The organism is Cohnella baijiui, from assembly GCF_020731285.1.
GTDB lineage: Bacteria > Bacillota > Bacilli > Paenibacillales > Paenibacillaceae > Cohnella.
Window position 1 is genome coordinate 1 of the sequence record NZ_JAJFOW010000018.1, and the last position, 110800, is coordinate 110800.

Consider the following 110800-nt stretch of genomic DNA (forward strand, 5'->3'; position numbering starts at 1 on the left):
CCCCTCGGGGGCTGGAAACGGGCGCAAAAGAGCTTTCAAAAGATACTATACGAGGGGAGGAACCGTTATGGAACTGATTGATCGAAATGTTTTGCAAGTACAAAATTTTGATCGTTTTGTTTACGATTTCCTTGGAGAAGTCTTGGAATTGATAGGCGAGTGCGCCGGATTTGGACAGATTGTCCAATAGTTTGTCCAGCAAAGGGATCGTGACCGTATCGTTTCCGGATTGGAGGTTAGCCATCAATTCGCTTTCTTCGGTAGGCGAAGGGATGATGAATTCGGCCTGCGGAATCGGCTCGGTGAACACCTGGATGTCCTCTCCCAATTTCCGCTGCTTGACCAAGTCGAGAACATGACGATAGGTTTCCGCGAAGTCGGCGGACTGCTTGCGGATCGGGCTGACGGCGATCGTGAAGTTGCAGAAAGAAACGTCCAGCTCCAAGATGGAGACGAGATGGTTCAGCGATTGTAAATGAGCGTCTCCGGCGTCGTTCTCCGTGAACAAGATGGACAGGATCTGATCCTTCTCGACCTGGAATGTCAGGGAGTCCTCCGTTAATTCAGTAAAATGGGCGTTTATGAATTCCTTGCAGTAATTAAAAAAGCGGTAGGGATCGGAGTCGACCTCCGTTTTAAATCGTTCCTTTAAATCAATGTGGAAAAGGACCAAGCGATAGGGTTTGTTGTTATCGATCGAGGTTTGCACCAATCCGGCATTTCCCTGAATCATTTTGAGGCGCGAGAAATAGGCGAATTGTTGGAGCAGAGAATTTTTCGCATTCAAGTCTTTATGGATATCTTGATTGGATTGGGATAAATCGTGAAGCTTGCTGCTGATCAGATTGAACTCCTTGATCCAACTGCTTTTCACCGAAGGATGAATATTGGCGTTAAAAGGTTGAATTGAACGGATAATGCTGGCAAGGGGGTTATGGAACCTTTTGGCGATGACGAACGATACGACAAGGCTGATGAACAGGGAAAGCAGCAGGAGGATCAGCATGACGATGTTGAGCTTTTTGATTTGTTCGGTCAGCCGTCGGTTCGGAACGATCTCGACGTAGGTGAGTCCAGTTGCGGCCCCTTTTTGGTAAAAAAAATAAGTCTCCTTTATTTTAAAATACCCTTTTGCGGAATTGGCCGGCAGGGGGGGGAGGTCTATACCTCCGGTTGAAGAAAAGACAGGGCGCCCATTCGGGCCGAAGATCAAAAATTGGCCGTTCGCTATGGGCTGATGAAAGGATTCGAACATCTTCGAGCTTTCGAGCATCGCGATAAAGGCGAAATGGTGGTCGTATGAATTCTTCACCATGACCGGCATGAGGCTGCCGATCGGTTTTTGTGCGAAAGCGGTATCGATGCGGAATGCCGCGGCCGGATAAATTTTGAAGCTGTCCGCGCTTTCCATTTCGCGATTCCAAAAATCGATCGAATAATCCGGCTGACGATAAAACCTGGAGAACATCGTCGCGGCATCTCTCGTCCCGTCTTTTTCGATTACGATGCCTCTATCTTCGAAATAGTAGAGAACGTTGTCCAGATAGAGCAGCGAATTCCCCAAAGTATGCTGCAAATCTTTCTGGACTTTCGTCACGATCTCATAATGCATCGTCGACGTACTGCCGGATTTCAATAATTGCGTATCGTTGCTGGATAGGAAGCCCAACAAGAAGTTTTTAATCAACTTGATATGCTTCTCGTAATTGGTGACGGTCGTATTCAGGTTCAGACTGTTGTTCTCGATCAGTTCGCTTTTGATGTTGTTGCGGAAAAACGTATAGGAAAGATAATTGAACGACACGAGCAAAAGAATGATCGCGATGAAGCTGCAGAACATCGTGTAGAACAACGAGATCTGATCTTTGATCTTGTTCGAAAACCGCGCGATCAAATTCATTCAAACGTTCCTTCCCTATTCATTCTTATGATTTTAGCCAAGTATAGCACACGGCGGAAATTGCTCAATAAGGCTAGTTTACGAATATTGACTTATTTCATGATGCCGGCGCGATTGTCGGCCGTATCCGAATAATTGTTAAAAAACCGAAGATATCGCGATATTCGGCAGATCCTTCGCTTTGTATGATGTTGTTGGAGTGGTCGTAGTCGAACGAAGACCTCCGCAGCCGGCTTTGATAACATGGGTACCAGACGAAAGCGAGGGGGCTGTCGCAGCATGAACTTTCGGGTTGCCGTCGTCGGAGGCGGGGCCATCGCCGAAGCGCATTTGGAAGCGATACGCGAGTCGGATGGCCTTCGGGCATGCGCCGTCGCGGACATGATGGAAGAACGCGCGAACCGCCTTGGACATCGATACGGAATCGCAAGCTATTTGGATGATAAGGAAATGCTCGTCCGGGAGAAGCCGGATATCGCGGTCGTCGCGCTCCCGCACTATTTGCACAAGGAAGCGGCTATGTTCGCCGCGGAGCAAGGCTGCCACGTGATGCTCGAGAAGCCGATGGCGATCGATACGGCCGAATGCGATGCCATCGCCGAGGCGGTTCGCGCGAATCGGGTCAAGCTGATGGTGGGCCATACGCAGCACTATACCGCTTCGAACGTGCTTGCGAAAGAGTGGATCGAGAGCGGGGCGCTCGGCCGATTGGTCATGATTAACGATCGCCGCCATCTGCCGTACGACAAGCCGAGCCGGCCGGATTGGTTTTTCGAGAAGGCGAAAGCCGGCGGCGGCATCCTGACGAATCTGGGCTCGCATACGATCGACAAGATTCAATGGTTGACGGGCGGGACGGTGACGAGGGTGAAGGCGTCGGTCGATTACGCGCTCGGAAGGGGTGACGTCGAGGGGAGCGGCATCGCTTTCCTGGAGACGGATGTCGGCATTCCCGCGACGATGTCGTTGTCGGGGTATCCCGGGGCGGCGGTAGACGAGACGGAGCTGCTGTTCACCCGAGGCAGCATGAGGTTGCAGACAGGGATCGGGCTATGGGTCAGCGAAGGCGGCGAGTACCGGGAGCTTGAGATTCCCCCGCAGCGCAATCCGTTCGTGCTCCAATTCGAAGACTTGCTCCGCGCCATCGAGGACGACGCCGAGCCGGCGTGCTCGATGGCTTATTCCCGCAGCGTCGTCGCGGCGGTGCAAGGTCTCTATCGATCGCACGAGCTCGGGGGAGAGATCGCGATCGGAAGCGAGGTCGCGGACGATGGGGGATAAAGAGATGCAAGACGTCCGCGGCATGCTTCGAATCGGGATGATCGGCATGGACAATTCGCGGATCGTGCATTTCGCCCGGTTGTGCAACGACGCGAGCGATCCGCATCATCTCCCGGGCGCGCGCATCGTCGCGGGATGGCCGGGCGAGCCTTCGCCCGACTTCCCGATGAGCGCCCTTCGCGTCGACGGCTATGTGTCGCAGCTTCGCGACCGCTACGGCGTCATGATCACGGGCTCGATCGCGGAAGTCGCGGCGCAATGCGACGCTTGGATGCTCGAGTCGGTGGACGGGCGCGTACACGAGGCGTTGTTCGAGGAAATGCTGCCGTACCGGAAGCCGATCTTCGTCGACAAGCCGTTCGCCTTGAGCAGCGCAGCCGCGTCGAGAATGATTCGCCGGGCGGAGGCATGCGGAACGAGGTTTATGAGCTGCTCCGCTTTGCGGTACGCGGATGCGTTGACGCAAGCCATCCGGGAAAGAGAAGCCGAGCCGGTCAAGGGCGCCGACTGCTACGGGCCGTTGCAGCTGGAGCCAACGCAGCCGGGCTACTTCTGGTACGGCATCCATACGACGGAGATGCTGTTCCGCGCCCTCGGCCCGCGCTGCGTCAGCTTGCGGGCGCTGCGGGCGGAGGACCACGACGTCGTCGTCGGCGTCTGGGACGACGGGCGGATCGGAACGATCCGGGGCAACCGCGCAGGCAACGAAGCGTTCGGCGGCACGCTTCACCGGTCGACGGATTCCGAGGCGTTTCAGATCGCGGAGACGGACAGGCCGTACTTGGCGAGCTTGCTAGAAGCGGCGCTGCGTTTCTTCGGGGGCGGCGAGACGATCGAACCGATGGAAACGCTTGCGATCGTCCGGTTCCTCGAGGCGGCGAACGAAAGCATCCGCGACGGCAAGACGGTCCGTCTTTTCTAGACCATCCCAAGGACGAAAGGGAGTATAATCATGGTTTCGCTTAGGTTACGCAAGAGGATTTCTATCGCGATGGCTATCCTGATGTTCGTAAGCGCTTTCCAATGGTTCGTCCCCGACCGGTTCGCCAATGTGGCGGACGCGGCGGTTCCCACGTTCGACATCACGACGCAGCTGAACGACATGGATTCGGCGACGAACGCGACGGGCGACGTCACGGGCACGGCCGGGCTCGCCGTCGAATCGAACACGACCGCGCAGGATCCGGACAAATTGTTCATCAAGGAAGGCTCCGGCTCCAAGAAGTGGCTGCTCGCGTTCAACAACGGCGCCGACGTCCGGGGCCGCGCGCTGCTGTTCCCGAAGCTGGCGCCCGGCATCGACATGAGCCAGTATGAGACGATGAAAATCTGGGCTTACAGCGTGAAGGCAAGGACGGATGCCTCCCTTCCGATCGGCATTCGGTTCTACGTGGGTACCGATACGTCCAACTACTATTACTACCGGCTGCCGCTCGATTGGACCGGCTGGAAGGAGATCGTCGTTCCGCTGGACGTCGTCAAGACGCAGAAGGTCGGTTCCCCGCCGGAATTCAAGACCTTAAACCAAGTATGGTTCGACCCGGCGCCGACGGGCAACCCGGCGTTCGATCAGGGCGAAATCGTGTACCTGGACGACTGGCGGCTGACGTCGATAGCGGAGGTGCATCCGGTCGTCGCCGACAAACCGTCGGGGCAGTATACGAACAAAGTCGTCGTCTCGTTATCGACGCTGTCCAAGCCTTCCGTGCTGACCAGCGTGTACTACTTAAGGGAAGGTGTGGACGCCGATTATCAGCGTTACACCTCGCCGCTCACGCTGACGACGGATACGACCTTGAAGACGAAAGCTTCGGTGAACGGCGTAGATGGCGAAGAGACGAGCTATGCCTATACGTTCGTGTATGCGGATTTCATCGAGGACGCGGTCGCGAGCCTGCCTCCGGGCATCTACGCGGAGCCGCGGACGGTGACGCTTTCGTCGGCGACCGAAGGCGCGTCGATCTTCTATAAGGTAGAAGGCATCGACGCGGACTTTAAGCCATATATCGGCCCGATACCGGTCGGGCATTCGCAGACGATTACGGCGAAGGCCGAGTTCGAAGGCAAGACGAGCGAAGTGAAGTCGTACGCATACGAGATCGATCTGTCGGGAAGCGGCAGCCTGCCGATCAGCGACATGGAGAACTTCGCGGGCTGGACGAACACGACGCCGGTCTCGGCGCCGGTCGTCATGGGGCAGAAGGCCGGGCAGTGGAAGGACCCGTCGAGCGCGATCAACGTGACCGGGTTCGCTGCTCCGTGGACGAGCTACGACCAGATCGAGTTCTGGCTGTATTCGGACCGGGCGTCGAACAAGAAGGTGTACTTCATTATGGAATGCGACATCCCGGACCCGGGCTTCGACTACTTCATGACTTCGTTCTTCGTCGATTGGACCGGGTGGAAGAAGATCGAGCTGCCGTTCAACAAGTTCCTCAACAGCACGGGCAAGGCTGACTTCGCGAATTTTCATCAATTGATCATCCATCCGAAGTGGTACGATTCCGATCCGCCGTCAAGCCCGAACGACAAGTTGATCTTCGACGGCATGGCGCTGGCGAAGAACGCGATCGAACCTTCGATCAAGCAAATCGGCAAGCATGCGCTGCCGGGCAGCACGCAGCACTATTCGTTCTCGCTGAAAAATATCGGAGGCGTCGACACGGCGTACGAGATCGTGCCGAAGACCACGTTCGGATCTGGCTACGACGTGACGTACGCCCCGACGACGCCCGTCGTGGCCGACGGAGCGGAAACCGACGTCGACATTCAAGTGACAGTGCCGGCTTCGGCCCAAGCGGGCGAGACGAAGCAAGCGACCTACGCCATACGGCCTCTTCGAGGAGGAAAAGAACTCATCATGGCATTCAATCTCGAGATCGGGAAGCCGAGGCAGGCGACGAAGGCGCACCCGTACATTATGGTGACCCAGGCGCAGCTGGACGAAGCGAAAGCAAAAATCCGGACGTACGACTGGGCGGCGGACTATCTGGATGCGATTAAGCGCAAGGCCGACCAATGGGTGGACAAAACGATTTACTATCCGACCAAGCCGGCGGGTCAGACGACATGGTTCGTCTGCGGAGATACGCCGCTCGTCTACGATTACGACAGCCCGCACCGGCATCTCTGTCCGGCCGACGGGCAATACGTCACGGGCGATCAAGTCGATGCCGGCTGGCGCTTTACGACCCATACGCTTAACACCGAGGCGGCCCGCAATCTCGCGATCGTCTACGCGTTGACCGGCGAGGAGAAGTACGCGCGCAAGGCGAAGGAAATTCTCGTCCGCTACGCGGAGCTGTATCCGAGCTTTCCGATCCAGGCGCAGTACGGCAAGCTGTTCTACCAGACGCTCGACGAGGCGGTGCAGATGATCCAGCTCGTTCAGGCGTACGACTTGATCGTGCCGAGCGGCGCCATGAGCGAGGCGGACCAATATAGCGTCGAGCAGAACTTGTTCGCCGCGTCGGCCAAGACGCTGCAAGGCTACGACGTCGGCAAGTCGAACTGGCAGACGTGGCATAACGCGGCCATCGGGGCGATCGGGGCCGCGCTGGAAGACAAAACGTTGATAGACTTCTCCGTATCGGGCAGAAGCGGATTCGAATTCCAGATGAACAATAGCGTGCTGTCCGACGGCTTCTGGTACGAAGGCGCGATCGGCTACCACTTTTACGCGCAGTCGGCGCTGTTCTTCCACGCGCAATCGCTCAGGAACATGGGTTACGACCTGTTCGCGAACCCGAACTTCAAGAAGACGTTCGACGCGACGCTCCAATACGCGTTCCCGGATCTCGGCATCATTAACAGCAACGATTCCGGCAAGTATCCGACGAACCTCGGCGCGCCGGGCCGCGTCGTGCCGATGGATTACGAGGCCGTGTACGCGGAGTACGCGGATCCGATATACGGTGCCCTCCTGAACCAACTGTATAACGTGAAGCAGCGGCCGAGAGGCGGGTTCGTCGTGCCCGGCAATACGTCTTCGGGCATCGCGGGCGAGCAAGCGGTATTCTACGGCAACCCGGTCATTCCGACGACAGGGACGCTGCCGTCGTACAGCCATAACTTCACGGGGCTCGGACATTCCGTGATCCGGGCGGGCGAAGGCGCGGACCAACTGTACGCGCTCGTGGATTACGGTTTGCACGGCGGTTACCACGGGCATCCCGACAAGCTTCATCTCGAGATATTCGGCAAAGGCGAGCGGCTCGCGCCGGATCTCGGCATTCCGCCTTACAGCAATTCGATGTACACGTCCTATTATAAGAAGACGTTCGCGCACAACACGGTCGCCGTCGACGGAGACGAGCAGCTGCAGCCGAAGACGAACGGCGTCGAGAGCTACGAGCCGACGAAGCTGTTCCTGCAGTCGGAGGCGATCGGCATCATGACGAACACGTCAAGCAAGGCGTACGAGAACATGGATCGCTACGAGAGAACGGTCGCCGTGACGCCGGATTACTTGATCGACCTGTTCTCGGTCGCGTCGCCGAAAACGCGCCAATACGACTGGATCCTGCACGGGATCGGCGAATTTACGCCCGGCACTGAGCTTGCGCCTTTCGACGGGCCGCTCGGCGACAAGGACGGATACCCGTTCTTCCGGGGCGGCAAGCAGGCGGCGATGACCGGTGTTTGGGAAGGCTCGTGGCGCACGCCGAACGGCAACGGGCTGAAGCTGTTCAGCTTGACGTCGTCGGCCGCATCGCCGTCCAGCATGATCGTCGGCGAATCGCCGGGGCCGGGCAACGACACGACGGCGTATACGCCGACCGTCGTGAACCGCGTCAACGCGAACAGCGCGCAGTTCGTCAGCGTGCTGAAGCCGTTCCGCGGCGAGAGCGGCATTCAAGCCGTGCGCCGGACGGAAGATAACCGCATCGAAGTGAAGCTGAAGGACGGCCGCACGCAAGCGTTCGTATACAATGGCGGCACGGAGGCGGCGGGACAGCTGCAATACGGCTTCGTCAGCGGCGCCGGCTTCGCCGCGGAAGGCGCGGCGTTCACGGTCGCGCTGAACGGCGGTGAAGCGAGCATCGCCTTCAACGAGCCGAACGGTTGGCAGACGGCGACGGCGGTCGTCTATGCGCCGGGAGCGACGAAGGTCACGTGGAATGGCGAGGCGGTTCCGTTCTCGTCGGACAACGGGTTCGTGATGGCGAGCGCGAGCAAGGCGCCGGAGCCGGGCACGGGTACAGGGCCGGGGCCGGGGGCAGGCGGCTACGTGCCGGTCGTTCAACCGGACCCGAACCGCAAGGAGCAGCAAGTCGAGCCGAACGTTGCGGCCGAGCTGACGCTCGGCGAAGCGTTCACGCTTCTTGTCCCGGCAGGGGCAATGAGCCAATCGGTGAAATACAAGATCGAGAGACTTGTGAACGTGACCGGGCTGTTCGGTGCGGGGCAAGGAGCGGAAGCCGCCCTGAGCGATGTGTACGAAGTCGTCAAGGATGTGCCGGGGCTGTTCAAGCTGCCGATCACGCTGCGGTTCAAGTTCGACGCGTCGAAGCTGAAGCCGGGCCAAGTGCCGGCCGTTCACTACTTCGACGAGACGAAGCAAGAGTGGGTCATGATAGGCGGGACAGTCAACGGAGACGTCATCGAAGTCGAATCGGACCACCTGACCAAGTTCGCCGTGCTCGGTGTCGTCGCGCCGGCAGAGCCGTCTGGCTTCTCGGATACCGCGCGTCATTGGGCGGCGAAGGAGATCGAAGCGGCGAGGAAGGCGGGCTACGCGAGAGGATATCCGGATGGCGCGTTCAAGCCGGACGGGGCAGTGACGAGACAGGAATTCGCCGTCATGCTGGCGAACGCGTTGAATCCGGATGCTGCAAAGGGCAAGGTTGTCCCGCAGGCGTTCGCCGATGGCGACCGGATCGGCGATTGGGCGAAGCCCGCGGTCGAGTGGGCAGCCTCGGAAGGGATCGCGCGCGGCTACGAAGAGACGGCAGCTTCCGCCCGGGCAACCGGCTGACGCGAGCCGAGCTCGCGGTCATGATCGCGAACCTGTCGGGCGACGCGCCGACCGGCAGAGGAAGCGCGAGCTTCTCGGATGCGGAGGCGATTCCGGATTGGGCCCTGGCGGCCGCTGAGAAGCTGCAGGCGAAAGGTTGGATGCTAGGACGGCCTGACGGAAGCTTCGCGCCGCTGGACACGGTCACGCGCGCCGAAGCGATCACGGTCATCGTCAGATGGATGCAATCGCGAATCGAGGCTCGGACGTAACGAAGCGCGATCGGAACCTGTGAGAGCCCCCGCGAACGATTCGCGGGGGCTCTTGGCGCAAGCGGACGATGAGGCCGGTCAGTACAATTTCGTGATTTTCCACCAGTTCAGATCAAATCCGCCGGTCGCGGCGTAAATCCCGAACTGATGCGTGCCGGCCGGAATTTGTACCTGGTGGGACACCGTGCGATAGTTCGACCAGCTGCCCGTGTTCGGCAGCGTCAATTGCCCAAGCACCGTTTTCCCTTCATTGATATCGAGCGAAATTCTGGCGTTGCCGGTCAGGGTGGCGACTCTGTACTCGACCAAGTACGTGCCGGCGGATGGGATATTGACGTTGCCGAAGGCGATCCAGTCCCCGCTGTCGAAGCTGCCGACGTTCTGCCCGCCGCCCGTATCCGGCGTCGGCTCCTTGATGACGCCGCTCATCGCCGTATAGTCCTCGGCTTGGAACAAACGGGTGTAGCAGCCTCCGGGGCTCAGCTCGCAGATGTCCGCCCGGTTCGTCGATACCTTCAAGTCGTCATACCAAATATAGGAGTCGTTGGCCGGGGCGAACGAGTCGGTGGCTCCTCCAAAGAAGGAGGAGAAGTAGGCTCTATCCACCAGGTCCCCGTTGCGGACGAATCGCAGCCCCGTAATGCTGGCGGCAGACGTTCCGTTGTACCAAATTTGGATTTCACCGTCCGGATTGGCGTTGCCGTTCGTGACGGTGTTGACCTTCAGCCGTTGGACGATGTTGACCCAGGTGCCTTTCGGGTAGGAGATGTCGGAGCCGTTGGCGTTTTTGAGAACCGTGTAATCCCCGTACACGCCCGCATGGCCCATATGGTAGTAATAGATCGCGGCTCGCCCGCCGCTTAGCCAAATCATGCGGGAGCTGAAACCGTTGTAGCCGGTGCACGCTTGGCCTCCCGAGCAGGCGGCGCCCCCGGCGAGACCCAGACCGATCTTGCCGGAAAATTCCGTCGTTCCCCAGCTGAAATCGCTGCTGAACCTGACCCAGTAGGACAAGTAATACTCCCTGCCGGGCGTCAGCGCTAACGGAGCTTGGGCGCCGGAATCCTCCGGGCCGAACTTGCCTTTCGGATAGAAGACGCGGAGCGACTGGCCGCCTGAATGGTTGAAGTTGTAGCCGTCAATCCACGTTCGGGTGCTCATGCCTTGGTCCCAGGGGGCGTTCCAGCCGTCCGTCGCCCATTCGCTGAGGGTGTAGGCGCTGCCTCGCGCCGGCCGCTCGAACGTATTGATTCTCGGCGCGGCGAACGCCGTGACGGCTTGCGTCATTAAAGCGAGCACAAGAGCGAGCAGGAAAACTTTCGTTTTCATACGAAGCCTCCTTATAGGAAAGATGGGAACGGTACTGCCGCATAGGGGACTGACCACGGATGAGGTCCAATCATACTCCTAGCCGCGTTGCCGATTACCGCCTCCTTTCCTCGTCTGGGGCCGCTCTCCGCTGCGCAAGCGCATCGCTTATTCTTCTTCTCAACGGCACGATTCGCTTTTGCATAAAAATTGTATCAAGCGGATGCGGCGCGATAATATGGTCCGTTATTCGGAACCTCGGCATCTCTTTCGATAGGCGCACGGTTCGGGCACATCATTTTTTACGATCATTGTGTTATATTTTTATCGTCGAATAAAAGACAAGGACTGAATTTTGCGCATGAGGGAGTCGAAGCGCGTGAGCCATGAGTGGAATCGCGAATCGCCGGAAGCGGCCGAGCAAGGCATTTCGATCGGCGTGATCGGACCCGCCGAAATGGTGAAGCAGATTCTGAAGGTCATGAAGTCGTTTCCTTCGTTTCGTCCGGTTCCGAAGGCGTACCGCGATGAGGATGACATTCCGATCTTGGCCAAAGCCGCCGCGGAGGAGGCCGAAATCGTGCTGGCTTCGGGGCCGGCTCCGTATTACAAGATCCGCGAAACGGCGGATTTGAAAGTCGCGCTGCACTATATCCCGCTGACGGATACGGGCTTCTATCGGGCGCTGTCGAGGTTGAAGAACGCGTTAGGTCCCGACCGAAAAATACGGGTTTCCATCGACACGGTGGAAAAGCGCATGGTCGAGCGATTGCTGAAGGAAATCAACGAGACTCGGGTCGAGGCGGCGTACGATAATGGGGCCGCCTTCCCTTCCGTCGAGCAGCTGATCGCCTACCACAAGCGGCAGTTCGAATCCGGCAAGACGGATGCCGCGCTGACGGCCGAAGGAGCGGTGGCGGACGCGCTGGCCGAAGCGGGCATTCCTTGCGAATGGATCATGCCGACGGACCAGAACATCGTCGTCGCGCTGGAACGGGCGCTTCTGTCCACGGAGACGCGGAAAAGCAAGGAGGCGCAAATCGTCGTCGGATTGCTGAACGTCGATCGCTTCGAGAAGCGCGTTCACCACCATGCTTCCGAGCACGAGGTGCAGCGGTTCAAGCTGGACATCCATCGCGTGTTCCTGGATTATGCGGAGTCGCTGGACGGCTATCTGACGCACCTTGGCGGGGACGAATATTTATTCATCACGACCCGCGGCATCTTCGAGAGGGAAACCGGCGGGTACAAGACAATCCCGCTCGGCAAGCGGGCGTACGAGAAATTCGGGGTATCCTTGAGCATCGGGATCGGGTTCGGCCGTTCCGCGGGCGAGGCGGGAACCCACGCGAGGGTCGCGCTGCGCAGGTCGAAGGAGGCGGGCGGGGACGCGTGTTTCATCGTGAGGGAGGACCGATCGTTAATCGGGCCGCTGTCGATGTCGGATCCGCTGTCGCTCGTCTTGCCTTTGACGGACAGCGGCTTGATCAAGCGGGCGGAAGACGCCGGGATGAGCTCCGATTATTTAAGCAAGCTCATGTCGAATACCGCCCGAACGGGCAAAACCGATTTCAAGGTTCACGAGCTGGCATCCGTTTTAGGGATTACCGTCCGCAGCACGCATCGGCTTTTGCTGCAATGGATCGATCATGGGCTCGTGAAAGTGGCGGGAGTGGAGAAGGTCCCCAAAGGGCGGCCGAGGCAAATTTTCAGGCTTTCTTTCCTTGAAGAGTAAAGAGGATCGCAAGCGGGCGAGACGGGCTCAGGCGCGGTTCTCCCTTTATTTAAAGACGATATAAAGATTTGTCTTTTATTAAAATCGTCCCTTATGATTGACTTAGGATCTCGAGTCGACAGCCGCTGGAGATCGGAAGGGGAGCGATCACGTTGAGGACGATCGAGCAATTGGACCGCAAGCTGGCGGAGCCGTCGGCAGCGCTGATTCAAGACGTCAAGAGCATCGAGGGCGATATCGTGCTGCTGGGCGTCGGCGGCAAAATGGGGCCGAGTCTGGCATCTCTCTTGATGAACGCCATTCGGGCGGCGGGCATTGAGAAAAGGGTGTACGGCATTTCGCGGTTTTCCGAACACGGATTGCAAGAGCGTCTGGAGGCCGAAGGCATACGCACCATCGCGTGCGATCTTCTGGACGATGCGAAGCTGCAGGCGCTGCCTGACGCGCAAAATGTCATTTACATGGCAGGGAACAAATTCGGAACGACCGGCAACGAGTCGTTCACGTGGGCGATGAACGCTTATTTGCCCGGCCGGGTAGCCGAGAAGTACCGGAACGCGAACATCGTCGTGTTCTCCTCCGGCAACGTCTATCCGTTCACAGGCGTCGGAGGCGGCGGGGCGGACGAATCGGTCATGCCTTCCCCGATCGGCGAATACGCGCAGTCGTGCTTGGGACGGGAACGGATATTCGAGCATTTCGCCAAGAAGCACGGCACTCCGATGCTCGTCTACCGGCTGAATTACGCCATCGACATGCGCTACGGGGTGCTGCTGGAAATCGCGAAGGCCGTCAAGGCGGGCAAGCCGATCGATCTGACGATGGGCCATGCGAACGTCATCTGGCAAGGGGACGCGAACGAGATCGCGATCCGATCGCTGCTCGCTTGCGGAGCGCCGGTTCACTATTTGAACGTCACGGGTCCCGAGACGATGTCGATCCGATGGGCCGCCGAGCAGTTCGGCCGCAGATTCGGCGTCGAGCCCGTATTCGAAGGCATCGAGGCCGAAACGGCGCTGCTCAACAATGCGTCCAAATGCCACCAACGCTTCGGGTATCCGCGCGTGTCGTTGCTTCAGATGATCGACTGGACAGCGGATTGGGTCGAAGCGGGCGGCGCGACGCTGAACAAGCCGACGCACTTTCAAGAGAGAAAGGGGAAGTTCTAGGCGATGGGCATTCGCAGGGAAATATCTCCTGAACAAAGCCGGGCGCTGCACGATGGCTTGGTCATTCCGGCGCATCCGCTGGCGCTGGACGAAAACCGGCATCTGGACGAGAGGCGCCAGCGCGCGCTGTCGCGCTATTATTTGGCTTCCGGAGCGGGCGGCGTGGCCGTCGGCGTGCATTCGACGCAGTTCGAAATCCGCGATCCGAAGCACGGCCTGTACGAGAAGGTGCTGCGGCTCGCGGCGGAAGAGGTGGAGCGCGCGAAGCTGAGCCGGCCGTTCATTCAAGTCGCGGGCATTTGCGGTCCGACCGGGCAAGCGCTGGCGGAAGCGGAGCTCGCGGCGCGCCTCGGATACGACGCCGGCCTGCTCAGCATGGGCGGACTGGACGGCTGGTCGGAGGCGGACGTTCTGAAGCGCACGGAGCAGGTCGCGGCGGTCATTCCCGTTTTCGGTTTCTACTTGCAGCCCTCCGTCGGCGGCAGAACGTTCAGTTACGCGTTCTGGCGGGCGTTCGCGGACATTCCGGGCGTGATCGCGATCAAGATGGCGCCGTTCAACCGGTACCAGACGATCGACGTCGTTCGCGCGGTGTGCGCCTCCGATAGACGGGACGAGATCGCCCTGTATACGGGCAATGACGACAATATTATCGCCGATCTATTGTCGGTGTACCGGTTCCAAGTCGACGGCCGCCCCGTGGAAAAACGAATCGTCGGCGGCTTGCTGGGCCATTGGGCGGTGTGGACGCGCAAAGCGGTGGAGCTGCTGGAGCACGTCAAGCGCAACCGCGACGGAGGCGCGATCGATGCGGGATGGTTGACGCGGAACATCGAGACGACCGACGCGAACGCCGCTTTCTTCGATTTGGCGAATCGGTTCGCGGGCTGCATTCCGGGCATTCACGAGGTGCTCCGGAGGCAAGGGCTGCTGCAGGGGACGTGGTGCTTGAACCCGCATGAGCAGCTGTCGCCGGGTCAACGGGAAGAGATCGATCGGATCTATCGCGATTATCCGCACTTGAACGACGACGAATTCGTGGCGAGTCGACTGGAAGAGTGGCTCTCCGATGCGGTTTAAAGAGGTATTCTCCATGATCGGGCCGAGCATGATCGGACCTTCGAGCTCGCACACCGCCGGCGCGGCGCGTCTCGGAAGGGCGGCTCGCCAACTGTTCGGCGGCCGTCCGCGCAAAGCCGAGGCGACGTTCTTAGGCTCGTTCGCGGAAACGGTTCGGCTGGGACGATCGGAAGCTGGTCGAAGGGCTGTTCAGCGCGGGGGCGATCGGGTACGTGATTGCGAATCGGTCGTTTATTTCCGGCGCCGAAGGAGGCTGTCAGGCTGAGATCGGTTCCGCGATCGGCATGGCCGCGGGCGCCCTCGTCGAAATGAAGGGCGGCGATCCCGGCCAGGTCGTGCACGCGGTAGGCTTGGCGTTGAAAAACACGCTCGGCTTGATCTGCGATCCCGTCGGCGGACTCGTGGAAGTTCCCTGCATCGTTCGCAACGGCTTTGGCGCGGTGAACGCGCTCGCTGCCGCCGATATGGCGCTGGCGGGCGTCCGGAGCGTCATCCCGTCGGACGAAGTCATTGACGCGATGCGGGATGTCGGCGGCGCCATGCCGGACATTCATCGCGAGACGGCAAGAGGCGGTCTGGCGATGACGCCGACCGGACGAAATCTCGTTCGACGATTGGCTGCGGAGGACCGGAGTAGAATCAAGTAGACGAAAAGCGGGGAGCGACGAAAATGAACGACACGAGCCTGGCTGAGCTGCTGCCGGCGGCGCGCAAGCTGGAGGAGAAGATTATCGGCTTGCGCAGGCGGCTCCATCAATATCCGGAATTGAGCTTGGAGGAAGCCGAGACGTCCGCCGTCATCGAAGCGTTGCTGGAACCGCTCGGTCTGGACGTTCGCAGAGGTGTCGGCGGATACGGCGTCATCGCCGATTTGCAAGGCGGTAAGCCGGGGCCGCTGATCGCGCTCCGAGCGGACATGGACGCGCTTCCGGTCCAGGAGGAAACCGGGCTGCCGTTCGCTTCGCGCGTTCCGGGGCGGATGCATGCCTGCGGCCATGACGCCCATACCGCCATGCTGTACGGGGCAGCCAAGCTGTTGGTCGAGCGCAGGAGCGAGCTGGCGGGTGGCGTTCGGTTTATCTTCCAAGCGGCCGAAGAGGTGAACGAGGGGGCGAGGGCGATCGTCGAGGCGGGCGGCATGGCCGGCGTCGACGAAATATACGGGCTGCATAATTCGCCGACGCTGCCCGTCGGGACGGTCGCGACGAGAGTCGGAGGCATGATGGGCTCCGTCGACCGATTCTCGGCGACGATCCAAGGCAGGGGAGGGCACGGGGCCATGCCGGAGCAATGCGTCGATCCGGTCGTCGCCGCGTCTGCGATCGTCCTGTCTCTGCAAACCGCGGTCAGCCGCGAATTGTCCCCTTTCGATCCGGCCGTCGTTACCGTCGGCAGCATTCATGGCGGCAATGCGTACAACGTCATTCCGGATCGGGTCGAGATCGAAGGAACGGTGCGCACGTTTTCTGCGCGCGTTAGGGACCAACTGCCTGTCATGCTCGGCAGGCTCGTCGGGGGCGTCGCCGAAGCGCATCGTTGCACGGCTGAGGTGCGCTATCTCCGCATGGTGCCCGCGCTTGAAAACCGCGAGGACAACGTCTGCGCGGTAAACCGGGTCACCCGGCTGCTGCTCGGAGAGAACGGCTTGACCGAGGCGGCTCCCGTTCTGGCGGGAGAAGACTTCTCCGTCTACCTGGAACGCGTGCCGGGCTGCTTCTTCTGGCTGGGCGCGGGGCCGCAGGCGAACGCGGACCAAGCCTACGGGCTGCACCATCCGAAATATACGATCGACGAAGATTGCCTTGCGATCGGCGCGGCGGTATTGGCCGCAATTCCGCTGTATCGCGGATTCGCCGGGTAGGGTCAACATAGGCATAAAGTGGAGAACGCTCATGGCGCTTATTCATTTCGGCGTCACGCTGATGACGGACCGCCGAAATAGGGAACCTGTTGTTCCCTATTCGCCCGCGGTGGGGGCCGACCGCCGAAATAGGGGAACCTTTTGTTCCCTATTCGCTCGCGGTGGGGGCCGACCGCCGAAATAGGGAACCTTTTGTTCCCTATTCGCTCACGATGGGGATCGACCGCCGAAATAGGGAACCTTTTGTTCCCTATTCGCTCACGATGAGGATCGACCGCCGAAATAGGGAACCTGTTGTTCCCTATTCGCCCGCGGTGGGGGCCGACCGCCGAAATAGGGAACCTTTTGTTCCCTATTCGCCCGCGGTGGGGGCCGACCGGTCTTATTTCTCCGCCGGCCGGGGCTTCTCGAACGTATGCGCCTTCGTCCAATGGGCGCCGCCGTCGGAGGAGGCATACATGACCGAAGCTTCGGCGGCGTCGGTGACGATCCACCAGACGTGCTTGGCGTCCACGGCGGCGACGAGTGGCGTGCCATATCCGGCGAACTCGTCTTTGCCGTTGATCCAAGTGCCGCCGCCGTCCGTCGTATGGCCCATCGTGTTGGACTTGTCGCAAGCCTGACACTGGCCGCTCAGAAAAGCGACCGAAGGGCTGGCGACATACAGCGTGCCCGGGGAGTTGCCCGCATTGGTGGGGAGATCCTTTTCGTTAGCCTTGAAGCCGGGCGCCGGGCCGCCGCCGGCGGTGCCGTTGGCGACGACGGTTTTCCACTTTTGACCGCCGTCCGACGTGTGGAAAAGGGAGTAGGACTGCTGCGTCATGCCATGGCCGCCGTTCAACTGGATCCAGGCGTCGTTTTTGCCCGTCGAGCGGATCGTCGTGCCTGTGATCTCGCCGTCCCAGGCGCGCGTCATCGTCTTGATCCAGGTCTTTCCTCCATCCGACGTATGCACGAAGTGGAACTGCCCTTTGCTCTGCGTCACCGCCCAGCCGGACCGGCTATCGCGATAATAGGCGTCGCCCACGATGCCGTCGGGTACGGGGAGGGAGGTCCAAGTCTTGCCGCCGTCCGTCGTGCGTGTATGGGCGCTGAACGCCTCGCGATCGGACACGAAGTGCAGGAAGCCGCCGTTCGGCACGTCGCCGGCCGCTTCCCAGTGCTCGCCGCCGTCCGACGTCCGCAGCAGCGGATACCGCTTCGGATCGTCGGTATTCAGCGTCGCCCAGGCCTGCTGGCCGTTCAGCGCAAACAGCTGGTGCGCTTCGCCGTCGCCTTCGTACTGCAGCTGCCAGCTCTTGCCGCCGTCGTCCGTCCGCGCGATCCAGCCGATGCCGCCCGCCCAGCCGGATTGGAAGTCGATCAAACGCAGCGCGGTCACCTGGGCCATCGGCGTCGGTTCGCCCGCGGACGGCGGCGATGCCGTTTCGCTTGCCGGCGGGGTCTCGGACGGGGAGGCGTCGGGAGCGCTGGGAACAGGCGTCGCTTCGGCCGACTCCGTCGGCATGGCCGATGACGAGGCGGTGGCGGTCGGCGTCGCCGTGCCGGACTTCGCCGGACCGCCGCCGCACGCGGTCAGCAGCAGCGGCGGCAGAAGAAGGAGCATTCGGGCGCTCTGCAGCCATTTGGAACGGAAGATGGGGGTCATAGGGCTTCACTCCGTTTCTTCTTTGTTGTCATTCCTTTAACCCAACGCTAGGTAGACGAAGCGGCAGCGCGCAAAGTTCGATTGGCGTCCTGAAGCTTCAAGAGGCTTCCCCCGCGGCACGGTGCCGCAGAGAAAGCCTCTCGATTAATCCAGCAATCCAAGCTCCCGTGCCCGGTGAAGCGCCTGCGTGCGCGAGGATACCCCTAATTTGCCGTATATGCGGCTAAAATAGACTTTGACCGTCCCCTCGGTAAGGTGCAGCCTGTCTGCCAGCTCGCGGTTCGTCGCCCCCTGCGCCATGCCCTGCATAAGCGCCAGCTCCCGTTCGCTTAGCGGCTCGACCAGTCGGTCGACCGCGTCGCCGCTCTCCGCGCGGAGCGGTCCGGCCGTCTCCGCCTCGATTCTGCGCAGCAGCTGTCGAACTTCGTCTGCCGGCACTTCCTCCCAGGCCGGTCTTTCCCCGGACTCGCGCAGTTTCAGGTAATCCCGGAGAAGGAAGGCCATCGGTGCCCCTTCGTCGACGAAGCTGCGCACGTAGCCTTCCGCGATCCCGACGCCGAGCGCGTCGTGCAGCCGCTCCGCTGCCGCGGTGCGCTGGCCGCGCTGCTTCTCGAGCAGCGCCTGCAGGATCGAGACGTCCGTGATCGTGACGAGGTTGCGCTCCCGCCGTCCCAGATGAACGAGCCAGTCCAGCAGCTTGAGCGCCTCCTTCTCCTTGCGCCTTGCGCCGAGCAGACGGGCGAGCGTCATGTACTCCGTCTCCCGGTACAGCGTGGGCGTCTCTTTAGCGGTGACGCCTGTCTCGGCGAGACGCGCCTCGGCGCCGGCTAGATCGCCTTGCTGCAGCAGAACGCGCGCCTCGTAAGCTTGCAGGGCGCCAAGCCAATGCGGCTCGCCCCACTGCCGCGCGGCCTCGGCCGCTTCGCCCAGGTGCGCCATCGCCCGGCCGTACTCGCCCCGGGCCGTCTGCAAACGCGCCGCCGTTACGCGGTTCGGGATGTAGAGGCCGGCGCAGCGCTTGGAACGGGAGACGGCTTCGACCTCTCGCAATGCCTGCTCGCACGCTTCGAACTGACCCATCTCGTAGAAGCCTTCGGCCATCGTTTGAACGATGTATTGGGCGAACAGCGATTGTCGCCATCCGTGCGTCTCCAGCACGTCGAGCATCCGCAGCGAGATGAGCAGGATCTCCTTGGGAATCGCGCCTTTGAGACCGAAGAACGTACGTCGCACGAGCGGCTCGTTGCGATTGTAATTGAAATGATAGAAGAGCGGGTTTTCGGGCAGCACGTCGAGTTGCTCCGCGTATTTGAACCATTGCTCGTAGTCCCCGGTCGTGAAGGCGAAGTTGACTTTGACGAAAAACAGGCCGCTCTGCAGCTCGCCGCGCTTGTCCCCCTCGTCTAGCGACGCAATATCCTTTTCCGCTCGGAAAAGCACGTCCCCGGCCTGCCCGAACTGTCCGGTCACGGTGAGTGCGAATGCATGAATCAGCACGAGATGAAGCGGCAGCTTCGCCGGCGCCACCTGATTCAGCCACCGGGCGAGCGTAGCCAGCTCTCCCCGGTGCAGGATCGTGTACAGATGCCTGTCCGCCAATCGGACGATCAGGTCTTCATCTCCGCAGCCGATCGCCTGCTCGATCGCTTCGTCCAGCATGCCGCGATCGGCGAAGTGGAGGGCGGCCATGCGGCCCCACGCCCGCCAGCGCTGCGGTTCCCGCCGGATCAGCTGGTTTTGCAGAACCAATCCGAACAAATGGTGGTAGCGATGCCACTCCCCCGCGTCATCAAGCGGGACGAGGAACAGATTGCGCTGCTTGAGCTCCTCCAGCAGGCGGGGGCTGTCGTCCCGTTCCGTCAGGACGTCGCACAGCGCGGCATCGAACCGGTCGGCGATCGAGGTGCGAAGCAGGAACTGCCGCAGCTCCTCGGGCAGAACGCCCAGCACTTCTTCCAGCAAGTATTGGATGACGTCCGACGAATGAGCGGCGATTCCGCTCAACAGCCGGCCTCGATCCCGAGGCTGACGGTCCCGCAAGGAAAGCGACAGCATCTGGAGGATGGCGGCCCAGCCTTCGGTCCAGCGGACGACGTCGGCCAGCTGCTCGTCCGAAAGGGACAATCGGGCCGTATCCGCGCAGAACAGCCGCGTCTCGTCGGCGGTGAACGTCAGCTCGCTTCCCGTCAGAACGCACTGCTGCCCGCGCGTGCGCCACTTGGCGGTCCGGAGGGGGGACTTCGACCGACTGGCCACGACGAGATGGGCGCCCTCGGGGAGATGATCGATGAAATAGGAGAGGCTCTGGTGAATCGACTCGTCGCCAATCTCGTGATAGTCGTCCAGCACGATACGCAACGGGAGACGCGATGCACGGGATGCCGTGCCAACATTGTCTTCCAGCTCCTGAAGCAGGGCATCCAGCAGCGTATGGATAGAGACATTCGGATACGCCTGCAGGAGCGGGAACGTCCGGCTCTGCAGCTCCGGGATCGCCGCGGCGGACAGCGCATGGATGAAGTAGCGCCAAAACTTGATCAGATCGTTGTCGGTCTCGTCGAGCGACAGCCAGGCGGCCGAACGGTCGGGGCGAAGCGAGAGCCATTCGGCGAGCAGCGTCGTCTTGCCGAAGCCGGCGGGCGCGGTCACGAAGGTGAGCCTGCCGCTAAGGCCTCGCTCCAGCATCTCGGTCAGTCGACGGCGGGGGACGCCGTTCGGATGAGGAGCCGGCACGCGGATCTTGGTCTTCAGGATCGCGTCGAAGGACATGGACAGCCCTCCCTTTTACTGGTTATGGATGATTCTATCATACCGCATGCGGGTCGAAATGGCTCGAACGAGCGCGAAAAAGAGCCGCCCGGTTAACGAAAGTGAACGGTGCCGGGGTCGCGGGCCTGATTGGACGTTTGGTACGGTTATCGGAGGGGCGAGTCCACGAAACTTCGATCACGACGGAACCAAGTGCCGCGGAAACATGAGGGTCTCCCTTTTGTTATTTGGCTTTATCCATGGTAAAATGAAACCAAATTATTCCTTCTGGGGGGCTTTGCCTTTTCGGAAGGGATGACAGGGACTACGCATCAGAGAGAGCGGCGGTCTGGCCAAGCGGTCGGGGGCCGCTCGTTTTTTGCGTTTGGGAGCGCATACCGGAAGGAGCAACCGACATGGCGGAAAAAGTGCTGGCAGGAATCGATCTGGGAGGAACCAAGCTGCTCGCGGTATTGGTCGACGGGGAGGGCAGGGTGCTCGCGTCGGACGAACAGCCCACGTACGCGGATCAAGGCGCGGATCGGGTCATCGGCCGCATGGTCGAATTGGTGAACGGATTGCTGGGCGAGCGTTACGAACTGACCGGCGTCGGCGTGGCGACGGCGGGGACGCTGAATCCGAACGGAGGCCTCATCGAAATCGCGACGAATCTGGGCTGGAAGGACGTACCGCTCGGCCTGGAGCTGGAGCGCCGACTCGGCGTCCCGGTCACCGTGGAGAACGACGCCAACGCGGCCGCTTACGGCGAGTGGAAAGCCGGGGCCGGCGTAGGGACGCAAGATTGCGTCTTCATCACCGTCTCCACCGGCATCGGCGGCGGGATCGTCAGCGGCGGGCGCCTTGTGCGCGGCAAGACGGCGAGCGCCGGCGAGCTGGGCCATATTACGATCGATTGGAACGGTCCGAAGTGTCCCTGCGGCAACGTCGGTTGTCTGGAGCTGTACGCGTCCGGCACCGCGATCGGTCGCGCGGCGGCCGCGGCGGCCGAAGCCGATCCGATCCGCGGAGCCAAGCTGCTGGAGTTGGCCGGCGGCGTGAAGATGACGTCCCGCCACGCGAGCGAAGCTGCCAAGGCCGGCGACCCGCTGGCCGCCGAAGTGCTGCGCGAGGCGGGGAGAGCGCTGGGCGCGGGACTCGTAAGCATGGTCCATATGGCGAATCCGGAGCTGATCATCCTCGGCGGCGGCGCGTCGCACATCGGCGAGCCGCTGCTCGGGCCGATGCGAGACATGCTGGACGAGCGCGTCATCGGCTCGATGGGACGCGGCGTTCGCATTGTGCCGCCGACGCTCGGCACGGAGGCCGGGGCCATCGGCGCGGCACTCATGGCCGGCGCCTAAAGCTTGGTGGAGTGGGGACGTCGCGCAAGGCTGCGATGGGGGGCCGGATGGCCGCCGCGATCGCCGCCCTGCGCGGCGTTTCTTTTTTTTCGAGGCGGTTCGTGGGCGGACCGGTCCCCGATCGCGCGCACCCGTTCGTGCGAATCTGCCGAACCGAAAATTGGCGGATGGCGCGGAACCCTTCCTGTGCTATAATGTTAGGCATTGCCTCGGGACACGAGGCCGCGGTTCGCAAACTCCCGCGTTATCAAAACTAGGAGGCATTTTTCATGTTCAACTTTCTTTGGGGGGTCCTCTTCGTCGCGGTCAACTTCGCGTTGTTCCTTGCATGCTACCGCCTGTTCGGCAAAAACGGGCTGTACATGTGGATCGCGGCGGCGACGGTGCTGGCCAACATTCAGGTCGTCAAGACGATCGAGATGTTCGGCATCGTCATGACGCTCGGCAACACCATTTACGCGACCATCTACCTCACCACCGACTTGCTCAACGAGAAGTACGGGGAGAAGGAAGCCAAGAAGGCGGTCTGGTTCGGCTTTTTCACGATGATCATGTCGCTGATCATCATGCAGATGGTGCTCGTCTTCAAGCCCGCCCCGGGCGATCTGGCCCACGAGTCGCTGCAGACGATTTTCGGCATGGTGCCGCGAATCGTGCTCGGAAGCCTGTGCGCGTATTTTATCAGCCAGTTCCTCGACGTCCGCATCTTCAGCCGCCTGAAAAAAGCGTACCCCGGCCGCACCCAGTTATGGATCCGCAACAACGGCAGCACGGGCGTCAGCCAGTTGGTCGACACGCTCGTCTTCTGCTCGATCGCCTTCGCCGGCGAGTATCCGTGGGGCGTCTGGTGGGAGATCGCGATTACGACGTACGTGCTGAAGTTCGTCATCTCCGTCGCCTCGACCCCGGTCATCTATTTGGCCCGGAGCTTCAAGTTCAAAGAAGAGCAAGCATCGGCATAAACGCAATCGCCCCCGTCCGGGATTCGGATGGGGGCGTTTTTATAACAGTCCGAAGCCTGTAAAGATTTTGTATAGTTTCTTATGTTACGATCGCATCTGTCGAAAGAACATGGATTTTATCGAGATATAGGGATTGAGGTGCTTTGGCTCCCTATCGGACAGGAGGTGGGAATGAAATAAGAACGGGCGGTTGTATTACGGAGGTTGGAGTTGATTTTTTTATGGGAGAAAGATGGGCTTAGGACGGAATATATTTTGACATCAGTCGGTCAAGTAGGGCAGCAGACATCAAAAAGCTTTGCTGCCAAGGATTCTTAAACACGAGGAGGAAAAGATATGAAGTTGCCAGGCTACAAAAAACTACGAGCGGATCTACTGGCTCTGCTGCTGATCTTCACCCTCATCTTGGGAGGCGCCTCTTCTGCTTTCGTATCGCAGCATGCAGAAGCAGCCACCGATTCGGGAATATTCGCATCCGCAGGAACTACTGCATCCCAAGGCAGTACCCCTGTAGTCGTTGATGAGAATTTAATGATCAACTATACCGACAATTTGCCAGGCGCTACGGTTGTCATAGACCATTTTAAAAGCGGAGATTCCTTATCCGTCGATGAAGGAGTGGCTTCAAGCAGCGGCATTACGGTAGATAAAAGCAATGCTGCTAATGGGATTTTAATACTTGAAGGCAATGCTTCAGCAGCATTTTATCAAAATTTATTAAGATCCGTTCAGTTTTCAACCACATCTACTGATGTAAGCGACAGAACGATCGTGTATTCATTTGGCACCGCGCTGCCTTACAGCGGGAACGGTCATTTCTATTATTATATTTCCCTGCCAGCAGCCATTACTTGGGACAATGCAGTAGCATCGGCTAGTGTACAAGGCTACTTTGGGCGGCATGGTTACCTCGCAACCATAACAAGTCAAGGCGAAAATGATTTCCTCGCGCAAAAAACGCAGGGTGTTGGTTGGATTGGCGCGCAAGATATTGGTCGGAAAGGCGGAGAAGCTGTCACTGTTCCGGGTGCTGGAGACTGGCGTTGGGTGACAGGCCCCGAAGGCTTGGAAGACGGCGGGAAGGGCAGGCAGTTCTGGAATGGTTACGATCCGGGAAGTTCAGTAGGTGCGTACGCAAACTGGGATTCAGGCGAGCCTAACAACTATGGTGGATCTGAGTATGTTGCCCATATTTTTGGCGGGACAGAGGCTAATGCGGGCAAGTGGAACGATTTTAACCCCGGCAACGCTGCTGTCAAAGGCTACATCCTCGAATACGGCGGAATGCCGAATGACGACACCAGTATTCAAATAAGCACGACCAAGACGATTTTCACGCCCGGCATCAAGAGTGTAACGTCGGCGGTTTCTTCCGTGTATAGCGGCGCCGGCTCCATAACCGCAACCCCTCTTAATGAAAATACGGTTATGACGGTTACAAATGCAGACGGGAGCGCCGTTGCAGGGCTCAGAGCATTTGACCAAAACGGCAATGAAATTACGGCCGACGCAAACGGTTGGTATCCGAGCAACGGAAGTCCGATTGTATTTCAGCCTTTATTGCCGGGCGGAACTTACAAAGTAGCCGCTGCAGCGACATCGCATGCAGGTACTACAACGCCAAGTACGGCTTCTATTACACAAAGTATTACATTGCCGACAGCAGGCGATAACGTTACGGCAGGAAAGGATTCGGGACATCCCGGTCAAACGACAATTACGGTAAATCCATCATCGACTCTGGTTAAATATGCGATAGCCGATGCGCAAGGCAATGTGGTAAGCGATTGGAAAACAGGCAACGGTTCGGATTTAACCTTTGATAATCTTAACCCGGGTACCAGCTATCAAATTGTGGCGATTCCTGTCGATGAGGGCGGCAATCCCCCTGTATCGGGCGTGAGCGGTACGCGAGTCTTAACGCCAGTTGCGCCAGTGGATGCAAACAACATTTCGAGAGTGCCGTCAAACACAGCCGGCAGCGACCTGATTCAGATTAACAATACTGCACCTACAATCCAGTACGCGCTTGTAGATAAGAGTACAGGCAAATACGTTGATGTTAACGGTAATCTGTCTACTGAACCTGTTTGGATCAGCGGAAACGGAGGCACATTATCCTTTCAACCTGTGGATGCCGCAAAGACTTATCAAGTCTTAGCCCAGCCCATACCGGCAGCAGGCGAGATTTCGCCGATGCCAACAAGCGGAACGGACGTATTTCCAAATCAAACCGGCGGTAACCCGGGGAGCGGGAGCGGGGGCGGAGACGGAGGCGGCAACGTCGGTTCCACCGTCACGATTGATCATGTGACAGGCGGAAAAGTGACTGTAGACAATGATAAAGCTAAGACCGGTACAAAAGTGACCATTACAGTTACACCTGATGCCGGATATACACTGGACAAGTTAACGATTACGGATGATAAAGGGAATGCAATCAACTTTACAGACCTTGGTAACGGTACTTACACGTATACCCAACCGAATAGCGCAGTTAAGATTAACGCTACGTTCAAAGCTTTAGACAAGGCACCGGCACCTGCTACCGATACAGGAGTATCAAAATTGCTCAATACGGTGGAACATTTTGCCTATTTAAGCGGGTATAAGGATGGAACCATTCGGTCGGATGCCTCCATAACCCGTGCTGAAGTGGCTCAGATGTTCTATAACCTTCTAAAAAATCAGGATGTAAGCACTTCGGGAATTCACTTTGCTGATGTACCCGACAATGCTTGGTATGCAAAAGCTGTAAACACCTTAGCAAGCCTTGGTATTATTAAGGGCTATGAAGATGGCGCCTTCGCACCCAATAAGGCCATCTCTCGCGCAGAGTTTACAACCATAGCAGTAAGCTTTTCGAATAAAGCTGCAGGCAATAAGAGCTTTACAGATGTATCGAACGCCCATTGGGCATATTCCAGCATAGCAACTTCAGCGGAATATGGATGGGTAAATGGCTATCCGGACGGCACCTTTAACCCGGATAAAACCATCACTCGCGCAGAGTCTGCTACGATTGTAAACAGAATGCTTGATCGTCAGCCTGATAAGAAAGCCATCGATGCGTCTACCGGCATCAAAGTTTTCAAAGACCTTTCAAGCGGCTACTGGGCATACTATGACATCATGGAAGCAACCAATGCCCATCAATACGAAAAATCAAACGGTATGGAAATTTGGGCACCGTAACAAAACGCCATTGAAGAAGTAAGCTCAAAACAAGAAAGCCCGCCAATGTTTCGTGTATTGGCGGGCTTTCTTTACATTCCAGATAACGGTGAGCGTCAAGTAGCCCCCATCACGCAGGGAGTCGGCCTGTTAATGTCAATCGGCGGCTGCAACAAATGTATGGGAACGGCTTGCAAATTCGGAGTTATCCGGATCAAGGCACGGCCGTTTCCTTTGGCGTGCCGAAGCGAAGCAAGAGGAATGTCAAGCTCTGGCGGTTGCAGGCAGTTGGCTTGGAGGAGGGGAGGCGAACGATTCAATAGCCTCCCTTCTCCAGGTTAAGGTGTGCCCTGGCACTGCCGTTTGATTCAAACTTTTGTGCCAGCTTGTCGGTCAAGCTAATCCGCAGCTCATTCGTAAACAAATCATCCAGCATACGGTAGTGCCTCTCTGCTTCTTCGCGCCGTCCGGTTGCCATATAAAGCTTGATCAGTGCAAGTCCGTCGTCTTCGTTATACGGATCCGCACCCTGAATTCGTTCGTATACCACGAGCGCTTCCTCCAGCGCTCCTGCTTTCTCATAGAATCGGGCTAACGAACGGGCGTGCTGATACCATAGCTTCCGTAGCCTTTCGCGTTCGTTCTCCGCCCACCAATAACCGTGCTCCTGAAAATAGTCCCCTTCATATAGCTCAACCAGCCGCAGCAGTTCAGAGTGATTGTCGGCCAAACTCCCTCCGCTCGCCTGTTGCAAACTGCTTTCCCATTCATCCACGTCAACCCAAATGCGGCTTGCGTCGAGCACGTAACCTTCCTGGATTGTCAGATTGCGGATTTGGACATCCATGCCCATTTGCTGCAAACACTGTCTGACGTGATAAATCGATGTGTACAATTGCCTCATCGCCTGTTTCATGTCGAGCTCCGGCCACAGCAGCTCCAGAAGCGTTTCCTTGAGGACGATATTGCCGCGATGATGCAGCAGATAAGCAAACAGATCCTGCGTTTTTGCCGTCCGCCATTTCGGAATTTCAGGAGACCCGCCGCTGCGCTGAAAACGGAGAGACCGCAAACAGAAAATGCGGGAAGGCTCCGTTGACCGGATATCTTCTTGTTTATGAAATCGTCTTTGCATGAGTCGTTTTATCGTTTGATCCAAACGAGCTCGAAGCAGCGGCTTGAGCAAATAATCGACCGCACCCAGATCGAACGCTTGGATAGCATATTCGTGATATGCCGTTACAAACACAATATCGGCTCCCGGACAAGCCTCCTGTGCCAACTCCACTGCATCCATTCCCGATAGTTCCGGCAAGTGGATATCGAAAAATACGGCATCCGGCTGAAGTTCCGGCATACTCGCAATAGCCTTCCGCGCATTTTGAAACGAGCCGACGACCGAAATCCCGGAATATCCCGATAGCATTCGCTGAAGTTGATTTAGCACCAGCGCTTCGTCATCCACCAACATAATTTTCATATTTTCACGCTCCATAATATGCGTACATGGTTTTCAGCGCTATCTGACCCGTTATACCCATACTATCGAGATTTTGGCGGCGGATGATTAGAACTTGTCCGAATAAGCCGAGCAGCTGCGGAAAAAATAGCACTATTATTCGCTACAGCGCGACGAGCACGCGCCCGCGCATTTCGCCGCGCAGAATCGCGTCGAACGCCGCCGGCAGCTCGTCCAGCGTCGTCTCGCGCGCGATGGCGTCGAGCAGGCCGGCGGGCTTGAGCTCGCCCGCGAGGCGCTCCCACGTGCGCAGCCGAAGCGGCATCGGGCAGAGCACCGAGTCGATGCCGAGCAGCTGGACGCCGCGCAGAATGAACGGGTAAACGTTGGCGGCGAAGTCCGGCCCGCCGGTAAAGCCGCTCAGCGCGACGCCGCCGCCGTACCGCACCGTGCCCAGCACGTGCGGCAGGAAGCTGCCGCCGACCGGGTCGACGGCGCCGGCCCAGCGCTCGCGGTGGAGGGCGCGCCCTTCGGGCATGCGCAGCGCCTCCGGCGCAAGCACCTCGCTCGCGCCCAGCTCCCGGAGGAAGCCGTGCTCCTCCTCCTTGCGCGTGCTGGCCGTCACCTCGTACCCGCGCCCGGCCAGCATCGACACCGCCGCGCTGCCGACGCCGCCGGTCGCGCCGGTGACGAGCACGGGGCCTTGGCCCGGCGCGAGGCCTACCTCCTCCAACTTGTGGATGGACAGCGCGGCCGTAAAGCCGGCCGTCCCGAGCGCCATCGCTTCCTTCATGCTAAGTCCCGCGGGCAGCGGCACGACCCAACCGGCGGGGACGCGCGCGTATTCGCTATAGCCGCCGAAGACGGAGACGCCGAGTCCGTATCCGGTGACGAGCACCTCGTCGCCTTCCTTGAACCGCGGATCGCGAGAAGCGGCCACCACGCCCGCCAGATCGATGCCGGGCACGTGGGGAAACTGCTTCACGATAGGACCGCCCGGCACGACGGTCATGCCGTCCTTGTAATTGACGCCCGAATAATACACCCGGATCGTCACGTCCCCTTCCGGGAGCCGATCCAACGAGAGCTCCTGCACCTCAACCGATAGCGAGTCTCCTTCCCGATCGACGACCAAAGCCCGAAACGAATTCATGCGTCCACGCTCCTTATGAATTTCCAAACGAATCCTAAGCTGATAGATTGCGGTTGACAGATCCGGCCGGCCGGTGCTATTGTACGAGATGACTACCTACTAATATTATCGGAATAATAATAAAGCCGTCTACCGGTCTAACCGGCGACCCATCCATGTTGGATCGGGTCTTTTTTTATTGTCCGATATCGAAGGAGGATTTGCAACACATGTGCGCCTGCTCCTGCTCGGGTACCTGATCGGGGCGGCGTTCGGACTTGCGACCGGCATCCTCATGGGCTGGTACCGCCAGTTCCAGTATTGGATCAATCCGTTTCTGCGCTTCATCGGTCCGATCCCGGCGACGGCGTGGATCCCCGTCGTGCTGTCGGTGTTTCCGTCGAGCTTCACGGCCAGCATCTTCCTGATCGTGCTTGGCACGTAGTTCCCCGTCACCGTCATGACCTGGTCGGGCATCGCCGGCGTGAGCAAGTCGTTTTTCGAAGTGGCCAAGACGCTTGGCGCGGGAGAACGGTACCTGGTGCTCCGCGTGGCGATCCCCGCCGCGTTCCCGCTCATCTTCATCGGCCTGTTCGTGGGGCTCGGCACTTCGTTCGTCACGCTCATCGTCGCGGAGATGCTCGGCGTCAAGGCGGGTCTCGGCTTCTACATCACTTGGGCGCAGGGCTGGAGCTGGTCGGGCTCAAAGGGTTCGAGAAGGCGCCATCTTCGAGATTTGGCCCAAGGTGGCGAGCCATTACCAGGCGAATGCGAAGGCGGGCGGCAAAGGAGGCTACGTCTTGAATGGGCAGTTATCGGAGCCGGGTACCTACTACGTCATCGTCCATCTGACGCCGAAGGCAACGGGAACGATGACGAGGAAAAAAAACGCCCTGGCTCGCCGGCCTCGTGCTCGCCGCGGCGATCGCGACGACGGCCGCCCGCAAGGCGCGGCGCAAGCGGGGCTAACCGCCCGTCCCAAGCAGCCGCTCGGCGCGGCGGTTCAGCGCGTCGGCCGGCAGCGCTCCCAGCACGCCGTCCACGATGACGCCCTGCCCATCGATAAAGAACGTCGTCGGGATGGGCCGGATGCGGTAGCGGCGGCTGATCTTGCCGTCCTCGTCCAGCAGGACGGGGAAGGCAAAGCCGTGATCCTTGACGAAGCGGCGGGCGTCCGACTCGTTGTCGGCCGCCGTCAGATTGACGGCGAGGATCTGCAGGTCCCCCTTATGCCGCTCGTGCAGCTGCTTCAGACTCGGCGCCTCGTCCTGGCAGGGGCCGCACCAGGACGCCCAGAAATTCAGGATGACCGGTTTGCCGCGGAACTGGCCGAGCGTGTATATTTTCCCGTCCATGCCCGTCATCTTGAAGCCGGGCGCGAGCGCGTCGATCTCCGGCGCTTCCTTCCGCGCGGCGGCTGGAGCGGCAGCATCCGCGCCGGCATCGCCGCCGGCGAAAGAGCGGCAGAGGATGTACGTCGCGGCGCCCGCCGCGAAGAGCAGGGCGAGCCAGGTTTTCTTCTTGATCATGGGGACACGTCCTTTCGGGTCTTCCTGTCAATATGTCCCATTGTCCCGTTTTCCAACCAAACCGTTCCATGCTTCACCTCGCGTTGACCAGGCCGCTGGAGACCGAAAAGGCGGCCGACTGGGTCGGCCGCAACGCGAAGGAAACGGCCGAAATCGAAACCAACCTCAAGTACGTCTCCGCCGACGCGCCTACCAACCAGAAGCTCCTCGAAAGCTATCATTGGAAGCCGGGCGTCAAAGCGGCGCAGGAGAGCGCGAAATTTTTCATCAAATATCAGAAGCAGCTCGGCATTCTGGACGCTTCGACGGACGAAGGCAAGCTGTACGACCGGCTGTTCTTCGAAGCGATTCCGGATTTCAACGGGCATTGATCTGAGAAAGGTTAGGTGCGCATGCGGCGAGCGGGGAAGTCTGCGTGGTACGTTCGCGGCCGCAGCGAGCGGTATGGGAGGACAGGGCCGGCGGGGCCTTGTCCTTTGTCGCTAGCGGGCGAGGGGACGGGGAGATAGCGCCGATCGACGCCGCAAATTATCCTTGACTTCCCGGGACGACGCTTCTAAACTTTTGATTCATCAGAAGCCTTGCTTCGCCCTCCTTCAGGATCGCGTAACCGACAAGGCGAGGAGGGACCCCGATCGTGTCAGCTTCCACCGCCACGGAGACGCGCAGCGCCGCTGCCGCCTCCGTCACCGTCATGCCCGTGCTGCTTGCCATCAGTTTCGTTCACATGATGAACGATTCGATGCAGGCGGTCGTACCCGCCATGTACACCGTGCTGGAAAAGTCGCTCAGCTTGTCCTATGTCCAGGTAGGGTGGATTACGTTTGCGCTCAACATGACCTCGTCCGTCATGCAGCCGGTCGTCGGCAGCTACACCGACCGTACCTCCCGGCCTTACCTGCTGCCGCTCGGGATGGCGTTCAGCCTGCTTGGCATGGTCGGGATCGCGCTGGCGCCCGCCTTTTGGAGCGTGCTGGTCGCGGTGCTGTTCATCGGCCTCGGCTCCGCCATCTTTCACCCCGAGGGATCGCGCGTCGTCTACTTTGCGGCGAGCGGCAAGCGCGGCTTCGCCCAATCCGTCTACCAGGTCGGCGGCAATGCCGGCAGCTCGCTCGCGCCGCTCATGGCGTACGCCATCTTTATCCCGTTCGGCCAGTTCGGCGCCATCTGGGGAACGCTGTTCGCGGGGCTCGCGATCGCCGTTCTGCTCGGACTCGTGCCCTGGTACCGCAAGCAGCTCGACAACTGGAAAGCCTCCGGCGCCAAAAAGGGCGCGAAGGGCGGCGTCGGACTCGAGCGGAAGAGCCACCCGAGGGTCGTGTTCGCGATGAGCTTGCTCGTCTTCATCGTGTTCGGGCGGTCCTGGTACCACTCCGGGATCAGCGGCTACTACCAGTTCTATCTGATCGAGCACTACGGACTGACGACGCAGCAGGCGCAGATTCCGACGTTTTTGTTCCTGGCCGCGGGCGTGCTCGGGACGTTCCTGGGCGGGGTGACCGCGGATCGGATCGGCCTGAAAAACATGATCGTCTTCTCCATCGCGGGCGCCATACCGTTCTCGCTCATGCTGCCTTATTTGCCGCTGTGGCTCGTCTATCCGGCCATCTTTTTGCTCGGCCTCATTCTGCTGTCCGGCTTCTCCGTCGCGGTCGTCTACGCGCAGCATCTCATGCCGGCCAAGGTCGGCATGGCTTCCGGGCTCACGACCGGCCTCGCCTTCGGCATGGGCGCCATCGGCGCCGTCGTGCTCGGCCGGGCCGCGGACCTGTTCGGCATGACGAGCGTCATGCAGACGATCGGCTTCCTGCCGTTCGTCGGCCTGCTCGCCATCCTGCTGCCGTCCGACCGGAAGCGGTATGAGGGTTGAGGGGGTCGAGGTGCTTAACTAGCTTGGCGACAGATAGTGATGAAAACCGCCGAACGCTTGCGTTCGGCGGTTTTGTCATTCGTTTGGAGGAGGGAGAACCACGCCTACCCAAGCCGCCAGATAGGCCGCGTTTCCGCCATCCAAGGGGGAAAACCGTTCGCTGCGGGTAGAAATCCGTTCGCCGTCAAGCAACGGGAGTCCGCAACCCGCAAACGGCTGTGTATCCCGCTGTTACCGATAACCCTATTACAATAGACATCAGATCGAACACAACAAGGCCACTCGCGTCCGAAATGGAAAACGATTTCTGTAAGCGGTTTAGCGAGTGAATGGCAGGAGGGGTCCCATGAAACCGGCAGTCCGTACGGACAGTTTGCTCGCCCGAGGCGGGAGAGGAATACCCGATCGATACCGGCTGTTTTTGTATGCGCTTCCTTTTTTGGTGCTGGTCTTTTTGTTCAGCTATTTGCCGCTCTACGGCTGGATTTACGCGCTTTACAACTATCGTCCAGGATACACGTTAAGCAACTCGCCGTTCGTCGGCCTGCACTGGTTCCGCTCCATTTTCGCGAATCCGACGCAGACGCAGGAGGTGCTGCGCGTCATGCGCAACACGCTGGCGATGAGCAGTCTCGGCATCCTCACCTCGGTGCTCCCGGTGGCGTTCGCCGTCCTGCTGTCGGAAATCCGCACGATGTGGTTCAAGAAGACGGTGCAGATCCTGACGACGCTGCCGAACTTCATCAGCTGGGTGCTGGTGTACTCCATCGCGTTCATGATGTTCAACGTCGACAACGGGCTGATCAACAAGATCATGATCGACTTGGGCTTGCAGGACCGGGGCATCAACTATTTGGCCACGGACAGCCACACCTGGCTGGCGATGATTCTGTGGAGCACGTGGAAAGGGCTCGGCTGGGGCGCCATCATGTACATCGCGGCGATCACCTCGATCGACCAGGAGCTGTACGACGCGGCCAAAGTCGACGGCGCGGGCCGGTTCCGGATGATGTGGCACATCACGCTGCCCGGCATCATGCCGACCTTCTTCGTCCTGCTGCTGCTGTCCATCGCGAACTTCATCAACAACGGCATGGAGCAGTACTTCGTCTTCCAGAATGCGATCAACAAGGACCATATCGAAGTGCTCGACCTCTATGTGTACAATACCGGGATGCTGGGCGCCAACTTCTCGTTCGCCACGGCCGTGAGCATGCTCAAATCCCTCGTCAGCATCGCGCTGCTCTTCTTCGCCAACCGCATGTCCAAGTGGGTTCGCGGCGAATCGATCATCTGAATCCAACTAAGGGGTGAGGCTCATGACATCGCGCATCCGGTTCGGCGACGCGGCGTTCCAGACCTTGAATTACTTGTTCTTCGCGATCTTCACGTTCCTATGCCTGTTCCCGTTCTACTACCTGTTCATCAATACGATCAGCAGCAACGACCTGAGCGCCCGCGGCCTCGTCACTTGGTATCCGAAGGAAATCCACTTCGACAACTACATGCAGGTGCTGAAGCTGAAGGGGCTCTCCCAGGCGGCGCTCGTCTCGCTCGGCCGGACGGTCATCGGAACCATCGCCTGCGTAATCGGCTCCGCGTTCCTCGGCTTCATCTTCACAAAGCGCAAAATGTGGGGACGGACGTTCTGGTACCGCTTCATGATGGTCACGATGTACTTCAACGCGGGGATCATTCCGTGGTACGTCATCATGATGAAGCTGCACATGACGAACAACTTCCTGGCTTATATCCTGCCGGCGATCGTATCCCCGTTTTACGTCATCCTGGTGAAAACGTTCGTCGAATCGCTGCCGGAGGTGCTTCAGGAATCGGCGGAAATGGACGGCGCCGGCACGATGACGGTGTTCGGCCGCATCGTCCTCCCGCTCATCATGCCGATCGCCGCCACGATCGCGATCTTTGCCGCCGTCGGCCAGTGGAACTCCTTTATCGATACCGTGTTTCTGATGACCGACCAGAAGTATTACACGCTCCAGTTCGTGCTTTACAAATACCTGAACGAATCCAACTCGATCGCTTCGATCATCCGCAGCAGCGGGGGCGCGGCCAACGTCGACCTGTCCAAGATGCAGACGGCCACGTCCATCCGGACGACCGTATCGATGATCGTCGTCATCCCGATCCTGTTCGTTTATCCGTTCTTCCAGCGCTACTTCGTCAAAGGCATCATGATCGGCGCCGTCAAGGGCTGAAGCAAGGCCTAAGCTCCTGCCGAAGAGGCCGAAGCGCGACTGGAAAGGGGGTGAGCGGGGCGCGCCGGGTTTGCGGCATCGTCCGCGGGCAGCTTTCGGGCAAGAACAACAGCAAGCGCAAGGCAAGGCTTTTCCGAGCGTTGGCAGGTTCATTTACCGGATACCAAAAAAGGGAGGCAATCGCTTTGAACAAAATGAAAAAAACAGGCTTGGCTTCGACCGCCGTCCTGCTCGCCTTGAGCCTCGCGGCCTGCTCGTCGGGCGGCGGCAAGAACGCGTCCTCGTCCCCTCCGGCTTCGGATTCCCCGCAAAGCCCGTCGTCGTCGGCATCGGCGGCTCCGAACAGGGACGCCTACAAGATCGACGTCTTCTCCATGCTGTCGAACTACTCCGGAGAGCAGCAGGGCTGGTTCGCCAAAGTCGTCAAAGATAAATTCAATCTTGATCTGAACATCATCTCCTCCAACCTGGAGGGCGGCGGCGACGTGAAGTTCTCCGCGATGATGTCCGCCGGCAACCTGGGCGATCTCGTCGTGTTCGGGGACGACGGGCAGAAGTACCTGGACGCGATCAAGACGGGCATGCTGCTCGACTGGACCCAGGACGGCCTGCTCGACAAATACGGCCAGAACATACTGAAGTACGCGCCGAAGGCAATCGAAAAGAACAAAGCCAACTTCGGGGGCGGCTCCAAAGTATACGGCATCGGCTTCGACGTCGGCGAAGACAAGGAAGGCCCTTCGGAAGCGAAGGATCTGACCTACCATCCGAACCTTCGGTTCGACCTGTACCAAAAAGCCGGCAGCCCCGAAATCAACAAGATGGAGGACTACCTGCCGGTGCTCAAGAAAATGCAGGAGCTCGAACCGAAGAGCGACTCGGGCCGGCCGACGTACGCGTTCTCGATGTGGCAGGACTGGGACGGCAACATGATGATGAACACGAAGGCATGGGCGGGGCTCAACGGCTTCGACGAAGGCGACGGGTTCAACCCCGGCGGGTTCACGCTGATCTCGGCCGACAAGGACGAGGTGCAGGGCGTGCTCGACGAAGACGGCTTCTACATGCGCGGCCTCAAGCTTTACTATGACGCGAACCAAATGGGTCTCGTCGATCCGGACTCGCTCACCCAGAAGTTCGACGACGTCGCCAACAAGATGAAGGACGGGCAAATCCTCTTCACCTGGTTTCCGTGGCTCAATACGTACAACACGCCGGAACGGCTGGCCGAAGGCAAAGGCTTCGCGCTCGTGCCGTTCAAGGAAGAGCGCACGTTCTCCTACGGCTTCAATCCGTACGGCGGCAACCGCGTCTGGGCGATCGGCGCCAAGGCGAAGCATCCGGAACGCATCCTGGAATTCATAGACTGGCTGTACAGCCCGGAAGGGACGATGGTCGCGAACTACGGTCCCGAAGGGCTCGCCTGGAAGCTCGAAGGCGGCAAGCAGGTGCTGACGGACTTCGGCAAAGAAGCGCTCCCGTCGAATACGACGCCGGTACCCGCAGAGTACGGCGGCGGCACGTGGAAGGACGGTACCAATCAGATCAACAACTCGACGTTCAAGATTACGAATACCAACCCGGAAACCGGGGAGCCTTACGATTACAATCTGTGGTCCTCGACCCTCGCCCAAGCGCCGAACAAGCTGGAGGAAAACTGGCGGGCGGCGATGGGCGGCGCGACGACGGCCAAGGAGTACCTCGAGAAAAACAACCTGCTCGCCGTCGAAAAACAGATTTTCACCGGCACCGCGCCAACCGTCATGCCGGACGACCTGACCCAAAAGCAGGGCCAAGTCGCGCAAGTCATCAAGCAATATTCGTGGAAAATGGTATTCGCCAAAAACGACGCGGAATTCGAGAAGCTGAAAAAGGAAATGATCGCCAAAGCCAAAGGCCTCGGCTACGACGACGTGCTCGCCTTCAACAAGGAGCAAAACGAGAAAGCGTTCGGGTACCGCAAACAATAAACGGCCAAGGCGGAAGGCACGAGCAAGGTATGGGGGACGCGCGGCGCGCGGCTTCCATACCTTGCTCTGTTCCCTGACGCCGGTCAAGCTGGTAGAATGGGATCACGGATTTTTGCACGCCGAGAGGGGATGCCGCAACCTGTTCGCCACGCGTTTTTTCCGGATGCCGCATCCTTTTAAGCCCGGCACGCTGCGCCAGACGCTCGTCATCTATTTGCTTATCGCCTGCCTGTTTCCGCCGATCCTGTTTTCCGTCTTCACTTACTCCTCGCTGCACGGTATTTTGTCGAACAAAATCCGCAGCGGCATCGACGCGAGTTTGAAGCAGGAGGCGACGGGGCTCGAGACGGTATTCAACAATTTGGACTTCGTCTCCAAACAGTTCGCGCTCGACGGCCGGATCGCGGAGCTGATGAATGAGTACTTGCGGACGACCCAGCCGTACGACAAGGCCGCGATCAAAAAAGACATCGAAGACAGCCTGAACGTGGTCAATTTCACCAGCCCGGATCTGGGATTGACCGTCTATTACATGCCGCAGGCGACGGATCCGGTCCTCTTCACCAACCTGCCGGTCTCGCCCGCGTTCGGCATCGGCGCCCTGCCGCCGTTCGTCCAGTACCGGGGAGCCGAGATCCACGGTCCGCACCGGACCCAGTACAAAAACAGCGCAAACACGGTGTTCTCCTCGCTGCGGGTCGTCCGAACGGACACGGAACGGGTCGTATATATTTATCTGGAGACGAACTACAACTCGTTCCGCAAATTCATGAACAGCGCGTGGTACGGCATGAAGGTGTCTCACTACCTGATCGGCGAGAACGGCCAGGCTGTATACGCGGACGAGGGGACGCCGCCGATCGATCCGCGGGAGCTGCGGTGGGAGGCGGCGCAGGAGGGGAAGAATCCTTTGCAGGGATTCTACCTGTTCGGCTACGAGAGCCCGCAAGGCTGGAAGCTCGTGACGGCCGTTAGCAAAAGCGCTTTCAACCACGAGATCGACATCTGGCTCCGGCGGATGATTCTGCTGTTCGCGTTCGCCTTCGGCTTCGCCATCGTACTGGCGATGCTCATCTGGCGCAAGGTGTACGGCTCGCTGCGCAAGGTGAATCGAGAGATCGTGCGGATGACCGGGGAGCGGGAGGCGCCCGTCCAGTATACGAAGGTGGAGGAGTTCGACCAACTGCTCGGCAACTTCCAGGTGATGAAGACGACGGTCAACCATCTGATCGCCGAGGTGGCCGGCAACGAGCGGACCAAGTATCAGCTCGAGACGGAGAAGCTGCTGAGCCAGATCAACCCGCATTTTCTCCACAATGCGCTGAACACCGTCCAGTGGGTCGCCCGTTCGAACGGCCAGGAGGAGATCGACATGATCGTCACCCTGCTGGTCAAGGTGCTGCAATACAACATGGGCAAGAGGAGCCTCATCGTGACGGTGAGGGAAGAGATCGCCGCTCTCCGCGACTACATCGAGCTTCAGAGCTACCGCTACGAGGACGAACTGAGCTTTCGCATCGCGGTGGACCCGGCGGCGGAAGACGTGGCGATTCCGCGTTTCCTCCTGCAGCCGATGGTGGAGAACGCGATCTATCACGGCAAAAACGAGGAACGCGGACTCATCGAGATCGACGTGCGTCTGACGGAGGCGGGCCTGCTGCGGCTGCAGGTGTCGGACAACGGTCCCGGCATGACCGACGAGCAGATCCGCAGACTGTTCGCCGACGAGGAAGAGCGTCCGAGAAGAGGCATGGGCATCGGGTTGAAATACGTGCGCCGGCTGCTCGAGAGCTTCTACGGCAGCGGCGATCGGCTGCAGATCCGCAGCCGGCCGGGGGGAGGGACCGTTCTCTCCGCCGAGATTCCGATTCGAAACGAGGTCGAGCTCCATGATCAAAGCATTGGTGGTCGATGACGAGAAGCGCGTACGCAAAGGATTCATCTCGCTTGCGGACTGGTCCGCCTATGGCATGCAGATCGTCGGAGAGGCGAAGGACGGCCCCTCCGCCCTGGATCTGCTCGGCCGGGAGGAAGTCCATTTGATGTTCGTCGATATCAGCATGCCGGGCATGTCGGGCTTCGAGCTGATCGAGCAGGCCCGCAGCCGGTATCCTTGGACCAAGTCGGTCATTCTCACCTGCCACCATGAGTTCGATTACGTGCAGGAGGCGCTGCGCATCGGCGCGATCGATTATATCGTCAAAACGCTGCTGAACAAGAGCAACGTGGACGAGACGATGCAACGGATCGCCAAACGATACGCCTGGGAGACGCGGGATGCCGCGGCGCGACAGGGGGCGGAGCGAGAGTTCCGTTCGGCCGTCGTCTTTTGCCCGGCGCATCCGCGGGTATCCGCAGACGCGCCGCCGCTCGGGGCGATCGGAGGGCGCAAGCTCAAACGGCTCGGGGAGCGGCTGTGGATGGCGCCGCTCGCCGAGACGGACGCCGCGGAATGGGTGCGCGAGCTGCCGCCGAAAATTTACGGCGACTGGCGGGTCTTTCAGGCGAACGCGGACGGCGGGATGCCGCAGGCGGAGGCCGAGCGGCTGCTGCGCGACCATTTGGCGACGTACCTCTTCTACAAGTCGGAGCCGGCAGGTCCGATCGAGATCGAGTCGCTGAAGGCCGCGGAGCCGCCGGAGGAGCGGGAGCTGGCGGAAGCGTTCGAGGAATGGAAGCAGCTGAAGTGGCTCGTCTTCGGCCGCGACTGGAAGCGGTTCGTCGAGCGGATCGAGCGCTGGCGGATCCCGCCGGTCCGGCTTCGGGTCTTCCTGACGGAGACGGTGTCGGCTTGGTCCGGCTACTTCGACTGGGGGCGGGACACCGGCGGCGCGGCGGCGCTGGAGGAGGAGCTCGCCGGTCTGGACCGCTGGAAGGCGTGGATGGGCTGGCTTTCCGCCGCGGCGCTGCAGGTGCAGCAGCGGATGACGGAAGGCTCGTTTTCCCGGGAGGTGTACGCCAGCCTGATTCGGGCGGTGCTCTACATGAGGGAGCACGCGGGGAGCGAGCTCACCCAGGACGAAGTGGCGCGCGAGGCGGGCATGAGCCGGAGCTATTTCAGCCAATGCTTCAAGCGGTTCGCGGGCGGCGAGGCGTTCGGAGACGCGCTGCGCAGGATGCGGATCGAAGCGGCGCAGTCGCTTCTCCTGCAAACGGCCCTGCCGGTTCGCGACATCGCGAACCGGGTCGGATTCGAGGACGAAAAGCATTTTAGCCGGGTATTCCGGGACAAGACGGGCCGCCTGCCGACCGAGTTTCGCCAGGCGGCCGGCGGGGGAGGATGAAGCGGGCGTGAGCGCAGCGAGATGGAGGGCTCGATTACGGTTCGCCGCGAGCGCGGCGGCTCTGCTGACGTTGTGCTCGTGCTTCGGCGGGGGAGGCGGAGGCGCCCCGTCCGGGGCCGAAGCCGAGCCGGAAGCCTATGCGGCGTACGACGCCCCGGTGACGCTGCGCATTCCGCATCTATATGCGGACATCCAGTTTCCCGAAGGCGACACGATCGAAAACAACTTTTTGTCGCGTTATCTGACGAAGCAGACCGGCATCTCCATCCGCTACGTCTGGGAAGCCCAGAACGACGTGCAGTACGCCTCCAAGATGGATTACGCCATTCGCAGCGGCGACTTGCCGGACGCTTTCGTCGTCAACCGGGAGCAGTTCCGGACGCTTGCCCGGAGCGGACGGCTCGCCGATCTGACGGACGCGTACCCCAAGTACGCATCCTCGCTCGTGAAGTCGCTGTACGACGCCACGGGCGGCAAGGCGATCCGGGACGCGACCGTGGACGGTCGTCTGTACGGTCTGCCGAACGTGGCGATCGAGGCGGATGCGCCGACCTACGTCTGGGTGAGACAGGATTGGCTGGACCGGCTGAAGCTGGCGCCGCCGAAGACGCTGGACGACATCGCCCGCATCGTGCAGAAGTTCCGCCAGGGAGACCCGGACGGAGACGGCCAGGCGAACACGGCCGGTATCCCCGTCGACCGCTCGCTCGTTTTCGACAAGACGACGGCCGTCAACGGGCTGAACAGCGTGTTTGCGGCATTCCACGCTTTTCCCAAGCGGTGGATCGCGGGCCCGGACGGAAAGCCCGTCTACGGCTCGATTCTGCCGGAGGCGAAGCAGGCGCTCGCTCTGCTCGCGGATTGGTACCGTACGGGTGTCCTGGACCGGGATTTCATGCTCCGGCAGGACACGGAGGAGCTCATCACGACCAATCAGGCGGGATTGTTTTTCGGCCCATGGTGGGCGCCGTACTACCCGCTGCCCAAGTCGATCTCGACCGATACGAAGGCGGAGTGGCAGGTGTACGCGGTGCCGGTCGACGCCGACGGCCAATTCGTCACGACGACGGCGCCGACGACCGATCGCTATCTGGTCGTGCGGCGCGGCTTCGAGCGTCCCGAGGCGGTGCTGAAGCTGCTGAACGTCTTCACCCGGCTCGAACGCAACCAGGATCCGAACGGCAAGCAGCTCCTCGTCTACACGGAGCAGACGGGCGTGCAGCTGCGCAACTACTACCCCTTCGATCTGCTGCTCGATCATCCGAACGCGATCGTGCAGCGGCACGACCGTCTCGTGCAGGCGCTCGCGGGAGACCTCGATCCGGACCAGTTGGACGCGGAGACCAAGCGGCTCTACGACGACGCCGTCACCGAACGGGAAAATCCGCTGAAAAATCTGAACGCCTGGAGCGACTCCCAGGCGTATCTGCTTGGCGGCGCGGTGAGCAAGACGGAGATGGTGCGGGTGGAAAGCCTGTTCCCCGATCCGACGCCCGCGATGGAGGCGCACGGGGAAGCGCTCCGCAAGCTGGAGGAGGAAACCTACGTCAAGATCATCACCGGCGAGTGGCCGGTCGATGCGTTCGATACGTTCGTGCAGCAGTGGAAACGGGAGGGCGGAGACCGGATGACGGCCGAGGTCGCGAACAGCGCGAAAGGTCCCGCATAAATACCGAGGCATTCCTGCGAGAAATGCGCTATACTAGATTGCAATGGCTAGCGCCAGCATTTCGTCGGACGGAGGTGTGTCAATGGCAACTGAAAAGTGCGGAGGCGTGGCGACGCCCCGGTGGTTCGGGTTCGCCCTGCAGTCTTTGGTCTACTTGGCCCATCACGCCGACAACGGGACGCGCTGCCCAAGCGGAGAGATCGCCGGCAAGTGCTACACGGAGGCGACGCTGATGCGCCGCATCCTGGCCCGGCTCGCGCGGGCACAGATCGTGGAGGCGCGTGAAGGCCGCGACGGCGGCTACTTCCTGAAGAAGTCGCCTTCCGAGATTACGCTTGCCGAAGTATACCGCGCGCTCGACATGACCGATCCGCTATATTCGGGGATGATGGATACCGCGAGCTGCGGCCCGATCGGACACGAGATGAAGGACGCCTTCACCGAAGTGGTTCAGCAGTCGGAGCAGCTCATGATGGAGCAGTTGGGGAGAAAAACGATCGCCGACCTGATCCGCCAAGTGTACGGCTGAGAGACGTCCGCCGGGCGAGAGCCCAGGCGGCAACCATAAAAAAAGAGGACGTCCCGGACCGCGGCAGCGGCCACCGAGGGGCGTCCTCTTTTTTCACCGAACCGATTATTCCGCAACGACGAAGGACGCCAGGTCCCGGCCGGAATCGACGTAGCCGTGGTCGATCGCCGCCCACAAATACAAGGAGGCGACGCTTCGGTAAGGAGACCATCTTCCCTCTACCTGCTGCAAGTATTGAAGCTTGGGCGCTTCGGGGAGATCATAGACCCACCTGGCGGCCCGTTGCAGGCCTACGTCCGCGTAAGACATCACGTCCAGGCGGCCGAGGGCGAAGATAAGGAACATTTCGGCCGAATGGTGGAAGCCGCCTTGGCGGAGAGCTGCTGCCCAACGATCGAGAGCACCAGTGAGGAGAACGGATCGTCGCTGATCTTGAACGGGAGATCCCCGACCAGCCTGATAAGCGTAGCCAGCTGCGGATCGGCAGCGCAAAGCGCCAGGACATATTCATGGTCGGCGGTTAAATCGGTCACGCGGCTCGTCGTCATCGGCAGACGCCTCCGTTTTCGTTGAAAAGTTGGAAACCGGGGTTTTGCGCTCCCGGCCCGGGCTAGTAGGAAGATCCTGAAATAACGTACTTAGGCCCCACCCGGGGATTAACCGGAAATCCAGCTCAAAACCGAAATCGGTGCGTGGCCAGAGGAGTAGATGGGAGCGCGTAAAAGCGGGCGAAAATTCTAACGGTTGTGAGCGACGCTATTTGGGTAAAAATGGGGTTTGCAAAATGTAGCGGTTGCCAGCGAGCCTATTTCCCGTTTTTTCGTAGGCAGAAGGGCTGTTTCGTCCAAATAAGCGTGCATACAACCGTTAGAAAAGAAACCTCCATTTTTTGGGCCGATTAAGCGCTATCACAACCGTTAGCGTAGCCATGTTCCAAACCGATCACTCGTTCGAGGCTAACCCGTTGGTCAAGCACCGAATTCAGGTTGAGGCGGAAATCCGCCAGCTTGAACGAACGAGTTGACTCCACGACCGCGCTGTTAGGCGGTTTTTTATGATGACTTTGGTATCCCTTTTGTAACCTTTAACGGAAAAGCAACAACCGGGATATCGTTGCCTTATTTTTGGGTCAATCTACTAGTCCCTATTATACCTTTTGTTTCTCGAAAAGGGGTGGGCGTTCGCAAAAATCCGACAGGTGCGAAAACGGCGGCTACTCGACCCCGCGGGATCGTGGTACAATCCTCGTAGCGCTTACATATCCCGATTGGCAAAATTGGAGGCTGACCCTATGTTAAAAGGAATTCCGTCCATCCTCTCGCCGGAGCTGCTCAAAGTGCTGATGGAAATGGGGCACGGGGACGAAATCGTTCTCGCCGACGGCAACTTCCCGGCGGCGAGCCACGCGCAGCGGCTGCTTCGCTGCGACGGACACGGCATCCCGGCGCTGCTGGACGCGATTCTGCAGCTGCTGCCGCTGGATCCCTATGTCGAGCGGCCGGCGGCGCTCATGCAGGTCGTGCCGGGAGATAAGGTCGAGACGCCGATCTGGGGGACGTACGGCGACATCATCCGCGCCCGTACGGGCCTTGCGGAGCCGTTCGAGGAAGTCGAACGGTTCGCCTTTTACGAGCGCGCCAAACGGGCCTACGCGGTCGTAGCGACGGGGGAAGGGGCGCTGTACGCGAACTTGATCCTGAAAAAAGGCGTCGTGCAGCCAGACTGACCTGACCGAAGGAACATACGATCGTACAGCGAGCGAGCCCGCCGCATCCGAACCGGATCGGCGGGTTTTTCGCGTTGCCCGACAAACGCGGGGGAGAATCGTTTCGTCCGCCGCTTTGGGAGCGATTTGGGAGCGGTCTGCGCTAATCTTCGACAAGTGCGGACAAAAGTCCAATGCGCATTGTCGAAGGGAGAACGATCGATGAAAAGAAAAAGCAGGTTCCGCCCGCTGCTCGCGGGGGTGGCGCTCGCGCTGGCGCTGCAGCCTGCGGCGGCAGGGTGGGGGACCGCCAACGAAGCGAAAGCCGCCGCCGCGAAGGAATGGCGGGACGTCGGAAGCTTCAGGCCGACGGCCCCCACCCAGGATGGAGAGTTAGCCTATTCGGAGGGCTCTCTGTGGTTCGCCTGGGCAAGCGCGGAACGGCTCTTCGTAGACCGCCTCGAGCGCGGCGTCTGGACGCGGGAGAGCGAAGACGATCACGTGGCGGAAGGGATGAGCGAGTTCGACCTGGAAGTCGCGCCCGGGGTAAGCCCCACGGTGGTCTATTATGAAAAGTACAGCCGGGAAATCCTCGTTCGCCAGCAACAGCCCGGCGGCAAAACGTGGCCCGCGGTCGGCGGTCCGCTCCCGTCGGTCGGAATGGGCAGCAAGCCGATGATCACGTCCGATTCGTCCGGCCGGATCTGGCTCGCGATCAGCGATTCGAACCAAGGCGGCAGAGCGACGGCGGGCGCGCTTGAAAACGGTGCCTGGGGCGGCTTGGAGATCGTTACGGGCGGCAATGCGACTATGCCGAATATCGCCGTAGACGCGCAAGGGCAGCCGGTCGTCGCTTTTTTCGACGCGGCCAGCGGGTTTTACAATCCGGTCGTGAAGGCGCGTTCCGCAAGCGGCGAATGGCGGGATATCGGGTCGCTCAATCCGTGGGGCAATTCCCCGGATTTGCAATCGGCGTCCGATGGCAGCCTGTATCTATGCTACAACTCCGGCAACGGGACGAACAACCAGAACATCGTCTGGCACCGCAACGCCGCGGGCGAATGGAGCCAGATCGGTCAATTCCCGGGGTTTTACGGGAAAATGGCGATCGATCCGACCGACGGGCTTCCCATCGTGGCCTATCGCGAAACCTACGACCCGGGAGGCTGGATACACGCGGTCAAGTGGGACGGGACGTCTTGGACGGAGATCGGTTCCCTCGGCGTTCGGGACTACTCGTCCTACAGGCTGATCCCCGTCGCCGTGGCGGACGACGGAACGCCCTATATTTCTTATACGGACTCGGACGGGACTTTGCACGTGGCGGGGTATGCGGACTGGACGCCGCCGACGCTCACGGAGACGCTGCCGGCGTACGGAGTCGAGAATTTCGATCCGCGCGACGATCTCCGGCTGACGTTCAGCAAACCCGTAACGCCCGTGGCCGGCAAGACGATCTCGGTTTGCGACCTGCACGATCTGTGCGACGACATCGATGCGGCCGGGGATCGGGTGTCGATCCGCGGTTCGACCGTGGAGATCCGGCCGGACGGTCAGTGGCCGGAAGGAGCGACGCTGAGCGTGGCGATCGAAGCGGGGGCGTTCCTGGACGCCAACGGCAGCCCTTACGCGGGGCTTTCCGCGGGCGACTGGCGCTTCACGCTGAAGGTGCTCCCGAAGCCGCCGGGCATGCCGTTCGTTGCGGCGAACCCGCTGGACGACGGGGCGGAGGTGACCGTCGTCCCGAACGAGGACAGCGCGTGGTCGGTTACGAAGGTTCGGGTCCTCGTCTATGATGCGGGAGCGGGCAAAGTGAAGGAAGCCGAGGCTGACGCGGATCCGGAGCAGCCGATAAAGATGGTCGTAGAAGGGTTGGAAAACGGGAAAGCGTACCGGTTCGCCGCCCAGACGCAAAACGTGAACGGCTGGTCCGCCGAGTCCGAAAGGACCGATCCCGTCATCCCCCGGGGCAAGCCGCAGCCGCCGCGCGAGGTTGCCGCGACGGCCGGCTTCGAAGCGGCGACGGTGACGTTCGAGCCGCCGGCGAGCGACGGCGGCAGCGAGATCGACCTTTATCGGGTTCGGCTGGTCAGGGACGGAGCCGAAGTCGCGGCCGCGGATCTTCCGGGGGATCAACGATCCTATACGTGGGAGGGGCTGGAGAAGGAAGCCGAGTACGACGTCCAGGTCGCCGCGGGCAACGCACAAGGCCTGTCCGACTTTGCGTCGGCGACCGTCGTGCCGTACGGCGCGCCGGACGCGCCGACCGGCGTGACGGCGGATGCGGGCGACGGGAAGGCGACGGTGACGTTCGCGGCGTCCGCCCGAGACGGCGGCTTACCGATCAAAGGCTACATGGTGACGGCGTGGACCGGCGATGCGGAAGCGAAGACGGTCATAAGCGAAGGAGCGTCGACGACCGTGACAGTAGAGGGCCTGACCAACGGCACGGCCTATTCATTCACGGTGAAGGCCGTGAATGCCGGGGGAGCGTCGGAGGCGTCCTCGCCGTCCAACGAAGTGACGCCGTCCGCGCCGGACACGACCGCCGTGCCGGATGCGCCGACGGGCGTGACGGCGGCCGCGGGCGACGGGAAGGCGACGGTGACGTTCGCGGCGCCTGCGAACGACGGCGGCTTGCCGATCAAAGGCTACACGGTGACGGCGTGGGCCGGCGATGCGGAAGCGAAGACGTTCGTAAGCGAAGGCGAGTCGACGACCGTGACGGTGGAGGGCCTGACCAACGGCACGGCCTATACATTCACGGTGAAGGCCGTAAACGCCAAAGGCGAGTCGGAAGCATCCTCGCCTTCTAACGAAGTGACGCCGTCCGCGCCGGACACGACCAACGTGCCGGACGCGCCGACCGGCGTGACGGCGGCCGCAGGCGACGAGAAGGCGACCGTGACGTTCGCGGCGCCTGTGGACGACGGCGGGTTGCCGATCCAAGACTATGTTGTAACGGCGTGGGTCGGCAATGCGGAAGCGAAGACGATCAGAAGCGAAGGCCAGTCGACGAGCGTGACGGTGGAGGGCCTAATCAACGGTACGGCCTATACGTTTACGGTGAAAGCCGTAAACGCCAAGGGCGCGTCGGCGGCGTCTTTGCCGTCGAACGAGGTAACGCCGACAGCCGGCACAGGTGGCAACCCCGGAAATGGGGGCGAACCCGGCAGCGGGGGAGAGCCCGGTCAAGGCGGTGACCCCGGCAGCGGCGGCAATCCCGGCACCGGCTCGGGCGGCGGCGGATCGGGATCGGCGCCCCCGGCGGATCCCGGTCAAGCTTACGCGACGGCCAAAGCCGGAAGCACCGCCCTCGGCACGCTCCCGGTTCGCTTGGAAAAGAATGCGGGCGGAGAACTCGCGCAGACGCTGACGATCTCGGACGACTGGGTCCGGGAAGCAATCGCCAAGCTGCGCGCGGCGGGGCTCGCGTCGCTGGACATCGCGCTGAACGACAAGCCGTCGCAGCCGGACCTGCGCGTCATCCGGCTGTCGGCTGCAGCAGCGTCCCTGCTCGCGGATGCCGGCATCGCGCTCGGCATCCTCACGCCGGAAGCGGGCGTCCGAATGCCGCCGTTTTCCCTCGCCGGCGCGACCGCGCCGATCGAGTGGGAGCTGCGGCCGCTCCGCGGCGAAGCCGCCGGACGCTCCCTCGCGGCCCGGGCCGCCGCTTCGCAAGTCGTCGTCGCTGCGGCGGGAAGAGGAACCGTTCGCGCGATCAGCGCGCCGATCGATATCCGGACAACCCTCCAGGGTCGCGCGATCGAAGTGATGCTGCCGCTCGGCACGTCCGGCCTGACCGGGCTGCCGCGGGATACCGGCGTCTACATCGAGCACGGCGACGGCAAGACCGAGCTCGTGCAAGGCCGAATCGCCGCGTTGGACGGCCAATCCGCGATCGCGTTCGACGTCGACCACTTCAGCATGTTCGGAATCGTCGAGATCGCGGGCTGGTCCGACGCGGCTGGCCAAGCGCCGCACGACTCGGGAATCGCCTACATGAGCGGTTATCCGGACGGGACTTTCAAGCCGAACGCGGCCGTGAACCGGGCCGAAATGGCCGTCATGCTGACGAGGCTGCTGGGCGCGGAAGGTTCGGGCACAGCGGCGGGATTCCGCGACGTCGCTTCTTCCCATTGGGCCGTGACAGGCATATCGGCCGCGGCCGCGCGCGGATGGATGAAGGGGTATCCCGACGGTACCTTCCGTCCGGACGCGAAGCTGACAAGAGCGGAAATGGCGGCGCTGCTGGCGGCCCTCGCTCCTAAGCAAGGAGAAGCGCCGGATCAAACGGATAACCTCCCGTTCTCCGACATTCGCGGGCACTGGGCCGAAGCGGACATCCTGCAAGCGCAGCGGAACGGGTACTTGAAGGGCTACGCGGACGGCACGTTCCAGCCCGATCGGATCCTGACGCGCGCGGAAGCCGCGGCGATCCTGAATCAGCTGGTCGGACGCACGCCCGCGACTTCGGATCAGTCCCGCTATGCCGACGTGCCGACGGGGCATTGGGCATACGGAGCGATCCAGGCCGCATCCAAGCCGGAGTAGGCCATTCTCGTAATAGGTGCTGTTCCAAAGTCATCCTGTGATTTTATGAGCCCCGCGCAGCACCGATATCATCGATAAAAGGACCTCAACTTTCACTATTAGTGAAAATTGAGGTCCTTTTGTTTGAACGTTGGGAGGTACCCTTTTATGCGAATGCGAACAATTTTGCAGTTGGGAGACCGCGCTACCGTCATGGAGCAAATGCTCCAACTAGTAGGAAGATCCTGAAGTAACGTGTTTAAGCCCCAACCCGGGGATAAACGGGAATTCCGGCTCATAACCGATATCGGTGCTTGACCAGAGGAGTAGATGGGGGTGCGTAATAGCGGGCGAAAATTCTAAAGGTTGTGAGCGACGCTATTTGGGCTGAAAATGGGGTTTGCAAAATGTAACGGTTACCAGCGAGCCTATTTCCCGTTTTTTCGTAGGCATAGGGGCTGTTTCATCCAAATAAGCGCGCATACAACCGTTAGAATAGAAACCTCCGTTTTTTGGGCGATTAAGCGCTATGACAACCATTAGCAATGTTCCAAACAAGTCACTCATTCGAAGCTAACCCGTTGGTCAAGCACCGAATTCAGGCCGAGCCGGAAATCCTCCAGCTTGAACGGACGAGATAACTCCGTGACCGCGCTGGATATGACGTCTCGCCCTCATCTAATGACGGCGAAGCCATTTTTACTTGTAACTTTGGTATCCATTTTGTAACCTTTAACGGAAAAGCAACAACCGGAAAATAGTTACATTATTTTTGAGTCAATCTACTAGGGCGGTCAGGCGGCTCTGGGTCAACCGCTTCAACGTGGCTTTCGAGACAGCCCCTTCACGCGTCTAACGAGGCTTAAGCCGACCGGAGGCGAACGAAAAACGCGGCGATCGCCGTCTCGGCGGCCCCCATGACGGCGGACCGTTCCCCTAGCTCGGCGTAGAGCAGCCGCACGTTGCGCAGGTGGAAATTCAGCGCCCGCTGCTCGACCGTCTCGCGCAACGCGTCCTCGATCCAGACGCGCGCCCGGCTCATTCGGTTGCCGATGAGGACGGCGTTCGGATTGAACACGTTAACGATATTGGCGATGCCGACCCCGAGCGACCGTCCGATCTCCGCGAACATTTCGCGCACCGCCGCGTTGCCGTTTTCCGCTTCGGCGAGCAGCTCGTCCAGCCCCCCGGCGATGCCGTCTTCGGCCGCGCGCTCCAGCAGCGCCTGCTCCGAAGCGTAGAGCTCCCAGCAGCCCCGGTTGCCGCAACGGCAGGGCCTGCCGTTGGCTTCGATCGACAGATGGCCCATTTCGCCGGAAAAGCCGGATTCCCCTTTGTACAGCTCCCTATGCAGGATGAGACCGGTGCCGATCCCGATCCCGACGCTCACGTAGACCATATTGGAAATGCCGCGGCCGATGCCGTACTTTTGCTCGCCGATCGCGCCGACGTTCGCCTCGTTGTCGATCAGGACCGGAATGCCGAACGTCCGGTTCAGCGCATCCCGCAAAGGAATGTCCCGCCAGTCCAGGTTCGGCGCGAACAGGACGGTGCCTTGGCGATCGACGAGCCCCGGGACGCCGACGCCGATGCCGACGATGCCGAACGGGCTCGCCGGCGTTTCGTCGATCAGCTCCTGAACGAACGGCCGCAGCACCCCGAATACTTCCTCGGGCTGCGCTTCGTTAAGCGGCAGCGTCCGCTCGGCCATCACGGCTCCCCGCAGGTCGGTCAGCACCCCGCGCAAATAGTTGACCCCCAGGTCGATGCCGACCGCATAGCCGGCGGTCGCGACGAATTCGAGCATGACGGGCTTGCGTCCGCCGCTCGAGGCGCCCGTGCCGGTCTCGCGGACGAGCTGGTGATCGATCAGGTCCTGCACGAGCGAAGAGACCGTCGCTTTGTTCAGCCCGGTCAACTCGGAGATGTTGGCTCTGGAGAGCGGCGCGTCGCGCAGGATCGCCTCCAGCACGATCGCCGTATTCATTCGTTTGATCAAGGCCTGATCGCCTGTAGTTGTTGTCATTTTCGGCCGAAGCTCCTCGTCAAGTTGCGTCCCTAAACGCTGTCCTCATCATAGCATAAAACTTAGTTTATTGGATAGACAAACTAACTTTGCGGTGGTATGCTGAAAGGGCAGAACGAATGTAACCGAATTCATCCTATTCCTCAAGGAGGCTATCGCCCGTCATGAGCTTATTCCCCAACGTTCCGAAGATTCAATACGAAGGCCGCGGGTCGCGCAATCCGTTCGCTTTTAAACACTACAACGCCCAAGAGGTCGTCCTCGGCAAGACGATGGAGCAGCACCTGCGCTTCGCGGTCGCATACTGGCATACGTTCAACGCGAACGGCACCGACCCGTTCGGCGCCGGCACGGCCGTGCGCAGCTGGGATTCGCTGTCCCCGCTGGACAAGTCGAAGGTCCGCGTCGAAGCGAACTTCGAGCTGCTGGAAAAGCTGAACGTCCCGTTCTACGCGTTCCATGACGCCGATATCGCGCCGGAGGGCGCGACGCTCGCCGAGACGAACAAGAACATCGACGTTATCGTAGCCAAGTTGAAGGAATTCCAGCAGTCCACCGGCAAAAAGCTGCTGTGGAACACGGCCAACCTGTTCACCAACCCGCGCTACGTGCACGGCGCCAGCACGTCCAGCAACGCCGAAGTGTTCGCCTACTCCGCCGCGACGATTAAGAAGATGCTCGAAGTCGGCAAGGAGCTCGGCGCGGAAAACTACGTCTTCTGGGGCGGCCGCGAAGGCTACGAGTCGCTGCTGAACACCGACATGGGCCTCGAGCTCGACAACCTGGCCCGTATGCTGCGCATGGCTGTCGATTACGCCAAGGAAATCGGCTTCGGCGCCCAATTCCTCATCGAACCCAAGCCGAAGGAGCCGACGAAGCACCAATACGACTTCGACGCGGCGACGACGCTGGCGTTCCTGCACAAATACGGCCTGAAGGATCACTTCAAGCTGAACATCGAAGCGAACCATGCCACGCTGGCCGGCCATACGTTCGAGCATGAGCTGCGCGTCGCCCGCCTGAACGGCGTCCTGGGCTCGATCGACGCCAACCAGGGCGACTACCTGCTGGGCTGGGATACGGACGAATTCCCGACCGACCTGTACTCCACGACGCTGGCGATGTTCGAAATCCTCAAAAACGAAGGCGGCATCGGCAAGGGCGGCGTCAACTTCGACGCCAAGGTCCGCCGCGCGTCGTTCGAGGACGAGGATCTGTTCCTCGCGCACATCGCGGGCATGGATTCGTTCGCGCACGGCCTGAAGGCCGCGGCCAAGCTGATCGAAGACAACGTCCTCGACGGCATCGTCGAAGAGCGCTACGCGAGCTACCGCGAAGGTATCGGCGCCGAGATCGTCGCCGGCAAGCACACGCTGAAGTCGCTTGAAGCGTACGCGCTCGGCCAGCAGCAGCCGATTCGGAACCGTTCCGCCCGTCTCGAGCAAATCCGCCAGACGCTGAACGAAGTCATTACCGGCGTCTAAGATTCACCTGCCCAGGCACACGAACAGCGCGGCGCGGTCCGCGCTGTTCGCGCGAGAAGAAAACGAAGGAGGCCGATCGCACATGAAGTACGTCATTGGCGTCGATCTGGGCACCAGCGCGGTCAAGACGCTGCTGGTCGCGCAGGACGGCACCGTCGCCGCCGAGGCGAGCCGCGAATATCCGCTGTACCACGACAAGTCGGGGTGGAGCGAGCAGGATCCGGAAGATTGGGTAAAAGGCACGATCGACGCGCTCCGGGAGCTCACGAAGACGCCCGGCGTCGATCCGGCGGACATCGAGGGTCTCAGCTTCTCCGGCCAGATGCACGGGCTCGTGCTGCTGGACGCGGATCGCCGCCCCGTCCGGCGCGCGATTTTGTGGAACGACACGCGCACGACCGAGCAGTGCCGCGAGATCGAGCGCAAGCTGGGCGAACGGCTGCTCGCCGTCACCCGCAACCCGGCGCTCGAAGGATTCACGCTGCCGAAGCTGCTGTGGGTGCGGGAGCACGAACCGGAGACGTTCGCGAAGGCGCGCGGCTTCGTCCTGCCGAAGGACTATCTTCGCTACCGCCTGAACGGCGAAATCCACATGGATCTGTCGGACGCCGCCGGCACGCTTCTGCTCGACGTGGCGGGCAAGCGCTGGAGCGATGAGGTGCTCCAAGCCTTCGAACTGTCCGCGGATCTTTGTCCTCCGCTCGTCGAAGCGGGCGCGCAGACCGGCGCGCTGACGGCCGAAGCGGCCGCCGAGACGGGACTGGCCGCGAGTACCCGGGTATTCGCGGGCGGCGCGGACAATGCCTGCGGCGCCATCGGAGCCGGCATTCTGAAGCCGGGGCTGACGCTGTGCAGTATCGGCACGTCGGGCGTCGTCCTGACGCACGAGCCGGACGCTTCCGCGGACTACGCCGGCAAGGTGCACTTCTTCAACCACGGCAAGGCGGACGCCTTCTACGCGATGGGCGTCACGCTGGCGGCCGGCTACAGCATGAGCTGGTTCCGTAACGCCTTCGGCAAGGGCGAGTCGTACGACGAGCTGCTCGCCGGCGTGGAGAACATCGCGCCAGGCTCGGGCGGTCTTCTGTTCACGCCTTATCTCGTCGGCGAGCGGACGCCGCACGCGGACGCGGCGATCCGCGGCAGCTTCATCGGCATCGACGGCTCGCATACCCGCGCGCATTTCGCCCGGGCGGTCATGGAAGGCATCACCTTCTCGTTGAACGAGTCGGTCGACTTGTTCCGCAAAGCGGGCAAAACCGTCTCCACGATCGTTTCCATCGGCGGCGGCGCCAAAAATCCGACCTGGCTGCAGATGCAGGCGGACATCTTCCAAGCCGACGTCGTGTCGCTCGCGAACGAGCAGGGGCCGGGGCTCGGTGCGGCGATGCTGGCGGCGGCGGGGTGCGGCTGGTACCCGAGTCTCGACACGTGCGCCGAAGCGTTCGTCAAGCATGCCAAGACGTATCGGCCGGACGCCGGACGCGCCGCCCGCTACGAGAAGCTGTTCCGCCTCTACCAGCAGGTGTACGCGCAGACGCGGGAATTGAATGAAGCGTTAAGTGCTTTCCGATAACCGTCTTTGTTTGGTAAGATAAAAGGGAGGAAACTTGTCATTCGTGACCGGTTGCCTCCCTTTTCGACTAGAGCCTCCTGCAACTCCGGCCGGTAACCGGAAGGAGGCTCTTTCCCATGAGGGAGGGAAACGGAGGACCGCGCGGCGATCGCGCGGATGCTTGAAAAGCGAGAGGAGGCAGACGGGATGGGAGAGGAAAACGCCGGTGGACGTCGGAGGGTTGCGCTGGTGACGGGGGCTTCGAGCGGGTTCGGCCTGCTTGCGACCGTGCGGCTCGCCGAGCGGGGCTGGATCGTCTATGCCGGCTTGCGCGACCCCGCGCGCGGATCGGCGCTGCTCGAAGCCGCGAGCCGGGCGGGCGTAAGCGAGCGGGTGCGCCCGATCGCACTCGACGTGACGCGCGAAGAGCAGGCGCGCGCCGCGGCGGATACGATCGAGGCGGAGGCAGGTGCGATCGACGCGCTCGTGGCCAACGCGGGCTTCGCCGCCGGCGGGTTCGTGGAGGAGGTGCCGCTCGCCAAATGGCGCGAGCAGTTCGAGACGAACCTGTTCGGCGTCGTGGCGACGACCCAGGCGGTGCTCCCCCGGATGCGGCGGCAGGGCGGCGGGCGCATCGTGCTCGTCAGCAGCGTGAGCGGCAAGATGGGCTTCCCGTCGATGGGACCGTACGTCGCCTCCAAGCATGCGCTGGAAGGACTTGGCGAGTCGCTGCGGCTCGAGCTCGCGCCGTACGGCATCGCCGTCAGCCTCATCCTGCCGGGACCGTACCGGACGGCGATCTGGGGGAAGGGGCTGTCCGGGGGCGCGACGCCGGGTCCGGATTCCCCGTACGCCTCCTACTACGCCAAGCTGCTGCCGCAGATCGAGCGTTCTGGCGCCCAAGGGGGCGATCCGGATGTCGTCGCGCGGACGATCGTCCGCGCGCTGACCGACGCCCGGCCGAAGCTGCGCTACTTGCCGACCGGTGGCGAGCGGCTGACGCTGGCGGCCAAACGCTGGCTCCCGTGGCGCTGGATCGAGGCGGCCGTTCTGAAGGCGGTCGCTCCGCGGAACCGGGAGTGAGTGCGGCGTGCGGCGGATGCGAGGCGCGGGCAATTGTCCGGGGCGCGCGACGCCGCTCAGTGCCGACAGCCAACCGGCTTCAGCAACGAACCTTTTGATCGTCAAGACGTGAGGCAACCGGAGCTGCTGGTTCCGCGTACATAAATACAAAGAGACGAGAAGATGGGGGAGAAGCGCGGAATGACCACACAAGTTTCGAACGACCCGTCCGGGCAAGGACCGCTCGTGGAAGTGGACATCCGCGAAGCGGGGTACGAGTCCGGCAAGCCGATATTGCGGGACGTCGCGTTCGACATCCGGCGCGGCGAGCGGGTCGGCCTGCTCGGTCCGAACGGGGCGGGCAAAAGCACGATTATGAAAGGGCTGCTCGGGCAGTTGCCGCATTGGAGGGGGAACGTCGTCTGGCAGGGGCGTACGGGGGCGGACGCGCCAAGGCGAGAAATGTCGCGCAGCATCGCCTACATTCCGGAGCAGCCGATCTTGTACGAGCGGTTCACGCTGTGGGAGCATCTCCAGCTCGCCGCGGCCGTCACGGGCATGTCCGAGGAAGAGCTGAAGGAGCGGTCCGCCCCGCTGCTTCGGCGCTTCCGGTTAACGCACGCGGTGTACGACTACCCGATCCGCTTTTCCAAAGGAATGCAGCAGAAGATGATGCTCGTCGTCGCTTTTCTGCTCGAGCCGGAGCTGTTTCTCGTGGACGAGCCGTTCATCGGCCTCGACCCGGCAGCCGTGATGGAGCTGCTGGAGGCGCTCGACGAGGAACGCCGGCGCGGGGCGTCGGTGCTGCTGACGACGCACGTCCTCGACTCGGCGGAGCGGCTGTGCGACCGGTTCGTGCTGATCCATGCGGGAGGCATCGCCGCCAAAGGAACGCTGCAGGACATTCAGATGATCTCCGGCCGCCCTGCGGGGACGCCGCTTTTCGACTGCTTCCGCGCCCTGACGGCCGGAGACGATCGCCCGTGAGCGGCCGTCGGATGAAGCCGCTCCCGCTGACGCTCGGAAGGATCGCCGCCTTCTGGCGCAAGGTATGGAAGGGCTGGCGTCTCGTTTTAGATTGGACGGTGCTGCTGTACCTCGCGCTGCCGGCGCTCTGGATCGGGAGCGGCATCTATCTGGAAGCGATGCGGCAGCCGCCGCCGTGGGTCGACGCCATTCCGGCGGCCGCGCCGATCCTGGTGCTCTCCCTTTTCATGGTGAGTGCCCGGCTGCGGACGTTTGCCGACCCGGGAGACGGCCTGTTTCTTCGCCATTATCGCGGGTGGACCGCCAAGCTGACCGCGGCGGGACTGGCATACACGCTGGCGGCACGTTTGCTGCTCGCGGTTACGTTGACGGCGATCGTCTATCCTCTCATGTCGTCCAGGCTCGGCTGGTCCGCGGCCCAAAGCGCCGAGTTGGCCGCAGCGTCCGCACTGCTCGGGTTCGTCTGGGCGCTGCTGCGGGACGGGATCGAACGGCGCTGGACCGGCTGGCGGCGGACGACCGCCAATTTGGCGGCCCGCATCGTCCTGTTGACCGGATGGGGGTACGCCGCCGGCTGGTTGTTCAGGGCGGGGATTCCGCTGATCTATGCCGTCGTCGGCCTCTTTTTGCTCGCGCTCTTTCTCGCTTGGCGACGGATATTCGCCTTCGGCGCGTTCGCGTTGGAGGTGGACGTCGAGCGGGACGCTTATGCGGCCTGCGTCCGCTGGATTTTGTTCGAGGCGGGCGAGGTCGTCAACCCGCCTTCGACGAAGCGCCCGCTGCTGCTGCCGAAGCCGGTCCGCCTGTTTCGGCGGCGGGATGCAAGGCGGCGCGTGGCGGAGCTTTGGCTGAAAGCGACCCTTCGCGATCCGAGCATGCTGCGGAGCCTCCTCGTCTTGACCGGCGCCGGATCGATCGCCGTCTGGCTGACGCCGGTGTGGATCGCGGCCATCGCTTGGGTGGCGATGGTCCTGCTCACGATTCTGTGGCTGCACGGACAATGGAACCAATGGACGACCGAGCGTTACGTCGCGCTGTTCGATTGGGAGGAAGAGACGCTCCACCGGGGTGAGGAGAGAGCCCGAACCGCGCTGGGGATGCCCATCGCGCTGCTTTGGGCGCTGCTTATCGGCCTGCAGGTCGGAATCCGCTACGACGGCTGGGCTTGGCTCGCGGCCATTGCCGTTCCGATCGCGGGGTGGGCGGTCGTTCGGTTCATGAACGTGCAGGCAACGGATTGGTATATGCTTCGGGCGCGCGCGAAGGCGCGGCTTGAAGCGGAAAAGAGGCACAAGGAGGCGGAAGCCGATGAAGCCGAACCATCCGATCCACCTGCTTAACGGGGATGCGTCGGAAGCGGCGCTCGAAGCGGCCGGGGTCCCCGGCATGCGCTGCGTATGGCGGGAGATCTATACGGCTGGCCCGCTCGCACCGGATTGGCGCGTGCTGTGGCGGACCGAGCGCCGCATGGCGTGGCTCGAAGCGCACTACGGCATCCCGCGGGGCGACTTCGTTCGGGAGGCGCTTATGCGCGGCGGTGTTTGGACGACGGCGATGACGCTGGGCGTTCCGCTCGCGATCTGGTCCGACCCGGACTTGTTCGATCAGACGATCCTGATGGCGATCTGCTGGGGGCGCGTGCAAGAGAAGGCCGCGAAGCCCGGGCAGGAGCTTCACTATGTGCCGCTGCCTGCCGGCCCGCCCGACGCGGGGGCCATGCAGGACGCATGGCAGCGCCGCGAAACGTTGGGTGCAGCGGCCATCCAAGCTGCTGCGCGAGCCTGGGAGGCGTATGCCGCCGCCGACCCCGAGGCGCTGCGGCGTTGGCTGGAGGAGGAAGGGGAGACGCCGCAGCTCGCAGCGCTTGTCGAAGCCTTGCGGTTCCATTTGCTGCGTTTCCCGGGAGCGGACGGGCTGGGGATCGTCGAGCGGGAGACGCTGCTCGCGTTCGACGAAGCCGGCGATTTCGGCGAATCGCCGGACGTCGGAGCCGAGGGGTTAAGCGCCCTAACTCTGTTCGGGCGAGTCGCGCCGCGCGTACCGTTGTTCTGGATGGGCGACCTGCAGTTTTGGCGCTGCCTGGAGAGGCTGGCCGCGTCCGATCCGCCGCTCGTGCGCGCCCGGTCTGCGGACGGAACGGACCACGCGCTGCCGCCCAGGCTGCCGCGTCTTCACGACGACCCGGCCGGATGCGCCGGATTGCGCTACGCGCTCACCCGTGCGGGACGCGACGTACTGGACGGCGTGCGTATGGCGCCCGAGGGCGTGACGGAATGCGAAAGGCTCAGGCTATAAATTCGGCTAAGGATTCGGCATAAGGATGAAGAAGAGCATTAAGATGAGCCATATCCAGGCGAGGGGAAGCCGAGTAGCTGAAGCCGTCCATTCCGCGTCCCGCATTCGGCCTCCCCTCGGTACAGAGGAGAGGCCGTCTGTCTGTTTAGTTCCGTCATTTTGCACGCCTTGTCCCCATCCGCCGCATCTCCCTCCCAGCTTTGGTCGTACCATACATGGGGCGGGCTTCCGCCGGACATGTTAAGGTCGAATGCCCAAGACCAATGACAGGGAGAAGATGCGAGCCATGAGCCATCATGCGGCCTTGATGTTTCAATTTCCCCAAGAGAACAACGCCCGCCTCGCCTACGATACGCTGGAGGAGCTGGGCTACGAGCCTCACCTGCACCCGGGGGCAAGACTCCATATCCACGTGGTGAACGAGGACCTGACATCCGCGCTCGAAATCGTGCAGAGCTTCGGCGGCGAAATGATCGAACGGGCTGCGGCCGAAGAGTCGTCGCTGACCTCGGCGGCTTACGGACTCGACTGCATCCCGATCCCCGCCCACACGGTGAACGAGGATTGGGTGGATGCGGTCGCTGTCGCCGCTCCGGACGATGGAGCGCCGGTCGAGCGCCGCTTCGAGCCGGATGACGGCTCGTACGACCACTTCGAAGCCCGATAGATCCGAAGCCGTATCGGGAGCAACGCGAAGCCGCAGGCTTCGCGTTCTCGTCGCGGGCTCCGTGGGTCCCTTAAAAATGAGAATAAAAAAGCGCTTGCAACTTTCCGGGCGGTTGGTCTATAATGAACCCGAAACGTTTTGGAAAGGTGTTTGCACATGGCTACCATAAAAGACATCGCAAAACAGGCAGGTGTATCCGTCACTACGGTATCCAGAGCGCTAAACGGCTACGACGACGTCAACGAAGTTACGCGCAAGAAGATCAAACGGATCGCGGAAGAGCTGTCGTACAGTCCCAACGCCGTTGCGAGAAGTCTCGTATCCAAGAAGACGCGGACGATCGGCCTCATCATTTCCGACATCAACCGAGCGGGCGCGAAGGACGCGTTCGCCTACGAAGTGCTGTGCGGCATCAACGACCGTGCGGGAGATCTGAACTACGACCTGCTGCTGTTCAGCACCAGCCCGACCAAGCAGATCGAGAAGTCGTATACGACGCTGTGCAAGGAACGCAACGTCGAAGGCGCGATCATCTCCGGTCTGCGGCTCGACGACCCCTATCTCCATGAGGTCATCGATCAAAACGCGTTTCCGTGCGTGCTGATCGACATTCCGCGAACGGGGGACAACGTCGGCCACATCACGTCCGACAGCCGGGTGGGGGCGAGCATGGCCGTCCGTCATCTGCTCGAAGGCGGGCACCGCCGGATCGCGATGATCAACGGGCACGACCAGGCGTCCGTCAGCAAGGAACGTTACGAAGGGTACAAGGACGCCCTCCGGGAAGCGGGCCTCGAGGTCCGGGAGGACAGCGTCTACGACGGCTTCTTTACGGAGGACGGCGGCGCCGAAGCGATGTACCAGATTTTGATCCGCCATCCCGACGTGACCGCCGTCTTTTGCGCGAGCGACTTGATGGCGCTGGGAGCGATGCGGACGCTCGAGAAGTTGGGGCGGAAGGTGCCGGACGACATGTCCGTGATCGGCTTCGACGATATTACCATCTCGGCGTACTGTTCGCCGAAGCTGACGACGATCCGCCAGGACAAATACGAGCTGGGCTACCAGGGCGCGCAGCTGCTCATCGACATGCTGGAGCAGCGCACCGACAACCGGAAAATTTTACTCAACAACCAATTGATCGTACGTGAAAGCACGCGGCCTCTTCAGAAGTGAACCGCGTTTTCTCGAAATGGTTTCCAAAACGTTTCGGATCACGTTCCTTTTTTTAGCCTTCATCCGAAACGTTTCGGTAATGAAAGGATAGAGAGAAAAAAGACGCCAGGGGAGAGAACATATGGAGTACAGAGTGATTAAAAACAACGACGTCTTCCTCATGACCGATCGCAACGGGGACATTCCGGGAGGCTCCCAAAACGGGCTCTACCTGCGGGACACGCGCTTCCTGAACGAAATGAAGCTGACGGTAAACGACAGGCCGCCCATCCTGCTCTCTTCGGCGGCGGACGAGAACTATCTCGCCCGCATTCGACTGACGAACGAGCATATGGAGGAGGACGGCAAGGTTCGGTTGTGGCGGGAATCCGTCGAGCTGATCCGCGAGCGCTTCATCCACGACGACGTGCTGTACGAAACGATCGCCATGACCAACTACTCGACCACTGCGATCGCCTTCGATTTGAAGGTCGCGTTCGAGGCGGACTTCGCGGACATGTTTGTCGTGCGGGGCTTCCAGCCGGCGGAGGAACTGGGCAAGATCACGGGCCGTTCGGCGGACCGGACGCAGTGGCGCGCCGAATATCTCGGCGCCGACGGGCTCGCCAAGCGGACGGACATCCGGTGGAGTGTGCCGGCCGACGCCGTCTCCGAAACGGGCGAGATCGGGTTCGCGGTGCGGCTCGCGCCGGCCGAATCCAAGATCATCACGTTTACCGTGCTGCCTTCGATCGACGGCAAGATTCCGAAGGCGCGGCCGAAAGAGGAAGCGCTGGACGCGCTGAAAAGCTCGTACGACGAATGGACGGCCGACACGATGAAGGTGTCTAGCGACAGCGCCGTGCTGGATCGTTTGTACGATCGCGGCGTGCAGGACCTGCGGGTGCTGCTTACGGATTTCGGCTACGGCCTGTTCCCCGTGGCGGGGCTGCCGTGGTACGCGGTGCCGTTCGGCCGCGACAGCTTGATCGCCGCCTTGCAGATGCTGCCGCTCCGTCCGGAGATCGCCCGCGGGACGCTGCAGATGATGGCCGCTTTTCAAGGGGAAGAAGTAAACCCGTGGTTTGACGAGCAGCCCGGCAAAATCATGCACGAGCTGCGCAATGGGGAGCTGGCCCGGTCCGGCCAAGTGCCGTTCGCGCCGTACTACGGCAGCATCGACTCTACGCCGCTGTTCGTGCTTCTCGCGGCGGAGTACGCGCACTGGACCGGAGATACCGCTACGATCGGCGAGCTGCTTCCGGCCATCGAGAAAGCGCTCGCGTGGATCGATCAGTACGGCGACCGCGACGCGGACGGATTCGTGGAATACTTTCAAGAGTCGTCCAAAGGGATCGCGAACCAAGGCTGGAAGGACTCAGCCGACTCCGTCATCCACGCGGACGGCCGGTTCGCGGCAGCGCCAATCGCCCTGGTCGAGGTGCAAGGATATGTATACCAAGCCAAGAGCCGCCTCGCGCCCATTGCGGAGCGCCTCGGGCACCCGGAACTCGCGGCACGGCTTCGGGCCGAAGCCGAGAAGCTTCGGGAAGCGTTCGATCCGGCCTTCTGGATGGAGAACGAAGCGTTCTACGCCATTGCCCTCGACGCGGACAACGCGCAAGTGCGTTCGGTCACGTCGAACCCGGGGCATCTGCTCATGAGCGGCATTGTGCCGCCGGAGCGGGCCGCGCAGGTCGCGCAGCGGCTCGTCGCACCCGACATGTTCAGCGGCTACGGCATCCGGACGATGTCGTCGGCGTCCACGGGCTACAACCCGATGAGCTACCACGACGGCAGCATCTGGCCGCACGACAACGCGATGACGCTGCTCGGTATGAGCCGGGCGGGGCTGGCGCAAGAGGCGGCGAAGGTCGCGGGCGGACTGCTGAAGGCGGCCGAAAAATTCGAGTACTACCGGCTTCCGGAGCTGTTCTGCGGCTACGACGAGTCGATCGGCTACCCGGTATCCTACCCGGTCGCCTGCTCGCCGCAAGCCTGGGCGGCCGGCACCTCCGTCACGCTCGTCCAGACGATGTTGGGCATTCAGCCAGACGCGCTTGGCGGCACGATCCGGCTGCATCCGTATTTGCCGGAAGGCGTGAACGTGCTGCGGGTAGCGGACGTTCGCGTAGCCGACGGGAAGCTGACCGTGACGATCCGTCGCGGGCCGGCCGCGGGGCCGCTCCAGGTGGAGGTCGCGGGCAACACGACCGGCTGCAGGGTCGAGATCGCCGGCGCGGCCGCGGTCGCAACGAGGGATTAAGCGGGAAGGGAAGGCCGAGCGGCGCGAACCGTCCCGGACGGTACCTCCGGGGCGGCGGCCGCGACGGCCTGGCCCGATCCGTTTGATTATAGATGTACACATAAAAAAGGGAGGAAGATCAGTATGAAACGCAAAGCAACAGGCACGGCTGCACTCCTGCTATCGGTCATGATGGTGGCTTCCGCTTGCGGAAGCAGCTCGAACAACGGCAAGGGGGACACGGCTTCTCCATCCGGTTCGGCATCTTCGTCCGCCCAGGCTTCCGCATCTCCCGAAGCATCCCAAGCGCCCGTCGAGGTCACACTCGCAGGCTGGGGCTCCTCGCCCGAAGAGCAAGCGCTGCTCCAGCAAGTGCTGGACGAATTCCAAACGAAAAACCCGAACATTAAAGTCAAATACGAAGTCATCGCCGATCAATATATGGACGTCATCAAAACCCGCCTCATCGGCAACGAAGCGCCGGACGTGTTTTACCTCGACGCCTTCGAAGCGCCGGGCCTGATCGAGAAGGACGTCCTGGAGCCGCTCGACGGCTACGTGACCGACGATTTCGACCTGGGCGATTTCGAGCAGCCGGCGGTCGACGCCTTCAAGGCGAAGGACGGCAAGATCTACGGCTTCCCGAAAGACACCTCTACGCTGGCACTGTTCTACAACAAGAAAATGTTCGCCGACGCCGGCATCACCGCGCCTCCGACCACGTGGGACGAATTGCAAGCGGTATCGGAAAAGCTGACCAAGAAAAAAGGCAACAAAGTGGAAGTATACGGCCTCGGCCAAGCGCCTGAGCTGGCGCGCCAGATGTTCATGCTGAATGCCTTCGGCGGCAAGCTGGCAGACGATCAAGGCATGGCCGCGTTCGATACGCCGGAAGCGCTTCAAGGACTGCAGCTCGTCGTAGACCAACACCTGAAGGCCGGCACGGCCGGCCAGCCGTCCGACGTCGGCGCCGGATGGGGCGGCGAAATGTTCGGCCAGCAAAAGGCCGCCATGGTGCTGGAGGGCAACTGGGCGATCCCGTATCTGCAAACGAACTTCAAGGACCTCGACTTCGGCACTGCGGAAGTGCCGACGGTCAACGGCAAGAAGGGCACGATGGCCTTCACCGTCGCTTACGTCATGAACAAGCAATCGCAGCATAAGGAAGCGGCCTGGAAGCTGCTCTCCTACCTGACGGGCAAGGAAGGCATGAAGACGTGGACCAGCAAAGGCTTCGCTCTGCCGACCCGCAAATCCGTCTCGGCCGAGCTCGGCTACGACAAGGACGCGCTGCGCGGCGCGCTCGTCGCGGGCAGCTCCTACGCGACGCCGTGGCAAGCCGGCTCGTCGCTGCCGACGATCATGAACAACTTCAACAACCAGTTCATCGCGGCGTACACGAACAAGTCCTCTCTGGCGGACGCCATGAAGAAGGCGCAGGAGACCGCGAACAAAGAGATCAAAGCGGGATCCTGATCCTCCCGCACGCCTCCCGGGCGCCGTTCGAAGCGAAGCCGCGTCGGATCGACGCGGCTTCGCCTGCCGGCGGCGCCGCCGGTGGGCGCGAAACGAGTGAAGCCGCAAAGCCTCCGGCATTACGGCTTTAGTCGTTTTGACGTCCCAACGCGAATGGCGGACCTCTCAATCCAAGGAAAGGAGAACGATGACTGATGGCAAAACCAGGAGGCAAACGAAGAGGGATGGAGGCGCTGGCGGGGTACGGATTCATGTCCCCGGTCATTTTGATTCTCGGCTGCTTTTTGCTCCTGCCGATCCTCTACGCGATATTCCTGTCGCTGCACAAGGTGAACCTGCTCGGCCATGTATCCTACAAGTTTACGGGCACCGCCAACTTCGAACGGATGGCAGACGATCCCAGGCTGTGGATCGCCTTGCGGAATACGGCCAAGTACGCACTCATCGTCGTGCCCTGCCAGACGATCCTCGCACTCGTGCTGGCCGCCATCCTGAACATGAAGATCCGCTTCCGCAACTTTTTCCGGGTCGCGTTCTATCTGCCGACGGTCACGTCCTCGGCGGTGCTTGTGCTCATTTTCATGTGGATCTACAACCGCAACGGCCTGCTGAACTACCTGCTCGACGCGGTTGGCCTGCCTACCTATAACTGGCTGGGCGATCCGACCGTCGCCCTGTTCGGAATCATGATCATGAACATCTGGTCGACGGCGCCGCTGTTCATGGTCATCTATTTGGCCGCGCTCCAGGACATCCCCGATTCGCTCTACGAAGCGGCGTCCATCGACGGCGCGAACGCTTGGCAGAAGTTTTGGAAGATCACGGTGCCCCAGCTGAAGCCGGTGACGTTCTACGTCCTCGTCATGGGGATCGTCGGCACGTTCCAGCTGTTCGACCAGTCGTACATTTTCTCGGCGGGATCGGGAGGACCGAACAACGCGACGCTCACGATGGTGCTGCTGATCTACCAATACGCCTTCAAAAACATGGACATGGGCTACGCCTCGGCGCTCGCCTTCATGCTGGCGGTCGTCATCATGCTCATCACGGTCGTGCAGCGGCTGCTGTTTAAGGAAGACAAAGCGAATTAGGAGGGAACCCGGATGGGATCGAAAGCAAAGCGGCTAAGACCGCTCGTCTATGTGCTGCTGGCCGGATACGCGCTCGTGACGTTCATTCCGTTCCTGTGGGCGCTGTCCGCTTCGTTCAAGTCGCTGCCCGAGATCGTGGCCGGCGGCATGAACATCATCCCGAAGCACTTTACGCTCGACAACTACCAAACGATCTTTAAGCAGGAGCCCCTTTTCCCGAGGTGGTTCCTGAACAGCGCGATTATCGCGCTCTCCGTCACGGCGTTCAACCTGCTGTTCAATTCGATGGCGGGCTACGCGCTGGCGCGCATCCGGTTCCCGGGCAGCACGCTGATGTTCTACGCCATCCTCGGGATGATCATGATCCCCGGGCAGCTCACCATCATCCCGAGCTACCTGATCATCAAGTACCTCGGCTGGCTGAACAGCTACCAGGCGATCATCGTGCCGATGGCGGCGCAGGCGACGTACATCTTCATGATGCGGCAGTTTTTCATCAACTTCCCGCGAGAGCTCGAGGAAGCGGCGGAGCTGGACGGCCTCGGACGGCTCGGGATGTTTTTGCGCGTCGTGCTGCCGCTCGCCAAGCCCGCGCTAGCCGCGCAGACGATCTTCATCTTCATGGGCGCCTGGAACGAGTTCCTGAAGCCGCTCATGCTGATGTCGGACAAAGCGATGTTTACCCTGTCGATCGGACTGAACACGTTCAAAGGCCAGTACATCAGCTTCTGGAACTACATCATGGCCGCCTCGATCATCATGACGCTGCCGGCGCTTTTGATCTATGTGTTCTTCAATCGTTTCTTCGTCAAAGGCATCACGTTTACGGGCGGCAAATAAGCCGCATCGGAACGGATCCCTAAACAGAAGCGCCCCGCAACAGCCTATCCGGTCGGTTGCGGGGCGCTTTTTTTAGGGCGGCTTGCGATACTCTCGTCTGGACCGCCGCGAGACTTACCCGCCTTCGGCGAGCGAGCGGACTTCCTCCGCCGCCGCCGAGCCGGCGGCATGGCCGGTGGCGAAGGCGGCGGTAATATTGTAGCCGCCGGTGTAGCCGTGCACGTCCAGCACTTCGCCGCAGAAGTAGAGGCCGGGCATTCGCTTCGACGCCATCGTGCGCGGGTCGACTTCCTTGACGCTCACGCCCCCGCCGGTGATGAACGCCTCCTCGATGGAGAGCGTCCCCGACGCCGATACGCGCAGCGACTTGCACCAGGCGGCGAGCGCAAGCCAAGCGCTCTTCGGGACATTGGCGACGACGGCTTCAGGTTCGAGGGCGGCTTGGCGCAGCGCGAGCGGCACCATCCGCTCCGGCAGCCATTGCCGCACGAGCGTCTTGACCGCCTTGCGCGGCTCCTCGCGGGCGGCCTTCGTCCACGCCGCCGCAAGCTCGTCTTCGCCGTCGCTAGGGAACAGATCGATCGCCACCGCCGCAGGGCCTTTGCCCTGGCGCAGCGTCCGCACGACGAACTGGCTGCAGCGCAGGGCCGCCGGCCCGGATAGGCCGAAGTGCGTGAAGATCATGTCCCCTTCGTGGGCGATGACGGCTTTGCCCCGTCCGTCGAGAACGGTGAGACGCACGTCCCGCAGCGACAGCCCTTGGAGCTCGCGGTCCCGGATCCACGGCTCGTCCGAGGTGATCGGCACTTCCGTCGGGTACAGCTCCGTTACGGAATGGCCGGCCGACTCGGCCCAGGCGTAGCCGTCGCCGGTCGAGCCCGTATGCGGCACCGACTTGCCGCCCGTCGCGACGATGACGGCACCCGCTTCGATGCGTTCCCCGGACTTCAGCTCCACGCCGGCTGCCCGGCCTTCGCCGAACAGCACCCGCTCCACGGCCTGATGGACGCGGATGGTCACGCCCAGCTCCCGGACGCGTCCCACCAGCGTATCCACGACCGTTTTCGCTTTGTCCGTCACGGGGAACATTCGGCCGTGGTCTTCTTCTTTGAGCGCGATGCCGAACGATTCGAATAGCCGGATAATCTCCTGGCTTCCGAACCGCGACAGCGCGCTGTGCAGGAAGCGGCCGTTGCCGGGCAGGAAGCGGATCAGCTCCGCCGCGTCTTTGTTGTTCGTGACGTTGCAGCGCCCGCCGCCGGAGATGCCGAGCTTGCGTCCAAGCTTGTCCCCCTTGTCGAGGAGCACGACGTCCGCGCCGCCTTCGGCGGCCGCGATCGCCGCCATGAGTCCGGACGGGCCGCCGCCGATGACGATGACTTTTTTACGCATTTCGTTCACACGCTTTCTATTACATGAAGTGTAAGTCGGTGTAACTTCAAATATTTCCCAAGTGCATTCCTTTTATTGTCAAGCCTCCATAGATGTGCTTTAATCGAACTAATAAAGTTCGGTACACCGGTTGACGAGGACGGACGAATAGCGGGAGGATTACCCGTGTGGCATAATTTGTTGCTGCAGATTCTGATCGCGCTGCTGCCGATCGGATCGTTTCAGATCTGGTTTAACCGCCCGGCCAAAATGCGGCATATGCCTCTCTTCATCGGTGTCGTATGCGGCGTGTCGATGCTTCTCGGCATGTACTATTCGGTGGAATGCAACCGTATCCTGTTCGAGCTCTCCTTTATTCCCTATTTGATCGGATCGCTCTACGGAGGAGTGCCCGTCGCGGCTGTGTTGAGCGTCTTGTTCGTCGCCGTTCGGCTCGGGGTGTGCGACACGCCCGCAAGCTATTTCTTTTTCGGCGGCGTCTGCCTGATCTTCCTCCCCATTCTAATCAAGTCTATCACTCCCTTCCAGGGTTCGTCTCGCTCCCGCAAAATAAAAATCGCCTGCCGGTTTTGCGCGCTGATGCTTCTCATCCAAGCGGCCGTCGTCGGATTCGCCTACTGGAGCGGCGCGAACCAGCATCCCGGCTCCGCCTTCCTGATGATGGGCGTCTACGCGGCCGTTTTTTGCGCGGGAACGATCCTCTCGGTCTACTACGTCGATCTCGGCATCGAACGGGTGCAATTGCAGGTTCAGCTTCGGGAGGTATCCATCAAGTACCGCAACGAGGTCCGCCGCCTGCAGCAATTTATCGACATCTCGCCGCTTGTCGTCGTGTTCGTCGACCGGCAGGGCCTCATCTCCCACGTGAACGAGATGGCGCTTAAGCTGATGCAGCTCGATCCGCGGGAAATCGTCGGCCGGTCCTACAAGAGCGTACTCCGGCTGCTGGACGGCGAAGCGGCCGTCGGATCGGTCGATCGGGTGCTGAACGGCGGCGAAGCGATCGCCGAGATCGTCAAGATTCAGGGCCGCACCTTCTACACGACAGCGTGCCCGGTCTGGGAGATCTGGATGCAAAAGATGGAAGGCGTCCTGTTCATTGCCCACGATATGACGGAGCTCCAGCGGCTGAAAGACGAAGTGGACAAGATGGAGCGCCTCAGCCTGGTCGGCCAAATGGCGGCCAGCATTACTCACGAGATCCGCAATCCGATGGCCGTCATCCGCGGGTTCGTTCAGCTGTTGAACGAGCGCAGCCCGCCGGCGCAACAGTCGTATTTCCGCATCGTCCTCGAAGAGCTCGATCGCGCCAACGCCATTATCAACGATTTTCTTTCGCTCGCGCAAAACCGCATCGTCGAGAAGGAAATGTGCAGCCTCCACGACGTGCTGAACGATATGATGCCGCTCATTTGGGCGGACGCCAATATGCGGGGCCAGACGGTGGAGCTGGATCTCTGCGAAATGACGGGGCCGCTGGAACTGAACGTAAAGGAGATCAAGCAGCTCGTCTTGAACCTCGCGCGCAACGGCATGGAGGCGATGAACGACAAGGGCGTGCTGCGCATCGCGACGGAGGATCTGGAGGATCGCGTGCTGGTGCGCGTCTCGGACGAGGGCGTTGGCATCCCGCCCGAGAAGCTCGAACGCCTGTTCGAGCCGTTCTTCACGACCAAGGCCCAGGGCACGGGGCTGGGGCTGGCGCTTTGCCTCAGCATCGTCGAGCGGCACCACGGCAAAATCCACGTGGAATCGACCGTCGGGGAGGGAACGACTTTCCTCGTATCCTTTTGCAAACCGGGCTTCGATTGCTGGTAAGGCGGGTCGGGAAGGCCGCATAAAGGGAGGCGCGAACGCCAACACTAGGCCTGACTCATCCAGACAAGGAGGATGCACCCATGCCCAAGCCGCAAGGCGCGCCGGCCGATCGCAAAAACGGCGCCAAGGCCAAGCCCGCCCGTCAGCCGGAGTCGCCGGGGTACGACAAGAAACTGGACGGCCCGAACCGTCCTTCCACCTAAGCCATGACCGACCGTCGCCTGCAGCAGCCGACCGATGTCCTCGCCGGCTACGACAGCGTCAAGCCGGCGCCAGGGAGTGACGATCCGGGACTCGACCCGTTCGAGCTCGCGTTTCGGCGCGATTTCCGCGACAACCCCGGGCCGCGGAATCCGTTCGTCAACGGGCACGGCGTCGTGATCGGCGATCACGATTACGACTCGCCGCACTCCCCGCTCGCGCAGTGGAGCCGCGACACCGATCCGGCCGTCATGGCGGGCGAGACATGGGTGCATCCGTATCGGGACATCGGCTTTCGCACGCCGGAAAACCGCAACCTGTTCGAAAACGGCGTTTTGCCGCCGCGCGACCGCTTTCTGCACCCGACGCATCAGACCCAGGATCCGGACCGATGGACGGACGAGGATCTGGAAGCGGCGCGGAACGCGGAAGGAGCCGACGCATACTACGACTACTATCCCGTGCCGGAAGTGCTGGACGAGCCTTGAAGAGGCCCGCCGGCCGATCGCGGAATCCCGTTTCCGCGGCCGAAATGGACGGACAAGCCCGCCTCCTCCGGCGGGTTTGTCCGTTTTGACGGTTTGCGAACGTACGCGCTATAATAGAAAGAAGCGGCAAACCGCCCACTGCGAACCGAGGAAAGAGAGGTTGTCAATATGTCAATGTCTTTCGAACGATATATGCTGGACATGATTCAGCCGATGCGGGACGATCTGACCCGGATCGGGATCCAGGAGCTGCGGACGCCGGAGGAAGTTGAAGCGGCGCTGCCCGAGGCGAAAGGTACGACGCTGGTCGTCGTCAACTCGGTCTGCGGCTGTGCGGCCGGCCAATGCCGTCCGGGCGTCGCGGAGGCGCTGAAGCACGACGTGCTGCCGGATCACCTGTACACGGTGTTCGCCGGCCAGGACAAGGAAGCGACCGCCAAGGCGCGCGAATATTTCGCTCCTTATCCGCCGTCCTCCCCGTCGATCGCCCTGCTGAAGGACGGAGAGCTGGTGCACTTCATCGAACGGCATCAGATCGAGAATCGGAGCGCCGGCGAGATCGCCGCGGATCTGACGAGCGCGTTCGATCGCTTCTGCCGCTAATTCCATCACCCGCAGGTTTGGCAGACGAACCGGCGGGTGTACTATTATTTTGAAGCTTCGGCAGTTTGGCCGGGCTTCATTACATATGAACGGAGCGTGACGCAAGGATGAGCTTGCAACAGGACATCATCGCCCTGCTGGGCGTCAAGCCGACGATCGATCCGGAGGAGGAAATCGCAAGACGCGTCGCCTTCCTGAAAGATTACGTGACCAAGGCCGGCGCGACCGGTCTTTTGATCGCGATCAGCGGCGGCGTGGACAGCGCGGTCGCTGCAGGGCTCTGCAAGCGCGCGACCGATGAGCTGTCCGCCGAGACCGGCAAGGAATATATGACGCTCGGCGTGTTCCAGCCCTACGGCCAGCAGGAGGACATTCACCACAGCTATGCGGTGGCCGAGGCGTTCAGCCTGAAGTACAAAGCCGAGACGAACATCGAAGAGGCTGTCGACGAGATCGCCCTCGAGACGGAGCACGCGCTGAAGACGATCGGTTTCTCCCGCCACCTCAGCCGCGGCGGCAAGGGCAACGTCAAGGCGCGCACGCGCATGGTCGTCCAGTACGCGCTCGCCTTCGACCTGAATCTGCTTGTCGTCGGCACGGATCACGCCTCGGAGGCGCTGACCGGCTTCTATACGAAGTGGGGCGACGGCGCCGTGGACATCACGCCGCTCAGCTCGCTGAACAAACGTCAGGTGCGCCAGCTGGCGCGGGCGCTGGGCGTACCGGCCGAAGTGGTCGACAAAGCGCCGACCGCGGGGCTTTGGGCAGGCCAGACGGACGAGACCGAACTCGGCGTCTCTTACGAAGCGAACAGCGATTACCTGGAAGGCAAGGAAATCGACCCGGCCGCCCGAGAGATTCTGGAGAAGCATTATCTCCGGACGCAGCACAAGCGCCAGCCGATTCCCGGCATCTGACGGGGGAAGCGGGCTATGATTATCGGGGTCGGACTCGACGTCGTGGAAATGGAGCGGATGGCCAAGCTGCTCGCCGGCGACAGCGGACGAAAGTTCGCCGAGCGGGTGCTGACCGCCGCGGAGCTGGACCACTATGCGGGCATGCAGCCGCGCCGCGCGGTTGAATTCGCCGCAGGCCGGTTCGCCGCCAAAGAGGCGGTCGTGAAGGCGTTCGGCTGCGGCATCGGGGCGACCGTCGGCTTTCACGACATCGAGCTGCTGCCGGATGCGAGCGGCAGGCCGTTATGCCGGTTGAGCGAGGAGGCCTGGGGACGTCTGGGCCTGCACGGAGCGGGACATTCGATCCATGTCGCCATCACGCACGAGCGCAAGCTGGCGGCGGCGACGGCCATCGTGGAAGCCGTAAGCGCACGTTAAGGAGAAGCCCGGGCGTCAAGGGACGTCCCGGGCTTATTTGCGGGCGGCGAGCCAGGCGGCGAGCGCGTCGATTTCTTCGGTCTTCAGACGCTGGCCGAACGCGGGCATGAGGCTTCCGCCTTCGGCGATCTGCCGGCGGATCTGGTCTTGATCGAGCCTCGCGCCGACCTGCCGGAGATCGGAGTCCGGGCCCATCTTGCCTTGGAGCTCGCCTCCGTGGCAGGAGATGCAGTTGTTGCGGTATAGGGCGACGGTATCCTTGGGCCCGTCCAGCGGCGCGGGACTGCCGCTCGCGCCCCCCTTGCCGCCGCCGCTGCCGCCGCAGGCCGTCAGCGACAGCGCGAAGGCCGCCAGCAGGATGAAGCTTGCCGTTTTGGCGCGGCGCGGGCCGCGCGGGATAATTGGGTCTTTTTGCAAATGTACCCTGCTCCTTTTGTTCCGTATAATGAATTGAAATACATACAAGCGATCGTACGGCAACGACATCAAGAGGAGCGCTAATGACCAGTCATTATTTTACCATACTAATGAATCATCTCGAACATATGCAAGTCGAGCTGACGGCGGCGTCCGAAACGGGCATCGATCCGGCTGCGCCGGCAGAGGAAGTGAACGCGTACGATTGCAATCGGATTCTGCTCGTGACCGGCGGGAGAGGCGCGCTGCGGCTGGAGGATCGGACGGAGCCGCTGGCGCCAGGAACCTGCAGCATCCTGCAAGCAGGCGTTCCCCACGCCTTGGAAGCGGATGCATCGGAACCTCTTACTTACAAATGGTGCCATTTTCGCGCGAGTTACGCGGAGCGGGAGCTTTACAAAATTTTGCGGATCCCGACGGCGATCCGATTCGATCCGTGGGACGAGCCGGCCGCGCTGCTGGATCGCATCGCCGCCTGGACTTCCCAGGCCGCGCTCACGTCGCGGCTGCGCATGAAGGCGGCACTGCTCGACCTCATCGGGCAGTACCTGGAGCGGAGCGAGTTCGTCCTGGGGGACGTTACGCCTTCCCCGGAGATGATCAAGATCGAAACCGTGCTGCGGCATATCGAGGAGCATCTGGCAGATAGCATCACGATCGAGGAGCTGGCCGGGCTCGTGTTCCTGCATCCGAACTATTTCATCGTTTTCTTCAAGGGTATGATGGGCTGCTCGCCGATTCAGTACGTGAACCAGAGGCGCATGGAGACGGCCCGGACGCTGCTCGCGCAGCCCGAATGGAACGTGTCGGACGTCGCGGCGCGCATCGGGATGAAGATCTACTACTTCTCGCGGATGTTCAAGTCGCATACCGGCCTTACGCCGAGCAGGTACCGCAAGCTCGCGGCTTCCGGCTCGCTGGGATCGGGCTTGTCCGGATCCGGGGAAACGGAGGCCGCGGCGGCCGAGGAAGGGCCGGCATACGGCGAGCGGACGGGGGCGGATGAGACGGCGGAAAGCGGGATGGCGAGGCGAACGGCTCCCCGCCGGAACGGCAGCCGGACAGAAGGAGCGGACGAATGAGCGGCATCGGCGAAAGGGAGTTAAAGTCGGCCTTAAGCAAAGATTTGCTGGGCTGGTACAAGGTGGCGAAGCGGGATCTGCCATGGCGCAGAAGCCGGGATCCGTACCATATCTGGATCTCGGAAATCATGCTGCAGCAGACCCGGGTCGAGACGGTCATTCCGTATTTCCTCCGGTTTACGGAGAAGTTTCCGACCGTAACGGATCTGGCCGCCGCGCCGGAAGAGGACGTGCTTAAAGCCTGGGAAGGCTTGGGGTACTACTCGCGCGCGCGCAATCTCCAGGCGGCGGCCCGGGAAGTCGTCGAACGCTACGGCGGGCGGGTGCCGGACGACAAGGCGGCGGTATCCGGACTGAAGGGCGTAGGACCGTACACGTCCGGCGCGATTTTGAGCATCGCGTTCAACCGGCCGGAACCGGCTGTGGACGGCAACGTCATGCGCGTGCTGTCGCGCTACTTTTGCATCGACGAGGATATCGCCCGGCCGGCCACCCGTATCGGGATGGAAGGACTGGCCCGGGAGCTGATCCCGGAAGGCGAAGCTGCCGACTTCAATCAGGCGCTCATGGAGCTCGGTGCGATGATCTGCACGCCCAAGTCGCCGAGCTGTCTGGCTTGCCCGGTCATGACGCACTGCCAGGGGCGGCTGGCGGGCCGGGAGGAAGAACTGCCGATCAAGAGCAAGGCCAAGCCGCCCAAGCCGCAGTACAGGCTCGCGGCTTTGACGATGGACGCGGCGGGCCGGGTGCTCGTTCGGCAGCGGCCGTCCCAGGGGCTCCTCGCCCGGCTGTGGGAGCTGCCGCACGTCGAAATTCCCGCCCCGGAGCAGTGGCGCTCGGACGAGGCCGCCCCTGCGCTGCTCGCCGCCGCGCTGGCCGCGGAGGGGCTGGCGATCCGGCCGGAGCGGCATATCGCCGACGCCGAGCATATCTTTACGCATCTGCACTGGTACGTCCGCGTCTGGACCGCCGTCATCGCCGACGATTCGCCGCCGCCGCCCGGCTGCCGGTGGATCGGCCCGGCGGAGTTCGAGCTGCTGGCGTGGCCGAATCTGTTCCGCAAGCTGTTGTCGCAGCATTTTTCGGGCGCGTTGGAGGCGGCGGCAGGCGTCCAAGCAGACTGACCGTCGGACCGGGTGGAGCGGACAAAGTCGACGAGCGCGATCCAGGTGGCCGGATCGCCGCGGTTATGGTAACATCATCCCTAAAAGTGGAAGGGATGTTCCCGCGGCGGCCGCAGGCGAGTCGTCCGGCGTCCGTCCCGGTAAGGAGGCGACCGATGAGCACGCCCTTGAAGCTGCCTAAAGAACGCAAGGAGCAGATCGTCGATCAGGTGCAGGCTTTTTTCGAGACGGAACGCGGCGAAGAGATCGGGCGGCTGGCCGCCGAACAGCTGATCGACCTGATGATCGGAGCGCTGGGTCCGGCGATCTACAATCAAGCGATCGGGGATGCGAGGCAGACGCTGCAGCTGAAGATGGCGGCGCTGGAGGATGAGCTGTACGCGCTCGAGCGGCCGCTGGCCGATCCCCGCAGAGCGAGGGACGGACGATGATGAAGAAGCTGGCGGCTGGCGGCGCGCTGCTCCTGTGCGGCATCATGCTCTATATCGGGGTGCATATCGGGGCGGTGCTGCAGATGACGCGGCAGCCGGGCTTTGGCAATCCGGCGGGGACGTACATGGCGGCGCTCCGGGAGACCGGGGGACTCGCCGGATTTTGGATCGCCGTCATCCTCGGCGTTCTGGGCATAATCTGCATGGCCTGGGCATTTTCCGGGCCGCTGCTGCGGGAGTCGGCCGGAGCGATCCGCGATGCGGACGAACACTTCGAAGCCCGACGCGCCGCGGAGCAAGGCTCGGACGAGCGCCCGGGCGGGCGGGCGTGACGGACGGACGTTTCCGCTAGCGACTCGGGAGTCTTGCTGGCGATTGGCGGTTCCGGCGGATAGACGAACCGGCTCTGTGGCCTGCAGGAGCGAGGGGGTTTACTGTACATGGATACGCTGGGTGCCGGGATCGAGTGTGTGTGTGCGGTATTTCTTACTGCTCATAGCACGCTGAGTGCCGGGATCGAGCGCGTGTGCGGTATTTCTTACTGCTCATAGCTCGTTGGGTGCCGGGATCGAGCGTATGTGCGGTATTTCTTACTGCTCATAGCACGCTGAGTACCGGGATCGAGCGCATGTGTGGTATTTCTTACTGCTCATAGCTCCATGAGTGCCGGGATCGAGCATGTGTGTGGTATTTCTTACTGAACTCATAGCACGCTGGGTGCCGGGATCGAGCGCATGTGTGGTATTTCTTACTGCTCATAGCTCGTTGGGTGCCGGGATCGAGCGCATGTACGGTATTTCTTACTGCTCATAGCTCGCTGAGTGCCGGGATCGAGCGCGTGTGTGGTATTTCTTACTGCTCATAGCTCGCTGAGTGCCGGGATCGAGCGCATGTACGGTATTTCTTACTGCTCATAGCTCGCTGGGTGCCGGGATCGAGCATGTGTGTGGTATTTCTTACAGCTCATAGCTCGTTGGGTGCCGGGATCGAGCGCATGTGCGGCATTTCTTTACTTCATTACTCGCCAAGTCCCGGTCTGCGCCGATTGTGCGGTACATTTGCCACTCTATTCGTTCCTGTGAACTCCGTCGCCCTATCAAAGACCACCAAAAAAAGGCCATCCGCGCAAGCCGAGCTTGCGGAGGATGGCCTTTTCGCGATGCGGTCGGCAGCTTACTTGGCAGCGTCGTAGCGCTTGCCTACGGCGTCCCAGTTCACGACGTTCCAGAACGCGCCGATGTAATCCGGACGCTTGTTTTGATATTTCAGATAGTAAGCGTGCTCCCAGACGTCCAGACCGAGGAGCGGCGTGTCGCCTTCCATGATCGGGGAGTCTTGGTTCGGCAGGCTGTACACTTTGAGCTTGCCGTCTTTGCCGAGCGCGAGCCAAGCCCAGCCGGAGCCGAAGCGGGTCGTCGCAGCAGCGGCGAACGATTCCTTGAACTTGTCAAAGCCGCCCAGCTCGCTGTCGATCGCGGCTGCCAGGGCGCCCGTCGGAGCTCCGCCGGCGTTCGGGCCGATGACTTCCCAGAAGAGGGAGTGGTTCGCATGGCCGCCGCCGTTGTTGCGGACCGCGGTCCGGATCGATTCCGGAACGGCGTTCAGGTCGGCGATCAGATCTTCGATGCTCTTGTCCGCCAGTTCGGGAGCGGATTCCAACGCTTTGTTGAGGTTCGTGACGTAAGTATTGTGGTGACGATCGTGGTGGATCTCCATCGTCTGCGCGTCGATGTGCGGTTCGAGCGCATCGTTCGCGTAAGGAAGAGCGGGCAATACGTGTGCCATGAATAGAAAACCTCCTTAGAACTGGGTAATAACCTTCCTCTGTATTATCTCTGATTTTCCATAGTAAATCAACAAGGATGTTTAGAAAGTCGGTCCAACGGACCCAACCTGGTTAGATTGTCCTAGACCGTCTTTTGTATACATAAGACATCCGGAGCAGGGAGCTCGATCTTATAATAGCCGAATTTCGCCAAAATCACCGATATTGGTACATTTAGTGAGGATAACACCATGCAAACGCTTCGTTTAAAGCGTTTTCACGCTTATTCCCTCGTTTTCTACAAAAAAATTTATGTTTTCTTTACAAAAAGGGAGGAAATCTTCGAAAAATTGTCGTAAGATTAATATTACGTTAAAGCGACGTTCGAACCGCTAAGACAGCTTCGCCGCCCGCAGGGGAGGCTTCAGGCGTCTATATCGGGAGCGAATCGGCCGGGAACGGTTCTCGCCGACCTTTTGCCGATTCATCCAATCAACACCGCCTCTACTTTAACTGAATCCGGGGAGATCACACATGCAGATTCGAGCGTTCCAACTATCGGACTACCGTTCCGTTGCCGAGCTTCTTGAAATTGCGTTATCGGAGGAATGCTGCGAAGAGACGATGTCGGCTTTGTCCAGACAGCTCTCTTGGGACAGCGAACTGGTTCTGGTCGCCGTAAAGGCGGAAGAGATCGTCGGCGTCATGATCGGCACGATCGACCAGAGCAAGGGGTATGTGTATCGCATCGCCGTCCATCCGGACAATCGCCGCCAAGGCGTAGGGAGATCGCTGGTCTCCGCGATGAACGTACGTTTCCGCCAACGGAACGTGCTGAAGGTGTTGATTGCAGGGGACAAGCACAACGAAATGCTGCTTCCGTTTTACCAGTCAATGGGGGAACAAGCGCTCGATCTCGTGAAGCTGTCCCGTCCGTTGTCGATCGTAGCGGGCTGAAGACAAGGGCAGAACGGACAAGCAGGACCAAGGAGAGCATATCTTACGCGTCGACAGGGGCCGATTTATTCGGTTGCTTTTGGCCATAAGATATGCTTTTCTTATATTATCTTATCCGGATTTCGGCAGGGGGCTTGTCAGCATGGAGCGCAGCGGCCTGATACCGTCTTCTTACGAGCGCTGTACGATCAAGAGTTTCAAGCATAACGGCTCGGTGCACCGCGTGTGGCTCGAGAATTGGCAAGTGCCGACGGACAAGCTCCGCCCCATGCATGCCGATCAAGCGATGAAGGTGTTTGTGAACGACCATACCCCGATTCGGGAGGCGGACGGCAAAGAGTGGGTCAGCCGCGTCCCCGCGGTGTCGTTCTTCATCCCCGGCGAATGGTTCAACGTGGTGGCGCTGCTGGAAGACCGAGGCGTCCGGTATTATTGCAACGTGGCGTCTCCGCCCTACCGCTACGGCGATGTGCTGACCTACATCGATTACGATCTCGACGTGGTTTTGCTGCCGGGCGGGACGAGCCAGGAGCTCGACCGCGACGAGTACGACCGGCACAAGGAAGATTACCGCTACAGCCCGTCCGTCCAAGTGCAGGTGGAGAGCGGACTGCGGGCGCTGCACGACCGGATCGCGGCCTACGCCTCCCCGTTCGGGGACGAAGCGGTGCGCGAGTATTACGAGGATTGGAAACGTCAGATCGCGAGCGAGGGAGACTAGACAGCGATGAAGGATCCCGCAAATAGCATCCCGCCGGGAAGAACGCGCGCCGCAAAGGCGCCTCGGCCGGCATGGCTGAGAGAGGTCGTGGACTGGTGCAAAGCTCTCGCCATCGCCCTGATTGTCCTCTTTCTGTTGAAGACGTTCGTATTCCAACTGTCGACGGTGAAGAGCATCTCCATGCAGCCGACGCTGTACGAGCGCGAGTGGCTGTTCATTAACAAGATCGTCTACGAGACCGGGCATCCGAAGCGCGCCGACGTCGTTGTGTTGAAGGACCCGAGCGATGACGACGGCAAGAAGAAATATCTCGTCAAACGGATCGTCGGCGTCCCCGGCGATACCGTCGAGGCGCGCGGCGGCCAGTTCTACCTGAACGGGGAGCTGAAGGTGGAGGCGTATACCGACGCCGCGATCGAGGACGGCGATTTCGGCCCGGTCAAAGTGAGCGAGGGCCACTACTTTGTGATGGGCGACAACCGCCACATGGACGCCAGCAAGGATAGCCGCGCGTTCAAGGAAGTGCCCGAGAAGGCGATCATCGGCCGCGCCGAATTCGTCATTTGGCCGATCACCCGTTGGATGCAGCTCTGACCCACATCATAGACACCGACGGCGACCCGCTGGCGCGCAAGGCGATCCATCCGGTCCGCCGGCAAGGAGGGACGACGGATGGCAGCTAGCCGCGCAGCGGAAGCGCAGAAGAGAGACCGGGCATTTTGGCTCCGGCTGAAGGAAGAAATGGTCGCGGCCGCGCCCGCGCTCGGCATCGACAAGATCGGCGTGGCCTCTCCCGATCCGTTCGTGGAGCTGAAGGAGCGCCTCGTCCGGCATCGCGAGCTGGGATACGAATCCGGCTTTGAAGAGCCGGATCTGGACAAGCGGACGAATCCCGCCCTGCTGTTCGACGAACCGCGGTCGATCATCGCCATCGCCGTGGCCTATCCGTCCAAGTTGAAGGACCCGCCGGTTTCGGAGCCGGGCGCGCGGCGGGGCATCCTGTCGCGCTCGGCCTGGGGCGAGGATTACCACCGGGTGCTGAACGTGCGCCTCGAAAGGCTCGCGGCCTGGCTGGCGGAGCGGGTGCCGGAGGCGCGGGGGCTGTCCATGGTGGACACGGGCGCGCTGTCCGATCGCGCGGTCGCCGAACGGGCGGGCATCGGCTGGAGCGGCAAAAACAGTCTGATCCTGACGTCGGAGTGGGGATCTTGGGTGTACCTCGGGGAGATGATCACGAATTTGCCCCTGCCGCCCGATACGCCGGCAGAGGACGGCTGCGGCGAGTGCACCAAATGCATCGACGCCTGTCCGACCGGCGCGCTCGTCGGTCCCGGCCAGCTGAACGCGCAGAAATGCATCTCTTTCCTGACCCAGACCAAGGGGATCGTGGCCGACGAGATGATGACGAAGATCGGCAACCGGCTGTACGGCTGCGATACGTGTCAGATCGTCTGCCCCGTCAATCGGGGCAAGGACGCCCGCCATCACCCTGAGCTGCTGCCCGATCCGGAGGTGGCCAAGCCGCTGCTGCAGCCGCTTCTCACGCTCGGCAACCGCGAATTCAAGGAGCGGTTCGGGTCGAGCAGCGCGGCATGGCGGGGACGCAAGCCGATTCAGCGCAACGCGTTGATCGGCCTCGGCAACTTCCGCGACGAGGCGGCCGTGCCGGATATCGCGCGCGTGCTGCGCGAGGATCCGCGCTTCGAGCTGCGGGCGACGGCGGCTTGGGCGCTCGGCCGCATCGGCGGCGAGGAAGCCGAAGCGGCGCTGCGTGAGGCGGCGGAGACGGACCGGGACGGCGAAGTGGTCGCGGCTGCGGGCCGCGCGCTGGTCGCGTTGGCGCAGCCGGATCGGCGGACGGCACGGAAGAGCGAACAACGATGAGGAGGCGTCCGACATGATGAATCGACTCGGAACGAGGGCGCAGGCAGGAACCGGCGGGACGGACGCCTCCCAGGCGCTCGTATGGACGGAGACGGACAGCCCGCTCGGGAAGCTGACCCTCTGCCGGTCGGAGGCGGGGCTTTGCCGCGTGGAATTCGGCGGCTGGGAAGCGCGGAGCTGCTCGGCCAAGGCTTGGGCGCACCGCTGGTCCCCGGCTTCCCCGTTCCGCGAGGATGCGGAGGACGAGCTGCTTCGCGAAGCGGCGGAGCAGCTGCGCCGCTATTTTGCGGGCGAGCTGAGGACGTTCGACCTGCCGCTCGACCTGAAGGGGACGCCGTTCCAGCGGCAGGTGTGGCAGGCGCTCCGCGACGTGCCGTACGGCGAGACGGCCGCTTACCGCGACATCGCCGCCGCCGTGGGCGCGCCCAAAGCCGTTCGCGCCGTCGGCGGCGCGAACAACCGCAATCCGGTGCCGATCATCGTCCCCTGCCACCGGATCATCGGCGCCAACGGCGCCATGGTCGGCTACGGCGGCGGCCTTCCGATCAAAGAGCACCTGCTGGCGTTGGAGAGCAGCCTGGTTGGGGCGGAAGCCATGGGCCATGGAAGAGAATCGCTGGTTTGACGAAGCCGGCCGGAATGTGAAAAAAGCTGGTCCGGGGTCGCAGATGTCGACCGCCGGGCCAGCTTTTTTCATGCGTCGAGCAGGGCTGCGTAAGCTCTTCGCCGATCGGCGGGAGATAACCGCAGAATGCGGTTAACACGGCCTGCGCAGGTCCGAATCTGCGGGAGATACCCGCAGAATGCGGTTAACGCGGCCTATGCTGGCCCGGATCCGCGGGAGATACCCGCAAAATGCGGTTATCGTGGCCCGCGCAGGCCCGGATCGGCGGGAGGTAACCGCAAAAGGCGGTTATCGTGGCCCGCGTAGGCCCGGATCGGCGGGAGGTAACCGTAAAATGCGGTTACCGCGGCCACGCGGCCACGCGCCCCAGCCTATCGGCATCGCCGGGAGGCCTGTGTGCCGTGACGCGGCGCTACACCGTGCCTGCCAGCGCGGCAGGCGCGATCGGCGGAGCCATCCTGCCCTTGCCGTGCGGGATGCACAGCGGCGTGCCGTAAAGCGGATCGGGGATGATGTCGCACCGGAGCCCGAATACCGCATCGATCAGCGCGGCGTCCACGATTTCCGCCGGATTGCCCTGCGCGTAGACGGCCCCGTCCTTGACGGCGACGATGTGTCGGCGTAGCGGCAGGCGAGGTTGATGTCGTGCAGCACCATGACGATCGTGCGCTGCTCGCGGGCGTTCAGCTCGTAGAGCAAGTCGAGCACCTCGATCTGATGCGTCAAATCGAGATAGGTCGTCGGCTCGTCGAGCAGGATGACGTCCGTCTGCTGCGCGAGCGTCATCGCGATCCACGCCCGCTGGCGCTGGCCGCCGGAGAGCGAGTCGACGGGCCGTTCCGCCAGTCCGTCCATGCCGGTCGCGGCTAACGCCGCCTTGACGCTCGCTTCGTCCTCCGCCGACCACTGCTGCAGCCAGCTCTGGTACGGATAGCGTCCCTGCTTCACGAGCTGCAGCACGGTCAGTCCTTCCGGCGCCGTCGGGCCCTGCGGGAGGATCGCCATGCGCCTCGCGACCTCCTTGGTCGTCAGCTTGGCGATGTCTTCGCCGCTCAGGACGACCGTTCCCCGTTGCGGCTTGAGCAGCCGCGCCATCGCCCGCAGCAGCGTCGACTTGCCGCAGCCGTTGCTGCCGATCAGCACGGTCGTCTCGCCGGAAGGGATGGACAGGTTCAGTTCCTTAAAGATTGCGGCCCCTCCGTAGGACAAAGACAGCTGCTTGGCTTCCAATGTGGCCATGAGATTCCCTCCTCGCGATTAAGCTTTCCCTTGACGGTACAACAAATATAGGAAGAACGGCGCGCCGACCGCGGCCGTAAAAACGCCCGCCGCCACGTCCTGCGGGTAAAAGGCCGTTCGCGCCACGAGATCCGCGACGAGCAGGATGAGCGCCCCGAGCAGCGCGCTGACCGGCAGCAGGCCGCCGAAGGACGGCCCGACGAGCTTGCGCGCCATGTGCGGCGCCATGAGCCCGATGAAGGAGATCGCGCCGCCGATGGCGACCGCCGCGCCGGCGAGCGCGACGGCGAGCAGCAGCAAGACGAGCCGCTGCCGGGGGACGTTCGCGCCCGCGCTGCCCGCCACCTCCTCGCCGAGGGCGTGGACGTTGACGTGCCGCGCCTGCAGCCAGGTGAGCGGCAGCAGCACCGCCACCCAGGGCAGCAGCGGGAGCACTTCCTTCTGCCAGGAGGCGCCGTAGATGCTGCCGGTCATGAAGGTGACCGACTTGACCGCCAGCATGAACGGGCTCGAGATGATGAGCATATAGGCGGTCGCCTTGAACGCGGCGGACAGTCCGGTGCCGATCAGCACGAGCCGGATCGGCGAGACGCCGCCCCGCCAGGCAAGCGCGTAGAGCAGCGCGGTTACGGCGAACGCGCAGATGATGGCGCCGACGGGCATCCACTTGATGGACAGCGTGCCGTAAAAGAGATAGAGGAACAGGACGGCGCCGAGCGAAGCGCCTTCGGTGATGCCCGTCACGTCCGGCGAAGCGAGCGGATTCCGCACGAGTCCCTGGAGGACGGCGCCCGCGACGGCAAGCGAGGCGCCGACGAGCACGGCGATGACGATGCGCGGCAGACGCAGCTGGTTCACGACGACCTCGTGCATCGCGTCGCCTCCGCCGAAGACGGCCCGGACGACGTCCAGCGGGGAGATCCAGGTGCTGCCGATCCCTGTGCTGACGACCATGACGAGAAGCGTCAGCAGCGCGAGAACGGCCGTCCAACGCAGGGCTTTGCGGTCGACCAGCAGCGACAGGCGGGGGCGGTTCGACCGCCATGCGACATATTTGCTCATCCGATCCGCCTCCCCTTTCGTGCGATGTAAACGAAGAATGGGACGCCCAGAATCGCCGTAGCCACCCCGACGGGGATCTCCGACGGCATGGCGATGTACCGCGATCCCAGATCCGCCGCCACGAGGAGGATCGCTCCGAAGAGGGCGCTGAACGGGATCAGCCAGCGGTAGTCGGTGCCGACGAAGTAGCGAACCAGATGCGGAATGATGATGCCGACAAAGGCGATCGGGCCTGCGACGGCCACGGAAGCCCCGGCCAGCAGGATGACAACGAGCGAGGCGAAACCTTTGATCTTCGCCGTCGACTGGCCGAGTCCGCGGGCCACGTCGTCTCCCATCTCCAGCACATTGAGGTGCCGGGAGAGCAGCAGCGCGATCGCCATGCCGACGGCCATATAAGGCAGCACCGCGACGAGCATGTTCATATCCCGGCCGGCGACCGAGCCGACCATCCAGATGAGCACTTGGTCGAACATGCGACCGTCCGCCAGCATGTAGCCCTGCGTAAGCGAGAAGAAAAACGCCGCGATCGTCGCGCCTGCGAGCGTGATCTTCACGGGCGTCATGCCGTCACGGCCCATGCTGCCGAGGAAGTAGACGATCGCCCCGCTGATCGCCGCGCCGACCAGCGCGACCAGCGTCAGCTCGCGCGTCCCGGTGAAGCCGAGCAGGCCCGAGCCGAGCACGACGAAAAAGGCTGCGCCGGAGTTGATCCCGAGCGTGCTGGGCGAAGCGATCGGGTTGCGGGAGATGACTTGCATGATCGCGCCCGCGACGGCGAGGCTCGCGCCTACGCACGCGGCGACGAGCGCGCGAGGTACGCGCGCCGTGCGGATGATCAGGTGCGCCTGGGATTCGTCGTACCGGGTAAACGCGCGCGTAATCTCGGCGAACGAAATATTGGTGATGCCGAACGCGATGCTGCACGCGATCGCGACGAGGAGGAGAAGCGTGAACAAGACGAACGATAAAAGTCTCATGACGGCCTGCTTCCTATATGAAATGGCCCGATGGGCCGACTTTGTCTCTTAAAGAAGTCTAGTTTATTGTCGATTTGATGTCAATGAGAATGATTATCACAAAATCGTTGACAGCGCCGATCACATTCCGATATAGTGTTCCATGTGAGTGATAATGATTATCAAATAAACGGAAGAAAAGCGTTAAGGGGGAGCAGCAAGTGGCAGCAGGCAAGCAGCGGAAGTGGGGTTGGAGCGTCATGGCGCTCGTCCTCGTCCTGGTTATGACGGGGTGCGGCGGCAATAACAATAGCGACACGAGGAACTCGGCTTCGCCGTCCGGGACGTCGACGGCTTCGGCATCCGCGTCCGGAACCGACGGGGAAATGCGCACGATCAAGCACGCGATGGGAGAGACGCCGGTCAAGGCGCATCCGGAACGGGTCGTCGTGCTGACCAACGAAGGGACGGAGGCGGTGCTCGCGCTCGGCGTCAAGCCGGTCGGCGCGGTGAAGTCCTGGACGGCAGATCCTTGGTACGACCATATTAAAGACCAAATGGAAGGCGTCGCGGTCGTCGGCGACGAAGGCCAGCCGAACCTCGAGCTCATCGCGGGACTGAAGCCCGATCTCATCCTCGCCAACAAGATGCGTCACGAGAAGATCTACGACCAGCTCAAGGCGATCGCCCCGACGGTCGAATCCGAGACGCTGCGCGGCGAGTGGAAGACGAACTTCAAGCTCTACGCCGACGCGTTGAACAAGCAGGCCGAAGGCGACAAGCTGATCGGCGACTTCGACGCCAAGATCGACGACTTCCGGGCCAAGGCCGGCGACAAGCTCAAGGAGACGGTGTCCGTCGTCCGGTTCATGGCAGGCAAGACGCGGGTCTATCACCAAGATACGTTTACCGGCATCATTTTTAAGCAAATCGGACTCACCCGCAATCCGATGACCTTGAACGCGAAGGAACAGTTCGTAGACGAGATTACGAAGGAACGTCTGCCGGAAGCGGACGCCGACCGTCTGTTCTACTTCACGTACGAAACCGGCGACGGCAAAGGCACCGCGCTGGAGCAGGAGACGACGGCCGATCCGATCTGGAAGAGCCTCGGCGCCGTGAAGAACGGCAAAGTGTACCGCGTCGACGACGCCGTCTGGAATACGGCAGGGGGCATCATCGCCGCCAACTTGATGGTCGATCAGCTGGCCGACATCTACGAGATCAAGCTCTAAGGCGCCGCGACGCGCCGTCATCCCCCGTCCCGCCGGACGGGGGATTTTTTTTGACGGCCGGGCGCTCGCCGCGCATTCATTTCCCCCGCCGATTGGCCGACATAAAGAAGTAGACGTCAACGAGAAGAGTAACTACCTACGGCAACGGGAGCGAGAGCGATGAAACTAACGGATATCGAAAGTGTAGAGCCGGGACAGACGCTGGGCAAAACGATCTTCTCGGAGAACGGCACGGTGCTGCTCTCGGCGGGCGTTCATTTAACGGTGTTTATGATCAGTACGCTCAAGCGTTTGGGCGTCACGATGGTGTATTTGTCCGATCCGTCCGCGCCGGACATCGAGATCGACGAAGTGCTCTCGGAAGAGACCAAGATGATGGTCGTCCAGCAGATGTCCTCGACGTTCGAGGCGCTGCGCTCGGGCAAGCCTTTCCATACGAAGGCGATCAGTGTGACGGTCGACCAGCTGATGGACGACGTGCTCAAAAACCAAAACGTGCTCGTGCAGCTGTCCGACATCCGGACCGAGGACAACGCCATGTACATCCATTCCATGAACGTCTGCATGATGGCGACCATGGTTGGGCTCAACATGGGGCTTAATATGATCCAGCTGAAGGAGCTGGCGGTCGGCGCCCTGCTGCACGACATCGGCAAGGTCGGGCTGGGCGAAACGCAGGAGGAAGGCCGCACCCACCACGCCTGGCGGGGCTTCGAGCTGCTCAAGCTGAAGCGGGAATACAGCCTGCTGATTTCCCACGTCGCCTTTCAGCATCACGAGGCGGTGGACGGCAGCGGCAAGCCTAGAGGGCTTTCAGGCGACGAAATCCACCTGTATGCCAAGATCGCCGCGGTCGCGGACCGTTACGACAATATGGTCAACGGCAAAACGGAGGAGGGCAGACGGCTGTCGCCGCACGAAGCGATCGAGCGGCTGCACGCCTTGTCGGGCACCGTGCTCGACAGGGAGGTGCTGATCGAATTTTTGCGGATCGTCTCCGTATACCCGAACGGGATTTCGGTGCGGCTGTCGAGCCGGCAGACGGGCGTCGTCGTCGGACAGCACCGGGGATTGCCGGGACGCCCGGTCGTCCGGGTGATCGAAAAGGACGGGGAGGAAGCCGTCGAAGCGCGGGAAATCGATCTGGCGCAGCATCCGACGATCTTCATCGAGACGGTGCTGAACTGATCCCCGAGCGGCTCAGACGAGACGCTCCTTCGAGACGCTCCGCCGGGCCGCGCAGCCGGCAAGAATCGGCATGCGCGGCCGAGTTGCCCGCATTGTCCCGACCATGCTATCATAGGGTTCACAAGCCTTGCGCCCGGCGCTCGCGCCGATTGCGGGGCTTTTTATTCTGAATCGACAGTCGGGGGTATGCAATCACATGGTTTGGAACATTCTCATCCCGGTACTGACGCTGATCGTCGGCATCGTGCTCGGATTTATTATCGGCGTATTCTATCTTCGCAACCAAATGACGAAGATGCAGAGCGATCCGGACGCGCTGGCGAAGATGGCCAAGCAAATGGGCTACAATATGAACAAGCAGCAGCTGCAGAAGGCGCAGCAAATGATGAAAAACCAAAATTTTAAAAACCGCAAATAAGCGCCGAAGCCGGTCCGGAACCGGCAGCGCGCGGCTTGCCATCGAAAAGGGGGGAATACCTATGGCGGGGTTGAAGGATTATGTCAATGACAGCGTAGCTGCGAACCGCGAGCAGGTGGAGCATCACATTCGCGAAATTCTGAAGCTGATCGGCGAGGACGTGGAGCGGGAGGGGCTGCTCGATACGCCCGCGCGGGTGACGCGGATGTACGAAGAGATCTTCGGCGGGTACAGCGTCGATCCGCGCGACGCGCTCGGCGTCACGTTCGACGAGCGGCACGAGGAGCTCGTCATCGTGAAGGATATCGTCTACTACAGCCAGTGCGAGCATCATATGGCTCCGTTCTTCGGCAAAGCGCACATCGGTTACATTCCGAGCGGCAAGATCGCGGGCCTCAGCAAGCTGGCGCGCCTCGTGGAAGCCGTCACGCGCAGGCTGCAGGTGCAGGAGCGCATCACCTCGCAGGTCGCGGACATTCTCGAGGAAGTGCTGCAGCCGCACGGAGTCATGGTCGTCGTCGAAGGCGAACATCTGTGCATGTGCGCCCGCGGCGTCAAAAAGCCCGGCAGCAAGACGGTAACCTCGGCCGTGCGCGGCCAGTTCCGGCAAAATCCGGCGCTGCGCTCGGAGTTTCTTTCGCTCATCAAGGAATAGCATCCGCATGTAAATAGGAGGGTGTCTCCAATGTAAGTCTGTTCACGCGACAGACAGCTCTCCTCCATCCCCAAACGTATGAAAACGAAGGAATGGCGGTGTTTGGGGAGATGATCCCTGCACCGCCATTTCTCGCTTTCGATCCGCTGCCTTCAACAAATGATGGCCAAGCAAAAGCCATCCGACCTCCAAGCTTACCTTCGGCATGACGCGAAGCAGAAAACGCCGGAATCCGCTTTCCGTGTTGCCTACCCCGCATCCGACGATATAGATGCAAATGTACATCTAATTTTGCTATATTTCCTATTTAATGGTCATATAGTTGCAATCGTACAACTAAATGATCCGTTTTATGCGTACAGGACGGATTGACGCTAAATTAGATGTACTTTTACAAGTAAACCGCTCCACCCTCCCGAAATGGCCCTAATTAGATGTACGAATGCAGCTAACTTACTGAGCGACCCGAACCGAGTGCAAACAAGGCCAATTGGCATACACCAGTGGCGAACCATCGGCCGGGATCCGACGAATTTGCACCAAGGCCCAACTCAACTGATTCAATCGAAACCAGCCTCGCAGATTGCCACGCGTCAGAGGCAGCCGTCATGAATGGAAGGATCGTCAATGGATGCCCATTCATCCGCATTGAAAACCGCGCTGCTGACTCGGGTCCTATTACAACCTTATGAGACAGCCTCTATTTTTTGTTCGTCTTGTCCCGGGTTGGCTTAGGGCCACCGAACCCGATACCAATAGGGATACAGATCTTCGTAGCCGAGCTTCTCGTACAGCCGCTGAGCGGGGGCGTTGTCCTGCAGGACCTGGAGATAGCTGGCGACGGCGCCGCGAGCGCGCCCCCACTTCAGGATATGAAGCAGCAGCTGCTCGGCGAAGCCCCGGCCGCGCAGGCGCGGGTCGGTGACGATGTCGTACAGCCCGACGTAGCCATCCTCGAGGACGCCGATGCCGCAGGCGGCGGGGGCTCCTTCGTGGTACAAGGCGAAGAACGCCTTGGTCAGGCAGCCCGGTCCCAGCATCCGGGTCGCGGTCGACTGCTGGCGTTCGTTGAGCGGAAGCAGAGAGGAGGCTGCGGCAAGCCATTCCGGCGTGAGCGCGGACGAGATGCGGACCTCGCGCAGCATGGGCTCGGGCAGCGGTGTGGATACGAGGGACCGCGTTTTGACGGCGGACGCGTCTTGTCTGGCGTATCCGTAGTCGTCCAGCGTGCGGTCGAGGTGCTCCGGTGCGGTGAAGGGCGTGATTTTGAAGATCGTGGGCAGTCCCGCCGCATGGTAGAGGTCCTCACAGTAGCCCACCTTCTCGCGAAGATCGCGAATCGCGCCGGCGTGAAGCGGCTGCACGGAGTTGGCACGCTTCGTATAGCCCTCCGCCATCCGAATGACCCAGCCGTCGTACAGGAACTGCTGCAGGGCGGGCCAGGCGTTTAACGTCAATTGTTCGATACGCTCGCGCATGGGCGCTTCCCCCTTCCCGACGGGCTGAAGCGGTTCGCGGCCTGGCGGCTGCGAACGCGCGGTCCGTTTCCTTTCGATAAGAATAAATATACAGTTATTTTAATAAATATACAATACTTTTTGCGACGGCAAATCCTTCTTTTGCTGCCCCATGTCCACGATGAATAAGAAGAGGGCTAATTTGAACATCGTATCGGCGTCGGATGTCGATTATGATGAGGATAAACCGTTTTCACATCGAATGGGGGCAAAAGACCATGGCTTCAACCAATAAAATCCGCATCGGTCTCATCGGCGCGGGCAACATCGGCAACGTGCATCTTCAGGAATTCGGCAAGCTGGCCGGCGAATGCGAAATCGTCGCCATCACGGATGCTTATTTGCCGCTGGCGGAGCAGCGCGCGCAGCAGTACGGCATCGAGACCGTGTCGCCTTCACCGGAAGCGCTGATCGCGCGTCGGGACGTCGATGCTGTCATCGTGGCCGTGCCTAACCAAAGCCACGCGCCGCTGACGATCAGCGCGCTCGAGAACGGCAAGCACGTCCTGGTCGAAAAGCCGATGGGCCTCGACGCGGCCGCGGCCAAGGACATCGTGCGGGCGCAGCGGCGCTATGGCAAGACGGTCATGGTGGCGCATCAGATGCGCTGGGAGTGGCTCCCGCTGCATGTGAAGGCGCAGATCGAGCGGGGCGAGCTGGGCCGCATTTATACCGCCAAGACGGGCTGGTACCGCCGCAAGGGCATCCCGGGCTGGGGTACTTGGTTCACCCGCCACGATCAGGCGGGTGGCGGCCCGCTGATCGACATCGGCGTCCACATGCTCGATCTGGCGTTTTTCCTGATGGGCGAGCCGAAGCCCGTTTCCGTGTACGGCTCGACGTATGCCGAATTCGGCCCGCGCCGCAAGGGGATCGGCACGTGGGGCAAGCCGGACTGGAACGGCGTCTACGATGTGGAGGACCTGGCGACCGCGATCATCAAGATGGAGGACGGTTCGTCGCTGACGCTCGAGGTCAGCTGGGCGGTCCATATGAATACCGACAGCAGCCCGTTCGTGCACCTGATGGGCAGCGAAGGCGGGGCGTTCCTGCGCGGCGGGGATGGCAAATTCCTGACCGAGCGATTCGACCAGACGGTCGACGTGCCGCTGGCGACGCCGGAAGACGACGAAGGCGGGCGGGTCCGTCTCAGCCGCCACTTCCTCGAATGCATCCGCGAAGGCAAGACGCCTTGGACGTCCGCGGAAACGGGGCTGCGCAGCAATCTCATCATCGACGCGATCTACGAGTCGTCCCGTACGGGCGGCGAAGTGAAGCTGGACTGGAGCTTGTAAGCAATCGGGCGTTACAACCAAACCCATCCTTGCCGCGGAGCGCGACGGGATGGGTTTTGCTGTGTCGTTTTACATCGTAAAAAGAACGTGATGAATCGCAATATGATTCGAATACCACAGCGCGACGAAGGTCGATGCGAGATAGATCAGGACGAACAATCGCGACTTCGGTTTTTTCGCCAACCATTTGACGATGAGGATGCTCGTACCTGCAAGCAAAGCAAGAAAGAGAATCAGCCATACGGTTTCCATTGGATGCCCGAAGAATCGGATCAGGATTCGGCTTGCAAAAACGAATAGTTCGAAGAGCAGGATGAATGTTCCGAATAAAAGAGGTCTCAATGGATGCCTCCCAGCCATAAAGGCTCAAAATGATGGACTATGGATAATGTAAGCCCTTTTCCTATAGGAATCCATCCGTTCGGGCACCCGAGCCGCAACTCGGCGGATTTTTGCGTCGATCCGACGCAAAAGTCTGTCGAAGGGCGATCGGGATATGATAGAATAAGAATTTGTGATAACGAAAAAGGGCGAAACTTGGAGATAAAGGCGTCCAGCGAAATCGGGGGATCGGGTCATGGGCAAGCGCAGCGCGGATAAAAAAGGCATCAAGCTATCGGTCATCATCTCTGCCGTCGTGTTCTTGTCGATCGCGATCACCTATGCGCTGAATACGGTCGTCGGCTACGAGACGCAAAAGCGCTCCCTGTCCAACAACACGCTCGAGCTGAACCAGATCACGGCCAACGAGCTGAGCCGGACGACGCAGACGATCGTCTTGTCCATGAAGGAGACGATGAAGACCGCCGCGGACTACTTTTCCGTGCCGCGAAACCGCCTCGAGGACGTGCAGGGTCAATTGGACTTTTTGCGGAATAGCGTACCCTACTTCAACTCGGTCGTGCTGGTGGACAATACCGGCCTGGTCGTTTCCACCTCTCCGGAGACGCTGAGCCTGGTCGGCCAGAAGCTGAAGTCCGATCAGGCCCAGCAGGCGCTCAAGCTGCGCAAGCCGCTCATCTCGGCGCCGTACCAGGCGATCACCAAACGGTTGATCGTCCTGGTCAGCTACCCGATCTTCGGCAAGGACGGCACTTATGTAGGCTTCATCGGCGGGTCGATCTACCTGCAGGAGCCAAATGTATTTCAAAAAGTGTTGGGCGAGCAATCCCGGAACAAAAACGGGTCTTACTATTACGTCGTCGACGCTTCGGGCAATCTGATCTATCATCCGGACTTGACCCGCGTCGGCGAACGGCCGACGAGCAATCCGGTCGTGCAGGAGATCATCGCGGGCAAGGGCGGGCAAATGCAGGTGACGAATACGAAGGGGATCCGCTATTTGGCCGGCTATTCCATCGTTCCCGCCGTCGGTTGGGGGATCGTCTCGCAGACGCCGCTCGCCAACGTGTCCACCAGCGTGAGCGAGATCGCAGCCCGCATGGCCGTCATTTCCATCCCGATCCTCATCCTGATCCTGCTCATTGTCGTGTGGCTGTCCCATCGGCTGGCCCTGCCTCTAAACCGGCTCGCGCACGTGGCATCCGTCTTTAATCGGGGGGAAGCCGTCACGGTTCAGATCCCGCAGGCCAAGCATTGGACCTACGAGGCCAACGAGCTGTACAAGGCGGTGTCCGAGGCGTTCCGCATGATGGGCACGCGGGCGGACGAGCTAACGGATCAAGCCCATACGGACCCGCTGACGGGGCTGGCGAACCGCCGCTTCCTCGACACCGTCGTTGCTCACTGGGTGGAGCAGAAAACGCCTTTCGCGATCGTGATGCTCGATTTGGACCGCTTCAAGTCGATCAACGATACGTTCGGACACCAGCAGGGGGACGAGGTGCTTCGCTTTCTGGCGGAGCGAATCCGCGGCGAGAAGCGAGATATCGACTACGGCTGCCGGTACGGGGGAGAGGAATTCACCCTGCTGCTCCCCTACGCGGACAAGGAGATCGCCTTCCTGATCGCGGAGCGCATCCGTCTCCGCATGGCCGAGGAGGACAGCCCGATCGGGCGTCCGGTCACGCTGTCGCTCGGCATCTCCTCGTATCCGCACGACGCGAACGATGCGGCGTCGCTGTTCAAGCAAGCCGACGACGCGCTCTACGAAGCCAAGGAAACCGGCCGCAACCGCACGGTCGTTTATCGGCCGGATCGCCGCCAGCGCGATTAACCGGCCCCTACGCAAGCAAGGTCTGCAGGAGGAATCCCTGCAGACCTTTTTTGATGCGGCAGGGAGCGCGCACCGGGCCGCTCTCGGGAGGCTCCCGGGACGGTCAGAGCAATGTCCGATGGAGCCCGAGCGCCTCTCCGAACCGATCGGCGACATACGGCCAGTTGACGACGTTCCACCACGCTTTGACGTAGTTCCCGCGGTTGTTCTGATGCTTGAGATAATAGGCATGCTCCCATACGTCGAGGGGCAGCAGCGGGATAACGTCCCACTGCGATCCGTTCTGATGCTTCTCCGCGGTCAAAATTTCGAGGCGCCGGGGCTGCGGACTCCAAACGAGGATCGCCCAGCCGCCGCCTTCGACCTTGCCCGCCGCTTCGGAGAACTGTTTGTGGAAGGCGTCGAAGCTGCCGAAATCTTTGGCGATCTGGTCCGCCAGCAGGCCGGAGGGTTTGCCCTGGCCCTGCGGGGTCATCGCCTCCCAGAAAATCGAATGAAGGTAGTGGCCGGCCCCGTTAAACGAAAGCTCCCGCTCCCAGTGCTTCGCGAGATCGAAATCGCCGGTGCGTCTCGCGTCGGCGAGCTTCAGCTCGGCTTTGTTCAGTCCGTCGACATAGCTCTGATGGTGCTTGTCGTGATGGATGCGCATCGTCTGGGCGTCGATATGGGGCTCGAGCGCATCGTACGCATAAGGCAGCGGCGGCAGGCGATGGCCGCCGATCGGCACCGATTGTCCCGAAGGGGGACGTGTCCCGGCCGAGGCGAAGGTCCCATCCTCGGCCGCGGGGCCGCGTATGAGGCCGTCGGCAGGCCGGGGGCCGCCATAGCCCCCGGTGCTGTCGTCCTCCGCATCTTGGGAGGCGCGAGGGTCTTGCTGCAAATCGGGCAGCGTCACGTCGATGCCAAGCGTCCGTATGGCCGCGCTGTCGGCCTGCAGGAGCTGCAGCTGACGGGACAGCTCCCGCGTCTGGTAGACCGACTCGTTCAGCAGGCCGCGCAGCTCGGCGTCGCGGATCGGAGGCGCCGCGTAGGGCGGCTCCAGCCGCGCTTGTTCCAGCGCCGTTCGGGCGGCCGAAACCGTGCCGTTCAGCACGCTTTCCCATTGTTCCAGCAAACGTGCAAAAGGCGGCTCCAGCTCCGTCAGATGACGACGAAGCCGAGCCGCGTGACGGAGCTCCTGGGTTTTGCTCGAGATCACTTCATCCAGCAGCCGGGCGGGCAGCATCGGGCAACCTCCTCCTTGCGCCGCATGTTCACGGACGCGCATCGCTTCGTACTCAGCGTATGAGCGGGAGAGGTTGGCCTATGCGTCCGTTTGGCGAGAGGGCGCCGGCAGACGAATCGCCGACAGATGCTGCGTGCGGTTCAAACCGAAAGGGTGCCGCGCTTCTCGGCGAGACGGACGGCCTTGGCGGCGTCGACCCCTTGCAGGAAGGCGGTCGCCCGCGCGACGTACTCCTGCGGATGCGTGCGAAAGATCATTTCGTGGATGGCGTGCGGCACGATCCAGAGCTGGGAAGCGGGATTGCGCTGCGACGACGCGATCCGTTCGGAAATATCGTAAGGCGCCTTGGCGTCCGCGGTGCCGTGGATGAGCAGCAGCGGAAAGTCGTAGGACGTCGATTCGACTTCTTTCGCCGGAATTTGATCCAGATAGGTGCCGCTCCACAGCGGCAGGAAAAGCCGGATCAAATCAACCGAGACGATTTGGGGTAATACCTTAAAGGGCTTCAGATTATGCGCGAGCGTGGCGGTGCTGGGGACGAACGTGCTGTCGAGGATCATGCCGTCGATCAGTCCGGTGTGGAGCGCCGCCTGAAGCGCGGTGCCCGCGCCCATCGAGAATCCCCAGACGACGAGCTCGTCGGTGCCGCGCTCGCGGGCGTACTGCAGCGCCCCGATCAGCTGCTGGGACTCCAGGCGTCCGCCGGTCGCGGGCGTCCGGTGAACCGGGTCGGCGTAACCGTAGTCGAACATGAGCACATTGTAGCGCAGGCCGTGGAGCATATCCGCCAGGTCGTACATCGGGACCCAGTATTCCTCGCGGTTCGCCCCGAAGCCATGGCTGAGGACAACTGTGCGAGTGCTGTCGCCGGCCGGAATCCACCAGCCGTGCGTCTCGCGGGCGCCGTCGGCGCTCGGGAACGTGACATCTGCGTAGGCGAGATTCTTGGCGGTCATCGGATTGCTGTTCAGCGCCGCGACGGGGGGATGGGCGAGCAGCCAAGCGATATATCCGTTAAAAGCAAAAATGAGCAAGATAACAGCGCAAGCGACGGAGATGGCGGTGACGGCGAATGCGCGGGCGATCCGTTGGCGAAGCGGCGCGCGAGGAGCTTCGTCGATCGCGGGAAGCGAACCGGTTCCCCAGGACAAAGGAGTAGGTGTCAGTACGGTTGTGCTCATCGGGTTCGCCTCCTGCCTGTAAGCGCTTGTAGTTATCAGATAATTTTAATGTAGGGCTTTGCGACTAGGGCGTCAACGCACATTGTCGATTTGTAAGAGCGGCGTAATCGAACTGTAATACTAGACTTCCTGCATTTACTAGGCTGGGAGGATGCGTTATACTAGGTGTAATTGGGTTTCATACCGTGAAACGGATAGGTCGGGAGGGACTTTGGTTGGAGGAGGAGAAACGAACCGTCCGCGCGGTCGAGCGGGCGCTCGATATTCTGCTTGTTTTCACGGCTGGAGGCGAGTGGGGGCTCTCGGAGATCGCCGCGCGCTGCGGCCTGCACAAGAGCACCGTGCATCGCCTCCTCGCGACGCTGGAGGAGAAGGGCTTCGTCGTGCGCGACGAGGCGACGGAGAAATACAGGCTCGGGCTGCGGATTCTGGAGCTGTCCGCGCACTTCGCGACGTCGGACGACCCGACGGTCGTGCTGATCGGAGAAATGGTGAGGCTGCGAGACCAGCTCGGAGAGACGATCAGCCTCTATGTCCGGGATCGGATGGAGCGGGTGCGCATCCAGGCGGTCCAGAGCGAGCAGGCGATCCGCCGGGTCGCCCCGGTTGGCGTCCGGCTGCCGCTCTCGGTCGGCGCGTCGAGCAAGGTGCTGCTCGCGTTCGCCGAGCCGGGCGTGAGGGAGGCGCTGCTCGAGGACCCGGCCTGGCCGGCGGGGCTGCGCGGGCCTTCGTACACGCGGCAGCTGGACGAGATCGTGCAGGCCGGGTACGCGACCAGCTTCGAAGAGCGCGAGCCGGGCGCGGCGGCCGTATCGGCCCCGATCTTCAACCGCGCGGGCAAGCTCGTGGCCGCGCTGGCCGTCTCGGGGCCGTCGAACCGGCTGACGCCGGACGTCATGCTCGAGCGCGCTCCGGCCATCATCGGCGCCGCCAAGCGCATGGGCGCGCTGCTGGGCTGATCGTCCGCCCCGGATGCGGGGCGGGCGGATGATAGGGTAAAACAAGAAGGGAGCCTGAGGGCTCCCTTCTTGGCGTTTGGTCGGAATTTTGCAGTCGATTGATAAGAGACTTACGCGGCAAAAATCCGTGTTGTAGTCTCTTTAGGGTCCGGAATAGGGGAAACCATCGAGATGAACGTAGAAGCGCGGAAAAAAGGGGGTTCTTTGCCATCGCGATTGTCGCGATCCTGCATACCTCGTTCACCGTTTTGTTCCCATTCCCATTCTCATTCTCAGTCTCGTGCAATGTCTCGTTTAGTTGCATTTGTACATCTATTTTCGCGTTTGAGCTGCTTGAAAACGAAATTAACGGTATCCATACAACTATTTCAGGTGAATTTTCGGAAAAACATCAGTTTTCCAGGATTTAGATGTATTTTTGCAAGTAAACCATGCATTTGACGGGTTTGAGGCGAAATTAGTAGCACTTTTGCAACTAACCATGGGCCCGAGCAAGCTCGAGCAAGCTCCAGCAAACAAAGCCCGAGCAAGCGAAGCCCGAGCAAGCTCGAGCAAGCTCCGACAAACGAAGCCCGAGCAAACGAAGCACGAGCAAACGAAGCACGAGCAAACTTAGTCCGAGCAAACCCGTCCCTAGCAGCGAGAGCCATTCCAGCGCGCACTGACCTGGACCGAACACGCCCTGTGAGCTTTGCGGTCCCGACGTGCGGCGGCGTGCACTCTTCTGCTCTTGGCCTCTGCCCGTCCCTTACTTGGCTGCCGACGCTTCCGCCGTGGTCTTGGCCGCAGCGTCTTTTTTCGGCTCGAGCTTGTTCAAAAAGTCCAACGCGTCCTGCAGCGACGAGACCGGCACTAGCTTCGGCGACAGCTTCAGGTCCTGGACGGTTTTCTTCGCTTCGCTCCAGTTGCCGAAGCCTTGCAGGACCGCGTTGATCGAAGCCTCGGGATCGATCTTTTGGTTGTCGTCCCAATGCTCCGCCGCGCCCTTGGTGTACGGGACGAGGAAGTAGTCCACCTTTTCCCGGTCGGCCGCCATCAGCTTGTACTGGATGCCGCCGATAAGGCCGACGCTCCCGTCGGCTGCAATCGTCCCCGTGCCGGCGATGCGGTAGCCTTTGGTCAGATCTTCGTTCTTGAGCTGGGCGATGATCTCCAGCGTCATCATGAGGCCCGCGGACGGGCCGCCGGTATCGTTGAAATCGAACTTCACCTTGTCGGGGGGCGTCACCTTGAGCACCGTTTGGTTGACGAAGCCGACGCCGGGCTTGCCCGTCGACATCTTGATGAGCGGCACGGTCGCTTCGAACGGCTTGCCGCCGCGGGTGCCGGCCAGCTTGACCTTGTCGCCGACTTTCTTGCCCTGGAGATAGCCGCTCAGCTCCTCGGCCTTGCCGGCTTTTTGGCCATCCACCGAAGTGATGATATCGCCTTCCTGCAGACCGTGCTTGCGCGCTTCGGTCTCCGGGAGAAATTGATACACGATGACGCCCTGCTCCTCGACCTTGATCGGCTTGTTCATGGCCGTATACGCCGCGAGCAGCGCGTTCGCCTCCGAGCTGTCCCGCATCCAGGCGAGCAGATTGCGGTAGGCCGACATATTGACCGCGCCTCCGGTGGCCTTCTCCTCGGTCTGGATGTCCATCCGGGGATTCAGCCAGGCGTAGGCGAGGGAAAACAGGTTCGGCTTCGAATAGGTCGAAACGGTCGTGAACAGCAAGGAGCCCTTCTCCTGCAGTTTGGAGTCCGTTTCCACGCGCGGATGCACGGGTTCGGCCGATCCCGGACCATAGAGCACATAAGGCCAAGACCAATAGTTCGCCGTGACCAGGATGATGGCGATCAGGCCGACGATGATTAGCGTTCGATATCGCCGCAGCCCCCGCTTTGTTTCGCTAGACAACCGGGCTCACCTCCGTTCCCCATTATAGCTTATCTTCCCCGCGTTCCCCAAATTCCTCCTGCATGTCTTTTTCCGGTTCCGTTTGACGGTACATGCAGGCCGCTCCGCCCCGCGGACCGGTGCAAAAAACCGCCGGAATCCCGAGGATTCCGGCGGTTCGCAGGCACTAGCGAAATTCGAATTATTGGTTCGCGATCATCTGGCGGAGAACCGTCTGCAGAATGCCGCTGTTGCGGTAGTAGTCGACGTCGACCATGGAGTCGAGGCGGACGATGGCCGAGAATTCGAACGTCGTGCCGTCTTCGCGGGTAGCGGTGACGGTGACCGTTTGGCCCGGCTGCACGTCGTTGCCGAGGCCGACGATGTCGAACTTCTCGCGGCCGCTGATGCCCAGCGTCTTCCAGCCGGTTCCCGGTTGGAACTGCAGCGGCAGGACGCCCATGCCGACGAGGTTCGCGCGGTGAATCCGTTCGAAGCTCTCGGCGATGACGGCTTTGACGCCCAGCAGGAACGTCCCTTTGGCCGCCCAGTCGCGGGAGCTGCCGGTGCCGTATTCTTTGCCGGCGATGACGATCAGGTTCGTCTTGCTCTTTTGATACTTCATCGAAGCGTCGTAGATGGACATCACTTCGTCGGTCGGCAGGTACGTCGTCACGCCGCCTTCGGTGCCCGGCGCCACTTGGTTGCGGATGCGGATGTTCGCGAACGTACCGCGCATCATGACCTCGTGGTTGCCGCGGCGGGAGCCGTAGGAGTTGAAGTCCTTCTTGTCGACGCCGTGCTCGATCAGGTATTGGCCGGCCGGGCTGTCGACCTTAATGTTGCCCGCGGGCGAAATGTGGTCCGTCGTGACGGAGTCGCCGAGCAGCGCCAGGACGTTCGCGCGCTGGATGTCGGAGATGTCGCCCGGCTTGTCGCCAAGGTCCGTGAAGAACGGCGGGTTGGCGATGTAGGTCGACTTGGCGTCCCATTCGTACAGCTCGCCTTGCGGAACCGGAATTTGGTTCCATTGCTCGTTCTGGGTGAAGACGTGCTCGTATTTCGCGCGGAACATATCCGGCGTGAGCGAAGCGCCGACCGCTTCCTGGATCTCTTCGTTCGTCGGCCAGATGTCCTTCAGGTAGACCGGCTCGTTCTTGTCGTCGTAGCCGATCGGGTCGTTCGCGAGGTCGATGTTCACCGTGCCGGCCAGCGCGTAAGCGATGACGAGCGGCGGGGAAGCCAGGTAGTTCGCTTTGACTTGGGCATGGACGCGGCCTTCGAAGTTCCGGTTGCCGGAGAGGACGGCGGCGACGGTCATGTCGTTGTCGGCGATCGCTTGGCTGACTTCATCCGGCAGCGGACCGGAGTTGCCGATACAGGTCGCGCAGCCGTAGCCGGCGACGTAGAAGCCGATCTTTTCCAGGTAAGGCAGCAGTCCCGCCTTGGTCAGGTAGTCGGTGACGACGAGCGAACCCGGCGTGAGGGAGCTCTTCACGTAAGCCGGCTTCTTCAAGCCGCGCTCGACGGCTTTCTTGGCAACGAGGCCCGCGCCGACCATGACGCTCGGGTTGGACGTGTTCGTGCAGCTCGTGATCGCCGCGATGACGACCGCGCCGGTGGTGAGCTTGCTCACTTGGCCGTTGCGGTGTTTGACTTCGGCCGTTTGCGCGATCTTCTCGTCGGACAGGCCGTAGCCGCCCTTGTCGATCGGCGTGCGGATGATGTTGTTGAACTCTTCCTTCATCGCCGTCAGCTCGACGCGGTCTTGCGGACGCTTCGGACCGGCGAGGCTCGGCACGATCGTGGACAGGTCAAGCTCGATGACGTCCGTGAACACCGGATCCGGCGTGTCGTCCGTACGGAACATGCCTTGCGCTTTGTAGTAGGCTTCGACGAGTTCGATTTGCTTGTCGTCGCGGCCGGTCAGACGCATGTAGTTCAGCGTTTCGCCATCGACCGGGAAGAAGCCGATCGTCGCGCCGTACTCCGGCGCCATGTTGGCGACCGTTGCGCGGTCGGCGAGGCTGATGTTGGACAGGCCCGGGCCGAAGAACTCGACGAACTTGCCGACGACGCCCTTCTTCCGGAGAATCTGCGTAACCGTCAGCGCGAGGTCGGTTGCCGTCGCGCCTTCGGCCAGGCTGCCGCTCAGGCGGAAGCCGATGACTTCGGGCATGACGAAGTACAGCGGCTGGCCGAGCATGCCGGCTTCGGCTTCGATGCCGCCGACGCCCCAGCCTACGACGCCGAGGCCGTTGATCATCGTCGTGTGCGAGTCGGTGCCGACGAGGGAGTCCGGATACACTTCGGTTACGCCGCTTTTCGTCTTCGTCGCGGCAACCGAGGCGAGGTACTCCAGGTTAACCTGGTGAACGATCCCCGTTGCGGGAGGAACGGCACGGAAGTTGTCGAACGCCGTTTGCGCCCAGCGCAGGAAGCGGTAGCGCTCTTCATTGCGTTCGAACTCGATGTCCATGTTTTGCTGCAGCGCGTCCGGCGTGCCGAAGGCATCGACCATGACGGAGTGGTCGATGACGAGATCGACCGGTACGAGCGGGTTGATCCGCTTCGGATCGCCGCCGGCTTGCTTCACGGTTTCGCGCATCGCGGCGAGGTCGACGACAACCGGTACGCCGGTAAAGTCCTGCAGGACGATCCGCGCGGGGATGAACGGGATTTCCTTGTCTTCACGGCCGTTCGCCCAGTTCGCGAGCTGCTTTACATGCTCGAGCGTGATCCCGCGACCGTCGAATTGACGGATGGCGGCTTCGAGCAGCACCTTCATCGAGAACGGGAGTTTGGATACGGGACCCAGGCCTTGCGCTTCCAGACCTTGCAAGTCGTAGTACCGGAACGATTTGCCGGCGGCTTGCAGATCTGCCTGTACGTTGTACGGTAGGGTGGACAAAATGATCGGCCTCCTTCGATAAGTTCGGCCATGAGTCAAAAGGCGAGCAAGAAGACTCATGCGCGTCGATCGGTTTCACTCTGTGAAACACGATTTCAAAATTGAAACCTTCTTAACTTAGTATACCGTTTCGTCCCCGTTCAGTAAAGATGGTTTTCGCCGGAATACCGCCCTTTCGCGCGCGTTTGCGCGTGTTTTCTCCGACCGGCTCGGACGGGGCCGGCGAGCATCGGGCAGACGAAGCGACCTTGCTCTCATGGCCCGCCGAATCGCATACGGCATTAGGATGCCGCAATCCGACCGCCCGTCATCCGTTCGGGCGCCAGACCGCGCAAGGGGAAATCAGGAAGCTCCCTGCGGCTCGCGACAGGAGCAGACCGGGACTCGAGGCATGGTTCGCTCGACAAGCGCATAGGATTAGTCGACGCCATCTGCGCCTAACGCGGGAGGGGATGAACGGTGCCGGACACGGAGCACGGCTGGAAGCAATCGATGATCGATTATGTGAATGCGGTGAACGAGGCTGGCTTGACCGGAGCGACCGAGGCGTTCCGCCGCATCGCGGACGGCGAGCACCGGAGCCGCCTGGCCCGGCGGGCGCTGGCAATCGCCGGTCGGGACGAGAGGGAGCGCCTGCGGCCGATCCGCAGCGAGATGCGGGCGAGGCTCCTGCGGCACACGTCCTCCGCCAAGGAGGCGACGGCCGACGTGCAGATCCACCTCCTGCGCTCGTACGAGCAGCGCAGCCAGCCCTGGCTCGAGGAGCGGCTGGAGCGGGAGCGGGTCCGCTTCATTTATGCGGGCAGCCGCTGGCGGATCGACCGGATCGAGCCGCTGTCCGGGGAGCTCGGCGCGGCGTTCTATACGGACGACGACGCGGTCGAGGCGGAGGCCGTCTACGGCGGGCGGACGATCTCGCCGTCCGTGCCGTTTATCAATCCGCGGGCGCAATACGATCCGCGCATGCGCGTCTACGCGGGGGAGAGCACGGTCGGAGAATGGGGCGGATACGGGAGCCGGGCCGCGCCGTACCGGCGCGAAGCGGCGGCTGCTTACGCGGAGCGGTGGTGGGACAAACCGAATCCCGGCTACGAGGAATTCGAGGTCAACTGCACGAATTACGTGTCCCAGTGTCTCTTTGCAGGCGGGGCGCCGATGAACTATACTGGGAAAAGAGAATTGGGCTGGTGGTATAAAGGGCATTCGAACGGGCGGGAGCACTGGAGCTACAGCTGGGCGGTCGCCAACAGCCTGCAGCGGTTTCTGTCCGTCCCGCGGGGCTACGGTCTTCGCGCGGTCGCGGTCGACTCGCCCGACAAGCTCATGCTGGGCGACGTGATCTGCTACGACTGGGACGGCAACGACCAGTTCCGCCACAATACGGTCGTCACGGCGTTCACGCCCGAGGGCATGCCCCTCGTGAACGCGAACACGGTCCCGAGCCGGCACCGGTATTGGGACTACCGCGACTCGTACGCTTGGACGGAGCAGACCCGTTACCGCTTTTACCACATCGCCGACGAATTTTAACCGACTTCATTTATCAGCTTGTACAAGGTCGTCGGATTAGCGGAGGGCTATCATGGCAAATGGGCAGAAAGTGCGCGTCGGTCTCGTCTATGGAGGCCGCTCCGGCGAGCACGAGGTTTCGCTGCAGACCGCGCTCGCGGTGTTGAAGGCATTCGATTACGACAAATACGAACTCGTTCCTTTCTATATTACGAAGAGCGGCCAATGGCGCTCGGGACCGCTGCTGGCGGCGCCGCCGGCGGCGGTCGCCGAGCTGCAGTTCGCGGGAGCGGAGGCGGCAGGCGGCGAGAGCTCGGCAGACGGTTCGAAGGCGCTGCAGGCGCCGGCACTCCTGCCGGTGCTCCAGGGCATGTCCGAGCAGCTGCTGGCCGAGACGGGCGACGCCGGCGACGATCGGGCGATCGACGTCATGTTCCCGCTCCTCCACGGCACGTTCGGCGAAGACGGGACGATCCAGGGTCTGTTCGAGATGGCGGGCTTGCCCTATGTCGGCGCGGGAGTGCTCGCATCGGCGGTCGGCATGGACAAGGCAACGATGAAAACGTTGTTCGCGCAGGCGGGGCTGCCGCAGGTGGGGTACCGGTACTTCACCCGCCACATGTGGACCAAAGAGCGCGATGCGCTGCTGGACGGCATCGAGGAAGCGCTCGGCTACCCGTGTTTCGTCAAGCCGGCGAATCTCGGCTCCAGCGTGGGCATCTCCAAGGCGCGTTCCCGCGAAGAGCTGACGGCGGCCGTCGAGAAGGCGCTCCGCTACGACCGCAAGATCATCGTCGAGGAGTTCGTGGACGCCCGCGAGATCGAAGTGAGCGTGCTCGGCAACGAAGATCCCGAGGCCTCGGTGCCGGGCGAGATCGTGAGCTCGAACGAATTTTACGATTACAAGGCCAAGTACACCGACGGCAAGAGCATCATGGTCATCCCCGCGGAAATTCCGCCGGAGACGGCAGAGGCGGTCCGCGAGATGGCGGTCCGCGCCTTCCGCGCGATCGACGGCTCCGGCCTGTGCCGCGCCGACTTCTTTCTCCGGAGGTCGGATGGCGCGCTGTTCATCAACGAAGTCAACACGCTGCCCGGGTTCACGCCGTACAGCATGTATCCGCTCATGTGGCAGGAGAGCGGCCTGCCGTACCGCCAACTGCTGGCCCGGCTCATCGAGCTGGCGCTGGAGCGTCACCGGGAAAAGCAGGAGATCGATTACGGCGGCGGGAGCGACGATTAAGTCGGTTTCGAGAAAAAGCGGCAAGCGCGTCCGAAGGGACGGCGCTTGCCGCTTTTGCATGGGGCCGAAGGCTTGGCGCTTCACAGCTTGAGGTCGCGCAGGACGAGAACGGCGGCGCCGGTGGCGACGGCGTCCTCCTTCAGTTCGCCTTTGGAAAAGGACGGTCGATATTCCGAAGCGTAGTAGATACTGTCCTGCGCCACGCGCGTCGCCGTCTCGAAGAACAGTTCGTGGGAGGCGATCAGCGCGCCGCCCAGGATGATCTTCTCGGGGTGAAGGATGTTGATCAGGTTCGCCAGCCCAACCCCCAGATAGGCGGCGGACTGCTCGAACAGCTCGCGCGCGATCGGTTCTTCCCGGCGGAGCGCCTCCAGCAGCGCGTCATAGCTCGCTGCGTCGGCCGCCCCGCCGGCGGCAGCTATCGCACCCAGCCGACCTTCCGCCTGCAGCCGGCGCGCCTGCTTTTCCAGCGCTTGAACCGAGACGAACGCCTCGAGCGCGCCGTAATTGCCGCTTTCCCGCAAGCGGGGGCCGCCCGTCTGGACGATCATTTGGCCGATCGCGCCTTCCGGATCGATCGCCCCGTAGACGATTTGTCCGTTCGTCATCATCGCGGACCGGAGCCCGGCCCCGGCGTGGACGTAGAGCATGTGCCTTACGTCCTCGTCGCGGAGCATCCAGTGCTCGCCGATCAGCGCCGTATTCGCGCCGTTTTCCAGCACGCAGGGAAAGCCGAGCCGCCCCTCCAGCAGGTCGCGGATCGGCAGATTGGCGTAACCGTCGGCCGGGAAGAAGAGGGGGTTCAGCAGCAGCCCTCGCGCCTGGTCAAGCGGACCGACCGCGCCGATACCCATGCCCAAAATGTCGGACGGCGGGATGTCATGGTCGCGCATGCCGTCCCGCACTTCGGCCTCGATGTAGTCGACGAGCCGGTCGGGCGTCATCGAGGCGTCCATCCGCCAGCGTCTCAGCCGCAGCGGCGTCATCTGCATATCGAAGAGGCCGAGCGTCGAATACAGCCGGGAGATCTCCAGTCCCCATACGTAGCCGTAGTCGGCGTTCAGCCGATATAGAATCGGTCTGCGCCCGCCCGTCGAATCGCCGCGCCCGCCTTCCTGGAGCAAGCCTTCCGCCGTCATTTCCTCGAGCAGGCGCGTAAGGCTGCTGCTCGTCAGCGCGAGCCGGTCCATGAGATCGCTCTTGGAGACGATTCCCCGTGTCCGCGCCAGATCGTAGACGAGTTTTTTGGCCGTCGGTATCGCGGTCGATCGCATGCTCATCGGGGCGCCTCCTTTAAAAAACCAATTAAAAGCATCGGATAGGTTCCAAACGACCTTCATTATATACGACACGCCCGTTTGGCGCCAGCAGGAGGGGGATGAACGGCGGCACGCGCGCGTGCTTAGGGAAGTCTTCCAAGAAGAAGGAAAAACAAAACGGCCTTGTCCCGAGGGCTTCAGGACACAGACCGTTTTTTCTTTCTGGATTTCATCATGAAATTCGTAGCGGCAATCAAAATCAGCAAAAGGACGGAGTGCAGAAAAGGCTTCACGTAACCGTCATCGTAGATGAAGTAAGCTACAATATAGTTCAAGATGAACGTAATGAGGTAATCGATGATTGTAGGAATCCCTCTCACCTCGGAACGAAGCTTTCTCGCCAATGAACGCTTCAGCTCGAGTATACCTTTGATCGGCGTTAAATTCCATATTTCCCCGGCGTCATGGAAGGAAAGAAGGCGGTTGACATAGGTTCGGGAAGCGAGTATTATTTATCTTGAAATCAAGATAATTTTTCGGCGGGAGGGCCGCTGATGAAGGACCGCTCATACGCCGCAGAGGACCGGCTGCCGATGAAGGCCTTGATCGCGCTCAGCCGCAGCTACCGTGCGGTCATGACGAAGCTGGGGCAGCAAATCGAGCGTCACGGGCTGAACCCGACCGAATTTGCCGTATTGGAATTTTTGTATCACAAGGGCGATCAACCTACGCAAAAGATCGGGGAGAAAATCCTCATCACGAGCGGGAGCATCACCTACGTCGTCGACAAGCTGGAGCGCAAAGGATACTTGAAGCGCAAGCGCTGCGACCAGGATCGCAGAGTCATCTATGCCTCCATCACGCCCAAAGGCAAGGAATTGATGGACCGGATGTTCCCGGAGCATGCCGAGGAGATTCACCGACTCTTCTCCGTGCTGGACGAGAGCGAGAAGCTGCAGATGGTCGAGATGCTGAAGAAGCTGGGGATGCATGCGGAGAAGCAGGAATGACGGCTTCGCACGCCATATATCTTGAAGTCAAGATTTTAATAGCGGAGGAGCGATGAAAATGAAGATCGAGGTCTATGGCCTCGAGCAACAAGGGGTTGGATCTTTCGACGGGGGCAAGATCACCGAACAAAAGCCGATCGGATTCCCGCGCGAAGGCGGCGCCGTCACGCGCGTCGGACCGCTTTTCTACTGGGCATGGTTTCGCGCGGAGGCGCCGGCGGCGATCGGACTTCATCCGCATCAGGGCTTCGAGATCGTCACCTACGTCCTGTCGGGCGAGGTGTTTCATGGCGATACGCTGGGAACGCGAAGCACGGTCTCGGCCGGCGGGGCCCAAGCCATGCAAACGGGATCGGGCGTTCAGCACGAGGAAGCGATGCGGGGCGAAGGCACCGAAGGGTTCCAGATTTGGTTCGAGCCGCATTTGAGCCAATCGATCAAGCAAGCTCCCTCGTACGCGCAGTTCGAACACGAAGCGTTTCCCGTCAGCCGGGAGAACGGCGTAGCGATCAAGACCGTCATCGGGGAAGAGGCGCCTCTGCGATTCGCAGCCGACGCTAAGATGTACGACGTTCGGCTGGCTCCTGGCGCCAGTTATACGAGAACCTTGCCGGCGGGCTACGCGCTGGCGGCATTGGCCGTTAAAGGAGGTGGTCGCTGGGTCCATCGCGGGCAAGATTATGCTTTCGAAGAAAGGGACTTCACGATTCTGCAGACGGATACGCAAGACGAGGCTGCATTACGGGCAGGCAACGATGAATTGCGCATGGTGATTGTGGAGATACCAATTCAAGTGAATTACCCCTTGTATCGGAAATAAAAGGAGGAAATCGAATAATGGCAAATGTAAATTTGGCTGTCATCTACTACAGCGCGACCGGGACCAACTACCAACTGGCGCAGTGGGCGGCGGAGGGCGCCAAGGCAGCAGGCGCGGAAGTCAAAGTGTTGAAAGTGCAGGAGCTCGCGCCGCAAGCCGCGATCGACAGCAATCCGGGCTGGAAGGCGCACGCGGAGGCGACTAAGGACGTGCCCGTCGTCACGCTGGCCGATCTCGAATGGGCCGATGCCTTCATCTTCAGCGTGCCGACCCGCTTCGGCAACATGCCCGGCCAGGTCAAGCAGTTCCTCGACACGACCGGCGGTCTCTGGTTCCAGGGCAAACTGGCGAACAAGGTCGTCAGCGCGATGTCGAGCGCGAGCAACCCGCACGGCGGTCACGAGTCGACGATTCTGGCGCTGAACAACGTCTTCTATCACTGGGGCGCCATTCTCGTGCCTCCGGGCTACACCGATCCGGTCACGTTCGGCGCAGGCGGCAATCCGTACGGCACCAGCGTCACCCAAAAGCAGGACGGCGGCATGCTCGAAGACGTGCAAGCGGCGGTCAAGCATCAGGCGAAGCGCACCGTCACGGTCGCCGGCTGGGTCAAGCAAGGCCTCGGCCAATAACGCAATCGCGGATTTCCGCTCCGATTCCGAAGCGCTCTCCGGCACGCCGCCGGGGGCGCTTCTTTTATTGGCGCACGCGAGCGCCTTAGCTTTCTTTCCGCCCGCCCCCCAGTTTATAATAGCTACAAACGAAGAGCGGAGGGATCGCGATGGGATTTCAGACGGAGTTCAATTCGGTATGCAAGTTCAAATCGGAGCAGGAGCTCTACGAGCTGCTCGAGTACGGCCGGGGCAAGATGATGAAGAAGCAGTTCCGCGTCTTCCCGACGGGGCAGAAGGTCATCGCGTACGCGCCGGACAACCAGGCGGTCGCCATCGTGCGCATCCTCGCTTCGATCGCGGAGATCAACTTTCAGGGCGAAGAGGTCACCCAGGTGGAGATGGAGCTCGTGCGCAAGCTGACCGACGAGGAATCCCGGGTGCAGACCGCGCTCGCGGATGAGATGTTTTTCGGAGAGCAGGCCTAATTCGAGAGGACGAGGTGGACATACCCATGGAGCGCTGGCAATATCAAACGTTGAAATACAAGACGGGCGGCTGGATGGGCGGAAAGGTGAACGAGCAGGAGTTTCAGGACGAACTGAACCGTTACGGCGCGGAGGGCTGGGAGCTCGTGTCGTGCTTCGATACGAGCATTTCCCAAGGGGCGTCCCGCGACATCATCGTCGTGTTCAAGCGGCGGATGGACGGCTGACGATCTCCGGTTCGGGACACACTCTAGAAGAAAGTAGATGACGTGTCCCCGGCGGAGAGGAGCAGATCATGATCGTTCGTTTCGGATTCGTCGCCATGTCGGTCCTGCTGGAGAACGCATCGCCTTCCCGCACGATGACCTACACGAACTTCGTCAAGCTGGCGGATCGGGAGGCCGGCCTTAGGCGTCTCGAGCGGATCGCGGAGGAGAATTTGCACAACACGCTGCGTCTGCTGAAGCACTGCAAATATTCGGACATCCAGGTTTACCGGATCACCTCCAAGCTCATTCCCCTCGCCACGCACGCGGAGATGCAGGATTGGGACCCGTACGCGCCGCTGGCCGCGTCGTTCGCCGAAGTCGGAGCGTTCGTGCGGGACAACGGGATGCGCGTGTCGTTTCACCCGGACCACTTTACCGTCTTCAGCACGCCGCGCGAGGAGGTGCTCCGCAGCTCGCACCGCGATCTGAACCATCACGTGAGGATGTTTGAGATGATGGGGCTGGACGAAAGGGCGACATGCAATATTCACGTCGGCGGAACGTACGGGAACAAGGGCGAGGCGGGGCGCCGCTTCGTGCGCCAGTTCGGCGCACTGGAGCCGCGGATTCGCCGCCGGATGACGCTCGAGAACGACGACAAGACGTTCACCGCGGCGGAGACGCTCGCGCTAGCCGAGGAGACGGGCGTGCCGATGGTGCTCGACATTCACCACCATGCGGTGAACAATCCGGACGGCGAGCGGGCCGAGGCGCTTTGGGACCGCATCCGGGACACCTGGGGCCGATTCGGCTGGAACGGGCTGAAGCCCGACCGGCCGCCGGAGGAGCTGCTGCCGCCCAAGATCCATGTTTCGACGCCGAAGAGCGCGACCGATCCCCGCGGCCATGCCGACTACGTAGATCCTGGATCGGTGCTCGAGTTTCTTCGTCCTATCGCCGCCTCCACGCCCGCGATCGACGTCATGATCGAGGCCAAGCGCAAGGACGAAGCGCTGCTGAAGCTGATGGAGGATATGAAGGCCGCGGAAGCCGCCGGCCTGCCGGTTCGGGTGCTGGACGGCGCCCGCGTGGAAGTGTCGGGGAGCGTTGTGTAAGCGGAATCAAGCTTGATTTTGCGGCGCAAATGCGTTAGGGTGAACGAAGAGCGTCGCCCGGCATCGTTCGGCCGTCACGAACCGAAACGAACAGCGAGGCCGCCCTGCTCATCGGACGATGGGCCGGCGGTCTCTTTGCATGAAACCGAAAAAGGAGCGGAACGCGGTTGGGTTGGATTGTCATGGTTTTGATCGGAGTGGTCTCCGCCATTTTCGGCAGCATCGTCGGCCTCGGCGGGGGCATTGTCATCGTGCCGTCGCTCGTGCTGATCGGTCCGTCTCTCCTGGGAGAGACGATCTCGTCGCAGACGGCGGTCGGCACCTCGCTCTCCGTGCTGATCTTCACGGCGCTTACGGCGACCTGGACGTATCGCAAGCAGGGCAAGGTCGATTTTCGCAGCGGCTGGCTGTTCTTCGCGACGAGCGGTCCCGCCGCGATGGTCGGCGCGCTGGTCACGAACGCCATCCCCCAGGGGCCGTTTCAGCTGGCGTTCGGGATCTTCATGCTCGCGATGTTCGGACTGATGGTGGCACGCGAGCGGATGAAGCCGCTGATGATCGCCTGGCCGATCCAGCGCACCTTCACCGACGGATCGGGAACGACTTATACATATGGCTACAATATCGCCCTCGCGCTCGTCATCGGCTGCGGCGTCGGACTCGCCTCGGGGCTGTTCGGCATCGGCGGCGGCTCCTTGTTCGTCCCGCTCATGGTGCTGCTGTTCCGTTTTCCCCCGCACGTGGCGACGGCCAGCTCGATGTTCGTCATCTTTTTGTCGTCGATTCTCGGCAGCGCCGTCCATCTCTGGCACGGCAACATCGACTGGCTGCTGTTCTGCGCGCTGGCGCCGGGGGCGATCGTCGGGGGCCGGATCGGGGCGATCATCGCATCGCGGATGTCGGGCAAGCAGCTCATGTGGCTGCTGAGGGCGACGCTGCTTCTCGTGGCCATCTATCTGATCGTCAAGGGCATTCGCGAATTGTGAGGAGATTGGCGGGAAAGGGGCTGCATTCGCCGGAACCCCCCCGCGCGTTCGAACGTATATCTTAAGAGAGTAAGACAGGCCGTGACGAGCGGGATGAAGCTCGCAGGCGCCACCTATATTACCGATATGAGGGATGAATGATGAGCGATAACCAGCCGGTCATCGGCGGGAAAAGCTTTACGGCCGTCGCGGTCAACTGCGCGTCCAAGGCCGGGGAATGGATCAAGAGCAAAATCGGCAACTTCGCCTCTCCCGATATGAAATATTCGATGCACGATCTCGTCACCGAGGTGGACAAAGGATCGGAGCGGATGATCCGCAACCTGATCGGCACTCATTTTCCGCATCATACCTTCCTCGGGGAAGAGGGCGTGGAGCCGGGGCCGGAGGCTTCGGTCAAAGCGCTGGAGAGGGTCAGCGACTCCGAATATTTGTGGATCGTCGATCCGATCGACGGGACGACGAACTACGTGCACGGCTTCCCGTTCTACTCCGTTTCGATCGCGCTCGCGTACAAGGGAGAAGTGATCGTAGGCGTCGTGTACGACCCGTCGCGGGATGAATTGTTTGTCGCCGAGAAGGGTAAAGGAGCTTATGTGCACGGCAAGCGGATGCAGGTGTCTGGGGAGAAGGCGCTCGGCCAGAGCTTGCTGGCGACGGGCTTTCCGGCGGACCACCGAACGGCGCTGCCGGCCAATCTGCGTCAGACGCTGGCGCTGTCGCCGCAAGTACGCAACATCCGCAGCTCCGGCTCGGCCGCGCTCCACATGGCCTATGTCGCGGCGGGACGGCTCAGCGGTTTTTGGGAGATCGGCCTGAACGCGTGGGACCTGGCGGCGGGCTCGCTGCTCGTGCAGGAAGCGGGCGGCCGGGTGACCGACCAGCAGGGGCAGCCGTACAGCCTGGCCGTACGGGACGTGACCGCCACCAACGGGAACATCCACGACGAGCTGCTCGGCGCGTTGGCGAAGGCGTAGCCTTCCTCGCGGGGCGATTTTGAAAGCGCTTGGTGAGGCGCGGGAACGGTATGGGAATTCCGGCAAGGAGCCGAGTGCAGGGAGAATAGCGTTGGAGGTACCTTTGGAGGTCGGAGTTATTGGGGAAAACCGAATAACTCGCGTCGGAGGTGTCGTTGGGGGCGGAGTTATTTGGGAAAACCGAATAACTCGCGTTGGAGGTACCGTAGGTGGCCGGAGTTAATCGGAAAATCCGATTAACTCGCGTTGGAGGTACCGTTGGCGGTCGGAGTTAATCGGAAAAACCGAATAACTCGCGTTGGAGGTACCGTTGGCGGTAGGAGTTAATCGGAAAATCCGATTAACTCACGCCGAAAGTACCGCTGGTGGTCGCAGTTAATCGGTAAATCCGATTAACTCGCCTCGAAAGTAACGTTGGGGGTCGTAGTTAATCGGAAAAACCGATTAACTCACGCCGAAAGTACCGCTGGTGGTCGTAGTTAATCGGAAAATCCGATTAACTCTCGTCGAAAGTACCGCTGTGGTCGTAGTTAATCGGAAAATCCGATTAACTCGACTCGAAAGTAACGTTGGTGGTCGTAGTTAATCGGAAAAACCG

90 protein-coding genes and 4 pseudogenes are annotated in these 110800 nt (G+C 61.4%); 71 read left to right on the plus strand and 23 right to left on the minus strand.

Annotated elements, in window-relative coordinates:
* Window positions 1-1900: hypothetical protein (locus LKX83_RS17025; protein WP_227883492.1), on the minus strand; the 1900-nt coding region annotated here is incomplete at its 3' end.
* A 279-nt stretch (window positions 1901-2179) separates the two neighbouring features.
* Between LKX83_RS17025 and LKX83_RS17030 the strand changes: the two genes are divergently transcribed.
* The 4 genes from LKX83_RS17030 to LKX83_RS17045 all read left to right on the plus strand — a co-directional run bounded on the left by LKX83_RS17030 (window position 2180) and on the right by LKX83_RS17045 (window position 9409).
* Entirely contained in the window at window positions 2180-3181 is a 1002-nt protein-coding gene (locus tag LKX83_RS17030) for a Gfo/Idh/MocA family protein (RefSeq protein ID WP_227883493.1), read from the plus strand.
* Between the two features lie 4 nt (window positions 3182-3185).
* Entirely contained in the window at window positions 3186-4103 is a 918-nt protein-coding gene (locus tag LKX83_RS17035; RefSeq protein WP_227883494.1) for a Gfo/Idh/MocA family protein, read from the plus strand.
* Window positions 4104-4172: 69 nt separating this feature from the next.
* Complete coding sequence (locus LKX83_RS17040) at window positions 4173-9158, plus strand: heparinase II/III domain-containing protein (protein ID WP_227883495.1); 4986 nt, start codon at window positions 4173-4175, stop codon at window positions 9156-9158.
* A 20-nt stretch (window positions 9159-9178) separates the two neighbouring features.
* Entirely contained in the window at window positions 9179-9409 is a 231-nt protein-coding gene (locus tag LKX83_RS17045) for an S-layer homology domain-containing protein (protein WP_227883496.1), read from the plus strand.
* A gap of 78 nt (window positions 9410-9487) precedes the next feature.
* On the opposite strand, the gene LKX83_RS17050 is transcribed toward LKX83_RS17045, so the two are convergent.
* Window positions 9488-10738: a carbohydrate-binding protein gene (locus LKX83_RS17050; protein ID WP_227883497.1), complete on the minus strand. Its 1251-nt coding sequence runs from the start codon at window positions 10736-10738 to the stop codon at window positions 9488-9490.
* A gap of 358 nt (window positions 10739-11096) precedes the next feature.
* On the opposite strand from LKX83_RS17050, the gene LKX83_RS17055 reads away from it, so the two are divergent.
* From LKX83_RS17055 to LKX83_RS17080, 6 genes and pseudogenes are all read left to right on the plus strand, one after another.
* Window positions 11097-12452 (plus strand): hypothetical protein, encoded by a 1356-nt coding sequence (locus LKX83_RS17055; protein ID WP_227883498.1) that lies wholly within the window; start codon window positions 11097-11099, stop codon window positions 12450-12452.
* Window positions 12453-12604: 152 nt separating this feature from the next.
* Window positions 12605-13621: an NAD-dependent epimerase/dehydratase family protein gene (locus LKX83_RS17060; RefSeq protein ID WP_227883499.1), complete on the plus strand. Its 1017-nt coding sequence runs from the start codon at window positions 12605-12607 to the stop codon at window positions 13619-13621.
* Between the two features lie 3 nt (window positions 13622-13624).
* Window positions 13625-14701: a dihydrodipicolinate synthase family protein gene (locus LKX83_RS17065; protein WP_227883500.1), complete on the plus strand. Its 1077-nt coding sequence runs from the start codon at window positions 13625-13627 to the stop codon at window positions 14699-14701.
* Window positions 14691-14858 (plus strand): annotated as a pseudogene (locus tag LKX83_RS17070) (L-serine ammonia-lyase, iron-sulfur-dependent subunit beta); the annotation flags it as partial. The gene LKX83_RS17065 and the pseudogene LKX83_RS17070, both read left to right, overlap by 11 nt.
* Window positions 14842-15348: pseudogene (locus LKX83_RS17075) on the plus strand (L-serine ammonia-lyase, iron-sulfur-dependent, subunit alpha); the annotation flags it as partial. The pseudogenes LKX83_RS17070 and LKX83_RS17075, both read left to right, overlap by 17 nt.
* A 23-nt stretch (window positions 15349-15371) precedes the next feature.
* Entirely contained in the window at window positions 15372-16562 is a 1191-nt protein-coding gene (locus tag LKX83_RS17080) for a M20 metallopeptidase family protein (protein ID WP_227883501.1), read from the plus strand.
* Window positions 16563-16944: 382 nt separating this feature from the next.
* Here the strand turns inward: LKX83_RS17080 and LKX83_RS17085 are convergent, their stop codons facing one another.
* Together LKX83_RS17085 and LKX83_RS17090 are read right to left on the minus strand one after the other, a co-directional pair.
* Window positions 16945-18210 carry a beta propeller repeat protein gene (locus LKX83_RS17085; RefSeq protein ID WP_227883502.1) on the minus strand — a complete coding sequence of 422 codons (1266 nt, stop codon included), beginning with the start codon at window positions 18208-18210 and terminating at the stop codon, window positions 16945-16947.
* Between the two features lie 144 nt (window positions 18211-18354).
* Entirely contained in the window at window positions 18355-20979 is a 2625-nt protein-coding gene (locus LKX83_RS17090) for a winged helix-turn-helix domain-containing protein (protein ID WP_227883503.1), read from the minus strand.
* Window positions 20980-21374: 395 nt separating this feature from the next.
* Here LKX83_RS17090 and LKX83_RS17095 point away from each other — a divergent pair, with 395 nt between their 5' ends.
* The 3 genes from LKX83_RS17095 (at window position 21375) to LKX83_RS17105 (ending at window position 26476) form a co-directional block, all read left to right on the plus strand.
* Window positions 21375-22319 carry an ROK family protein gene (locus tag LKX83_RS17095; protein WP_227883504.1) on the plus strand — a complete coding sequence of 315 codons (945 nt, stop codon included), beginning with the start codon at window positions 21375-21377 and terminating at the stop codon, window positions 22317-22319.
* 269 nt (window positions 22320-22588) lie between these two features.
* Window positions 22589-23281, plus strand: coding sequence for a queuosine precursor transporter (locus LKX83_RS17100; RefSeq protein ID WP_227883505.1), 693 nt, complete (start codon window positions 22589-22591; stop codon window positions 23279-23281).
* Between the two features lie 336 nt (window positions 23282-23617).
* Window positions 23618-26476 carry an S-layer homology domain-containing protein gene (locus tag LKX83_RS17105; RefSeq protein ID WP_227883506.1) on the plus strand — a complete coding sequence of 953 codons (2859 nt, stop codon included), beginning with the start codon at window positions 23618-23620 and terminating at the stop codon, window positions 26474-26476.
* 295 nt (window positions 26477-26771) lie between these two features.
* On the opposite strand, the gene LKX83_RS17110 is transcribed toward LKX83_RS17105, so the two are convergent.
* Window positions 26772-27935, minus strand: a complete 1164-nt coding sequence (locus tag LKX83_RS17110) for a response regulator (protein ID WP_227883507.1) — start codon at window positions 27933-27935, stop codon at window positions 26772-26774.
* A gap of 142 nt (window positions 27936-28077) precedes the next feature.
* The gene (locus LKX83_RS17115) at window positions 28078-29067 is read right to left on the minus strand and encodes an acrylyl-CoA reductase family protein (protein WP_227883508.1); all 990 of its coding nucleotides are present in this window, start codon (window positions 29065-29067) and stop codon (window positions 28078-28080) included.
* Window positions 29068-29278: 211 nt separating this feature from the next.
* Here LKX83_RS17115 and LKX83_RS17120 point away from each other — a divergent pair, with 211 nt between their 5' ends.
* Together LKX83_RS17120 and LKX83_RS34425 are read left to right on the plus strand one after the other, a co-directional pair.
* Window positions 29279-29491 (plus strand): hypothetical protein, encoded by a 213-nt coding sequence (locus LKX83_RS17120; RefSeq protein WP_227883509.1) that lies wholly within the window; start codon window positions 29279-29281, stop codon window positions 29489-29491.
* Between the two features lie 12 nt (window positions 29492-29503).
* A pseudogene (locus LKX83_RS34425) lies at window positions 29504-30094 on the plus strand (ABC transporter permease); the annotation flags it as partial.
* Here LKX83_RS34425 and LKX83_RS17130 read toward each other — a convergent pair.
* A complete protein-coding gene (locus LKX83_RS17130) occupies window positions 30012-30575 on the minus strand; it encodes a TlpA family protein disulfide reductase (RefSeq protein WP_227883511.1) in 564 nt (187 codons plus the stop codon). The pseudogene LKX83_RS34425 and the gene LKX83_RS17130 overlap by 83 nt on opposite strands.
* A 68-nt stretch (window positions 30576-30643) precedes the next feature.
* Here LKX83_RS17130 and LKX83_RS17135 point away from each other — a divergent pair, with 68 nt between their 5' ends.
* From LKX83_RS17135 to LKX83_RS17175, 9 genes are all read left to right on the plus strand, one after another.
* Window positions 30644-30946: a hypothetical protein gene (locus LKX83_RS17135; RefSeq protein WP_227883512.1), complete on the plus strand. Its 303-nt coding sequence runs from the start codon at window positions 30644-30646 to the stop codon at window positions 30944-30946.
* Window positions 30947-31269: 323 nt separating this feature from the next.
* Window positions 31270-32445, plus strand: coding sequence for an MFS transporter (locus LKX83_RS17140; RefSeq protein ID WP_227883574.1), 1176 nt, complete (start codon window positions 31270-31272; stop codon window positions 32443-32445).
* Between the two features lie 346 nt (window positions 32446-32791).
* Window positions 32792-33742, plus strand: coding sequence for an ABC transporter permease (locus LKX83_RS17145; protein WP_227883513.1), 951 nt, complete (start codon window positions 32792-32794; stop codon window positions 33740-33742).
* 22 nt (window positions 33743-33764) lie between these two features.
* Window positions 33765-34661: a carbohydrate ABC transporter permease gene (locus LKX83_RS17150; protein ID WP_227883514.1), complete on the plus strand. Its 897-nt coding sequence runs from the start codon at window positions 33765-33767 to the stop codon at window positions 34659-34661.
* Window positions 34662-34855: 194 nt separating this feature from the next.
* Window positions 34856-36631: a type 2 periplasmic-binding domain-containing protein gene (locus LKX83_RS17155; protein ID WP_227883575.1), complete on the plus strand. Its 1776-nt coding sequence runs from the start codon at window positions 34856-34858 to the stop codon at window positions 36629-36631.
* A gap of 61 nt (window positions 36632-36692) precedes the next feature.
* Window positions 36693-38546: a sensor histidine kinase gene (locus LKX83_RS17160; RefSeq protein WP_227883515.1), complete on the plus strand. Its 1854-nt coding sequence runs from the start codon at window positions 36693-36695 to the stop codon at window positions 38544-38546.
* Complete coding sequence (locus tag LKX83_RS17165; RefSeq protein ID WP_227883516.1) at window positions 38521-39915, plus strand: response regulator; 1395 nt, start codon at window positions 38521-38523, stop codon at window positions 39913-39915. Before LKX83_RS17160 ends, LKX83_RS17165 begins: the two co-directional genes overlap by 26 nt.
* Before the next feature lie 7 nt (window positions 39916-39922).
* Window positions 39923-41584 carry an extracellular solute-binding protein gene (locus LKX83_RS17170; protein WP_227883517.1) on the plus strand — a complete coding sequence of 554 codons (1662 nt, stop codon included), beginning with the start codon at window positions 39923-39925 and terminating at the stop codon, window positions 41582-41584.
* An 82-nt stretch (window positions 41585-41666) separates the two neighbouring features.
* Window positions 41667-42113, plus strand: a complete 447-nt coding sequence (locus tag LKX83_RS17175) for an RrF2 family transcriptional regulator (RefSeq protein ID WP_227883518.1) — start codon at window positions 41667-41669, stop codon at window positions 42111-42113.
* Window positions 42114-42218: 105 nt separating this feature from the next.
* On the opposite strand, the gene LKX83_RS17180 is transcribed toward LKX83_RS17175, so the two are convergent.
* Window positions 42219-42425 (minus strand): hypothetical protein, encoded by a 207-nt coding sequence (locus LKX83_RS17180; RefSeq protein ID WP_227883519.1) that lies wholly within the window; start codon window positions 42423-42425, stop codon window positions 42219-42221.
* On the minus strand, window positions 42422-42661 hold the full coding sequence (locus LKX83_RS17185) for a DNA glycosylase family protein (protein WP_227883520.1): 240 nt from the start codon (window positions 42659-42661) through the stop codon (window positions 42422-42424). The genes LKX83_RS17180 and LKX83_RS17185 overlap by 4 nt, the downstream gene beginning before the upstream one ends.
* Window positions 42662-43404: 743 nt before the next feature.
* On the opposite strand from LKX83_RS17185, the gene LKX83_RS17190 reads away from it, so the two are divergent.
* A complete protein-coding gene (locus tag LKX83_RS17190; RefSeq protein WP_227883521.1) occupies window positions 43405-43839 on the plus strand; it encodes an RbsD/FucU family protein in 435 nt (144 codons plus the stop codon).
* A gap of 201 nt (window positions 43840-44040) precedes the next feature.
* Window positions 44041-48372, plus strand: coding sequence for a fibronectin type III domain-containing protein (locus tag LKX83_RS34125; protein ID WP_304518333.1), 4332 nt, complete (start codon window positions 44041-44043; stop codon window positions 48370-48372).
* Window positions 48373-49213: 841 nt separating this feature from the next.
* Here the strand turns inward: LKX83_RS34125 and LKX83_RS17205 are convergent.
* Window positions 49214-50377: an ROK family transcriptional regulator gene (locus tag LKX83_RS17205; RefSeq protein ID WP_227883522.1), complete on the minus strand. Its 1164-nt coding sequence runs from the start codon at window positions 50375-50377 to the stop codon at window positions 49214-49216.
* Window positions 50378-50541: 164 nt separating this feature from the next.
* Here LKX83_RS17205 and xylA point away from each other — a divergent pair, with 164 nt between their 5' ends.
* The 12 genes from xylA (at window position 50542) to LKX83_RS17265 (ending at window position 65234) form a co-directional block, all read left to right on the plus strand.
* Window positions 50542-51861, plus strand: a complete 1320-nt coding sequence (gene xylA / locus LKX83_RS17210; protein ID WP_227883523.1) for a xylose isomerase — start codon at window positions 50542-50544, stop codon at window positions 51859-51861.
* 82 nt (window positions 51862-51943) lie between these two features.
* Window positions 51944-53437: a xylulokinase gene (xylB, locus tag LKX83_RS17215; protein WP_227883524.1), complete on the plus strand. Its 1494-nt coding sequence runs from the start codon at window positions 51944-51946 to the stop codon at window positions 53435-53437.
* A 186-nt stretch (window positions 53438-53623) separates the two neighbouring features.
* Window positions 53624-54499 carry an SDR family oxidoreductase gene (locus tag LKX83_RS17220; protein WP_227883525.1) on the plus strand — a complete coding sequence of 292 codons (876 nt, stop codon included), beginning with the start codon at window positions 53624-53626 and terminating at the stop codon, window positions 54497-54499.
* A 180-nt stretch (window positions 54500-54679) separates the two neighbouring features.
* A complete protein-coding gene (locus LKX83_RS17225; RefSeq protein WP_227883526.1) occupies window positions 54680-55465 on the plus strand; it encodes an ABC transporter ATP-binding protein in 786 nt (261 codons plus the stop codon).
* A complete protein-coding gene (locus LKX83_RS17230) occupies window positions 55462-56805 on the plus strand; it encodes an ABC transporter permease (protein ID WP_227883527.1) in 1344 nt (447 codons plus the stop codon). The genes LKX83_RS17225 and LKX83_RS17230 overlap by 4 nt, the downstream gene beginning before the upstream one ends.
* The gene (locus LKX83_RS17235) at window positions 56774-57760 is read left to right on the plus strand and encodes a hypothetical protein (protein WP_227883528.1); all 987 of its coding nucleotides are present in this window, start codon (window positions 56774-56776) and stop codon (window positions 57758-57760) included. The genes LKX83_RS17230 and LKX83_RS17235 overlap by 32 nt, the downstream gene beginning before the upstream one ends.
* Before the next feature lie 286 nt (window positions 57761-58046).
* Window positions 58047-58427 carry a hypothetical protein gene (locus LKX83_RS17240; protein ID WP_227883529.1) on the plus strand — a complete coding sequence of 127 codons (381 nt, stop codon included), beginning with the start codon at window positions 58047-58049 and terminating at the stop codon, window positions 58425-58427.
* A 138-nt stretch (window positions 58428-58565) separates the two neighbouring features.
* A complete protein-coding gene (locus LKX83_RS17245) occupies window positions 58566-59603 on the plus strand; it encodes a LacI family DNA-binding transcriptional regulator (RefSeq protein WP_227883530.1) in 1038 nt (345 codons plus the stop codon).
* Between the two features lie 121 nt (window positions 59604-59724).
* Window positions 59725-61848 carry an amylo-alpha-1,6-glucosidase gene (locus tag LKX83_RS17250; protein ID WP_227883531.1) on the plus strand — a complete coding sequence of 708 codons (2124 nt, stop codon included), beginning with the start codon at window positions 59725-59727 and terminating at the stop codon, window positions 61846-61848.
* A gap of 123 nt (window positions 61849-61971) precedes the next feature.
* Complete coding sequence (locus LKX83_RS17255) at window positions 61972-63303, plus strand: ABC transporter substrate-binding protein (RefSeq protein ID WP_227883532.1); 1332 nt, start codon at window positions 61972-61974, stop codon at window positions 63301-63303.
* A 194-nt stretch (window positions 63304-63497) separates the two neighbouring features.
* A complete protein-coding gene (locus LKX83_RS17260) occupies window positions 63498-64394 on the plus strand; it encodes a carbohydrate ABC transporter permease (protein ID WP_227883533.1) in 897 nt (298 codons plus the stop codon).
* A gap of 12 nt (window positions 64395-64406) precedes the next feature.
* The gene (locus LKX83_RS17265) at window positions 64407-65234 is read left to right on the plus strand and encodes a carbohydrate ABC transporter permease (protein ID WP_227883534.1); all 828 of its coding nucleotides are present in this window, start codon (window positions 64407-64409) and stop codon (window positions 65232-65234) included.
* A 114-nt stretch (window positions 65235-65348) separates the two neighbouring features.
* Here LKX83_RS17265 and LKX83_RS17270 read toward each other — a convergent pair whose 3' ends face one another.
* Window positions 65349-66680: a BaiN/RdsA family NAD(P)/FAD-dependent oxidoreductase gene (locus tag LKX83_RS17270; RefSeq protein WP_370639095.1), complete on the minus strand. Its 1332-nt coding sequence runs from the start codon at window positions 66678-66680 to the stop codon at window positions 65349-65351.
* Between the two features lie 111 nt (window positions 66681-66791).
* Between LKX83_RS17270 and LKX83_RS17275 the strand changes: the two genes are divergently transcribed.
* The 6 genes from LKX83_RS17275 (at window position 66792) to acpS (ending at window position 71070) form a co-directional block, all read left to right on the plus strand.
* Window positions 66792-68444: a two-component system sensor histidine kinase NtrB gene (locus LKX83_RS17275; protein ID WP_227883536.1), complete on the plus strand. Its 1653-nt coding sequence runs from the start codon at window positions 66792-66794 to the stop codon at window positions 68442-68444.
* An 80-nt stretch (window positions 68445-68524) separates the two neighbouring features.
* Window positions 68525-68647, plus strand: a complete 123-nt coding sequence (locus LKX83_RS33965) for a hypothetical protein (protein ID WP_255654634.1) — start codon at window positions 68525-68527, stop codon at window positions 68645-68647.
* 3 nt (window positions 68648-68650) lie between these two features.
* Window positions 68651-69133: a DUF3905 domain-containing protein gene (locus LKX83_RS17280; RefSeq protein WP_370639093.1), complete on the plus strand. Its 483-nt coding sequence runs from the start codon at window positions 68651-68653 to the stop codon at window positions 69131-69133.
* Window positions 69134-69301: 168 nt separating this feature from the next.
* Window positions 69302-69736: a BrxA/BrxB family bacilliredoxin gene (locus tag LKX83_RS17285; protein ID WP_227883537.1), complete on the plus strand. Its 435-nt coding sequence runs from the start codon at window positions 69302-69304 to the stop codon at window positions 69734-69736.
* Window positions 69737-69843: 107 nt separating this feature from the next.
* Window positions 69844-70653, plus strand: coding sequence for an ammonia-dependent NAD(+) synthetase (gene nadE, locus LKX83_RS17290; protein WP_227883538.1), 810 nt, complete (start codon window positions 69844-69846; stop codon window positions 70651-70653).
* Window positions 70654-70668: 15 nt separating this feature from the next.
* Window positions 70669-71070, plus strand: coding sequence for a holo-ACP synthase (acpS, locus tag LKX83_RS17295; RefSeq protein WP_227883539.1), 402 nt, complete (start codon window positions 70669-70671; stop codon window positions 71068-71070).
* Window positions 71071-71103: 33 nt separating this feature from the next.
* Here acpS and LKX83_RS17300 read toward each other — a convergent pair whose 3' ends face one another.
* Window positions 71104-71487, minus strand: coding sequence for a c-type cytochrome (locus LKX83_RS17300; protein WP_227883540.1), 384 nt, complete (start codon window positions 71485-71487; stop codon window positions 71104-71106).
* Between the two features lie 83 nt (window positions 71488-71570).
* Between LKX83_RS17300 and LKX83_RS17305 the strand changes: the two genes are divergently transcribed.
* The 4 genes from LKX83_RS17305 to LKX83_RS17320 all read left to right on the plus strand — a co-directional run bounded on the left by LKX83_RS17305 (window position 71571) and on the right by LKX83_RS17320 (window position 74456).
* Window positions 71571-72569, plus strand: a complete 999-nt coding sequence (locus LKX83_RS17305) for an AraC family transcriptional regulator (protein ID WP_227883541.1) — start codon at window positions 71571-71573, stop codon at window positions 72567-72569.
* Window positions 72566-73693, plus strand: coding sequence for an A/G-specific adenine glycosylase (gene mutY, locus LKX83_RS17310; RefSeq protein ID WP_227883542.1), 1128 nt, complete (start codon window positions 72566-72568; stop codon window positions 73691-73693). Before LKX83_RS17305 ends, mutY begins: the two co-directional genes overlap by 4 nt.
* A gap of 155 nt (window positions 73694-73848) precedes the next feature.
* Window positions 73849-74124: a DUF2164 domain-containing protein gene (locus LKX83_RS17315; protein ID WP_227883543.1), complete on the plus strand. Its 276-nt coding sequence runs from the start codon at window positions 73849-73851 to the stop codon at window positions 74122-74124.
* A complete protein-coding gene (locus LKX83_RS17320; RefSeq protein ID WP_227883544.1) occupies window positions 74121-74456 on the plus strand; it encodes a hypothetical protein in 336 nt (111 codons plus the stop codon). The genes LKX83_RS17315 and LKX83_RS17320 overlap by 4 nt, the downstream gene beginning before the upstream one ends.
* A gap of 841 nt (window positions 74457-75297) precedes the next feature.
* Here LKX83_RS17320 and LKX83_RS17325 read toward each other — a convergent pair.
* The gene (locus LKX83_RS17325; protein ID WP_227883545.1) at window positions 75298-75909 is read right to left on the minus strand and encodes a superoxide dismutase; all 612 of its coding nucleotides are present in this window, start codon (window positions 75907-75909) and stop codon (window positions 75298-75300) included.
* 514 nt (window positions 75910-76423) lie between these two features.
* On the opposite strand from LKX83_RS17325, the gene LKX83_RS17330 reads away from it, so the two are divergent.
* The 5 genes from LKX83_RS17330 (at window position 76424) to LKX83_RS17350 (ending at window position 80076) form a co-directional block, all read left to right on the plus strand.
* Window positions 76424-76846: a GNAT family N-acetyltransferase gene (locus LKX83_RS17330; protein ID WP_227883546.1), complete on the plus strand. Its 423-nt coding sequence runs from the start codon at window positions 76424-76426 to the stop codon at window positions 76844-76846.
* A 142-nt stretch (window positions 76847-76988) separates the two neighbouring features.
* Window positions 76989-77567: a DUF402 domain-containing protein gene (locus LKX83_RS17335; RefSeq protein ID WP_227883547.1), complete on the plus strand. Its 579-nt coding sequence runs from the start codon at window positions 76989-76991 to the stop codon at window positions 77565-77567.
* 6 nt (window positions 77568-77573) lie between these two features.
* On the plus strand, window positions 77574-78161 hold the full coding sequence (lepB, locus tag LKX83_RS17340; protein ID WP_227883548.1) for a signal peptidase I: 588 nt from the start codon (window positions 77574-77576) through the stop codon (window positions 78159-78161).
* A 78-nt stretch (window positions 78162-78239) separates the two neighbouring features.
* Window positions 78240-79451, plus strand: coding sequence for a tRNA epoxyqueuosine(34) reductase QueG (gene queG, locus LKX83_RS17345; RefSeq protein ID WP_227883549.1), 1212 nt, complete (start codon window positions 78240-78242; stop codon window positions 79449-79451).
* Window positions 79452-79464: 13 nt separating this feature from the next.
* Window positions 79465-80076: a methylated-DNA--[protein]-cysteine S-methyltransferase gene (locus LKX83_RS17350; RefSeq protein ID WP_304518334.1), complete on the plus strand. Its 612-nt coding sequence runs from the start codon at window positions 79465-79467 to the stop codon at window positions 80074-80076.
* A 412-nt stretch (window positions 80077-80488) separates the two neighbouring features.
* Here the strand turns inward: LKX83_RS17350 and LKX83_RS17355 are convergent.
* From LKX83_RS17355 to LKX83_RS17365, 3 genes and pseudogenes are all read right to left on the minus strand, one after another.
* Window positions 80489-81315 (minus strand): annotated as a pseudogene (locus LKX83_RS17355) (ABC transporter ATP-binding protein).
* 18 nt (window positions 81316-81333) lie between these two features.
* Window positions 81334-82377: a FecCD family ABC transporter permease gene (locus tag LKX83_RS17360; RefSeq protein ID WP_227883550.1), complete on the minus strand. Its 1044-nt coding sequence runs from the start codon at window positions 82375-82377 to the stop codon at window positions 81334-81336.
* Entirely contained in the window at window positions 82374-83357 is a 984-nt protein-coding gene (locus tag LKX83_RS17365) for a FecCD family ABC transporter permease (RefSeq protein ID WP_227883551.1), read from the minus strand. Before LKX83_RS17365 ends, LKX83_RS17360 begins: the two co-directional genes overlap by 4 nt.
* 200 nt (window positions 83358-83557) lie before the next feature.
* Between LKX83_RS17365 and LKX83_RS17370 the strand changes: the two genes are divergently transcribed.
* From LKX83_RS17370 to folE, 4 genes are all read left to right on the plus strand, one after another.
* Window positions 83558-84571, plus strand: coding sequence for an ABC transporter substrate-binding protein (locus LKX83_RS17370; protein WP_370639094.1), 1014 nt, complete (start codon window positions 83558-83560; stop codon window positions 84569-84571).
* Window positions 84572-84730: 159 nt separating this feature from the next.
* The gene (locus LKX83_RS17375) at window positions 84731-85759 is read left to right on the plus strand and encodes an HD-GYP domain-containing protein (protein WP_227883552.1); all 1029 of its coding nucleotides are present in this window, start codon (window positions 84731-84733) and stop codon (window positions 85757-85759) included.
* A 196-nt stretch (window positions 85760-85955) separates the two neighbouring features.
* Window positions 85956-86177 (plus strand): YneF family protein, encoded by a 222-nt coding sequence (locus tag LKX83_RS17380; protein WP_227883553.1) that lies wholly within the window; start codon window positions 85956-85958, stop codon window positions 86175-86177.
* A 61-nt stretch (window positions 86178-86238) separates the two neighbouring features.
* The gene (folE, locus tag LKX83_RS17385) at window positions 86239-86832 is read left to right on the plus strand and encodes a GTP cyclohydrolase I FolE (protein ID WP_227883554.1); all 594 of its coding nucleotides are present in this window, start codon (window positions 86239-86241) and stop codon (window positions 86830-86832) included.
* Between the two features lie 731 nt (window positions 86833-87563).
* Here folE and LKX83_RS17390 read toward each other — a convergent pair.
* Window positions 87564-88310 (minus strand): GNAT family N-acetyltransferase, encoded by a 747-nt coding sequence (locus LKX83_RS17390; protein ID WP_227883555.1) that lies wholly within the window; start codon window positions 88308-88310, stop codon window positions 87564-87566.
* A gap of 257 nt (window positions 88311-88567) precedes the next feature.
* Here LKX83_RS17390 and LKX83_RS17395 point away from each other — a divergent pair, with 257 nt between their 5' ends.
* Complete coding sequence (locus LKX83_RS17395; RefSeq protein WP_227883556.1) at window positions 88568-89644, plus strand: Gfo/Idh/MocA family protein; 1077 nt, start codon at window positions 88568-88570, stop codon at window positions 89642-89644.
* A 69-nt stretch (window positions 89645-89713) separates the two neighbouring features.
* Here LKX83_RS17395 and LKX83_RS17400 read toward each other — a convergent pair whose 3' ends face one another.
* Window positions 89714-89986 carry a hypothetical protein gene (locus tag LKX83_RS17400; RefSeq protein WP_227883557.1) on the minus strand — a complete coding sequence of 91 codons (273 nt, stop codon included), beginning with the start codon at window positions 89984-89986 and terminating at the stop codon, window positions 89714-89716.
* Window positions 89987-90221: 235 nt separating this feature from the next.
* On the opposite strand from LKX83_RS17400, the gene LKX83_RS17405 reads away from it, so the two are divergent.
* On the plus strand, window positions 90222-91820 hold the full coding sequence (locus LKX83_RS17405; RefSeq protein WP_227883558.1) for a sensor domain-containing diguanylate cyclase: 1599 nt from the start codon (window positions 90222-90224) through the stop codon (window positions 91818-91820).
* A gap of 103 nt (window positions 91821-91923) precedes the next feature.
* On the opposite strand, the gene LKX83_RS17410 is transcribed toward LKX83_RS17405, so the two are convergent.
* Window positions 91924-93045 carry a superoxide dismutase gene (locus LKX83_RS17410; RefSeq protein WP_227883559.1) on the minus strand — a complete coding sequence of 374 codons (1122 nt, stop codon included), beginning with the start codon at window positions 93043-93045 and terminating at the stop codon, window positions 91924-91926.
* 140 nt (window positions 93046-93185) lie between these two features.
* Window positions 93186-94226: an alpha/beta hydrolase gene (locus LKX83_RS17415; RefSeq protein WP_227883560.1), complete on the minus strand. Its 1041-nt coding sequence runs from the start codon at window positions 94224-94226 to the stop codon at window positions 93186-93188.
* A 215-nt stretch (window positions 94227-94441) separates the two neighbouring features.
* Here LKX83_RS17415 and LKX83_RS17420 point away from each other — a divergent pair, with 215 nt between their 5' ends.
* Window positions 94442-95185, plus strand: coding sequence for an IclR family transcriptional regulator (locus LKX83_RS17420; protein WP_227883561.1), 744 nt, complete (start codon window positions 94442-94444; stop codon window positions 95183-95185).
* Between the two features lie 748 nt (window positions 95186-95933).
* Here the strand turns inward: LKX83_RS17420 and LKX83_RS17425 are convergent.
* Window positions 95934-97085 carry a SepM family pheromone-processing serine protease gene (locus tag LKX83_RS17425; RefSeq protein WP_227883562.1) on the minus strand — a complete coding sequence of 384 codons (1152 nt, stop codon included), beginning with the start codon at window positions 97083-97085 and terminating at the stop codon, window positions 95934-95936.
* 181 nt (window positions 97086-97266) lie between these two features.
* Window positions 97267-99981 (minus strand): aconitate hydratase AcnA, encoded by a 2715-nt coding sequence (gene acnA, locus LKX83_RS17430; RefSeq protein ID WP_227883580.1) that lies wholly within the window; start codon window positions 99979-99981, stop codon window positions 97267-97269.
* A 453-nt stretch (window positions 99982-100434) separates the two neighbouring features.
* On the opposite strand from acnA, the gene LKX83_RS17435 reads away from it, so the two are divergent.
* Window positions 100435-101505, plus strand: a complete 1071-nt coding sequence (locus LKX83_RS17435) for an amidase domain-containing protein (protein ID WP_227883563.1) — start codon at window positions 100435-100437, stop codon at window positions 101503-101505.
* 52 nt (window positions 101506-101557) lie between these two features.
* Window positions 101558-102727 carry a D-alanine--D-alanine ligase gene (locus LKX83_RS17440; RefSeq protein WP_227883564.1) on the plus strand — a complete coding sequence of 390 codons (1170 nt, stop codon included), beginning with the start codon at window positions 101558-101560 and terminating at the stop codon, window positions 102725-102727.
* An 80-nt stretch (window positions 102728-102807) separates the two neighbouring features.
* Here LKX83_RS17440 and LKX83_RS17445 read toward each other — a convergent pair whose 3' ends face one another.
* Window positions 102808-104007 (minus strand): ROK family protein, encoded by a 1200-nt coding sequence (locus LKX83_RS17445; RefSeq protein WP_227883565.1) that lies wholly within the window; start codon window positions 104005-104007, stop codon window positions 102808-102810.
* Window positions 104008-104105: 98 nt separating this feature from the next.
* On the opposite strand from LKX83_RS17445, the gene LKX83_RS17450 reads away from it, so the two are divergent.
* The 9 genes from LKX83_RS17450 to LKX83_RS17490 all read left to right on the plus strand — a co-directional run bounded on the left by LKX83_RS17450 (window position 104106) and on the right by LKX83_RS17490 (window position 110202).
* Complete coding sequence (locus LKX83_RS17450) at window positions 104106-104393, plus strand: hypothetical protein (protein ID WP_227883566.1); 288 nt, start codon at window positions 104106-104108, stop codon at window positions 104391-104393.
* 147 nt (window positions 104394-104540) lie between these two features.
* Window positions 104541-104996, plus strand: a complete 456-nt coding sequence (locus LKX83_RS17455; protein WP_227883567.1) for a MarR family winged helix-turn-helix transcriptional regulator — start codon at window positions 104541-104543, stop codon at window positions 104994-104996.
* 58 nt (window positions 104997-105054) lie between these two features.
* Window positions 105055-105816: a pirin family protein gene (locus LKX83_RS17460; RefSeq protein WP_227883568.1), complete on the plus strand. Its 762-nt coding sequence runs from the start codon at window positions 105055-105057 to the stop codon at window positions 105814-105816.
* A gap of 17 nt (window positions 105817-105833) precedes the next feature.
* Window positions 105834-106448, plus strand: a complete 615-nt coding sequence (gene wrbA / locus LKX83_RS17465) for an NAD(P)H:quinone oxidoreductase (RefSeq protein WP_227883569.1) — start codon at window positions 105834-105836, stop codon at window positions 106446-106448.
* A 149-nt stretch (window positions 106449-106597) separates the two neighbouring features.
* Window positions 106598-106915, plus strand: a complete 318-nt coding sequence (locus LKX83_RS17470) for a hypothetical protein (RefSeq protein ID WP_227883570.1) — start codon at window positions 106598-106600, stop codon at window positions 106913-106915.
* Between the two features lie 26 nt (window positions 106916-106941).
* A complete protein-coding gene (locus tag LKX83_RS17475; RefSeq protein ID WP_227883571.1) occupies window positions 106942-107142 on the plus strand; it encodes a DUF4177 domain-containing protein in 201 nt (66 codons plus the stop codon).
* Window positions 107143-107210: 68 nt separating this feature from the next.
* Window positions 107211-108239, plus strand: a complete 1029-nt coding sequence (uvsE, locus tag LKX83_RS17480; RefSeq protein ID WP_227883572.1) for a UV DNA damage repair endonuclease UvsE — start codon at window positions 107211-107213, stop codon at window positions 108237-108239.
* Between the two features lie 182 nt (window positions 108240-108421).
* The gene (locus LKX83_RS17485; RefSeq protein ID WP_227883581.1) at window positions 108422-109225 is read left to right on the plus strand and encodes a sulfite exporter TauE/SafE family protein; all 804 of its coding nucleotides are present in this window, start codon (window positions 108422-108424) and stop codon (window positions 109223-109225) included.
* Window positions 109226-109365: 140 nt separating this feature from the next.
* On the plus strand, window positions 109366-110202 hold the full coding sequence (locus LKX83_RS17490; protein WP_227883573.1) for an inositol monophosphatase family protein: 837 nt from the start codon (window positions 109366-109368) through the stop codon (window positions 110200-110202).
* Window positions 110203-110800: the final 598 nt, after the last annotated feature.

Bases quoted from the DNA above. Each gene is read 5' to 3' on its own strand.
- LKX83_RS17440 (WP_227883564.1), top strand. From the start codon at position 101,558: ATGGCAAATGGGCAGAAAGTGCGCGTCGGTCTCGTCTATGGAGGCCGC.
- LKX83_RS17365 (WP_227883551.1), bottom strand. From the start codon at position 83,357: ATGAGACTTTTATCGTTCGTCTTGTTCACGCTTCTCCTCCTCGTCGCG.
- LKX83_RS17455 (WP_227883567.1), top strand. From the start codon at position 104,541: ATGAAGGACCGCTCATACGCCGCAGAGGACCGGCTGCCGATGAAGGCC.
- LKX83_RS17280 (WP_370639093.1), top strand. From the start codon at position 68,651: ATGACCGACCGTCGCCTGCAGCAGCCGACCGATGTCCTCGCCGGCTAC.
- LKX83_RS17330 (WP_227883546.1), top strand. From the start codon at position 76,424: ATGCAGATTCGAGCGTTCCAACTATCGGACTACCGTTCCGTTGCCGAG.
- LKX83_RS17375 (WP_227883552.1), top strand. From the start codon at position 84,731: ATGAAACTAACGGATATCGAAAGTGTAGAGCCGGGACAGACGCTGGGC.
- LKX83_RS17490 (WP_227883573.1), top strand. From the start codon at position 109,366: ATGAGCGATAACCAGCCGGTCATCGGCGGGAAAAGCTTTACGGCCGTC.
- LKX83_RS17155 (WP_227883575.1), top strand. From the start codon at position 34,856: ATGAAAAAAACAGGCTTGGCTTCGACCGCCGTCCTGCTCGCCTTGAGC.
- LKX83_RS17240 (WP_227883529.1), top strand. From the start codon at position 58,047: ATGAGCCATCATGCGGCCTTGATGTTTCAATTTCCCCAAGAGAACAAC.
- LKX83_RS17110 (WP_227883507.1), bottom strand. From the start codon at position 27,935: ATGAAAATTATGTTGGTGGATGACGAAGCGCTGGTGCTAAATCAACTT.
- LKX83_RS17150 (WP_227883514.1), top strand. From the start codon at position 33,765: ATGACATCGCGCATCCGGTTCGGCGACGCGGCGTTCCAGACCTTGAAT.
- LKX83_RS17250 (WP_227883531.1), top strand. From the start codon at position 59,725: ATGGAGTACAGAGTGATTAAAAACAACGACGTCTTCCTCATGACCGAT.
- LKX83_RS17390 (WP_227883555.1), bottom strand. From the start codon at position 88,310: ATGCGCGAGCGTATCGAACAATTGACGTTAAACGCCTGGCCCGCCCTG.
- xylB (WP_227883524.1), top strand. From the start codon at position 51,944: ATGAAGTACGTCATTGGCGTCGATCTGGGCACCAGCGCGGTCAAGACG.
- LKX83_RS17175 (WP_227883518.1), top strand. From the start codon at position 41,667: ATGGCAACTGAAAAGTGCGGAGGCGTGGCGACGCCCCGGTGGTTCGGG.
- LKX83_RS17320 (WP_227883544.1), top strand. From the start codon at position 74,121: ATGATGAAGAAGCTGGCGGCTGGCGGCGCGCTGCTCCTGTGCGGCATC.
- acpS (WP_227883539.1), top strand. From the start codon at position 70,669: ATGATTATCGGGGTCGGACTCGACGTCGTGGAAATGGAGCGGATGGCC.
- queG (WP_227883549.1), top strand. From the start codon at position 78,240: ATGGCAGCTAGCCGCGCAGCGGAAGCGCAGAAGAGAGACCGGGCATTT.
- LKX83_RS17035 (WP_227883494.1), top strand. From the start codon at position 3,186: ATGCAAGACGTCCGCGGCATGCTTCGAATCGGGATGATCGGCATGGAC.
- LKX83_RS17130 (WP_227883511.1), bottom strand. From the start codon at position 30,575: ATGATCAAGAAGAAAACCTGGCTCGCCCTGCTCTTCGCGGCGGGCGCC.
- LKX83_RS17185 (WP_227883520.1), bottom strand. From the start codon at position 42,661: ATGACGACGAGCCGCGTGACCGATTTAACCGCCGACCATGAATATGTC.
- LKX83_RS17095 (WP_227883504.1), top strand. From the start codon at position 21,375: ATGGCGGAAAAAGTGCTGGCAGGAATCGATCTGGGAGGAACCAAGCTG.
- LKX83_RS17165 (WP_227883516.1), top strand. From the start codon at position 38,521: ATGATCAAAGCATTGGTGGTCGATGACGAGAAGCGCGTACGCAAAGGA.
- LKX83_RS33965 (WP_255654634.1), top strand. From the start codon at position 68,525: ATGCCCAAGCCGCAAGGCGCGCCGGCCGATCGCAAAAACGGCGCCAAG.
- LKX83_RS17405 (WP_227883558.1), top strand. From the start codon at position 90,222: ATGGGCAAGCGCAGCGCGGATAAAAAAGGCATCAAGCTATCGGTCATC.
- LKX83_RS17380 (WP_227883553.1), top strand. From the start codon at position 85,956: ATGGTTTGGAACATTCTCATCCCGGTACTGACGCTGATCGTCGGCATC.
- LKX83_RS17205 (WP_227883522.1), bottom strand. From the start codon at position 50,377: ATGACAACAACTACAGGCGATCAGGCCTTGATCAAACGAATGAATACG.
- uvsE (WP_227883572.1), top strand. From the start codon at position 107,211: ATGATCGTTCGTTTCGGATTCGTCGCCATGTCGGTCCTGCTGGAGAAC.
- LKX83_RS17100 (WP_227883505.1), top strand. From the start codon at position 22,589: ATGTTCAACTTTCTTTGGGGGGTCCTCTTCGTCGCGGTCAACTTCGCG.
- LKX83_RS34125 (WP_304518333.1), top strand. From the start codon at position 44,041: ATGAAAAGAAAAAGCAGGTTCCGCCCGCTGCTCGCGGGGGTGGCGCTC.
- LKX83_RS17475 (WP_227883571.1), top strand. From the start codon at position 106,942: ATGGAGCGCTGGCAATATCAAACGTTGAAATACAAGACGGGCGGCTGG.
- LKX83_RS17485 (WP_227883581.1), top strand. From the start codon at position 108,422: ATGGTTTTGATCGGAGTGGTCTCCGCCATTTTCGGCAGCATCGTCGGC.
- LKX83_RS17040 (WP_227883495.1), top strand. From the start codon at position 4,173: ATGGCTATCCTGATGTTCGTAAGCGCTTTCCAATGGTTCGTCCCCGAC.
- LKX83_RS17090 (WP_227883503.1), bottom strand. From the start codon at position 20,979: ATGTCCTTCGACGCGATCCTGAAGACCAAGATCCGCGTGCCGGCTCCT.
- LKX83_RS17335 (WP_227883547.1), top strand. From the start codon at position 76,989: ATGGAGCGCAGCGGCCTGATACCGTCTTCTTACGAGCGCTGTACGATC.
- LKX83_RS17265 (WP_227883534.1), top strand. From the start codon at position 64,407: ATGGGATCGAAAGCAAAGCGGCTAAGACCGCTCGTCTATGTGCTGCTG.
- LKX83_RS17050 (WP_227883497.1), bottom strand. From the start codon at position 10,738: ATGAAAACGAAAGTTTTCCTGCTCGCTCTTGTGCTCGCTTTAATGACG.
- LKX83_RS17445 (WP_227883565.1), bottom strand. From the start codon at position 104,007: ATGAGCATGCGATCGACCGCGATACCGACGGCCAAAAAACTCGTCTAC.
- LKX83_RS17080 (WP_227883501.1), top strand. From the start codon at position 15,372: ATGAACGACACGAGCCTGGCTGAGCTGCTGCCGGCGGCGCGCAAGCTG.
- LKX83_RS17285 (WP_227883537.1), top strand. From the start codon at position 69,302: ATGTCAATGTCTTTCGAACGATATATGCTGGACATGATTCAGCCGATG.
- LKX83_RS17105 (WP_227883506.1), top strand. From the start codon at position 23,618: ATGAAGTTGCCAGGCTACAAAAAACTACGAGCGGATCTACTGGCTCTG.
- folE (WP_227883554.1), top strand. From the start codon at position 86,239: ATGGCGGGGTTGAAGGATTATGTCAATGACAGCGTAGCTGCGAACCGC.
- LKX83_RS17065 (WP_227883500.1), top strand. From the start codon at position 13,625: ATGGGCATTCGCAGGGAAATATCTCCTGAACAAAGCCGGGCGCTGCAC.
- LKX83_RS17460 (WP_227883568.1), top strand. From the start codon at position 105,055: ATGAAGATCGAGGTCTATGGCCTCGAGCAACAAGGGGTTGGATCTTTC.
- mutY (WP_227883542.1), top strand. From the start codon at position 72,566: ATGAGCGGCATCGGCGAAAGGGAGTTAAAGTCGGCCTTAAGCAAAGAT.
- wrbA (WP_227883569.1), top strand. From the start codon at position 105,834: ATGGCAAATGTAAATTTGGCTGTCATCTACTACAGCGCGACCGGGACC.
- nadE (WP_227883538.1), top strand. From the start codon at position 69,844: ATGAGCTTGCAACAGGACATCATCGCCCTGCTGGGCGTCAAGCCGACG.
- xylA (WP_227883523.1), top strand. From the start codon at position 50,542: ATGAGCTTATTCCCCAACGTTCCGAAGATTCAATACGAAGGCCGCGGG.
- LKX83_RS17410 (WP_227883559.1), bottom strand. From the start codon at position 93,045: ATGCTGCCCGCCCGGCTGCTGGATGAAGTGATCTCGAGCAAAACCCAG.
- lepB (WP_227883548.1), top strand. From the start codon at position 77,574: ATGAAGGATCCCGCAAATAGCATCCCGCCGGGAAGAACGCGCGCCGCA.
- LKX83_RS17325 (WP_227883545.1), bottom strand. From the start codon at position 75,909: ATGGCACACGTATTGCCCGCTCTTCCTTACGCGAACGATGCGCTCGAA.
- LKX83_RS17350 (WP_304518334.1), top strand. From the start codon at position 79,465: ATGATGAATCGACTCGGAACGAGGGCGCAGGCAGGAACCGGCGGGACG.
- LKX83_RS17225 (WP_227883526.1), top strand. From the start codon at position 54,680: ATGACCACACAAGTTTCGAACGACCCGTCCGGGCAAGGACCGCTCGTG.
- LKX83_RS17220 (WP_227883525.1), top strand. From the start codon at position 53,624: ATGGGAGAGGAAAACGCCGGTGGACGTCGGAGGGTTGCGCTGGTGACG.
- LKX83_RS17315 (WP_227883543.1), top strand. From the start codon at position 73,849: ATGAGCACGCCCTTGAAGCTGCCTAAAGAACGCAAGGAGCAGATCGTC.
- LKX83_RS17140 (WP_227883574.1), top strand. From the start codon at position 31,270: ATGCCCGTGCTGCTTGCCATCAGTTTCGTTCACATGATGAACGATTCG.
- LKX83_RS17135 (WP_227883512.1), top strand. From the start codon at position 30,644: ATGCTTCACCTCGCGTTGACCAGGCCGCTGGAGACCGAAAAGGCGGCC.
- LKX83_RS17115 (WP_227883508.1), bottom strand. From the start codon at position 29,067: ATGAATTCGTTTCGGGCTTTGGTCGTCGATCGGGAAGGAGACTCGCTA.
- LKX83_RS17045 (WP_227883496.1), top strand. From the start codon at position 9,179: ATGATCGCGAACCTGTCGGGCGACGCGCCGACCGGCAGAGGAAGCGCG.
- LKX83_RS17395 (WP_227883556.1), top strand. From the start codon at position 88,568: ATGGCTTCAACCAATAAAATCCGCATCGGTCTCATCGGCGCGGGCAAC.
- LKX83_RS17360 (WP_227883550.1), bottom strand. From the start codon at position 82,377: ATGAGCAAATATGTCGCATGGCGGTCGAACCGCCCCCGCCTGTCGCTG.
- LKX83_RS17470 (WP_227883570.1), top strand. From the start codon at position 106,598: ATGGGATTTCAGACGGAGTTCAATTCGGTATGCAAGTTCAAATCGGAG.
- LKX83_RS17415 (WP_227883560.1), bottom strand. From the start codon at position 94,226: ATGAGCACAACCGTACTGACACCTACTCCTTTGTCCTGGGGAACCGGT.
- LKX83_RS17305 (WP_227883541.1), top strand. From the start codon at position 71,571: ATGACCAGTCATTATTTTACCATACTAATGAATCATCTCGAACATATG.
- LKX83_RS17085 (WP_227883502.1), bottom strand. From the start codon at position 18,210: ATGACCCCCATCTTCCGTTCCAAATGGCTGCAGAGCGCCCGAATGCTC.
- LKX83_RS17260 (WP_227883533.1), top strand. From the start codon at position 63,498: ATGGCAAAACCAGGAGGCAAACGAAGAGGGATGGAGGCGCTGGCGGGG.
- LKX83_RS17030 (WP_227883493.1), top strand. From the start codon at position 2,180: ATGAACTTTCGGGTTGCCGTCGTCGGAGGCGGGGCCATCGCCGAAGCG.
- LKX83_RS17255 (WP_227883532.1), top strand. From the start codon at position 61,972: ATGAAACGCAAAGCAACAGGCACGGCTGCACTCCTGCTATCGGTCATG.
- LKX83_RS17145 (WP_227883513.1), top strand. From the start codon at position 32,792: ATGAAACCGGCAGTCCGTACGGACAGTTTGCTCGCCCGAGGCGGGAGA.
- LKX83_RS17190 (WP_227883521.1), top strand. From the start codon at position 43,405: ATGTTAAAAGGAATTCCGTCCATCCTCTCGCCGGAGCTGCTCAAAGTG.
- LKX83_RS17450 (WP_227883566.1), top strand. From the start codon at position 104,106: ATGAACGGCGGCACGCGCGCGTGCTTAGGGAAGTCTTCCAAGAAGAAG.
- LKX83_RS17235 (WP_227883528.1), top strand. From the start codon at position 56,774: ATGAAGCCGAACCATCCGATCCACCTGCTTAACGGGGATGCGTCGGAA.